Raw genomic sequence first — 115343 nt, 5'->3', positions numbered from 1 at the left:
CCGTGTTCTTCGGCTCGGTCAGCACGCTGGCCGTGAATCCGCACCTCTACAAGGCCACCGGCTTCGACCCTCTGAAGGACTTCCAGCCCGTCACGCTGACCAACCAGACGCCCAACGTGCTGGTGGTCGGCGCAGGCACGCCCTACAAGACTGTGGCCGACGTGGTCGCCGCCGCCAAGAAGGCGCCCGGCACGCTGAGCTTCGGCTCGGCCGGCAACGGCAACACCATGCACCTCACGGGACTGCAGTTCGAGGCGAAGACCGGCACGCAGCTGATCCATGTGCCCTACAAGGGCGGGCCGGCCGCGCTCAACGACGTGATGGGCGGTCAGATCCCGATGATGTTCCACAACCTCTCGGCCGTGCTGGGCCAGGAGAAGGGCGGCCGCGTGCGCGTGCTGGCCGTGGCCGATACGCAGCGCTCGAAACTGCTGCCCAACGTGCCGACCATGGCGGAGGCGGGCGCGCCCGGCGTGGTGCAGCTCGCCTGGAGCGGCATGCTGGTGCGCAGCGGCACGCCGGCGCCGGTGCTCGAGCGCCTGCACAAGGAAATGGCCGCAATCCTTGCGGACCCGGCGTTCCGCAAGCCGCTGGAAGAACAGGGCTTCGACGTGCTCTCGTCCACGCCGCAGGCCTTCGCCGAGCGCCTGAAGGCCGACTACGCCGCCATGGGCGAGGTCATCAAGGCCGGCAACGTGCAGATCGACTGAACACACACCAAAAGACACAGGACAACCATGCCTTCGCGCAACGCATTCAAGCACGCCCTCGCGGCGAAGACGCCGCAGGTCGGCATCTGGTCGACGCTGCCCGACCCCTACATTTCCGAGCTGCTCGCGGGCGCCGGCTTCGACTGGATCCTGCTCGACGCCGAGCACACTCCCGGCGACCCGACCACCATGCTGCGCCAGCTGCAGGCGGTGCAGGCCGAGCGCGACCGCCCGACCACCGCCGTGGTGCGCCCGCCCTGGAACGATCCGGTGCTGATCAAGCAGTACCTCGACATCGGCGCCCAGACGCTGCTGCTGCCCTTCGTGCAGACGCGCGAGGAGGCGGAGGCCGCCGTGGCCGCCACGCGCTATCCGCCCAACGGCATCCGCGGCATGGGCGGCACGGTGCGCGCCTCGAAGTTCGGCCGCGACGCCCGCTACGTGGCCGAAGCCTCGAACGAGATCTGCGTGCTGGTGCAGGTCGAGACCGCGGAGGCGCTCGAGCAGCTCGAGGACATCGCCAACGTCGATGGCGTCGATGGCGTCTTCATCGGCCCCGGCGACCTGTCGGCCAGCATGGGCGTGGCCGGGCAGGTCAACCACCCGACGGTGCGCGCCGCGGTCGACAAGGCCATCGCGCGCATCCTCGCCTGCGGCAAGGCCCCCGGCATCCTGATGAACGACGAGGCGCGCGCCCAGGAACTGCTCGACCTCGGCGCGCTCTTCGTCGCCGTGGCCAACGACCAGGTGCTGCTGCGCAAGAGCGCGGACGACGTGGCGGCGCGCTTCAAGGCGCGCAGCCTGCCGCCCGCGCCCGCCGCACCCGCCGCGCCCGCGACCTACTGAATCGCCGGCCCTACCGCAGTCCCACGAGACAAAGAAGGAAGAACACACCGCATGTCCAACGAAGGCGTTCGCCTCAAGACCGTCGAGCAACTGCGCAGCCAGCGCTGGTTCGCGAGCGACGACATCCGTGGCTTCGCCCACCGCCAGCGCATGCAGCAGCAGGGCCTTGCGCGCGAGGAGTTCATGGGCCGGCCGGTGATCGGCATCGTCAACACCTGGAGCGAGCTGTCGCCGTGCCACGCGCACCTGCGCGAGCGCGCCGAGGCGGTGAAGCGCGGCGTGCTGCAGGCCGGCGGCTATCCGCTGGAGCTGCCCGCGCTGAGCCTCGGCGAGGTGATGGTCAAGCCCACGACCATGATCTACCGCAATCTGCTGGCCATCGAGTGCGAGGAGCTGCTGCGCAGCCTGCCGATCGACGGCGCGGTGCTCATGGGCGGCTGCGACAAGACCACGCCCGGCCTCATCATGGGCGCGCTGTCGATGGACGTGCCCGCCATCTTCCTGCCGGCCGGACCGATGATGAACGACCGCTACAAGGGCCAGGCCGTGGGCGCGGGCACGCACACCAAGAAGTTCTGGGCCGAGCGCACCATCGGCAACATCGACCAGGCCGAGTGGATCCGCCTGGAGTCGCGCATGACCCGCACGCCGGGCACCTGCAACACCATGGGCACGGCCAGCACGATGACGGCCATCGCCGAGGCCATGGGCCTGTCGCTGCCCGGGGCCATGAGCATCCCGGCGGTCGACTCGGAACACAGCCGCATGGCCTGGCGCTGCGGCGAGCGCATCGTCGCCATGGTGTGGGAAGACCTGAAGCCTTCGCGCATCGTCACCAAGGCCTCGTTCATCAATGCCGTCACCGCCTACATGGCGCTCGGCGGCTCCACCAACGCGGCGGTGCACCTGCCCGCGATGGCGGGGCGCGCGGGCATCGCGCTGGACATCGACGAGCTCGACGCCGTGGCGCGCCGCGTGCCGGTCATCGCCAACCTGTATCCGTCCGGCGAGAAGCTGATGGAGGACTTCCACTACGCGGGCGGCCTGCCCGCGGTGCTGAACAGGATCGCGGCGCACCTCGACCTGTCGGCGCGCACCGTGACCGGCCGCACGCTCGGCGAGGACATCGCGGGCTGGCCTGCGGACGACGATGACGGCAGCACCATCCTCGACCCGGCCACGCCGCTCAAGGAGGGCACGCCGGAGTGCCCCGAGGCCGGCATCGCGCTGGCGGTGCTGCGCGGCAACCTGTGCCCCGACGGCGCGGTCATCAAGCCCTCGGCCGCCACGCCGCAACTGCTGCGCCACACCGGGCGTGCGCTGGTGTTCGACTCGAACGCGGAGATGCTTGCGGCCATGGCCGACGACAACCTCGACTGCGACGCTTCCACCGTGCTGGTGCTGCGCAACGGTGGGCCGGTCGGCGGCCCCGGCATGCCCGAATGGGGCAACCTGCCGATCCCGAAGAAGCTCCTGCGCGAGGGCGTGCGCGACATGCTGCGCATTTCCGATTCGCGCATGAGCGGCACGCACTACGGCACCTGCGTGCTGCACGTGTCGCCCGAGTCGGCCATCGGCGGACCGCTGGCGCTGCTGAAGACCGGCGACACGGTGCGCCTGGACATCGGCGCGCGCAGCCTCGACATGCTGGTGTCCGACGAGGAACTGGCCGCGCGCCGCGCGCAGTGGAAGCCGCCCGCGCAGGCCTACGTGCGCGGCTACACGAAGATCTTCCAGCACGAGGTGACGCAGGCGCACCTGGGCTGCGACTTTGCGAGCCTTGCCGGCAACGCGCCGACGCCGGAACCACCGATCTACTGAACCGCCGCGGCCATCGCCGCGCGGGTGCAACGGGCGCCGCATGCCGGACCCATGTCCGACTGCAAGGCCGGAGTACCGGCGCGCCGGCAGCAGGACGCCCCGCGTTCGGGAGACAATACGCCCCGCGACATCCAGGCCCGCTGGCGGCCTCGTGGGTTGCATCCTTCCTTTTTCACTGCGGCAGGCCAAGGCATCGCCCTGGCCACCGGGCCGCGTCACGCGGCCTCGGCAGCGGCCCATTCACGTATATCCGGTGCAAGCGATTCTTTCCGAAGCCGGCCCCGTGCTGGTCTTCATGGCCTGCGTGGCGCTCGCCACCTACGCCCAGAACCTCACGGGGTTCGCGTTCAGCCTGATCCTTCTGGGCCTGGTGTCGGTGTTCCACATCGCCAGCGTGAGCGACACCGCCAACGCGGCGACCGTGCTGAGCCTCATCAACGCCTGGACCTACTTCCGCGCGCGTCCCGGCGTGGTGCCGTGGCAGCTGATGAAGCCGGCTCTCAACGGCAGCACGGTCGGCGTCATCGTCGGGCTGGTGCTGCTCACCTGGCTCAGCGGCGGCGCCGTGAACTGGCTGCGCGGCCTGCTGGGCGTGTCGATCCTGGGATGCGCGGTGCTGCTGGTGATGCAGGGCCGGCCGCTGCCGGCGGTGTCGGGCCGCATCAGCTTCGCGCTGATCGGCGGGCTCTCGGGCGTGCTGGGCGGACTGTTCTCCAGCTCGGGGCCGCCCATCGTGTTCCACATGTACCGCCAGCCGCTCGACCGCGAACTGGTGCGCCGCGCGCTGCTGCTGATGTTCGCGTTCAACTCGCTGGTGCGGCTGGTGATCGTGGTGCCCACGGGCCACTTCTCTTGGTACTCCGCGCTGCTGGCCGGCTGTGCGATGCCTGTCGTCTATGGCGTGACGCGGCTGCACCACCGGCTGCCCAACAAGCTCAAGCCGCGCACGCTCAAATGGGTGGTGGGCGGCCTGCTGGCCGCCGCGGGCTCCACGCTGCTCGCCAGCGCCTGGGTGGCGATCGCGCAGGGTTGAAGCCCCTGCGGCCGGTGCCGGCTAGATGCCGACCATCGGGATCTCGACGACGTACCCCTTGCATGCCGCCAGGTCCGGCGCTACGCCCAGGCCCGGCGCGTCCGACAGCTGCACCCGGCCGTCGTCGACCGTGAAGTTGGGCACGGCCAGCAGTTCGCGCAGCGGGTTCGGATTGCTGTCGACCTCCACGTAGCCAGGGCCGCCCACGGCGGTCTTGAGGTGCATCGAGGCGACGAGGCCGATGCCGCCGCCCAGCCAGTGCGGGCAATACCACTTGCCCGCTGCCAGCGTCTGCTTCGCCACATCGAGGCAGCCGCTGAAGCCGCCCCACTTGCCCAGGTCGGGCTGGATGATGGCCATGCCCTCGGTCGCGATGAAGTCGCGGTACTGCGCGAAGCCGGCCAGGTTCTCGCCGCCGGCGAGGGTCAGCGGCTGGCGCTCGCTCAGTTCCTTCCAGCGCTGCGCGGGCTGGTCGGCGCGCAGCGGCTCCTCGAGCCACAGCAGGTCGAAGTCCTCCATGCGATGGCCGGCCTTGCAGGCTTCGTCGAAGTCCCAGGCCTGGTTGGCGTCGACCATCATCGTGGCCTCGCTGCCGAGCGCATCGCGCAGGGCGCGCAGGTTGGCCAGGTCGCGCTCTGCGCCGAAGCCCACCTTGAGCTTGAACGCGCGGTAGCCCTCGTCGCGCTTCTGCAGCGCGAGCTTCTCGGGTTCGGTCGGGTTCAGGCCCGACGCATACACCTGCACCGGCCGCGCCTCTTCGCCGCCGAGCACCTGCCACAGCGGCTTGCCCTGGCGGCGCGCGTAGAGGTCCCACAGGGCGGTGTCCACGCCCGCCACGATCTGGTTCAGCGTGCCGTGCTCGCCGGTCTGCAGGGCGAGCACCGCGAAGCGCTTCGTGAGTTCGTCGAAGCATTCGCGCGGATGCGACCACGCGCGGCCGGTGACGGCCGGCCGGCAGTAGGCCAGCGCCATGCGGGCGCGGTGCTCCGCGCCCACCGTCGGAAAGTTGCACCAGATCTCGCCCCAGCCCACCGCGCCGTCGGCATCGGTGAGCCGCACCAGCACCGCCGGCCGGTCGCGCATGACGCCGAAGGAGGTCTGCACCGGCGGATCGGCCGGTGCGCGGAACACGAAGACGTCGAGGCGCTCGACGGTGAAGGCGGCGGAGTCCGGTGCAGTGGAAGTCATGCGCCGATTGTCCCGTGCGCGCTTGTCCCGCGCATGCCGTCAGGCATAGGCCGCACAGAGTTCGCCCTCGGCCTTCATCGCGTCGAAGGCGCTGTAGTCCGCATGCCATGCATTGCCCGCGCGCAGCGTGAGCGCTTCGAGCTCGGCCAGCGTGGCGCTGCCTTCCTTGCGCAGTTGCTCGGCGCAGCGCCCGAGGTCCGGGAAGTTCTGCAGCGCCTGCCACCACACCGCGCGGCCGGCCAGGAAGCCGTGCGCGCCCGCCGCGTAGGCGTACTCCATCACCCGCACGAACTGCGGCGAGGTCACGCCGGCCGACAGCATCACCCACGGAATGTTCGCGTCCTTGCAGATGGCACCCATCCGGTCGAACCAGCCCTGCGCGGCGGTGTGCGCGGCGCTGCCGTCGCGTGCGGGCAGCGTGGCGCCGGGTAGCGGGCTCTCGAGCTTGAACAGGTCCACGCCGTACTCGGGCTTGGCGAATTCGCGCACGCTCTCGATGACCAGCTCGGGCATCTTCTCCGGCGATTCGATGTAGTCGACCGTATGGCGTTCGCTCTTGGGAAAGGGGTACACCAGCAGCTCGAGCACCAGCGGGATGTCCCATTGGCGGCATTCCTCGCCGATGCGGCGCACGTAGTCCTGCTGGTGCGCGAGCACGTCGGGCTCAGCATCGGGCCGGTACCACGCCAGCACCTTCACGCCGTCGCCGCCGGCGCGCTTGATCTTCTCCACGCTCCAGTCGTTGATGGAATGCGACAGGCGCCCGCCCGGCGTGTCGCGAAAGCGGTGGTCTTCGAGCGTGACCACGAGCCCGGTGTGCGCGGGCAGCTTCTGCAACGCGGCCGGAAAGGCGTAGTTCGGGTCGAACAGCATCGCGCTGGCGTGCGCGCCGAGCGTGTCGACCAGCGTGCGCTTGACGTCCACCATGTCGGCAAAGCTCACGTCGGCGGGTGCGATGCCGCGCTTGGCGCCGATCAGCTGCGCGATGGGCGGGCGCTGGTCGAGCGCGACCATGGTGAAGTGGCCTTGGGGCGTGGCCATGCGGCGCATGCCCCATTTCTTGCCGAGGTTCAGGGCAGGTGTAGTCATGAGGGGATTCACTCCTTGATGGAATCGACGAGGGACATCGCGGTGGCGAAGTCGGGCACGCCGGCGCGTCCGCCGGGTCGTGTGCACTTCAGGGCCGCCACCGCGGCGGAAAACTGGAAGGCGCGGCGCACGGGCCAGCCGGCACCGAGCGCAAAGGCGAATGCGCCGTGGAAGACGTCGCCGGCACCGGTGGTGTCGACGGCCCTCACCTCGAAGGCGGGCAGGCTGTGCAGGCCCCTCGCGTCGGCCCAGCGCAGGCCGTGCTCGCCAAGCGTCACGGCCGCAAGGCGGCAGCCGCGCGCGAGGGCGAACGACAGCTGGTCGTCGACCGTGCGCGCGCCGGCGGCGTAGCCGGCGAGGCCTGGTTCGGAGAACACGGCATGGTCGGTGTGCGGAAGCAGCAGGTCGAACACGGCGGCATCGGCCACGTCGCCGTCGAGCACCGTGGGCAGAGCGCGTTCGCGCGCCGCGCCGAAGAGGGCGAGCGCGCCTTCGGGCCAGCGCGGGTCGGCCAGCACGGCGTCGGTGGCGGCCAGCGATTCGAGCGGCAGCCAGCCTGGATCGGCGGGCAGGCCGGCACCGCGGAAGTTGACGATCATGCGTTCGCCGCGCGTATCGACCACGATGCCCGACAGCGACGAGCGCGCGCCTTCGAACAGGCGGAAATGCGCCACGTCCACACCCAGCGCCGCGAGCTGCGCCTTCATCTCGTGGCCGGCGCTGTCCTCGCCGGCGCGGCCCCAGAACCGAACGGCGGCACCGAGGCGCGCAGCCGCGGCGGCCGCATTGGCCGCCATGCCGCCGCCGCCTTCGCGCACGTCGTTCGCGCGGGTCTTGCCGCCGCCTTGCGGCAGATCGTCGACCTGCCAGGTGATGTCGAGCGCGGACAGGCCGAGGCAGGTCACGCGCGGAACGGGCTGGTGCGATGCGCTCATCTCAGCAACGCAGCACCGCGCCGTCGTTCGCGTCGAACAGGTGGCACTTGTCCATGTCGAAGGCCAGCGTGATGGTGTCCTTCGGATGCACCTGCAGCTCGGGCGCCACGCGCGCCACATGCCGCTTGCCGGCGCGGTCGAAGTACACCAGCGTGTCGGAGCCCAGCGGCTCGACCACGCTCACCTGCACGCGCAGGCCGGGCGCACCGGCCGGTAGCACCTGCATGTGCTCGGGCCGCACGCCGAGCGTCGCGGCGCCGGTGACGCCGGCGCAGCGTGGCGGCATGGCGAACAGCGTGCCGTCGTCCATGCGCACATGGCTGCCTTCGGCCTGCACGTCGAAGAAGTTCATGGTCGGCGAGCCGATGAAGCCGGCCACGAACTGGTTGGCAGGCGACTTGTAGACCTCTTCGGGCGTGCCGAACTGCTGCACCACGCCGGCCTTGAGCACCACGATGCGGTCGGCCATGGTCATGGCCTCGACCTGGTCGTGCGTGACGAAGATCATGGTGGTCTTCAGCTGCTGCGACAGCGCCTTGATCTCGGTGCGCACCTCGCCGCGCAGCTTGGCGTCGAGGTTGGACAGCGGCTCGTCGAACAGGAACACCTTCGGGTTGCGCACCATCGCGCGGCCCATGGCCACGCGCTGGCGTTGGCCGCCCGACAGGGCCTTGGGCTTGCGGTCGAGGTAGGGCTCGATGCGCAGCATGCCGGCGGCGCGGTCGACGCGGCGCGCGATCTCGTCCTTCGGCGTGTTGCGCATCTCCAGGCCGAAGCCCATGTTGTCGCGCACGGTCATGTGCGGGTAGAGCGCGTAGTCCTGGAACACCATGGCGATGTCGCGCTGCGCCGGTGCCACGTCGTTCACGCGCGTGTCGCCGATGAAGAGGTCGCCGCTGTCGATGGGCTCCAGGCCGGCGATGATGCGCAGCAGCGTCGACTTGCCGCAGCCCGAGGGGCCGACGAAGACCACGAACTCCTCGTCGCGGATCTCCAGGTCGAGCGAGGGAATCACGGCCACGTCGCCGAAGCGTTTGACCAGCCCGTTCAGTCGGATGGACGCCATGCCTGTGCGTCCTCAGGCGAAGGCCAGCAGCGGCTTCACCAGTTCGCCCGCCACGAAGCGGCCGAACATCTCGGGCAGCCGGTCGATGCCGAACTGCGCATCCACCAGCTTGCGGTAGCGCGCCTTCTCGCCGCGCAGCAGTTCCACGTTGAGCGCGAAGTCGCTCTTGGGGAAGTAGAAGGTGCGCACCATGTAGAAGTCCTTGCGGCGGATCGCCTTGTTCTCCTGCACCGGCCAGGGCTTGTCGCTCTCGCCGATGAGGATGAGCACGCCGCGCGGCAGCACGATCTCCATGCCCAGGCTGCGCGCCGCGTGCGCGCCGCTGCACTCCACAATCAGCTTGAAGCGCTTGCTGGCGTCGCCCACCGGATGGCGCTTCGCACCGAAGGACTCGGCCAGCTGCAGCCGTTCTTCCTTCAGATCGGACACGTACACGTCGGTGTAGCCGATGTTCTGCAGCGCGATGAGCGCGCCGATGCCCACCGGACCGGCGCCCGTCACCAGCACGGGGCCGGTGGTCTCGGGCGGCACCAGCGGCTTGACGAAGCGGATGCCGTGCGCGGCGGTGCCGATGGTGTCCAGCAGCAGCGGGGCGAGTTCGTCCTCGATGTCGTCGGGCACGGGCAGCAGGCACTGCTCGGGCACGGTCAGGTACTCGGCGTAACCGCCGGGGCGGTTCCAGCCGACCAGCACCGACTCGTTCAGGCACATCTGCGTGTCGCCCGCGCGGCACGACTCGCAGTGGCCGCAGTGCACCGGGATGTAGACCAGGCAACGCCGGCCGTCGAGCGCGTGGCCGGGCTGCTGCACCACGCCGAAGATCTCGTGGCCGGGCGTGAAGCTGGCGCCGTTGAACCACAGCTTGGTGTCCGAGCCGCACAGCGCGGTGCGGCGCACGCGCAGCAGCACCTCGCCCGCGCCGGCGACCGGCATGGGCGCCTCGCCGATGGTGATGTTCTTGTCGCCGTGAAAAATGGCAGCTTGCATGAGGGTCTCCTAACCTTTGACGGCGCCCATGGCCAGGCCCGACACGAGCCTGCGCTGGACGATGAATGCGAGGGCGAGCGGCGGCAGCGCGATGAGGGTGGCGGCCGCCATCAGCGCGCCCCAGTTCGACGCGCCCTCGCCGATGAAGTTGAACGACGCGGCAATGAGCGTCTTGGTGTCGCCGTTCGACAGCACGAGCGCGAACAGGAAGTAGTTCCACGAGAACACGAACGACAGGATCGACGACACCACCACGCCCGGCATGACCAGCGGCAGCGCGATGCGCCACAGGATGCGCGGCACGCTGCAGCCGTCGACCTGCGCGCTCTCGAGCACGCTGCGCGGGATGTTGTCGAAGAAGGGCAGCAGCACCCAGATGACGATCGGCATGGTGATGGCCGCGTGCGTGAGGATGAGCGCCCAGTAGCTGCCGATCATTCCGGCCTCGCGGAACATCACGTACCAGGGCAGCAGGAACAGCGTGCCCGGCGCCATGCGCGCCAGCAGCGTGACCGTGGCCGGCCAGGTGATGCGCGTCCACGAGACCGCGAAGGCCGCCGGAATGCCCAGCAGCAGGCCGATGGCGGTCGAGCCCACGGTGATGACCGTGCTGTTCCAGGTGTAGTGCAGGAACGGCGTGGTGCCGAAGAGCGTGCGGTAGTTCTCCAGCGTGGGCGAGAACATCAGCTTGGGCGGGTAAGCCGTGACCTCGGCGGAGGGCTTGAAGGACGAGAGCGCCATCCATGCGATGGGCAGCAGGATCAGCAGCGCCACGAAGGCGATCTGCAGCAGGTTGAGGCGTTGCACGAGCTTGTCGTTCATGGCGTCTTCCCGTTCACCATGCCACGCGCTTGCGCGCCTGGGTGAGCACCATCACCGCGCCGAGCACGATGGCCGACAGCGTGATCATCAGCGCGCTCGAGTAGCCGATCTCGAACAGCTCGAAGCCCTTGCGGAAGCCGTAGATGTTCAGCGTGTTCGACGCGTTGCCCGGCCCGCCCTGGGTGGTGATGTAGATGATGTCGAAGAAGCGCAGCAGGTCGACGCTGCGCAGGATGGCAGCGGTGACCAGCGTGGGCATCAGCAGCGGCAGCGTGATGCGCCAGAAGGTCTTCCAGCGCGAGGCGCCGTCGATCTGCGCGGCCTCGTACACGTTGGGCGGCAGCGACTGCAGTCCGCCCAGCACGATCAGCGCGACGTAGGGCGTCCACTGCCAGGTGTCGATCATCGCGACCGTGGGGATCACCCACACGGGCGAGGCCAGCCAGTCGGAGCGCGGCAGCCCCACGGCCTGCAGCAGGTAGTTCGCGGCGCCGATGGAAGGGTCGAGCACCACCAGCCACATCATGCCGACCACCACCGGCGGCAGCACGAAGGGCGAGATCATGAGCGTGCGAACGATGCCCGAGAGCTTCTTCGAGCCGTGGAGCAGCAGCGCCACCCAGGTGCCGAGCACCAGCTGGAGCACCAGCGACAGCACATAGAGCACCAGCGTGATCTTCAGGCCGTTCCAGAACTCGCCGTCGGACGCCATCTCGACGTAGTTCATGCCGAAGTTGAGCTTGGGCTTGCCGCCGAAGCTGTATTCATGAAGGCTGAACCACACCGTGTAGGCGAAGGGGAAGGCGATCATCGCGGTCGTGAAGATCACGGCCGGCAGGGATAGAAACGCGAGCTGGCCTCGCGTGCCGATGGATTGGCTCATGCGTGGTCCCTGGCCTTCAGCCCGCGAGGAAGCCGCCATCCACCGCGAGCACGGTGCCGGTCACGTAGTGCGCCGCGGGCGATGCCAGGAACACCGCGCTGCCCGCGATGTCGCCGGGCTGCGCCCACTGGCCGAGGGGGATGCGCGAGCGGATGCGCTCGTAGTGCGCCTTGTCCTGCCGGCCGGCCGCGTTGATGGCGGTCTCCACGTAGCCCGGCGCGATGGCGTTCACGCGCACGCCGCGCTCGGCCCATGCCAGCGAGAGCGACTTGGTGAGCATGACCACGCCGCCCTTGCTCGCGCAGTAGGCCGGGATGAAGGGCAGCGCGACGAAGGCGTTCATCGACGCCACGTTCACGATGCTGCCCTTGTCCCGTTCCAGCAGCGGCAGGCTCGCGTTGCACAGGCGGAAGGTGCCGGTGAGGTTGACGTCGAGCACGCGCTGGAAGGTCTCGATCTCGAACTCCTTGAAGCGCGCGAGGATGCCGGCGCAGTTGACCAGCGTGTCCAGCCGGTCGAGTCCGCCGACGAAGCCGGCGACCTGCGCGTCGCTCGTCACGTCGAGCGTGCGCAGCGACAGCTTCGGCGAAGGCGCCAGCGAACTGGCGGCGAGCGCGGCTTCGTCCACGCCGGTGGCGATGACGCTGCAGCCCATCTCCAGGAAGGCGCGCGAGATGGCGGCGCCGATGTCGCCGGCGCCACCGACCACCAGCACGCGGTGGTCCGCGGAAAAATCGAACACGGCCATCGGGTCAGTCTTTGGCGATGAGCGCGTCGAGCTGCTTGTCGGCGTCGGCGCAGGCCTGTGCGGGCGTCTTCTGGCCCAGCAGCAGTTCGGTGGCGGCCTGGCCGATGAAGTCGCGCGAGGCCGGGTTGGCGACGATGGGGTACCCCACCTCGGAAGTGCCGGTGCGGCTGAGTTCGTTGACGGCCGCTACCCACTCGGCACGCACCGGCTGTTCGTCGGTCCAGGCCTTGTAGCCGGGCGCCTTGGCCACGGCCGTGCGCGGGGGCGCCACGCCGTCGAGCGCCAGCTTGGCCTGCACCGCGGGGCTGGTGGCCCACTGCACGAAGTACCAGGCGGCCTCCTTGTTCTTGCTGTGCGCCGACACCGACATGGTCCAGCCGATCACGGTCGGGTGCGAGCCGCCGGGGCCGGCCGGCAGCACCGCGACGGCGGTGTCCTTCAGGCGGGCGCCGCCGTCCATCACGTTGCGCAGCTCGTTGGACGACTCGAAGGCCATGGCGGCCTTGCCTTCCCGGTAGAGCGAGGAGATCTGATAGAAGCTGTAGTTCACGACGCCGGGCGGGCCGTAGTCCTTCAGCAGCTTGGCGTACAGCGCCAGCGAGGCCTGGCCTTCCTTGCTGCACAGCTGCGACTTGCCGTCCTTCATGTACTGGCCGCCCATGTTGTGCAGGAACACGCTGTAGGTGAAGGGCAGGGCGGGCTTCAGGCCGCGCGACACGAAAGGCGTGACGCCGGGCTCGCAGCTCTTGAGCTTGGCGGACACGGCCTCCAGCTCCGGCAGGCTCTTGGGCAGCGACACGCCGCACTTCTGGAACAGGTCCTTGCGGTAGTAGAGCACCGGGCCCTCGACGTTCATCGGGATGCCGGTGAGCTGCTTGTCGTAGGTGGCGTCCTTGAGCATGCCGGCGCTCAGGTCGGCGAAGTCGTAGTCCTTGGCGCTGGCGCCCTTCACGAACTCGTTGAGGTCGGCGTACCAGCCGGCCTTGGCGAACTGCATGCCCTCGCGCGAGGGCAGCGACATGAACACGTCGACCTCGTCGCTGCGAGAGTTCATCACCGTCACCAGGCGCTGGCGCATCTGCTGCTCCTGGTAGGAGTCGACCTTCAGCGTCATGCCGGTCTGCTGCTCGAAGTCGCCCTTGTACTTGAGCAGCGCATTGGCTACCGGGTTGTTGTTGGCCAGGAAGGTCAGGGTCTTGCCCTGGTGCTTCTTCCAGTTGAACTCCTGGGCGAAGGCGGCGCCGGCGCAAGAAGCCGCGACGAGCATGGCGACGGCGCGAACGGATGCAGTGGCGCGGAAGGCTTGTCTCATTTCTTTGTCTCCTGTGACGTGTCGAAGGCGAGGTCGTCACGGCGCGCGAATCGCCATGTAACCGTTTACAAAATTATCGGAACGGTGCCGGTCGATGTCAACGCCAGGGAAGACGCTTCACAGGAGAAATTGATAGGGGATTTCCCGCAAAAATGGCTGTAAACGGCTACGTACCGCTTCCTGTAAACTGTTTCATCATGAAGCCGAAATCAGTGGGAATCCGCGACGTCGCCAAGCACGTGGGCGTTTCCACGGCCTCGATTTCGCGCACGCTCAACAACCCGGAGTCGGTGAGCCCCGAGCTGCGCATGCGCATCGACGCGGCCATCGCCGAGCTCGGCTACATTCCCGACGCCGCGGCGCGCGCGCTGTCGTCGCGCCGCACGCGCACCATCGGCGCGATCATTCCGACGGTGGACAACGCCATGTTCGCGCGCGGCATCGAGGCGCTGCAGAGCTATCTCTCGCTCCAGGGCTACCTGCTGCTGCTGTCCACCAGCGGCTACGACCCCGAGACCGAGGCGCGCCAGGCGCAGAACATGGCCAGCCGCGGCATCGACGGGCTGATCCTTCGCGGCGACACCCACACCGACGCGCTGCGCCGCTTGCTGGCCTCGCAGCGCATCCCGTTCGTGAACGTGGGCGTGTACCACCCCGACAAGCCCTATGCCTCGGTCGGCGGCAACAACGAGGCCGCGGCCTACCGCGCCTGCCGCTACCTGATGGAGCTGGGCCACACGCGCATCGGCATGGTCGCCGCCATCTCCTCGAACAACGACCGCGCCACGGCGCGCGTATCGGGCGTGCGGCGTGCGCTGGCCGAAAGCGGCCTCGCGCTGCGGCCCGAGTGGTACATCGAGGTGCCGTACCACCTCGACGATGCGCGCCAGGGCGCGCGCGTTCTGCTGTCGTCCTCGCGCGAGCAGTGGCCCACGGCGGTGGTCTGCGGCAACGACGTGATCGCCTACGGCGTGCTGCTCGAGGCCGAGCGCCGCGGCCTCAACGTGCCCAGCGACCTGTCGGTGATGGGCTTCGACGACCTCGAATGGAGCCGCCACCTGCGCCCCAGCCTCACCACCATGCACGTGCCGACCGACGAGGTCTGGACGCGCGCCGGCGAATACCTCGTCAAGTCGCTGGCGGGTCGGCCGGCCGCGTTGCATCATGAGGTCGACGTGTCGCTGGTCGTGCGCGAGTCGACCGGCCGGCCTCGCGTGTAGCCTCCCTTGCCGCCGCTGGAAGGCGGCCCCCGGCGCGACGTGGCCCGGGAATTGCAGCGCGGCGCCAAGGGTTTCCCCGTACGTGGCATACCGACCCCCACATACGCGTTATGGGCGACCCCGTATGCACGACGCCGGACTAGCCGCTAACGTCCATGACTGACCCACGACGGGTCCCCACGAGCCCCAAAAGCATGAGCACCGACAGCAGCCACAGCAGCCAGATTCAACCGATCCGCTTCTTCCATCGCGGAAAGATCGTCGACGTCACCGGCGTCCACCCGACCCGTTCCGTGCTCGACTGGCTGCGCGAGGACGCCCGCTGCACCGGCACCAAGGAAGGCTGCAACGAAGGCGACTGCGGCGCCTGCACGGTGGTCATCGGCGAGCTCGCCACCGACCCGCACGCGCCGGGCACCGTGGGCGGGCTGAACCTGCAGACGGTGAACGCCTGCATCCAGTTCCTGCCCACGCTGCACGGCAAGGCGCTCTTCACCGTCGAGGACCTCAAGGGCCAGTGCAAGGTCGAGAAGACCGACGAGAAGAAGCCCCACACCGTTCACACGCTGCACCCCGTGCAGCAGGCGATGGTCGACTGCCACGGTTCGCAGTGCGGCTTCTGCACGCCCGGCTTCGTGATGTCGCTGTGGTCGACCTACGAGCACCACCAGACCGAAGGCACACAGCCCACGCGCCAGCAGCTGGCCGACGACCTGTCGGGCAACCTGTGCCGCTGCACCGGCTACCGCCCGATCCTCGACGCCGGCCAGCGCATGTTCGACCTGCCCGCCGTGCGGCTGGACACCGGGCCCGTGGTCGCGGCGCTTGCCGCGCTGAAGGACGACGGCCTCGACTATGCGGCGCCGCTCGGCGCCCGCATCGATCATTTCCACGCCCCGCGGACCCTGGCGCAGCTCGCTGCGCTGCGCGAGCAGAAGCCGCGCGCGCAGCTGCTCGCCGGTTCCACCGACGTCGGCCTGTGGGTCAACAAGCAGTTCCGCGACCTCGGCGACATCATCTACGTGGGCGACGTGGCCGAGATGAAGACCATCGAGGACCGCACCGACGAGCTCTACATCGGTGCCGGCGCCTCGCTCGAATCGGCCTTCGAAGCGCTGGTGCAGCGCGTGCCCAGCCTGCAGGACGTGTGGCTGCGCTTCGCCTCGCCGCCCATCCGCCACGCCGGCACCATGGGCGGCAACGTGGCCAACGGCTCGCCCATCGGCGATTCGCCGCCGGTGCTGATGTCGCTCGACGCTCAGATCGAGCTGCGCCGCGGCGACGCGGTGCGCCGGATGCCGCTGCCGGAGTTCTATCTCGACTACATGAAGAACCAGCTGCAGCCGGGCGAGTTCGTGCAGGGGCTGGCCATACCGCATGCGGCGATGAAGCGCCAGGTGCGCGCCTACAAGATCAGCAAGCGCTTCGACTGCGACATCTCCGCGCTGTGCGCGGGCTTCGCCATCGAGTTCGAAGCCGGCTCCGACACGGTGAAGGCCGTGCGGCTGGCCTTCGGCGGCATGGCCGCGACCGTGAAGCGCGCGGCCAACGCCGAAGCCGCCATCGTCGGCAAGCCGTGGACGCAGGCCAGCGTGGCGACCGCCAGGCTCGCGCTGGCGCAGGACTTCAAGCCGCTGTCGGACATGCGCGCCTCGGCCGACTACCGGCTGCTGGTGGCGCAGAACCTCATCCAGCGCCTGTGGCTCGAAACCCGCGCCGACGACGCGCTGTCGCTCGAAGAAACCAGCGTCTGGAGCGTGATGCCCCACGCCCCGTCCGCCGCGACCCCGACCTCGGCCGCAGGAGTCTGACCATGAACAAACCCATCGACGCCCGGCTGCTGCAGCCCGCCGAGGCCTTCGCCGACTACCTCGCCAACACCGCCGCGCGCATCGACGTGGGCGCGGAGGCGCTGGCGCACGAACGCGGCATGCGCGTGGGCATCAGCCGCCCGCACGAATCGGCGCACCTGCACGTGGCCGGCGAGGCCACCTACATCGACGATATTCCCGAGCTCGCCGGCACGCTGCATTGCGCGCTGGGGCTTTCGCCGGCGGCCAGCGGCCGCGTCACGGCGCTCTCGCTCGACGCCATCCGCGCCATGCCGGGCGTGGTCGCGGTGCTCACGGCCGACGACATCCCCGGCACCAACGACTGCGGCTCGATCATCCACGACGACCCCATCCTGCTGCCGGTGAACGACGGCGGCGAGATCCGCTACCTCGGCCAGCCGGTGTTCGCCGTGATCGCCAGCACGCGCGAACAGGCCCGCCGCGCCGCGGCCAGGGCGAAGGACGCGATGACGATCGAGGCGCAGCCGCCGGTGCTCACGCCGCAGGCCGCCCACGCGCGCGGCCAGTACGTGGTGCCGCCGATGCACATCGTGCGCAGCGGCGGCGGCGCGAACGAGGGCGACGAGGCCGCCGTGCGCGCCGCCATCGCGCAGGCGCCGCATCGCCACAAGTCCACGCTCGACGTCGGCGGGCAGGAACAGTTCTATCTCGAGGGCCAGATCAGCTACGCCATTCCGAAGGAAGGCGGCGCGCTGCACATCCACTGCTCCACGCAGCACCCGAGCGAGATGCAGCACCTGGTGGCGCATGCGATGCACCTGCAGTCGAACGAAGTGCACGTGGAATGCCGTCGCATGGGCGGCGGCTTCGGCGGCAAGGAGTCGCAGTCGGCCCTGTTCGCCTGCGTGGCGGCCGTGGCCGCACGGCAACTGCAGCGGCCGGTGAAGCTGCGCCTGGACCGCGACGACGACTTCATGGTCACCGGCCGGCGCCACTGCTTCTGGTACGAGTATGAGGTGGGCTACGACGACGAAGGCCGCATCCTCGGCGCGGAGATCACGATGGTGTCGCGTGCCGGTCATTCGGCGGACCTGTCGGGTCCGGTCATGACGCGCGCGCTGTGCCACTTCGACAACGCCTACTGGCTGCCCAACGTGTCGATGCACGGCTTCTCGGGCAAGACCAACACGCAGAGCAACACGGCCTTCCGCGGCTTCGGCGGGCCGCAGGGCGCCATCGCCATCGAGAACATCATGGACTCGGTGGCCCGCGAACTGGGGCGCGACCCGCTCGACGTGCGGCGCGTCAACTTCTACGGCAAGACCGAAAACAACGTCACGCCCTACCGCCAGACGGTGACCGACAACATCGTCCACGAACTCGTGGCCGAGCTCGAGACCACCAGCGGCTACCGCGCGCGCCGCGAAGACATCGCGGCCTTCAACCGAAAGAGCCCGGTGCTCAAGCGCGGGCTGGCGCTGGCGCCGCTGAAATTCGGCATCTCGTTCAACGTGAAGCACTTCAACCAGGCCGGCGCGCTGGTCCACGTGTACACCGACGGCTCGATCCTCGTGAACCACGGCGGCACCGAGATGGGCCAGGGCCTGAACACCAAGGTGGCGCAGGTGGTGGCGCACGAGCTGGGCGTGAGCTTCGAGCGCGTACGCGTCACCGCGACCGACACCACCAAGGTGGCCAACACCTCGGCCACCGCCGCGTCGACCGGCGCCGACCTCAACGGCAAGGCCGCGCAGGACGCCGCTCGGCAGATCCGCGAGCGCCTGGCCGAGTGCGCCGCGGAGCGCCACGGCGGCAAGGCGAACGAAGTGCGCTTTGCGAACGACAAGGTCGAGGTCAATGGCCGCTCGCTGGCCTTCAGCACCGTGGTGGGCGAGGCCTACCTCGACCGCAAGCAGCTGTGGTCCGACGGTTTCTACGCCACGCCCGGCCTGAGCTGGGACAAGGACAGGATGCAGGGCCGCCCGTTCTACTACTACGCGTACGGCGCGGCGGTGAGCGAGGTGATCGTCGACACTTTGACCGGCGAATGGAAGCTGCTGCGCGCCGACATCCTGCACGACGCGGGCAAGTCGCTGAACCCGGCGGTCGACATCGGCCAGGTCGAGGGCGCCTTCATCCAGGGCATGGGCTGGCTCACCACCGAAGAGCTGGTGTGGCATCCGCAGAGCGGCAAGCTCACCACGCACGCGCCGAGCACCTACAAGATCCCGACGGCCAACGACTGCCCGCCGGTGTTCAACGTGCGGCTGTTCGAGGGCCAGAACTTCGAGGATTCGATCCACCGCAGCAAGGCCGTGGGCGAGCCGCCGCTGCTGCTGCCGTTCTCGGTCTTCTTCGCGATCCGCGACGCGGTGTCGGCGGCCGGCGACCACAAGGTCGATCCGCCGCTGAAGGCGCCGGCCACGAGCGAGTCGATCCTGCGCGCCATCACGGCGGTGCAGGGCGCAGCGGCCGAATGACAGCGGGCCGTGCTCGCACGGTCCGAGCTTCATTTCTTCAACCGGTTTCGCCAAATGTCGCGCTGTATAACTGTTCGCACAGACAAGAAAGGTGTGAACAGCCATGAGAGACCAAGCGCTTTTCGACAAGATCGACCTGCACCTGATCCGGGTGCTGCATACGGTGCTGACCGACCGCAGCGTCTCCCGCGCCGCGATCCGCCTGGGCATGTACCAGCCGGCCGTGTCGGCGGCGCTGAAGCGGCTGCGCGAGCTGTCGGGCGATCCGCTGCTGGTGCGCTCGGGCTCGGGCATGGTGCCGACCGACGCGGGGCTGCGCATGATCGAGCCTGCGGCGAGCATCCTGCGTGCGGCCGAGATGCTGTTCTCCGATGCGCGCGGCTTCGATCCGCAGTCCGCCGCCACCACCTTCCGCATCGCGGCCAGCGACTACATGGATCCGCTGTTCCTGCCCATGCTGGTGGCGCAGGTCAAGCGCGACGCTCCGCTGTGCCAGATCGAGATCCATGCGCTGTCGCCCGACTCGGACTACCACGGCCACCTCGCGCTCGGGCAGGTCGACCTGGTGATCGGCAACTGGCTCAAGCCGCCGGAAGACCTGCACATGGCGCGCCTATTCGGCGACGAGGTGGTGTCGCTGGTGAACAAGGACCATCCGGCGGTGCGCCGCGGCTGGGACCTGGAGACCTGGCTGGCCGCCGAGCACATCGCGCCCACGCCCATGCATCCGGGCGGGCGCGGCATCATCGACCAGATGCTCGACGAGCTGGGCCGGCAGCGCAACATCACGGCGCGCTGCGCGCATTTCAGCCTCATTCCCGACATGGTGGCGTCCAGCCTGCTGGTGCTGACCACCGGGCGCCAGTACTGCGAACGCTTCGCCGACCGGCTGCCGCTGAAGATCCTCGACTGTCCGGTGGCGCTGCCCCGGCTCATGTACTACCAGCTCTGGCACGAACGCACCCATTCGTCGAGCTCGGCGCGCTGGCTGCGCGAATGCATCAAGGACGTGGCGGCGTCGCTGCGTCCCCCGGTTTCCGCGATACCCGCGGCCGCCGCCGTGCGCCCGCCCGCGGCGCCTGAAACCTCCGATCCCTGAGAGATCCCCGCTTGCGCCGGCGTCGTGAGCGGGGGCAACGATGAAGCAACCGCCACTACAACAGCTGGAGACAAGCGAAATGAGTACGTTTGAACAGGCGCCGCAAGGCGCCGAGCCCCGCGCGCCGGGGCATGTCGAGTCCGCGCGTGCGCGCGCGGCTGTGGGCAGCGCAAGCGGCTCGGGTCTGCTGGAACGGGTGTTCAAGCTCGCCGAGCACAACACCACCGTGCGCATCGAGCTGGTGGCCGGCCTGACGACCTTCCTCACGATGGCCTACATCATCTTCGTGAACCCGAGCATCCTCGGCGACGCAGGCATGCCCAAGGGCGCGGTGTTCGTCGCGACCTGCGTGATCGCGGCCTTCGGCACGCTGATCATGGGCCTGTACGCCAACTACCCGATCGCCATGGCGCCGGGCATGGGGCTCAACGCGTACTTCTCGTACGTGGTGGTGCTGGGCATGGGCTATACGTGGCAGGTGGCGCTGGGGGCGGTGTTCATCTCGGGCTGCCTGTTCCTGGTGGTCACGGTCACGGGGCTGCGCAAGCTGATCATCGACGGCATACCGCATTCGCTGCGAACCGCGATCACGGTGGGCATCGGCATGTTCCTGGCGCTGGTCGCGCTCAAGAGCGCGGGCGTGGTGGCGGCCTCGCCGGCCACCTTCGTGACGCTGGGCGACGTCCACTCGGCGCCGGTGATCCTGGCGACCCTCGGCTTCTTCCTGATCGTGATCCTCGACCGGCTGAAGGTGCGCGGCGCCATCCTCATCGGCATCCTGGCGGTGACCGTGGCCTCGTTCTTCGTGGGCGGCAACAAGTTCGGTGGCGTGTTCGCGGCGCCGCCGTCGGTGGCGCCCACGTTCATGCAGCTCGACATCATGGGCGCGCTCAAGGGCGGCATCCTGAACGTGGTGCTGGTGTTCTTCCTGGTCGAGATGTTCGACGCCACCGGCACGCTGATGGGTGTGGCCAAGCGCGCCGGGCTGCTGGTGCCGGGCAAGATGGAGCGCATGAACAAGGCGCTGCTGGCCGACAGCGGGGCGATCTTCGCGGGTTCGCTGCTCGGCACCTCGAGCACCACGGCCTACGTGGAGAGCGCGGCGGGCGTGCAGGCCGGCGGACGCACCGGCCTCACGGCGGTGGTGGTGGCGCTGCTGTTCCTGGCCTGCCTGATGATCTCGCCGCTGGCGGCCTCGGTGCCTGCCTACGCCACCGCGCCGGCGCTGTTCTTCGTCGGCTGCCTGATGCTGCGCGACCTGACCGAGCTGAACTGGGACGACACCACCGAGGTGATCCCGGCGGCTCTCACCGCGCTGGCGATGCCGTTCACGTATTCGATCGCTACCGGCCTGGCCTTCGGCTTCATCTCGTACGCGATCCTGAAGCTGTTCACCGGGCGGGCACGGGAAGTGCATGTGTCGGTCTGGATCATCGCGGCGGTGTTCCTCTTCAAGTTCGCGTACGTCGGCGCCCACTGAGGCGCGGCCGGGATGGAGGGGCGGTCTGTACGCTATTAAACTTATAGCTGTACACCGCCCCGTCGCTGTTGAACGAGACAACCCACGAAAACCGGCATGACAACCCCCAGACTCCAGCTCGCGAACATCACCAAGCGGTATCCCGCGGTGGTGGCGAACAGCGACATCTCGATGGCCGTTGCGCCCGGCGAAATCCACGCCGTGCTCGGCGAGAACGGGGCCGGCAAGTCGACCCTGATGAAGATCATCTACGGCTCGGTCAAGCCCGACGAAGGCACGGTGCTGTTCGACGGCCAGCCCGTCAACCTGCGCAATCCGCAGCAGGCGAGGGCGCTGGGCATCAGCATGGTGTTCCAGCACTTCAGCCTGTTCGACACCCTCACCGTGGCCGAGAACGTGTGGCTGGGGCTGGACAAGTCGCTGCAGCTCGCGGAGGTCGCGCGCAACATCACGGCCAAGGCCGGGGAATACGGCCTCGACATCGACCCGTCGCGCCCGGTGCACACGCTGTCCGTCGGCGAGATGCAGCGCGTGGAAATCATCCGTGCGCTGCTCACCAACCCCAAGCTGCTGATCCTCGACGAGCCGACCTCGGTGCTGACGCCGCAGGCGGTCATCAAGCTGTTCAACGTGCTGAAGAAGCTGTCGTCCGAGGGCTGCAGCATCCTCTACATCAGCCACAAGCTGCACGAGATCCAGGAGCTGTGCAGCGCCTGCACCGTGCTGCGGGGCGGCAAGGTCACGGGCGTGTGCAATCCGCAGCAGGAAAGCACGCAGTCGCTCTCGCGGCTCATGATCGGCAGCGAGCCGCCGCCGCTGCAGCACCGGCCGGTGCATGCGGGCGACGTGGCGCTGCGCGTGCAGGGCCTGACGCTGGCGCGCGAGGACCAGTTCGGCGTGGACCTCGAGGGCATCTCCTTCGACGTGCGCGCGGGCGAAGTGGTCGGCATCGCCGGTGTTTCGGGCAATGGCCAGAAGGAATTGCTCTACACCCTGTCGGGCGAGGACGTGCGTGCCGATGCCGCCATGGTGCGGGTGTTCGACAAGCCGGCCGGCCGGCTGCGCCCGCGTTCGCGGCGCGCGCTGGGTCTGCATTTCGTGCCCGAGGAGCGGCTGGGCCGCGGCGCCGTGCCCACGCTGGGCCTTGCGCACAACCTGCTGCTCACGCGCGGCGACGCGGTGGGCCGCGGCGGGTGGATCCGCACCGGCGCCCTCGACCGCCAGGCCAGGGCCATCATCGAGCGGTTCAAGGTGAAGGCGGGCGGCCCGAAGGCGGCGGCACGGTCGCTTTCCGGCGGCAACCTGCAGAAATTCATCGTCGGCCGCGAGATCGACGCCAACCCGAAGCTCTTCATCGTCTCCCAGCCGACCTGGGGCGTGGACGTGGGCGCCGCGGCGCTCATCCACGCCGAGATCCTGGCGCTGCGCGATGCCGGGTGTGCGGTGCTGGTCATCAGCGAGGAGCTCGACGAGCTCTTCAACATCTGCGACCGGCTGCACGTGATCGCCAAGGGGCGGCTGTCGCCCTCCATCGATCGCGCGGCCGCCACGCTGCCGCAGATCGGCGAATGGATGAGCGGCCTGTGGCAAGGCCAGGCATCGCATCCGGAGGCGGCCCATGCTTAAGCTCGAACCCCGCCCCGAGCTGTCGCGCTTCTGGAGCTACGCCTCGCCGATCCTGGCGCTGCTGATCACGGTGCTCATCGGCGTGGCGCTGTTCGCCGCGCTGGGCAAGGACCCGGTGAAGGGCCTGCTGGTGTTCTTCTGGGAGCCCATCAAGAGCGGCTATGCGCTCGGCGAACTCATGGTCAAGGCCACGCCGCTGCTGATCATCGCGCTCGGGCTGGCCGTGTGCTTCCGCTCGAACGTGTGGAACATCGGCGCCGAGGGGCAGTTCGTGTTCGGCGCCATCGCGGCCGGCGGCGTCGCGCTGCTGGCCGACAAGACCACCGGCCAGTGGATCGTGCCGGCCATCCTGGCTGCGGGCATCGCCGGCGGCATGGTGTGGGCGGGCATCGTCGCGTTCCTGCGCGACCGGTGCAACGCCAACGAGATCCTGGTGAGCCTGATGCTGGTCTACGTCGCCACGCTGCTGCTGGGCTACATGGTCTACGGCCCGTGGAAGGACCCGAACGGCTACAACTTTCCGCAGACCAAGACCTTCGAGGCGGTCACGCAGATCCCGCGGCTGTTCAAGGGTTCGCGCGTGACCATCGGCCTCGTCATCGCGCTGGTGGGCGCGGGCGCGCTGTGGGTGTTTTTGTTCCGCACCCGCGCCGGCTTCGCGCAGCAGGTCGGCGGCTTGGCGCCGGCCGCCTCGCGCTATGCCGGCTTCTCGGCGCGCCGCGCCGTGTGGATCGCACTGCTGACCTCCGGCGGCGCCGCCGGCCTGGCCGGAGCGCTCGAGGTGGCCGGCCCGCTCGGCCAGCTCACGCCGTACGTACCGGCGGGCTACGGCTTCGCGGCGATCATCGTGGCCTTCGTCGGCCGGTTGCATCCGGTGGGCATGATCTTCTCGGCCATCCTGATGAGCATGTTCTACATCGGCGGCGAGCTCGCGCAGTCGCGCCTGGGCCTGCCCAAGTCGCTCACCGGCGTGTTCCAGGGCCTGCTGCTGTTCACGCTGCTGGCCTGCGATACGCTCATTGCGTACCGCATCCGCCGCAAGGCCGCGGCCAGGGCGGCCGCCGCCGGCATGACCACCGCTTCGCTGCAGGCCAGCACGCCGATCACTGCGCCCGTGGCGCGTGCCACCGAAGGGAGCCGTTGATCATGGACAGTTATGCACTCCTGCTCGGCTCCACGCTGAGCGCTGGCACCGTGCTCGCCATCGCGGCGCTGGGCCTGCTCATCAACGAGAAGGCCGGCATCGTCAACCTGGGCGCCGAGGGCATGATGCTCTGCGCCGCCATCGCGGGTTTCGCCACGGTGGTCACCACGCACAACCCCTGGCTCGGCTTTCTTGCCGGCATGGCGGCGGGCGCGCTGCTGGCGGCCTTCTTCGGCGTGCTGGTGATCTGGCTCAACACCAACCAGTACGCGACCGGCCTGGCGCTGAGCCTGTTCGGCGTGGGTTTCTCGGCCTTTGCCGGCATCAATTTCGTGCAGGCCAAGCTGCCGGAGAGCGCGTCGTACGCCATTCCCGTGCTCGGCGACATCCCGCTGGTCGGCCCGGCGCTGTTCCGCCACCACCCGATGGTGTACTTCGCGGTGGTGCTGACCTTCGCGCTGATCTGGTTCCTCTACCGCACGCGGGCCGGCCTGGTGCTGCGCTCGGTCGGCGAATCGCCCGAATCGGCGCATGCGCTCGGCTATCCGGTGCGGCGCATCCGCTTCCTGGCGGTGATCGCCGGCGGCGCGCTGTGCGGGCTGGCGGGGGCGTACCTGTCCACCGTCTACACCCCGCTGTGGGTCGAGGGCATGGTGGCCGGCCGCGGTTGGATCGCTCTGGCCCTGACCACCTTCGCCACCTGGCGGCCGGTGCGGGTGCTGCTGGGCGCCTACCTGTTCGGCGGCGTGACGATGCTGGGCTTCCACTTCCAGAGCAGCGGTGTCGACGTGCCGTCGCAGTTCCTCAGCATGCTGCAGTACATCGCGCCGATCGTGGTGCTGGCGCTGATCTCGCGCAACCCGGCGTTCATCCGCGCGAACATGCCGGCTTCCATCGGGAAGCCGTTCTACCCCGGCTCATAATCGCGTCTTCGTTTTTCCGCCAACCCGTCCTTTTGAGGATTTCCGACAATGAATGATCTGAACAAGCGCTCCCTGCTCAAGCTGGCTGCCCTCACGGCCGTCGCTTCGGCGGCCCTGATCGGCTGCGGCAAGAAGGAAGAAGCGGCAGCACCGGCCGCGGCGCCCGCACCCGCCCCGGCACCGGCCGCGGCAGCTCCGGCCCCGGCGGCACCGCTGAACATCGCATTCGCCTATGTCGGACCGGTGGGCGACGGCGGCTGGACCTTCGCGCACGACAACGCGCGCAAGGCCCTCGAAAAGGAATTCGGCGACAAGATCAAGACCACCTTCGTCGAAAGCGTGCCCGAAGGCGCCGACGCCGAACGCGTGTTCCGCGACATGGTCGGCCAGGGCAACAAGCTGATCTTCGGCACCACCTTCGGCTACATGGAACCCATGCTCAAGGTCGCGGCCGACAGCAAGGACGTGAAGTTCGAGCATGCCACCGGCTACAAGACCGCCGAGAACATGCGCACCTACGACAGCCGCACGTACGAGGGCGCGTACATGGCCGGCGTCATCGCCGGTGCCATGACCAAGAGCAACACCCTCGGCGTGGTCGGCTCGGTGCCGATTCCCGAAGTGCTGCGCAACATCAACAGCTTCACTCTGGGCGCGCAGTCGGTCAACCCGAAGATCACGACCAAGGTCGTGTGGGTGAACGAATGGTTCAGCCCGCCGAAGGAAACCGAAGCGGCCACGGCCCTCATCAACGGCGGCGCCGACGTGCTGTTCCAGAACACCGATTCGCCGGCCGTGCTCAAGACCGCACAGGAAAAGGGCAAGCGCGCCTTCGGCTGGGACTCCGACATGACCGCCTACGGTCCCAAGGCCCACCTGGCCTCGGCCACGATCAACTGGACGCCTTACTACGTCAAGGCCACCCAGGAAGCGCTGGACGGCAAGTGGGCCACCGGCCAGGCCTGGTGGGGCGTGAAGGAAGGCGCCATCGACCTCGTGTCGATCGCCGAGGACGTGCCGGCCGAGACCAAGGCCAAGGTCGAGGAAGTCAAGAAGGGCCTGAAGGACGGCAGCTTCGTGATCTGGAAGGGCCCGATCCTGGGTCAGGACGGCAAGGAAGTGGTCGCCAAGGACGCCGTGGCCGACGACAAGTTCCTGTCGGGCGTGAACTTCTATGTCAAGGGCGTCGAGGGCAAGGTCCCTGGCGGGAAGTAAGGCTCGCCCCCAGGCTTCGCGGCACTTCGTGTCCGCTACTCCTTCCCCCTGCCGGGGGCAACACCTGAGGCCCGGCGGAGCCGGTTCCTCGGTGTTTCTGGCTCGCCCCCAGGCTTCGCGGCACTTCGTGTCCGCTTCTCCTTCCCCCTGCCGGGGGCAACACCTGAGGCCCGGCAGAGCCGGTTCCTCGGTGTTTCTGGACTCGCCCCCAGGCTCTGCGCACTTCGTGTCGCTTCTCCTGTCCCCCTGCCGGGGTCAACACCTGCGGCCCGGCGAAGCCGGGTCCGAGGTGTTTCGCGAAGGGGCTGCAACCCAAACTGTCGAAGGCCGCCGCAAGGCGGCCTTCTTCGTTGAAGCAAGAAAAGGTTTTTGCGCCATGGACTTTCGTTGGATCTTTGCGACGGCGGGCGTCGGGCTGCTGTCGACCTCTCTTTCGCTTGCCGCACCCGCGGCCTTCTCCAAGGACGAGCAGCCGCTGCGCAAGGCGGTCGAGGATGCGGCGATGTGCTTCCACTTCGCCGGCGAGTTCTCGGGCGACGGCTCGGCGCGCGACAAGGAGGTGGCGCGCGAGCAGCGCAAGGTCTGCACGAAGGAAGGCCAGCGGCTCGTGATGAAGGCCTACCGGAAGAACCCGCGGGACGAGCGCCTGTACCCCGCGGTGCTGATGCTCGACGGCCTGGTGTCGGGGCCGCCGCTGTCCGACGCCGAGAAGGCGCGCCTGTGTGCGGCCGCGAAGACCGAACTGGTCTGCGACTGAAGCGTGGCGGCACGGGCGGCTAACATGCGCGCCATGCCAACCTCCTCTTGCCGCGACGGCGGCTTCGGCCGGCGCCTGGCCATGCAGTACGGCGTCGACGCCGTGCCCTCGCTCGTCGCCACCTCGCGCTGGGGCTCGGAAATCGGCATCGCGCACATGCGCTATGAGCAGCCGCACCTGTTCGTGCTGCCCCCGCTGCCCTCGGAAGACGCCTTCCTGCTCAGCGTGGAGATCGCCTCGGGCGGCAGCCGCCGCATCCGCAGCGGCAACACCACGCTGCGGCTGGGCCTGCAGCGCGAGGAAGCGCTCCACATCACGCATCTCTCGGAATCCTCCGTCGCGTACGTGTGCAGCCCTTTCCATTCGATGCTGTTCCACATGCCGCGCGCGACCCTCGATGCGTTCGCCGAGGAGATGGCCGTGCCGCGTGTCGGCGCGCTGCGCTGCGAGGCGGGCACGGTCGATCCGGTGGTCGCCAGCCTGGCGCGCGCCATGCTGCCGGCGCTGGTGCAGCCCGAGACGGCGAGTCGGCTGTTCGTCGACCACCTCGCGCTGGCGCTGAAGGCGCATGTGCTGCACGCCTACGGCGGTGTGGCGGGCGCGGCCAGCGCCGAGGCGAGCGGGCTCGCGCCCTGGCAGGAGCGCCGCGCCAAGGCCTTCTTGGTGTCGCGCCTGGCCGGCGATGTGTCGCTGGCCGAGGTGGCAGCCGAATGCGCGCTGTCGCGCAGCCATTTCAGCAAGGCCTTCAAGCGCACCACCGGTCAGACGCCGCATGCCTGGCTGGTCGCGCAGCGCGTGGAGGCCGCGCGCCGCCTGCTGGCACAGCCGGGCGTTCCGATCGCCGAGATCGCCACCGCCTGCGGGTTCGCCGACCAGAGCCACCTGACGCGGGTGTTCTCCGCGCAGGTGGGGACGTCGCCCGCGCGCTGGCGGCGGATGCACGCGGGCTGACAGGTCCGCCGGCCTGCTCGATGCCCTGCGCACCTTCGCGCTGATGGCGTCGCCGCTGCCCACCGCGCTCGCCACGCAATGGGTGCACGACGGCTCGGCCACGCACCTGCTCGAGCAAGTGCGCGCGGAGACATGGGCGCGCCACGACCTGGCCAGCGGCATCCTGGGCGTGCCGGCGAAGGCCTCGGGCCGCGGCATCCACATCTGGCACCCGCCGTCGGCGCGCTGGACTGCACACGAGCTGGCGCGCGCGGCACTGGCCGAAGGTCTCTCGCTGACGCCGTCGGCCGCGTTCGCGGCAGGGGTCGACGCGCCGAACGTGGTCCGGCTGTCGCTGGGCGCGGTGCGTGGCAGGGCCGCGCTGGCCGATGCGCTGCACCGGCTGAAAAGCGCTGCTCGAGCGCGAGGCCGTGGTCGAGCGCCGGCTGGTGATCCGACGCGTCGCCGCCGCTTGTCGCGGCCGGGTATCGACGCACGCCGGCAGTGGGGGCGTGGCGGCTGCGCCTGCGCGTGTCGTGCGCTGCCTCGCCTGTCAGGCCCCGATGCGCGGCGCCCTCAGAGCGACCGCGGCAGCAGCGCCGGCACCAGCGGACGGCTCAGCCGCTTCACCCACCACTGCAGCGCCTGCCCCTTGGCGCCGGTCTTCCAGGCCAGCCAGAAGGCCTCGGGCGCGCGCGGCTCCTCGGTCTGCAGCTCGACCAGCGTTCCGCGCGCCAGCTCGCCCTCGACGCACGCGCGCGGCAGGAAGCCGTGCCCCAGCCCTGCAACCTGGCACGCGATCTTGGCGGTCATCGACGGCACCGCGATGCGCGGCTGCCCGGCCATCAGCCCGACGGTGCGGTCCGACAGCGTGCGTGCGCTGTCGCCCACCACGATGGCGTTGTGGCCGAGCAGGTCGCCGCGCTGCAGCGGCCGGTTCAGGCGCGTGAGCGCGTGCGTGGGCGCCACGCAGAACACGAACTCGAGGCTGCCCACGTCCACGGCCTGGTAGCCACCGCCGGCCGGACCTTCGCCGGCGGCGATGACCACGTCGGCGCGGCCCTCGCGCAAGGCCTCCCAGCTGCCTGTGAGCGCCTCGCAGCAGATGCGCAGCCGCGTGCCGCAGCGCAGGTCCTCGAACGCGCGCACGTCGTCGATGAGCGCCTGCGTCGGAATGAGCGAGTCGTGCACCAGCCGCAGCTCGGACTCGAAGCCGGTCGCGATCTGGCGCATGCGCGATTCGAGGTCGCTCGCGGCGCCCAGCAGCCAGCGTCCCTCCTTGAGCATCTCGCCGCCCGCAGCGGTGAGCGTGACGCGCGGCCCGTTGCGCTCGAACAGCTGCATGCCGAGCTGATCCTCGAGCTTGCCGACCGCGTAGGAGATGGTCGAGGGCACCTTGTTGAGCCGCGCGGCGGCGGCCGCGAACGAGCCGTGCCGGTCGATGGCGTCGACCACCTCGATGGCTTCCAGGCTGAGCTTGAGCATGTGTCGCTCCTTGAAAAGCGGATGTTCGAAAAATTCGATCATAGACGGCAAAAGGTTTCGCCAAAGAACCCGTCCTGAAGTTCGATGATTCATCCCATGCCTAGGAAAAATCTTCCGAAGCGAATTGTGAATTCAATCGAATTCAACTACTGACAAGGAGTGAATCATGTTGGAAATCCGCAGCGCCACCGACCGCGGCCTCGCTGACTTCGGTTGGCTCAAGTCCCGCCACACCTTCTCTTTCGGCCACTACCACGACCCGGAACAGGAAGGCTTCTCCGACCTGCTGGTGATCAACGACGACCGCGTCACGCCTGGCCGCGGCTTCGGCACCCATCCGCACCGCGACATGGAAATCTTCTCGTACGTGCTCGACGGCGCGCTCGAGCACAAGGACTCGATGGGCACCGGCTCGGTGATCCGTCCCGGCGACGTGCAGATGATGAGCGCGGGCACCGGCGTGCGCCACAGCGAGTTCAACTCGTCGGCCACCGACCCGCTGCATTTCCTGCAGATCTGGATCGTGCCGAACGCCAAGGGCGTGGCGCCGCGCTACCAGCAGAAGCACTTCGGCCCCGAGGAAAAGCGCGGCCGGCTGCGCCTGATCATTTCGCCCGAAGGCACCGACGGTTCGCTCGCGGTCCACCAGGACGCCCGCGTCCACGCCGGCCTGTTCGACGGCGACGAGCAGGCGACGTTGACACTGGAGGCCGGCCGCTTCGCCTATGTGCACGTGGCACGCGGCAGCGTGGAGCTCAATGGCCAGCGCCTGAACGAAGGCGACGGCGTGCGGGTGCGCGACGTGCGCCGGCTCGACCTGGCCCGCGGCGAAGGCGCCGAGGTGCTGGTGTTCGACCTGCGCCCCAACGAACTGCCCGCGTTCTGAGCCGGCCCGCCGACGGCAAATGTCCAAACGGGCTCATTAATCGACAAGACATGCGTCCTCGCCGAAACGAGGATGCAGCCCACGGTTCGATGCCCGTCGTCCACCTCGCTTTCCTCTCGCATTCCTCCCGCTTCCCTCGCGCGCTGTCGCTCTTCTTTCTTCTTTCCTTTTCCTTTTTCAACCAACCCTTTCACGGAGTCACTTCATGTCCATCAAAGCCACCCCCACCGCCGGCGCCAAGCTCCTCACGCCCAAGGACCACACGCTGGTCATGATCGACTTCCAGTCGCAGATGGCCTTTGCCACGCACTCGATCGACGCCGTCAACCTGCGCAACAACGCGGCGCTCGTCGCCAATGCGGCCGCCGGCTTCGGCGTGTCGACCATTCTGACCACCGTGGCCGAGAAGAGCTTCTCGGGCCCGATGTTCAGCGAGATCACCGACGCGTTCCCGGGCCAGAAGATGCTCGACCGCACCTCGATGAACACCTGGGAAGACGCGGCGGTGATCGACCGCGTGAACGAGATCGGCAAGCAGCGCATCGTGCTGTCGGGCCTGTGGACCGGCGTGTGCATCGTCGGGCCGGCGCTGTCGGCCATCGACCAGGGCTTCGAGGTGTTCGTCATTGCCGACGCCTGCGGCGACGTGTCCACCGAGGCGCACAACCGCGCGATGGACCGCATGGTGCAGGCCGGCGCACAACCCATGACCTCGCTGCAGTACCTGCTCGAGCTGCAACGCGACTGGGCCCGCACCGACACGTACGAAATGACCACCGGCATCGCGAAGAAGTTCGGCGGCGCCTACGGCCTCGGCGTGACCTACGCCAAGACCATGTTCGGCGCGCACGAAGGCTGAAACCGGCCGTGAGCAGCAAGATGAAGCCCTACGTCCTGTCGCTCGCGCTCGGCCTGCTGGTCGGCGTGATCTACGCACTGTTCCAGGTGCGCTCGCCGGCCCCGCCGGTCATCGCCCTCGTGGGGCTTCTCGGGATCCTGCTCGGCGAGCAGATCCCGCCGCTCATCAAGAGCGTGATCAAGCCCGATCCGGTGGCCACCTCGTGGCTGCATCACCAGGTCAAGCCGCACGTGTTCGGCGAACTGCCGCAATGCGCCAAGGCCGATCCGGCCGTCGCGGCCGCGGCAGCTTCCGCAACCACCAACGCCCGCAAAGACTCATGAGCGAATCGTTCGACGAACAACGCCGCCGCCTGTGCCTCGGCACGCTCGGCGCCGCCATTGCCGGGACGGCAATGGCCCAACCCTCCGCTTCAAGGAAACCCGACATGGCAGGCACCGCCACTCCCGACCTGATCCTTCACAACGGCCGCTTCACCACGCTGGACCGGGCCAACCCCGAGGCCGGCGCCGTGGCCATCAAGGACGGCCGCTTCCTGCGCGTGGGCCGTGCCGAGGACGTGCTGCCGCTGGCCGGCAGCGGCACCCGCGTGGTCGACCTGAAGGGCAAGCGCGTGCTGCCCGGCCTCATCGACAACCACCTGCACATCATCCGCGGCGGCCTCAACTACAACCTCGAGCTGCGCTGGGACGGCGTGCGCAGCCTGGCCGATGCCATGGGCATGCTCAAGCGCCAGGTGGCCAACACACCCGCGCCGCAATGGGTGCGCGTGGTCGGCGGCTTCACCGAGCACCAGTTCGCCGAGAAGCGGCTGCCCACCATCGACGAGTTGAACGCCGTGGCGCCCGACACGCCAGTGTTCATCCTGCACCTGTACGACCGCGCGCTGCTCAACGGCGCCGCGCTGCGCGCCGTGGGCTACACCCGCGACACGCCCGCGCCGCCCGGCGGCGAGATCGTGCGCGACAGCGCCGGCAACCCGACGGGGCTGCTGCTGGCCAAGCCCAACGCATCGATCCTGTACGCCACGCTGGCCAAGGGACCGAAGCTGCCCTTCGAGTACCAGCTGAATTCCACGCGCCACTTCATGCGCGAGCTCAACCGGCTCGGCGTGACCGGCGCGCTCGACGCGGGCGGCGGCTTCCAGAACTATCCCGACGACTACCAGGTGATCCAGCAGCTGGCCGATGCCGGCCAGCTCACCATCCGCCTCGCCTACAACCTGTTCACTCAGAAGCCCAAGCAGGAGAAGGAAGACTTCCTCAACTGGACGGCCACGTCCAGGTACAAGCAGGGCAGCGACTACTTCCGCCACAACGGCGCGGGCGAGATGCTCGTGTTCTCGGCCGCCGACTTCGAGGACTTCCGCCAGCCGCGTCCCGACATGGGGCCGGAGATGGAAGGCGAACTGGAGGAAGTGGTGCGCGTGCTCGCGCAGAACCGCTGGCCCTGGCGCCTGCACGCCACCTACGACGAGACCATCGACCGCGCGCTCGACGTGTTCGAGAAGGTCAACCAGGACACGCCGCTGGCCGGGCTGAACTGGTTCTTCGACCACTGCGAGACCATCTCCGAGAAGTCGATCGACCGCATCGCGGCGCTCGGCGGCGGCATCGCGGTGCAGCACCGCATGGCTTACCAGGGCGAGTACTTCGTCGAGCGCTACGGCGCCGGCGCGGCCGAGGCCACGCCGCCCGTGAAGCGCATGCTCGAGAAGGGCGTGAACGTGTCCGCGGGCACCGACGCCACGCGCGTCGCCTCGTACAACCCGTGGGTGTCGCTGTCGTGGCTCATCACCGGCAAGACGGTGGGCGGCATGCAGATCACGCCGCAGCGCAACTGCGTCGACCGCGAGACCGCGCTGCGCATGTGGACCGAGAAGGTCACCTGGTTCTCCAACGAGGTCGGCAAGAAGGGCCGCATCGAGGCCGGCCAGCTGGCCGACCTGATCGTGCCCGACCGCGACTTCTTCGCCTGCGCCGAATCGGACATCGCCGACACCACGGCGCTGCTCACGATGGTGGGCGGCAAGGTGGTCTACGGCGCCGGACCGTTCGCCTCGCTCGACGAAGGCACGCCGCCCGCGGCCATGCCCGACTGGTCGCCCGCGCGCACTTTCGGTGGCTACGCCGGCTGGGCCGACACGAAGGAGGGCGCGCCGTTGCAGAAGGCGCTGCAGAACTCGATGCGCAAGGCGGCCGCCGCCTGCGCCTGCGCGAACGACTGCAACGTGCACGGCCACCAGCACGCCACGGCCTGGAGCAGCAAGCTGCCCATTGCCGACCTGAAGAGCTTCTGGGGCGCGCTCGGTTGCGCCTGCTGGGCGGTGTGATGAAGACGATGCGTTGGCAACCCTCACCCGTGCTGCGCTGGGTCGCGCTGCTGCTGCTGTGCGCGGCCTACCTGCAGGGCGGCTTCAACAAGGCAATGGACTTCGGATCGGCCATCGCCGAGATGGACCACTTCGGCGTGTCGCCCGCGGCACCGATGGCCGCGGCCGTCATCGTGCTGGAACTGGGCGCCTCGGCGCTCATCCTCACGGGCTTCCATCGCTGGCTGGGCGCGCTGGCGCTGGCGGCGTTCACGCTGTTCGCCACCTTCGTGGCACTGCGCTACTGGCAGCTTCCGGTGGGGCAGGAACGCTTCATGGCCGCGAACTCGTTCTACGAGCATCTCGGTCTGGTCGGCGGCTTCCTGCTGGTGGCATGGCACGACCTGCAGGGGCGCAAGGATGACTGAGGGCACCCACACCGCAAGCGCCGCCAAGGCCTCCGGCGGAGGCTTCGCACCGCTGCGCCAGCCCGTCTTCGCCGTGCTGTGGGCGGCCACCGTGCTCGGCAACATCGGCAGCTTCATGCGCGACGTGGCGAGCTCGTGGCTGGTGACCGACCTCTCGGCCAGCCCGACCGCCGTGGCGCTGATCCAGACCGCGGCCACGCTGCCGATCTTCCTGCTGGCCATACCGGCGGGCGTGCTGTCGGACATCCTCGACCGCCGACGCTTCCTGATCTTCGTGCAGCTGGTGCTCGCCAGCGTCAGCGGCACGTTGCTGGTGCTCTCGCACACCGGCGCGCTCACCGTCGAGTACCTGATCGCGCTGACCTTCGTCGGCGGCATCGGCGCGGCGCTGATGGGGCCGACCTGGCAGTCGATCGTGCCGGAGCTGGTGCCGCGTGCGGACCTGAAGAGCGCGGTGGCGCTGAACTCGCTGGGCATCAACATCGCGCGCTCCATCGGCCCGGCCGCGGGCGGCCTGATCCTCGCGAGCTTCGGCGCGGCCGTCACGTACGGCGCCGACGTGCTGAGCTATGTGTTCGTGATTGCCGCGCTGATCTGGTGGAAGCGCCCGGCGGCGGTCGACAGCGGGCTGTCGGAGAACTTCTTCGGCGCCTTCCGCGCCGGCCTGCGCTACACGCGCGCCAGCAAGGAGCTGCACCGCGTGCTGCTGCGCGCGGCCGTGTTCTTCCTGTTCGCGAGTTCGGTGTGGGCGCTGCTGCCGCTGGTGGCGCGCCAGATGCTGGGCGGCACGGCCGGCTTCTACGGCGTGCTGCTGGGCGCGGTAGGCGCGGGCGCCATCGCCGGTGCGCTGGTGATGCCGCGGCTGCGCGAGCGGCTCGATGCCGACGGCCTGGTGTTGCTGGCTTCGGTGATCACTGCTGCCGTGATGGGTGCGCTGGTGTTCGCGCCGCCGAAGTGGCTGGCGGTGCTGCTGCTGTTGCTGCTCGGCCTGGGCTGGATCATCGCGCTGACCACGCTCAACGGCGTGGCCCAGTCGATCCTGCCGAACTGGGTGCGCGGCCGCGGCCTCGCGGTATACCTAACCGTGTTCAACGGCGCCATGGCCGCGGGCAGCCTCGGCTGGGGCCTGGTCGCGCAGGAGATCGGGGTGCCGTACACGCTGGTGGCCGGGGCCGTCGGTCTCGTGGTGGTGGCCCTGCTGTTCCACCGTGCACGCCTGCCCAGCGGCGAGTCGGACCTGCAGGCTTCCAACCACTGGCCCGAACCGCTGGTGGCCGAGCCCGTCGCGCACGACCGCGGCCCGGTGATGATCCAGGTCGAGTACCGCATCCGCAAGGAGGACCGCCCCGCGTTCCTCGCCGCCATGAAGCGCCTGTCGCTGGAGCGCCGCCGCGACGGTGCCTACGCATGGGGCGTGACCGAGCACACCGGCGACGCCGAGCGCGTGATGGAGTGGTTCCTGGTCGAGTCGTGGGCGGAGCACCTGCGCCAGCACCACCGCGTGTCGCATGCCGACGCCGACCTGCAGAACGAGGCCGTGCGCTTCCACATCGGGCCCGAAAAGCCCGTGGTGCATCACTTCCTGTCGCTCTGAGCTTCCGACGATTCCTTCCGACAACAGACGTCATCCCGACAACCACCAAGGAAACACCATGGCCCATTCGAAAGCCTCCAGGCCGGCAACCGGCAAATCCGTGAAGGCGCTGGCGAGCAGCACCAGGGCGCGCCGCACCGCATCGCTGCACACGCCCAGCGACCTTGGCGCCGATGCCACGCGCGACATCTCGGCGGCGCTCAACGTGCTGCTGGCCGACGTGTTCGCGCTGTACTTCAAGACGAAGAACTTCCACTGGCACATGTCGGGCCCGTCGTTCCGCGACTACCACCTGCTGCTCGACGAGCAGGCCGACCAGATCTTCGCGACCATCGACCCGATCGCGGAGCGCGTGCGCAAGGTGGGCGGCACCACGCTGCGTTCGACCGGACATGCCGCGCGGCTGCAGCGCCTGTCGGACAACGACGCCGACTTCGTGACCCCCATCGGCATGCTCGCCGAGCTGCGCGAGGACAACCAGCGCCTGGCCGGCTTCATGCGCGCCACGCACGGCGTGTGCGACGAATACGGCGACGTGGCCACGGCCAGCGTGCTGGAGAACTGGATCGACGAGGCCGAAAAGCGCACGTGGTTCCTGTTCGAGTCGGTGCGCGAAAGCTGACCCGGCCGCTTCTTCCTTTTTCTTTCCATTCGCACCCATCCACAGGAACAACCATGACCACACTCACCCTGCGCGACGGCACAGAGCTCTACTACAAGGACTGGGGCTCGGGCCAGCCCATCGTGTTCAGCCACGGCTGGCCGCTGAGCGCCGACATGTGGGACGCCCAGATGCTGTTCTTCGCGGAGCGCGGCTACCGCGCGATCGCGTTCGATCGCCGCGGCTTCGGCCGCTCGAGCCAGCCCTGGACCGGCTACGACTACGACACCTTCGCCGACGACATCGCCGAGCTGATCGAGAAGCTCGACCTGAAGGACGTGATCCTGGCCGGCTTCTCGATGGGCGGCGGCGACGTCACGCGCTACATCGCGCGCAAGGGCAGCTCGCGCATTGCCAGGCTGGCGCTCATCAGCGCGGTGACGCCGCTGTTCATGAAGACGGCCGACCACCCCGTGGGCCCCGACGCCTCGCTGTTCGCCGGCATCCGCGCAGGCCTGGTGGCCGATCGCCCGCAGTTCCTCGACGACTTCAGCACGCTGTTCTACGGCACGAACCGGTCCGGCGCGAAGGTGTCGCAGGGCGTGTTCAAGCAGACGCTGCAGATCGCGCTGCAGGCTTCCATCAAGGCCACGATCGATTGCGTGACCGCGTTCTCGGAAACCGACTTCCGCCCCGACATGGCGAAGATCGACGTGCCCACGCTCGTGATCCATGGCGACGACGACCAGGTGGTGCCGTTCGAGGCCACCGGGAAGCTGGCGGCCGAGATGATCCGCAACGCGACGCTGAAGGTGTATGCCGGCGCGCCGCACGCCACCTGCAACACGCACGCCGCACAGGTGAACGCCGACCTGCTCGCGTTCATCGAGGGCTGAGCCTGCCGTGATGCGCGAGGGGGCTTTCGGCGACCTGCTGGGACGGTGCTTCGAGCTGCCGTCCGCCCCCGCGCTCGTCATGCTGCCCGCGCCTTTCGCGGTCACGCGCATCACCTGCACGCCGGACCGGCTGGGCATGAAGCGGGAAATCCCGCGCGAGGACGCCTTCCTCGTCGTGCTCCACCTCGTCGGCGTGCGCCATCACGAGACCTGGCTGCGCGGGCGGCCGGCGGTGGTGCGCGGCTATGCGCCGGGCGCGCTCAGCATCGTCGACCTGCGGGACGAGGTCGCCAGCTACCTCGGCAACCCGCTCGACGCGCTGCACTTCTACCTGCCGCATGCGCTGGTGCGCGCCGTGGCGCTGGCGCAGGGCATGTCCGGCGTGAGCGGGCTGGCCTGTGCGCCGGGCATGGTCGACCCGGTGATGTGCAGCCTCGGCGCGGCCGTGCTGGCCCTGCTCGAACGGCCGCAGCCCGGCGGTACGCCGGTGCATCGGCATCTGGCGCTGGCCATCTGCGCGCACCTGGTGCACCGGTTCGGGAACAATGCCTTGACGACCGGCGCGGCTGCCGCAACACGGCTGGCACGGCACGTGAATCGCCCTCTCCAGCTGCATTGAAGCGCTTCCAACCTGGGAATCCCCATGACCCCTTCTCCTTCTTCCCCCGCATCTCCTGCACCCGTCGAAGTCCGCGACAACCCGGCGAAGCACCGCTTCGAATACGCCGAACAGGGCGAGCGCGCGGTCGCGATCTATTCGCTCGACGGCAACGTCATCACCTTCATCCACACGCTGGTGCCCGAAGCGCTGCAGGGCCGGGGCATCGCGAAGCAGCTGGTGCTGGCCGGGCTGGCGTCCGCGCGCGAGCGCGGGCTGCGCGTGGTGCCGCAGTGCCCGGTGTTCAACGCCTACATGCGCGCCCATCCCGAGACGCACGACCTGCTGGCCGAAGAAGGCCGCAAGCTGCTCGGCCTCTGAGAAAGACGAGCGCATGACCGCCGACGACCGCCAGCCAGGGCTGCGCACCGCCAGCCTCGGCGAGATCGCAGGCCGCGCCGTGCCGGGCGCGGAGACCGTCACCGCCGTGATCCAGCAGACGGTACGGCGCGAATCCGTTGCCGCCTACGAGCAATGGCTGAAGAAGGTGGTGCCGATCGCCTCGCGCTTTCCGGGGCACCGCGGCGTCAACGTGATTCATCCGGCCGCGGGCGGGCTGCAATACACCGTCACCATCCGCTTCGATTCGCTGGCGCATGCGCAGGACTGGTTCGGCTCCGAGACGCGCCGCGAACTGGTGCGCGAGGTGGCTCCGCTGCTCGATGCCGACGAGAAGGTCGAGACCCGCACCGGCCTCGAGTTCTGGTTCCACCCGCCCGCGGGCCAGCCGCCGGCCAAACGCTACAAGCAGTTCCTGCTGACGCTGTCGGTGATCTATCCGCTGACGATCCTGGTGCCCGCCGTGCTGCACCGCCTGCTGGCGCCGGTGCCGGTGGTGTCCGGCTACTGGCTGGAGCACCTGGTGGCTTCGGCGGTGCTCGTGGGGCTGATGGTGTACGTCGTGATGCCGAGGTATACGCGCCTGATGGCGCGCTGGCTCTACAAATGACGCGCGGCTGCTGAGGCCGGCGTGGACGGCGGCGCCGCCGGATCGCCTTCGTGCGTGCTGCGCTGCAGCGCGACGGCGCACGCCGCCAGCACCGGCGGCACGGCGAAGCACCAGACGTTCCAGCGCGCGTAGATGAGCGCCGCCGCCGCGCAGCCCGAGGCGAACCACGCCACCGCGGCCGCCATGCGCCGCATGCGCGTGCGCGCCGCCGCAGCCTCCTCGGGCGCCTGTCCCCCGCGCAGCAGGTCGGCGAGGTCGACCATGACCTGCGTGGTCGTTCCGGTCATGAGCGTGGTCGGCGGGGCACTGCCGAGGTGGATGCGGTGCACCGCGTTCTGGATCGCCATCGCCGACACGAGCACCAGGCCTGCGGCCATCGCGGCGGCGCTGTCGCCGTCGGCAAAAGGCCCGAAGCGGATCGCGAGCACGCCGCCCGCGAGCAGCAGCACGGCCTTGGCCGCCAGCATGGTGCGCAGCACCGGCAGGCCGAGCGCGGGCAGCCCGTAGCTCACCAGGCGGGCCAGTATCACCATCGCGCAGAACACCGGCAGCGCCAGCAGCTTGGTGATGGCACCCGAGGTGCCGTGCACCAGCGCCGCGCCGATGGTGACGAAGTTGCCCGTCACGTGCGCGGTGAACAGGCCGTGCAGCGCGAGGAAGCCGGCGGTGTCGATGAAGCCGCCGTTGAGGCTCATGAGCTGGGGCAGGGTGGGTTTCATGGCAGGAAGAAGGTCCGTTTCGGAGGGCCTCCATCGTGCAACTGCGGGCGCGCGCCGTCTTGTCGGCTTGGGCGCGGCTTTGCACATTCGCGCGCACGGGCTTGCCGCCGGGGGGCGTCGCATGGCGCTTCGTGCCGGGCGAGCGTTCAAAACGGGCCACTCTTCTTCAATACACGCCGTTGGAACGGCCCGACCATCCGCCCGAGACCCGATCCGGGAGATCGCCATGAACAAAGACAACAGGCCGCCCACGTTGACCACCGCGGGCGGCGCCCCCGTGGTCGACAGCAGTCGCTCGATCACCGCAGGCCCGCGCGGGCCGGTGCTGCTGCAGGACTACCAGATGGCCGAGAAGCTGGCCTACCTCGCGCGCGAGCGCATTCCCGAGCGCGTGCTGCATGCCAAGGGCGCCGCCGCATTCGGCACGTTGCGCATCACCGGCGACATCGCGCGCTACACCCGCGCGCGCGTGCTGCAGCCGGGGCAGGCCACGCCGGTGCTGGTGCGCTTCTCGGGCCTGACGGGCGAGCGCGGCTGCGCCGATGCCGAGCGCGACATGCGCGGCTTCGCGCTCAAGGCCTATACCGAGGAGGGCAACTGGGACCTGGTCGGCAGCCACCTGCCGGTGGCGTGCATCCGCGATCCGCAGAAGTTTCCGGACCTCGTCCGCGCGCTCAAGCGCCACCCGGTGAGCCACCTGCGCTCGCCCACCGCGATCTGGGACTTCTGGTCGCTCTCGCCGGAGAGCATCCACCAGATCGTGATGCTGTTCTCCGACCGCGGTCTGCCTGCCGGCTACCGCCACATGCACGCCTACGGCGTGCATGCCTTCGGGCTGGTGAACGAGACCGGCGAGCGGGTGTGGGCCAAGTTCCATTTCCGCACGCGGCAGGGTGTCCGCTGCCTCACCGACGCCGAGGCACGCTGCGCCGTCGCGGAGGACCGCGAGAGCGCGCAGCGCGACCTGTTCGAGGCCATCGAGCGCGGCGAGCATCCTTCGTGGTCGCTGCACGTGCAGTTGATGAGCGAGGCGCAGGCCGCGGCGCTGCCGTTCAACCCCTTCGACCCCACCTGCGTGTGGCCGCAGGGCGCGCACCCGCTCATCGAGATCGGCCTGCTCGTGCTGCATGCCAACCCCGACAACTATTTCGCGCAGGTGGAGCAGGCCACCTTCAACCCGGCGCACCTCGTGCCGGGCATCTGCGTGTCGCCCGACAAGCTGCTGCAGGGCCGGCTGCTGACCTACGCCGACGCCCAGCGCTACCGCGTGGGCACGCACCACGCGGCGCTGCCGGTGAACCGCCCGCTGTCGCCGGTGCACACCTACCATGCCGACGGCGCGATGCGGCTCAACGTGCCGGCGCGCACCGACGCCTATTACGAACCCAACTCCTTCGGCGGGCCGCGTCCCGACCACCGGCTGGCCGAACCCGCGCTGCCGCTGGCCGGCGACGCGATGCGCTTCGACGACCGCCAGGGCCTGGGCGACTACGCGCAGGCCGGCGCCCTGTACCGGCGCATGGACGAGGGCGAGCGGCAGCGCCTTGCCGCGAACATCGCCGCATCGATGGCGAGCGTGCCCGACGCCATCCAGCGGCGGCAGGTCGAGCACTTCCGGCTGGTGGACGCGGCCTTCGGCGAAGGCGTGGAGGCCGCGCTCGCGCGGCTTGCCGGGTAGCGCTCAGACGGCCGACACCGCGGCGGCCTGCGCATCGCGGCCGCCGAAGACGGGCGGCGACGTGACGATCGACGTCAGCGGCGGCTCCGCCCGCGAGGCGCGCAGCCGTGCGAGGTCGGGCCGCGGGCGACGCAGGGGCGGGTGCGCTGCGAAGGCCTGCTCCATCGCCCGCGCCGCGCCGAGCACGCGGTGGTCGGTGCGGAAGCCGCCCACCACCTGCAGCCCGAAGGGCATGCCCGCGTGGTCGAGGCCGCAGGGCAGCGTGATAGCGGGGTGCGTGGTCAGCGTGACCACGTAGGTCAGCGCCAGCCAGCGGTAGTAGTTGGCCTGCGGCTCGCCGTTGATGTGGCTCGCGTACGGCTGCGTCCACGGGAACGGCGAGACCGGCGTGGTGGGCGACAGCACCAGGTCGTAGTCGGCGAAGGTGGCCTGGAAGCGGTTGATGAGCCGGGTCTGCTCGGCCTGTGCCCAGGCGCTGTCGAGCAGGCTCATGCGCGCACCCATCTCGTAGTTGGCGCGCGGGTTCGGGCCCAGGCTGTCGGGGTCGCGCTCGTAGGCCGCCTGCATGCCCGCCACGAAGGCCTCGGCGCGCAGCACGTCGAAGCAGCGGTGCGCCTCGCCCATGTCGAAGTCGACCCGGTCGCAGCGCCGGAGCATGTGCCGCATGGCCTCGATCTTCGCGCGGAAGGTGGCGCGGATGCCATCGTCCACGGCGCAGGTGCCGAAGTCTTCGGTCCACGCCACGCGCAGGGTCGACAGGTCGACCGGCGCCGGGGCCAGGAACGACATCGCATCGAGCGGATAGCTAAGCGCATCGCCAGCATGCATGCCGGCCGAGGCGGCGAGCTGCAGGCAGGCGTCGTCCACCGTGCGGCCCATCGGGCCGACGACCGAGATGGGCGTCCAGCCCAGCGGCTTGCGCACGCTCGGCACGATGCCGGGCGACGGGCGGAAGCCCACCACGCCGCACTTGGCGGCCGGAATGCGCAGCGAGCCGCCGGTGTCGGAGCCGGTGCACACCGGCAGCATGTCGCAGGCCAGCGCGGCGGCCGAGCCGCCAGAGGAGCCGCCGGCATTGAGGTTCGGATCGAAGGGGTTTCCGGTGGCGCCCCACACGTCGTTGCGCGAGTTGGCGCCCGCGCCCATCTCGGGCACGTTGGTCTTGCCCGCGACGATGCCGCCCGCGCGGCGCAGGCGGGCGACCAGCTCGATGTCCTGCGCGGGCACGTGGTCGCGGTACAGCGGCGAGCCCCAGGTGGTGAGCAGGCCTTCGGTCGACTCAAGGTCCTTCACGCCGAGCGGCAGGCCGTGCAGCAGGCCGAGCGTGTCGCCGCGCATCACGGCGCTTTCAGCCGCCCGCGCCTCGGTGCGCGCGCGCTCGAAGCAGGTGGCGGTGACCGCGTTGACGTAGGGGTTCAGGTGCGCGATGCGCGCGATGCAGGCTTCGAGCAGCTCGACCGGCGACACCGCCTTGCTGCCGATGAGGCGGCGCAGCTCGACCGCGGATTTCTCGACGAGCTCTGCGCCGGGGTGGGAGGTGGTGTCCATGGGGCGGGTCAGTCCGCCGTGATGTTCGCGCGCGCCGCGACGGCGCGCATCACCGGCAGCTCGCGGGCGATGAGCTCGCTCGCGGCGGCGGCGTTGCTGTACGCGGGCTCCAGCCCCTGTGCCAGCAGCCTGGCGCGCGTGTCGGGGTCGGCGACGGTCGTGGCCAGCGCCTTCTCGAGCTTCGCCTTCACGTCTGCCGGCAGTCCCTTCGGTCCGGCCAGCATCAGCCAGGTGTCCATGTCGATGTCGGTGTAGCCGCTCTCGGCCAGCGTGGGCACGTTGGGCAGCAGCGCGGAGCGCTTGGCGGTGGTGAGCGCGATGGCCCTGATCTTGCCGCTCCTGAGCTGCGGGATCGCGGCGCTCACCGTGTCGATGCTGAACGGGATCTGCCCGCCCATCAGGTCGGTCATGGCCGGCGCGCTGCCCTTGTACGGCACGTGCGTCATCTTCAGGCCGGCCGCGTGCAGCAGGCTTTCGCCGGCGAACTGCGCGGTGGTGCCGGTGCCGAACGAGCCGTACGAATACTTGCCGGGCGAGGCCTTCACGTAGTCGACGAACTGCTTCACCGTCTGCACGGGCACGTCGCTGTTGGCCAGCAGGACCAGGCCGGTGCGCCCGGCGATGCCGATCGGGTCGAAACCCTTCACCGGGTCGTAGGGCAGGCTGGCGCGGATCGCCGGGTTGACCGTGAAGGTGGTGCCCGAACTCACCAGCAGCGTGTAGCCGTCGGGCACCGCCTTCGACACGTAGCTCGCGCCGATCACCGTGCCGGCGCCCGCGCGGTTCTCGATCACCACCGGCTGGCCGAGCTCCTTGCCCAGTCGTTGCGCGAGCACGCGGCCGTTGACGTCGGTGGCGCCGCCCGGCGGAAAGGGAATGACGAGCGTGATCGGGCGCGAGGGAAAACCCGTCTCGGCAGCCAGGGTGGCCAGCGGCACGGCGCCGAGGCCGAGGCCGCACAGCAGGGCGATGCGGGCGACGAGCGGGAGACGGTTCATCGGGGCTCCAGAAAGCGGCAAAAGGGTTCGAGGCGAATGTGACAACTCATCCTAGGAGCCGCCGGGCGCTGCCACAAGCGCAATGTTTAGAATCCTGCGTTGCCGGATCGGCAATCGAAAAAGGCCGCTTCCGGGCCTTCTTGCAGAGGAAACCCATGGCATTTCGCGCACTGCAGGAAACCGCGGTCCGCTACTTTCTCGAGGTGGTGAAGACCGGCTCGGTGAAGGAAGCGGCGCTCAAGCTCAACGTTGCGCCTTCGGCGGTGAGCCGGCAGGTGGCGCGGCTGGAGCGCGAACTCGACACGCTGCTGTTCGAGCGCCATGCGCGCGGCATGGTGCCCAATGCGGCCGGCGAACTGCTCGCTGCGCATGCCAAGCGGGCGCAGCAGGACATCGAGCGCGTGGCCAACGACATCGCTGGGCTGCGCGGCCTGCGCAGCGGCCATGTGCGCGTGGCCAGCACCGAGGGCTTCGCCTTCGACTTCATTCCCACGCTGATCGCCCGCTTCCGCCGCAAGCACGACGGCATCCGCTTCCATCTCGACGTGTGCTCGCCCGCGGACATCTCGCGGCGGGTGCGCGACGGCGAGTCCGACGTGGGCATCACGCTGAGCGCCGTGCCCGAGCCGGGCATCGAAATCGAGCTGCGGCATCCCAGCCCGATCCTGGCGGTGATGGCCAAGGACCATCCGCTGGCCGTGCAGCGGCAGCTCTCGCTGCGCCAGGTGGTGGCGTACCCGCTGGGGCTGCCGCTGGAAGACAGCTCGATCCGCCGCCTGCTCGATGCGAGCTGCACCCGGCAGGGACTGCGCTACGACCTGGCCATGTCGAGCAACCATGCGAACGCGCTGCCGAGCTTTGCCGCGGCCGGCGGCGGCAGCATCGCGTTCTACGGTGCGCTGTCGATGCGCGCGCTGCTGCAGGGCAAGGCGCTGGTGGCCATTCCGCTGAAGGACCGCGAGATGAACGAGCGCCATCTCGAGATCGAGACCATGGCGGGGCGCGTGCTGCCCGATGCGGGCAGGGCCTTCGTGCGCTACCTGGTGGAGGCGGTCAGGGCCTCGGGCTGAGCGGCGCCCTCACTGGAGCGCGCGGTCGATCGCCTCGCGCAGGTGCTGCAACCCGAAGGACACGTCGGTGAAGACGCCGTTCACGTAGAAGGTGGGCGTGGCGCGCACGCTGAGGCGGCGGCCGAGCTCGACCTGCTCCTGCACGCGCTGGCGGTAGACGTTGTCCTTCAGTTCGTTCTCGAAGCGCGCCATGTCGAGGCCGAGCTGCGCGGCGTAGCTGTCGAGGTGGCGGTTGTCGAGGTGGCTCTGGTGGTTGAACAGCAGCTCCGCATAGGGCCAGAACTTGCCCTGCGCACCGGCGGCCTCGGCGGCTTCCGCGGCCAGTTCCGCATGCGGATGGACCTCGCGCAGCGGAAAGTGCCGGAACGCGAAGCGCACCTGCTTGCCGAAGTGCGACAGCATCATCTGCACGGCAGGGTGGGCCTGGCGGCAGGACGGGCATTCGAAATCGCCGAATTCGACGACGGTGACCGGCGCCGAGTCCGGCCCGAGCACGTGCTCGGTGGCGCGGTCGGGCACGAGGAGTTGGGCCACGGAATTCGCCTGGGATGCTGCGCTCATGAAAGGCTCCGGTTGGGTGGTGTGTTCACTTGTCCACGCGCATTTTCCGCCGCCAGCTGCCCGGCGGTGTGCCGGTGAACTGCGAGAACACGCGCGTGAAATGGCTTTGGTCGGAGAAGCCGCAGGCCGCGGCCACTTCGGCCAGCGGGCGCTCGAAGTCCATCAGCAGCGCCTGCGCGCGCTCCAGCCGCTGTGCCACCAGCCACTGGTGCGGCGTCTGGCCGGTGGTTTCGCGGAAGGCGTGGATGAAGTAGCTGCGCGACAGGTTGCAGGCGTCGGCGATCTCGGCCACGGACACGCTGCCGTCCATCTTGCTGCGCAGCATTTCCTTGGCGCGCGCCTCGTGCGAGCGCGACAGCACGCGATGGGTGCGCGGCGGGCCGGGCGGCGCCGACCGGCCGTGGTGGTCGACCAGGTAGCTGGTCATGGCCAGGCAGAGCTGGTCGACGAACAGCATGCTGGCTTCCGTGGGGCGCGCGAGTGCCGGCGCGAGCGCGGCGGCGAGATGGGCGAGCACGTCGTCCGTGGCGGAGCCGACCGGCTCGATGCCGCCGACGCGCGGCCCCGTCTTCTCGTCGAAGGCGCGCTCCAGCGCGGCATGCGAGATCTCGAGCAGCACGAAGTCGAAGCCGCCGAGCAGGTCGGCGCGGTAGCGGTCGCTGAAGTCGCGGATGTAGATCGAGCCCTTGCGGAAGTCGTGGCTCGCGGCGTGGTGCTCGTGCAGCACCCGGCGCCGGTGCCCGTCGCGCAGCGAGACGCCCACCAGCACGCCGCGCCCGCTGGCATCGGTCTCCACCTGCTGGCGCTGTTCGCCGTCGACGGTCTTGCGGTACACGCGCACGCCATTGGCCGACAGTTCGTGGTCGTTGCGCAGCAGGCCGGAGGTGCAGCCCAGCGTGTCCTGCGGCGCCGCAACCGGCGGCCCGAAGGAGGCGATGAAGGGGCTGCTCGCCGCGGAGGAACTGGGATCGGCGCGCATGGATGGGCGGGACAGGAAAAGCAAGTGGTCGAGCGTCCGATTGGCGGTGCTGCGCGAAATTATGGATAGAAGTTTTGCACGTTTTCTTGAAGCTATTTGAAAAAGCGCGGGTTTTTACTCTTGCTGACCTGTTGATTTTTTATGGCTGATCTATGTTGGTGCATGCCGCTCCACCCGTGCGGTGTCGATGGATGGCCCCCCCAGGCCGATTGGCCGTCATAAGGTTCCAAGCATCCCGCGCGCAACGGCAGCCCTTATCCTCGGCAGGATCACAACGCAGCCGAATCCGCAGGCGCCGCCACCATGACCGACTTCCGTCCCACCTACGACCCGAGCTTCGACCGCATCGGCGCCGACCGCCTTCCCGCGCTGCTGTGCGCCATGCCCAAGGCCGAGCTGCACATGCACATCGAGGGTTCGCTCGAGCCCGAGCTGATCTTCGCGCTCGCGCAGCGCAACGGCGTGTCCATTCCTTACGCCAGCGTCGAAGAACTGCGCAAGGCCTATGCCTTCACCAACCTGCAGAGCTTCCTGGACATCTACTACGCCGGTGCCAGCGTGCTGCTGAAGGAGCAGGACTTTCACGACATGGCCTGGGCCTACTTGGAGCGCGCCGCCGCCGACAACGTGGTGCACACCGAGATGTTCTTCGACCCGCAGACCCATACCGCACGCGGCGTGGCGATGGAGACGGTGGTCAACGGCCTGCACCGCGCCTGCGTGGAAGCGGGCCCGAAGCTGGGTGTGAGCGCGTCGCTGATCCTGTGCTTCCTGCGCCACCTGAGCGAGGAAGAGGCGTTCGAGACCCTGGAGCAGGCGCTGCCGTTCCGCGACCGGTTCATCGGCGTGGGGCTCGACTCCAGCGAAGTCGGCCACCCGCCCGAGAAGTTCGCCCGCGTGTTCGCGCGCTGCCGCGAGCTGGGCCTTCACCTCGTGGCGCACGCGGGCGAGGAAGGCCCGCCCGAGTACGTATGGAGCGCACTCGACGTGCTGAAGGTCGAGCGCGTCGACCACGGCGTGCAGAGCGCGAAAGACCCGGCGCTGATGAAGCGGCTCGCGCAGGAGCGCATTCCGCTGACCGTGTGTCCGCTGTCGAACCTCAAGCTCTGCGTGTTCCCCGACCTCGCGCAGCACAACCTCGGCACGCTGCTCGACGCGGGCCTGGTCGCCACCGTGAACTCCGACGACCCGGCCTATTTCGGCGGCTACATGAACCAGAATTTCCTGGAGACCTTCGCGGCCACCGGCCTGAGCGTGCGCCACGCATGGCAGCTCGCGGCCAACAGCTTCGAAGGCAGCTTCATCGACACGGCCGCCAAGCGCGCTTACGTCGACCGGCTCAACGCGGTCTTCGCGAGCTTCTGAACAAGGGCCTGTTCACCCTGTTTCCGGCGTCGCGTTGGCCGGCAAAGGGGCTGGGTGCAAGGCGCGCGTGCGCAGCAAGGCTGGTGCCTCGCAAGCGCGGGCAACGCTACAGGCGGCCCCTTTGCCGGCCAACCCGAAGGGAAGGCCTGTCACGGCGGGCCACTCGGCGTTGCGCTTCTTGCATGGGCATACGCCTATGCAGCGTCGCGCGCCTTGATTGGCCCGCCGTGACAGGCCTTCGCGACGCCGGAAACAGGGTGAACAGGCCCTGACCGTACCGGCCGCAACACCAGCAGCGGCATCGCCACCAGCGCGCACGCGCTGGCCGCGAGCCACACCAGCGGCCAGCCCTGCAGTGACAGCAGGTGCGGAATGGAGAACGGCGTGACGAAGCACACCAGGAACACGCTGGTGTTCGCCATGCCCAGTGCGGTGCCGGCGCGCGATGCGCCGGCCAGCGTGGCCAGTTCGGTGTATGCCACCCCGTGCCAGGCCGACACGCACACGCCGCTCGCACCCAGCAGTGCCACCAGCGCGATGCGAAGCGCCGGCGAATCGGCGGCGTGCGTGCCCGCCACCATCACCAGCAGTGCCAGCCCCGCGAAGAGCAGCACGCTGAGTGCGCTGCAGGCCTGCAGGTAGGCCGGCCGGTTGCGGCGGCGGTCGGTCCAGCGGCCGCTCCACACGCGCATGGCCATCGCGCCCACCTGCACGCACACCATCGTCGCGGTAATCGTCCCCAGGCCTGCATGGCCGAAGTCGTGGAGGAACACGGTGCCGAAGGACAGCACCGCGAACTGCGGCGCGCAAAGAATGCCGATGCCGGCCACGATGCGCCACACGCGCAGGTCGCGCAGGGGGCCGGCTTTCGGTATCGCGGTCGCCGGCGCGGCCCTGTCGTCGTTCGCGGTCACGGGCGGCTCGTGCACCCAGGCCCAGCTCATCGCCGCGCTCAGCGCGCACAGCAGCGCGAGCAGGCCGTAGAGCGCCGCGAAGCCGAAGTGCAGCGCGACGAAGGGCAGCACCAGCGCGCCGATGCCGCCGCCCATGGGCACGGCGGTCTGGCGGATGCTCATCGCGAGGCCGCGCTCGCTGGCGTCGAACCACGTCATCACCGCGCGGCCGCTGGCGCCGTTGACGCTGCCGCCGAGCAGGCCGACCAGCAGCAGCCCGCTGCCCAGCCAGCCCAGGCCCGGGATGTGCCCGGCGGCCGGCGCCGCCCACAGCGCCATCGCGACGAGTGCGACCGCGGTGCTGCCCAGGCCTGCCAGCAGCACGGGGCGGTCGCCCCAGCGGTCGGTCAGCAGGCCCCAGGGCAGCTCGCTCACCGCGATGCCCAGCCCCATGAGGCCGAGCACCAGCCCGAGGGTGGCGTTGTCGAGCTGGTAGCCGGTGCGCATCAGCACCGCGGTCATCGGAATGCCGCTGAAGGCCACCGAGAACGCCGCGTTGGCGGCCACGCCGGCGGCGAGCACCTTCCAGCGGTGGCGGGGCGGGAACGCGGCGGATCCAGGCGGGGAAGAGATCGGATGTGTCATGTTGCGGTGCAGTGTCCGCCGCTGCCAAGGTTTTGAAAATCAGAAAATAATGACGCAACCGTTCCAAAAAACGGGACGATCAAGACAACCCCGAAAGGACAGGCATGAGCCAGGTGATGTTCGATCTCGACGTGCTGCGCAGCTTCGCCACCGGCATCGCGCTCGGCAGCTATGCGCGTGCGGCCGACAGGCTGGGCCGCTCTACCTCCGCGGTGAGCGCGCAGCTCAGGAAGCTGGAGCAGCAGGCCGGCACCGTGCTGTTCCGCAAGGCGGGCCGCGGGCTCGAGCTCACCGAGGCCGGCGAGACGCTGCTCGCGTACGCGCACCGCATGCTCGAACTCAACGACGAGGCCGGCGCCGCGATGCGCGGCGTCGACCTGCAGGGCTGGGTGCGGCTCGGGCTGCAGGAAGACTTCGGCGAGACGCTGCTGCCCGCCGTGCTCGGGCGCTTCGCGCGCGCGCATCCCAAGGTGCGCATCGAGGCCTGCGTGGCGCGCAGCAGCGAGTTGCGCGAGCGGCTCGAACTCGGCCAGCTCGATCTGGCGCTGGCCTGGGACGCGGGCGACCAGCCGCTGTCGCCCTACGCCGAACGCGTGGCGCGGCTGCCGCTGCTGTGGATCGGCCCCACGGCGCCCGCGCGGGTCGATGCGCCGTGGTGGACCGAGCGCGAACTGCGCGGCCCCGGCGCGCGCGCGCCGAAGAGCAAGGAGCCGCTGCCGCTCGTGATGCTCGACGCGCCGTGCCCGCTGCGCGAGATCGTCATCGCCGCGCTCGACCGCGCCGGCGTGCCGTGGCGCCGGGCCTTCGGCAGCGCCAGCCTGGCGGCGCTGTGGGCCGCGGCCTCGGCCGGGCTGGGCCTCACGGTGCGCACGCCGTTCGGCCTGCCTTCGCATGTGCGCCCGCTCGACCGCACGACGCTCGCATTGCCGGCGCTGCCGCAGATCTCGCTGGTGCTGTACCGCGCGCAGGCCCATTCCGAAGCGCCGGCGAGCCGCCTGGCCACGCTGCTGCTGGAGGCGGTGCGCCAGCATGTGCAACCCCTTGCCGTCTCGATGCGTGAGAATCCGCCGCTGGAGACAAAAACAAAAGCGAGACGGCATGGCAACGCGCAACTTCCTGCATCTGTGGGATGACCGGTTTCTCTACATCACGCCGGCGATCCAGTCGGGCCTGACGGCCCGTTCGTCGGCCACGCTGCTGGCCTCGGTCAGCGGCCATCCCTTCACGCTCGAGGCCGAGGACGGCACCCGCGTGCGCTGCACCGCCGCGCTGGTCGCGCCGCACGTGTCGCGCCGGCTCGACGTCGACGGTTGCGGGCTGCTCTCGCTCAATCTCGATCCCGCGTCCAGTGCCTACCGCATGCTCGCAAGGCGCATGGGCGGCCACGGCATCCAGCCGATCGACGCGCGGCGCTTCGGCCGGCTGCGCGACGACTTCGCGCCCGCGCAGTGCGGCGAGCTGCCCAGCGAGCGGCTGCAGTCGCTCAGCGCCAGGCTGGTCGAGGCGATCACCGAATGCCCCGAGCTGCAGGCCGCGATCGATCCGCGCATCGAGCGCGTGCTGCAGTCCATCCGCGCGCATTCGGGCCAGATCGCGCTGCCCGAACTCGCGGCCGTGGCATGCCTGTCGCCCGACCGGCTCACCCACCTCTTCGCCGAGCAGGTCGGCGTGTCGGTGAAGCGCTATGCGCTGTGGACCAAGGTGCGCCGCACGGTGCAGCAGTTCACCGGGCATCGCTCGCTGACCGAGGTGGCGCTGGTCAGCGGCTTCACCGATGCGGCGCACATGAGCCGCACCTTCCAGCGCTACTTCGGACTGCCGCCGTCCTTCCTCGCAAACCAGGTGTGCGTGACGGCCGACGCGCAGGCCTCACATGCCTGGGGCGAGCAGGCGCCGCTGCACTGAGGGCGCGGGATACTGGCACCAACCCTGAGGCGATGCAGCGGCTGCGTACAAGCCGCGGGACGCCGCTGAGCCTAATCTCCGGGACGCTCCGCCAAGAGAGCATCACCTGGAGACTTCATGACACATCCGATCCGTCGCGGCGCACTGCCGCTGTCGCTGCTCGCGCTCGCCACCGCGGCCGCCCTCACTGCCTGCGGCGGTGGAGGCGGCGGCGGGAGCGGCTTCGCGTTCTTCCCGACGCCGACCCCGCCGTCCAACCCGCCGGCCGACAGCACCTACAAGGCCGAGATCCGCCGCACCGCCATGGGCGTGCCGCACATCAAGGCCGACAACTGGCCCGGCGTGGGCTACGGCTACGGCTACGCGCAGGCCGAGGACGACCTCTGCACCATGGCCGACTCGTTCCTCACCTACCGCGGCGAGCGCTCGCAGTACCTCGGCGCCGACGCCACGCTGCTGGCCAGCAGCACCATCGGCATGCCGAAGAACATCGAGTCCGACTTCTTCCATCGCCATGTCATCTCGGGCGACGTGCTGAAGAAGATGATCGACGCGCAGCCCGACAACCTCAAGAAGCTGGTCGAGGGCTTCGCCGCCGGCTACAACCGCTATGTGCGCGACCTGAAGGCAGGCGGGGCGGGCGGCGCGCACGAGGCGTGCCGCAACGAGGCCTGGGTGCAGCCCATCGGCACCGACGACATCTATCGCCGGATGTACGCGGCCAACCTGGCGGGCGGGTACAGCAACTTCCTTGCGAACATCGCCGCCGCCACGGCGCCCGCGCCGGTGGCGCCCACGAAGGTCTCCGCACGCAGCGGCACGGGTAGGAAGGCGCCGGTGCAACTGGCGGCGCTGCGCAAGCTCGACCTGCCCGAACTGCAGGTGGGCGGCCATGAGGGCGTGGGCAGCAACATGATCGGCTTCGGCACCGCCGCCACCGGCGAGGCGAGCCCGCTGCTGTTCGGCAACCCGCACTGGTACTGGCGCGGGCCCGACCGCTTCTACCAGGCGCAGCTCACCATTCCGGGCGAGCTCGACATCAGCGGCACGTCCTTCCTGGGCATCCCGGTGATCCTGATCGGCTTCAACGACAACATCGCTTGGAGCCACACGGTGTCGACCGCGCGGCGCTTCGGCTTCTACCAGCTGAAGCTGGCCTCGGGCGACCCGACCAGCTACATGCGCGACGGCGCGGCGGTGAAGATGCAGGCTTCCGACATCACGGTGAAGGTGAAGGGCGCGGACGGCGCGATGACGCAGGTCACCCGCACGCTCTACAAGAGCGAGTACGGCCCCATGGTCAACCTGGCGCCGCTGAACAGCGGGCTGGCATGGAGCCAGACCATGGCCTTCGCGATCCGCGACATCAACGGCGAGAACTACCGCACCTTCCGCAACTGGCTGCGCTGGAACCAGGCGAAGTCGCTCGACGATTTCATCGCCATCCAGCGGGAGGAAGCCGCCATTCCGTGGGTCAACACCGTGGCCGTCGGGCGCGGCAGCGCGAAAGCCTGGTATGCCGACATCGGCGCGGTGCCGAACGTGTCGCCCGCGCAGGTGACGGACTGCACGACGCCGGTGGGCCTCTCGATCCAGCCATCGCTGCCGCGCGTGCCGATCTTCGACGGCTCGCGCAGCGCCTGCGACTGGCAGACCGACGCCGACTCGGCGCAGAAGGGCGCCATCGGCGCATCGCGCATGCCCAGCCTGCTGCGCGACGACTACGTGGCGAACATGAACGACAGCTACTGGCTCGCGAATCCGAAGGCGCCCATGACCGGCTACCCGGACATCATGGGACCGGCCGGCACCGAGGCGGTGAGCTTCCGCACCCGCATGGGCAACGTGCTGGCGCAGTCGCGCATCGACGGCGCCGACAGCTACGGCGCGAAGGGCGCGACGTCCGACATCGTCAGGCGCATGGTGCTCAACAGCCGCGTGCTGACGGCCGAGCTGTTCAGGGCCGAGGCGCTGCCGATCGTGTGCGACGGCACGCCGATCGCGGTGAGCGCCGACCCGGCCACCGGCGAGAGCATCGGCCCGAGCATCGACGTGAGCGCCGCCTGCGTCGCGCTCACGGCATGGGACGGCACCGGCGTCACCGGCGCGAAGGGCGCGCACCTGTGGGACGAGTTCTGGAACCGCGCATCGCGGATTCCGGCGGCCTCGCTCTACAACGTGCCCTTCGATGCGGCCGACCCGATCAACACCCCGCGGCAGCTGAAGAGCAGCGCCGGCACGCAGCTGCGCGAGGCCTTCGGCGCCGCCGTGGCGCGCGTGCAGGCCAGCGGCTTTGCGGTGGACGCTGCGCGCGGCGAGTACCTCTTCGCCACGCGCGGCGGCAAGAAGATCCCGCTGTACGGCGGCTGCGGCGGTCCGGGCTACTTCACCATCTCGTGCTCGGAGAACCGTCTCGACAAGGGCGGCTACACCATGGACGGCAACCCGAACGGCAACAGCTACATGCAGGTGGTGCGCTTCCCCGAAGGTGGCGTGGAGGCCCACACCTTCCTGACCTTCTCGCTGTCGGACGACCCGGCCTCGGCGCACAACGGCGACTACACGCGCGCCTACAGCGAAGGCAAGTGGCTCAAGGTGCCGTTCTCGGAGGCGGAGATCAAGGCCGACGCCGGCTACCGCAGCACCGCCATCGCCGAATAGCGCCGGCGCCAGGGAGCGTGCGTGCCGCGCGGCTGTCGCGCCGGCCTTATAAGATCGGCGCAGAACGCGCCACGCACGCCCATGCGCCACGCAGCTGCGTTCCTCTTACCTCACAGGAACACAGCATGCGCGCGAAATCTTCGGGCGGCCTCGGGCCGCTTTTTCTTGTCCTGCCCGTCGCCCTGGCCCTCGGGGCCTGCGCCGGCACCGCCGGCGGGGCGCCGCCCGAGGCCAAGGCCCCCGGGCCCTACAAGGCCGAGATCCGCCGCACCGCCATGGGCGTGCCGCACATCAAGGCGGACGACTGGGCCGGTGCGGGCTACGGCCTCGGCTACGCGCAGGCGCAGGATAACCTCTGCACCATGGCGGACGGCTTCCTGACCTTCCGCGGCGAGCGCTCGCAGTTCTTCGGCGGCGAAGCGCAACTGCCGGCCAACAGCACCATCGGCCGGCCGAAGAACATCGATTCCGACTTCTTCCACCGGCATGCGATCGCACCCGACACGGTGCTCGCCTTCGAGAAGGCCCAGCCCGAGAGCATCCGGCGCATGGCCGAAGGTTTCGCGGCAGGCTACAACCGCTACCTGCGCGAGCTGAAGGCCGATGCCACGGGTACGGGAAGCACGGGAAGCACGGCCAGCAAGGCGAGCGCGCACGTCGCCTGCCGCAACGAGGCGTGGGTGCGGCCGATCACCGCGCAGGACATCTTCCGCCGCATGTACGCCACCAACCTGGCGGCGGGCTACAGCAACTTCGTCTCGAACATCGCGAACGCGGCGCCGCCCGCCGCGACGGTGTCGTCGAGCGCGCCGGCGCAGGGCGCGCAGGCTTTCGCGCCCGAAGTCGGCGGCAAGGCCGGCGTCGGCAGCAACATGATCGCCTTCGGCACCTCGGCCACGGGCGACGCGAGTCCGCTGCTGTTCGGCAACCCGCACTGGTACTGGCGCGGCCCCGACCGCTTCTACCAGGCGCAGATCACCATCCCGGGCCAGCTGGACGTGAGCGGCACCTCGTTCCTGGGCGTTCCGGTGATCCTGATCGGCTTCAACGCCAACGTCGCGTGGAGCCACACGGTGTCGGCGGCACGCCGCTTCGGGCTCTACCAGCTGAAGCTCGCGCCGAACGACCCGGCCAGCTACATGCGCGACGGCCGCGCGGTGAAGATGCAGGCCCGCACCGTCACCGTGAACGTGAAGCAGCCCTCGGGCGCGGTCGAGCCGGTGACGCGCACGCTGTACGGCTCCGAGTACGGGCCGCTGGTCGACCTCGGCGCCATCGACCCCGCGCTGGCCTGGAGCCGGTCGACGGCCTTCGCGATCCGCGACATCAACGCCGGCAACTTCCGCACGTGGCTGCGCTGGGGGCAGGCGAAGTCGCTCGACGAGCTGATCGCCGTGCAGCGCGAAGAAGCCTCGATCCCGTGGGTCAACACGGCGGCGGTCGGCCGCGGCAGCCCGCAGGCCTGGTACGCCGACATCGGCGCGGTGCCCAACGTGTCGCCCGAGCAGGTGGCGCGCTGCACCACGCCCGCGGGCCAGGCCATCGCGGCCGTGATGCCGCAGGTGCCGGTGTTCGACGGCTCGCGCAGCGACTGCGACTGGCAGACCGACGCCGACTCGGTGCAGAAGGGCGCCATCGGCGCCTCGCGCATGCCGAGCCTCCTGCGCGACGACTATGTCGCCAACATGAACGACAGCCACTGGCTCGCCAATCCGAAGGCACCGCTCACGGGCTACCCGCCGATCTTCGGGCCGGCCGGCGGCGAGGCGCAGACCTTCCGCACGCGGCTCGGCCACATGATCGCGCAAGGGCTCGGCAAGGGCGCGACGGTCGAGGCCGTCGAGCGCGCGGCGCTCGGCAGCCGCGCCTACACGGCCGAGCTGTTCAAAGACCGCGCCCTGTCGATGGTGTGCAGCGTGCGCCGCATCGCGGTGGCCGGCGACCCGCAGACGAAGGAGAGCTTCTCGCCGCCGCGCAGCGTCGACACGGGCCCCGCGTGCGCGGTGCTGAAGCGCTGGAACAACACCGGCGTGGCGTCGGCGCGCGGCGCCCATGTGTGGGACGAGTTCTGGTCGCGCGCCTCGCTGCTGCCCGCCGACAGGCTCTACGCCGTGCCCTTCAGCGCGGCCGATCCGGTCCACACGCCGCGCGGGCTGCAGGCTTCCGCCGCCACGGACCTGCGGCAGGCCTTCGGCGCGGCCATCCTGCGCGTGCAGGCCAGCGGCTACGCGCTCGATGCGCAGCGCGGCAGCATGCTCTTCGCGACGCGCGGCGGCCGCAAGATCCCGCTGTCGGGCGGCTGCGACGGCCAGGGCTACTTCACGGTGCTCTGCTCGGAGAGCCGCCTCGACCAGGGCGGCTACACCATGGACGGCAACCCGAACGGCAACAGCTACATGCAGGTGGTGCGCTTCCCCGAAGGTGGCGTGGAGGCGCACACCTTCCTGACCTTCTCGCTGTCGGACGACCCGGCTTCGCCGCACAACGGCGACTACACGCGCGCCTACAGCGCCGGGCAATGGCTGCGCGTGCCGTTCACCGAAGCGGAGATCACGAAGGACGCTGCGTACCGCAGCGTCACGATCCGGGAATAGGGCGGGGCCACGGCGCCGCAGGGCGCACGTGCCTCAAGCCGCGTCAGGCCACATCAGGGCGCATCAGGCCGCATCAGGCCAATGGCCGCCAGCGCCAGCGCGTCGATCGAATCGGTCAGCACGACGTCGAATTCGCGGCGCCGGCTCGTCGGCACGGCGAGCGGCAGCTCGGTGCAGCCGAGCACCACCGCCTGCGCGCTCTGCTGCGCAAGCAGGCGGATGCCCTCGGCGGCCGGCGCGAAAGCCTCGTCGATGCGGTTCGCCTTCACGGCGGCGATGGCGGGCACGCACAGGCGCTGCACGTCGTGCGTCGACGGCTCGACCGGCTCGTAGCCCGCGGCACGCAGGTACCGCTGGTAAAGGCCCATCGCGATGGTCGCGGGCGTGCCCAGGATGCCCACCTTGCCCTGCGTCACGCCCTGGCGGCGCAGGTCGGCCACGACCGATTCGACGATGTGCAGCAGCCGCACCGGGCTCGCGGCCTGCAGCTCGTCGAACCACAGGTGCGCGGTGTTGCAGGGGATCGCGATGCAGTCGGCGCCGCCGGCCACCAGCGTCGCGATGCCGCGCAGCATCGCGGGCAGGGGGCTCGGGCCGTTGCCCATGAGCGCGGACGATCGGTCCGGAATCGCGGGGTCGTTGCACAGCAGCACGGGAATGTGCTGCTGGTCGTTGTCGGCGGGGGTGAGCTGCACCATGCGCAGCGCGAACGCGGCACCGGCGAGCGGCCCCATGCCGCCGAGCACGCCCAGGCGCTGCGGCACGGCATTCACCGTATCCGTCTCGCTCAAGGCGCCACCCGGTCGCGGTGCGCGAGGGCCAGTCGTGCCGCCAGTTCGGCGGCGGCTTCGCACGGGTCGATCACGGGCACGCCCACCGCCGCTTCGAGCGGTGCGCGCAGGTCGGCCATGCCGGCGCAGCCGAGCAGCACGACGTCGGCGCCGTCCTCGTCGACCAGCAGTCGGGCCGCTGCAATCATCGGCTCGAGCGCATGCGCGGCATCGCCGGAGAGGTGCACCGGCAGGTCCAGCGGGCGCTCGGCCGCCACGCGTTCGCGCACGCCCAGCGCTTCCCAGTAGCGCATGTGCCGTCCGATGGCCGCGCTGGCAATCGCGATCACGCCGACGCGCTGTCCGCGCGCCAGCGCGGCGCGCATGCCCGCTTCGCCCAGGCCGACCACGGGCTTGTCGCTGCGCGCACGCGCCGCGGCCACGCCGGGATCGCTGAAGCAGGCGAGCACGAAGGCATCGGCCTGCGCGGCGTGCGCGGCCACGTCGTCGGCAGCGATGCGCGCGCCCAGTTCGAAGTCGGCCTGCGTCACGATGCCCGGCGGGCCGTCCTGCGCGGTCACGCAGTCGAACGCGCACCGCTCGGGTGGCACCGTCGCACGGAAGGCGCGTGCCACGGCGTCGGTCACGTTGGTGCTGCTGTTGGGGTTCAGCACGCGCACGCGCGGCGCGATGTGCGGCGTGCTCATGCCTTGTCCTCCCCGAGGCCGATCAGCGCCTTCAGCACGCGGCCGTGCGGGCGGTCGGTGCCGGGCGCCGGCGAGCGGCGCGGCAGGTCGGGCGCGCTGCGTCGCAGGTATGCGCCGCTGCCGCGCTCGACGTGCAGCGCGTCGTTCTCGATCACCACGCGGCCGCGGCTCACCACCACCTCGGGCCAGCCCTGGATGGTGCGGCCCTCGTAGGGCGTGTAGCCCGCGTTGTCGTGCAGCATCGCGGCGGTGATGGTGGTCTCGCGCTCGGCGTTCCACACGGCGATGTCGGCATCGGCGCCCAGGGCGATGGCGCCCTTGCGCGGCGCCAGGCCGTACAGCTTCGCGTGGTTGGTGGCCGTGAGCGCCACGAACTGGTGGATGTCGATGCGCCCCTTCAGGAAGCCTTCGCTGAACAGCAGCGGGCAGCGCAGCTCGATGCCGGGCACGCCGTTGGCCATTTCCTTGAAGGTGGTGGCGTCGCCCTTGGGCAGCTTGCCGGTCTCGTCGAAGCGGTAGGGCGCATGGTCCGACGAGTAGGTGGCCAGCGTGCCGTCGATCAGGCCGCGCCAGATGGCCTCCTGCGCGTCGGCGTCGCGCGCGGGCGGCGAGCAGCAGAACATGGCGCCTTCCAGGCCGGGGCGGTCCATGTCGTCGGCGGTGAGGAACAGGTACTGCGGACAGCTCTCGGCCAGCACGTTGGCGCCCAGCAGCTGCGCCTGGCGGATCACCTCCACCGTGTCGCCGCCGGCCACGTGCACCAGCAGCAGCGGCACGTCGACCAGCCGCGCCAGCGCGATCGCGCGGTAGGCGGCTTCGGTCTCGGCCAGCGGGTCGTGGGCCACGCCGTGGAACTTGGGCGCGGTGTGGCCGCGGTCGATCAGGCGCTGCGCGATCCAGCGGATCATGTCGTTGTTCTCGGCGTGCACCATCACCAGCGCACCTTCGGCGCGGGCCAGGGCCAGCACGTCGAGCAGCTCGATGTCCTCGAGCTTCATGCGGTCGTAGGTCATGTAGACCTTCAGCGAGGTGATGCCGTCGCGGATGGCCGCGGGCAGGTCCTGCGAGAGCGTGGCGCCGTCGGGGTTCGCCAGGATCAGGTGGAAGCCGTAGTCGATCACCGCCTTCTCGGCCGCGCGCTGGCTGTAGTCGGCCAGCACCTCGGGCACCGACATGCCGCGGTGCTGCGCCGCGAAGGGCAGGATGGTGGTGGTGCCGCCGAACGCGGCCGACACCGTGGCCGAGTAGAAGTCGTCGGCGCACATCATGCCCATGCCCGAGCGCTGCTCGACGTGGCAGTGGCTGTCGATGCCGCCCGGCAGCACCCAGCGGCCGGTGGCGTCCACGTCGCGCAGGCCCGGCGGCAGCGAGCCGCCGATGGCCGCGATGCGCCCGTCGCGCACGCCGAGGTCGCCCTCGATCACGCGGCCGTCGGTCACGATGCGGCCGCCGCGGATCGTCAGCTCGAAGCGTTCCTCGCCGATCAGCGAGTCCATGGAGTGGTCCATTCGGGGCTCCCTGCGCGCGCTCAGACCAGCGGCTCGCCCGCGCCGGTGCGCTCGACGATCAGGCGGTAGTGCTCGGGGCGGCGGTGCTTGGCGAAGTTGAAGACGTGCTGGCGGAAGTGCTCGCCCAGCGACATGTCGGCCTTCACGCAGATGACCTCGTCTTCCTCGGTGAGGGTGCGCGCGACGATCTCGCCGGTGGGCGCCACGATGGCCGAGCTGCCGATCATGTGGTGGCCGTCCTCGGAGCCGCACTTGGCGGCCGCGGCCACCCAGATGCCGTTCTGGTAGGCATTGGCCTGCAGCGACACCAAGTGCGTGGTGGTGCGCAGGTGCACCGGCTCGTTCCAGTGGATGTTGAGCGACGGCGTGTTGTAGCCCAGCACCACCACCTCGGCGCTCTGCAGCGCCATCACGCGGTAGGTCTCGGGCCAGCGACGGTCGTTGCACAGGCACATGCCGAAGCGCGTGCCCATGGTGTCGAACACGCGGAAGCCGAGGTCGCCCACTTCGAAGAACTTCTTCTCCAGGTGCTGGAAGGGCGCGTCGGGCTTGTGATCGGAGTGGCCCGGCAGGTGGATCTTGCGGTACTTGCCGACGATGGCGCCCGCGCGGTCCACGATGATCGCGGTGTTGTAGCGCGTGCCCTCGGGCGTGCGCTCGGCATAGCCGAGGTAGAAGCCCACGCCGAGCTTCTTCGCCTCGTCGAACAGCGGCTGCACCTGCGCGTTGGGCATGGCCGCCTCGAAGAAGCGGGCCTCGGCCTCGGCCTCTTCCATCCAGTAGCGCGGGAAGAAGGTGGTGAGCGCCAGTTCGGGGAACACGACCATCTCGGCGCCGCGGCCCTTGGCGTCGCGCATCATCTCGACCAGGCGGCGCACGACCGTCTCGCGGGTGTCCGACAGGTGCACCGGGCCCATCTGGGCCACGGCCAGGCCCAAGGTTCGTTTGGTTGTCATCTTTGCTTCCTCAATCAGGGTTGGTGGTTGTTCGGGGGGCGGCCGGCGTCATGCGGCCTTGGGTTGGGCGCGGCCCTGGCGTTTTTCCAGGCGGCCCAGCAGCACGACGAGCGGCCACAGCAGCGCGAGATAGATCAGCGCGGCCAGCACGATGGGCGTGGGGTTGTAGAGCATCGATTGCGCGGAGCGCGCGGCATAGAGCATTTCGGGCACCGACACCACGCTGGCGATGGTGGTGAGCTTCACCACCTCGATCATGTTGCTCACGAGGTCGGGGAACACGTTGCGCACCGCCTGCGGGATCTCCACGTACAGGAGGCTGGCCACGCGACCCATGCCGGTGGACAGCGCCGCTTCGCGCTGACCGCGCGGCACCGATTCCAGGCCCGCGCGCAGGATCTCGCCGAAGTAGCTCGAGTTGTTCAGCATGAAGCCCAGCGCCACGCAGGCCATGGGCGACAGTTCCAGGCCCAGGTAGGGCAGCCCGGTGTACAGGAAGATCAGCAGCACCAGCGGCGGGAACGCGCGGAAGAAGTCGATGTAGACCACCAGCAGCGCGCGCACCAGCCGGTTGCGGATCACGAAGCCGGCCAGCGCCAGCGCCATGCCGGCCGCCAGCCCGAGCGGGATCACCCAGGCCGAGAGCAGCAGCGTGTTGAGCAGCCCCTGCAGGATGTAGGGCGCGACCTCGCGCACCACGCCGAGGTTGAAGAAGTACTGGAGGATGAGTTCCATGGGGCTCCGTTCGGCGGCTCAGTGGCGGCCCGCGCCGTGGCGCCGTTCGATGTAGCGCCCGGCGATCACCACGGGCAGGAAGATGATGAGGTAGCCCAGCGCACCCAGCATCAGCGGCGTGGGGTTGCCCGCGAAGCTGGTGGCCGAGGTGGCCTGGTTCAGTATCTCGTTGAGCGCGGCCACCGAGCCGTAGGCCGTGCCCTTGGTGATGGCGATCACGCGGTTGGTCAGCGGCGCCACCATCAGCCGGCACGACTGCGGCAGCAGCACATGCACCATGGCCTGCGTGTGGCTCAGGCCGGTGGAGCGCGCGGCCTCCATCACGCCGCGCGGCTGCGATTCGATGCCGGCCCAGAACACCTCCTCGGAAAAGGCCGCGAGCACCAGCGTGAGCGCCAGCCAGGTCGAGGCGAAGGCACCGAGCGACACGCCCAGGAAGGGCAGCGCGTAGTACAGCAGGATGATGAGCACCAGCGGCGGCAGGGCACGGAAGATGTCGACCAGCGTCGACACTGCCAGCGGCAGTCCGCGCACCGGCAGGCTGCGCAGGTAGGCCAGCAGCATGCCGAGCGCCAGGCCGGCGGCGATCACCGCCAGGCCCAGCTCGATCGTCACGCGCGCGCCGTCCAGCACCTGGGGCAGGTAGCGCGCGGCGATGTCGCCGTTGAAGAAAGTGAAGACGAGCTTGTCGAGCTGCATGCGGCGTTCCGGTTCGGCCGCTCAGAGCGCGCGGCTGCCGATGCTGGCAATGAAGGCCTCGGTGCGCGCGTGCGTGGGCGCCTCGAACACCTGCGCCGGCGAGCCCTGCTCGACGATGGCGCCGCCGTCCATGAACACCACGCGGTCGGAGGCGGCCTTGGCGAAGCCCATCTCGTGCGTCACCACGACCATGGTCATGCCATCGGTGCGCAGCTCGCGCATCACCTGCAGCACGCCGCCCACCATCTCGGGGTCGAGCGCGCTGGTCGGCTCGTCGAACAGCACCAGCGCGGGCTTCAGCGCGATCGAGCGCGCGATGCCCACGCGCTGCTGCTGCCCGCCCGACAGCTGCGTGGGCCGCACGCGCGCCTTGTGTTCCATGCCGACGCGCGCCAGTGCCTCCATGGCGGTGTGCTCGGCCGCGTCGCGTGCCATCTTCTTGACCTTGCGCAGCGCCAGCGTCACGTTGCCCAGCACGTCCAGGTGCGGGTAGAGGTTGAAGGCCTGGAACACCATGCCGACGCGTTCGCGCAGCCGGTTGAGATTGGCGCCCGGCGCATAGATGTCGTGGCCTTCCACGCGCACCTCGCCGCGGGTGGCGTCCTCCATGCGGTTGCAGCAGCGCAGCAGCGTGCTCTTGCCCGAGCCCGAGGGGCCGATCACCGAGACCAGCTCGCCCGCCTGCACATCGAGGTCGATGCCGTTGAGCACGGGCACGCTGCCATAGGATTTGTGCAGGTTGCGGACTTGCAGAAGCGAGGAAGACGTCACGGCGGTCATCGGTGGGTGGGTTCGGGCGTTAGGGGGCAGCGCTCGGCGCTTACTTGCAGACGGGCTTGTCGGCGGTGGCTTCGTAGCCGAACAGGCCCGGGATGCCATGGCCGGCCGGCGAGACGACCGTGGCCGAATCGGCCGCCGGCGCGGCGCCGAACCACTTGGCGTGCATCTTCTGCAGCGAGCCGTCGAGCTTCATGCACTTGAGCACGTTGCTCACCTGGTCGCGCCCGGCCTTGTCGTCCAGGCGGAACGGAATGGCCCAGACCGAACCCGTCTTGATGGTGAAGCTGGTTTTGATGGCGGGCGTGCTCTTCACCGCCCATGCCGAAGGCGTGACGCCTGCCAGGTTGGCGTCGCCGCGCCCGGAGATCACGGCCTGCACCGCGTCGGCGTTGGTGCCGTACACCGCGATCTCGTAGCCGTACTTCGTCTGGTTGTTGCGCGCCCATTCCTCGGGGCCCGAGCCCTTGTTCACGGCGATGGTCTTGCCCTTGAGGTCTTCCAGGCGCTGGATGTCGTTGCGGTCCTTCTTCATGACCAGCGTGAAGTTGTTCTCCAGGTAGCCCTCGGTGAACAGCACCGACTTCGCGCGCTCGGGCGACACCGTGGTCGGCGCCATCAGGAAGTCGAACTTGCCCGCGTTCAGCGCGGGGATCAGCGCGGAGTACTGCGCGCCCTCGATCTCGATGCGGCGGCCCAGGCGCCGCGCGATCTCCTCGCCCAGGTCGACGTTGAAGCCCTGGTAGCCACCGCTGAGCTTGGGAAACGCATGCGGCGGAAAGTTGGGATCGACGCCGGTGCGCAGCGGCGCGGTGTCGGCGGCGGCGGCGCCGGCGGCCATGGCGAATGCCAGCGGCGCGAGCAGGAACTTGAGGTGACGGGACATGGGCATTTCTCCAGAAAAAATCGCAAGGCGGATGGAGGCGGCCCGAAGGGGCGGCCCGCACCGCAGTGGTGTGCTGCGGCGATGCGATGAATTATTTCGAGGGAGAAAAGCGACGTCGATTGATGCTTTGTGCGGCGTCGTTACGCGTGCGTTAACACCTGTCCCTGCACTGGTGCGGCACGTCGATTCGCGCCTAACCGTGGTGCGAAACGTATGCTATTGGGGCATTCCCGGAGTGAGCGAACCCGCCGCGCAATCAGCTGTCCTGGGGCTGCGGCGCAGCCAGGCCGCGCTGCATGAGCACGCTGCGCAAGGTGCGCACGAAGGCCTCGGCGGCCGGCGAGAGCGGATCGGTGCGCAGGTGCACGAGGTGCGCGACCAGCGGCTGCAATCCTTCCACCGGCAGGATGCGAAAGCGCGCATCGGGCCATGCCTGCAGCGAGAACTCGTCGACCAGCGCGATGCCTGCGCCCAGGTGCGTGAGTGCGCAGGCGTTCTGCGGCGAGCCGACTTCCAGCGTCATGCGCGGCGCGTCTTCCAGCGGCTCGAAGAAGTTGCGCACCAGTTCGCCGAAGGGCGTGCCGCGCGGGTACGACATCAGGTCGTGCGGCAGCAGGTCCTCGGCACCCACTGCGTTGCGCGCGGCCAGCGGATGCGTGCGCGGGCAGATGCACACGATGCGGCAACGCGCGATCGGCATGGTGATGAGGTTCGGGTGGTCCACGGCCTCGAGCGAGATGCCCAGGTCGAAGTGGCGGCTCAGCAGCCGTTCGCGCAGCAGGTCCTGGTTGAGGCACTTGAAGTGGACGCGCGTCTCGGGATTGGCCTGGTGGTAGTGCGCAATGGCCATCGGCACCAGCATGTGCCCGATGCCGGGGCTCGACACCACGCTGACCAGGCCCGAGCGGCGCGCCATGAGTTCATGCGTGAGGTCGCTGATGCGCTGCACGCCCTGGTAGACGTCCTCGACCTCGTGGTACAGCCGGCGCGCCTCCGCGGTGGGCGAGAGCCGGCCCTTGATGCGGATGAAGAGGGGAAAGTTGAGCTGGGTCTCGGTGTGGGAGAGCACGCGGCTGACGGCGGGAACGGAGACATGCAGCAGGCGGGCGGCATCGCTGACCGACCCGGTGGCCATGATGGCCCGGAAGACTTCGATTTGGCGCAGATTCATTCTTGGAACTTTAGCGGCACATTTTTTGTGCACCGCTGGCGCGCAGGGCCGCGATGGCGCATCGGCCGCGTGACATCGGCGCCCGGATGAAGCTCAGCGCCCGGAGGCTGGTCCGCCTGTTCTCTTCGCGGGCGGTGTGCCGCGCGGCTGGCTGCGGCGGCCGCGAGGGGCGGCCCGCACGTCCAGTTCGAGCTGGCGCAACTGGAGGGTGATCTCGTTCAGCGAGCCTGCAACCGTCGGAGACCGAGCCTGCAGGGACGCATGGTGTTCGTCCAGGGAGGCCGGTGCCCGTTGCCGCGTGACCATTCCGCCAAGCACTGATTCGAGGGCATCCGCGATGTCCCTCACTGCCGTGCGCAGGCAGCCGAGCGCTTCTTCCAGCAGTTCGTCGCGGCGCTTCATGGTGGCTTCGAGCGAACAGGTTTCCGGACCTGTCGCGGCATCGGAGGACGCCTGCCGGTCACCGATGCCGACGCTCGCCGCCGACGAGGCGCGGCGTGTGGCCGGCTCCCCATCCGGCATCGTCTTCTTCACCAAACCTGACTCCTGTACTCGTTTTCCACGAGCGTGCACCGGCTGCATCGCGGTGCATCAGCCTGTCTGCCTGATGCGGGCCTCGGCGAACGCAATGCACCGGCGCAGCGCGATTTCGGCGATCTCGAGGCGCGCCACGTTCTCGCGGAGATGGAGGACAGCCACCAGCTGGCATCGGTCGTAGATCTCTGCGCGACAGCCGGTGGCCGTCTGCGGCGCAGTTTCGGTACTCGCATCGATGTCGATCACGAATTCGAATCGGTCACGAAAGCACAAAGGCGTCTTCAACTTCATCGCAGGCCGTCTCCCTCCACGAATGCTCCTCACGCACTGCGTCTGGCAAGGCCCACGGCTCCCGTCAAGACGCGACGAGCTCTGGCGCCCGAGGGCAAATGTACATCGGTGGTCGTCAGCCGCTATTCAGAAGAGAAAGATTTTGTCTGTACGGTATCGAACATAGCGGCCACTTTGTTCGATGTGGATCTGCGGTGCGTGCGGGTGGTAGGCGCTGCATCGCGGCCGGCGCGGTGCTCCAGCGGAGAGCCGTCAGCGCAGCAGGCTCGAGAAGGCAAGCCGGTCGGCCCGGTAGCAGGCGCACGCGGTGCGCTCGAGGCCGTCGCGGTCGAGCACGGTCAGCGTGCCGCGGACATACCGGATCGTGCCCGCGGCCTGCAGCGCGCCGGCCGCCTGGGTCACGCCCGCACGTCGCACGCCGAGCATGTACGCGAGGAACTCGTGCGTCATGCGGAAGCTGTCCGTATGGGCGCGGTCCTGGCACATCAGGAGCCAGCGTGCCAGGCGCGGACGGATGGCGTGGTAGCGCACGCAGATGGCGGAGGTGGCGAACTGCCGTATCAGCACCGCGACGTAGCGGTCGAGCACCGCCTTGAGGCGCGGGCATTCGCCGAGCTGCTCCCGCAGGTCCGAGGCAGAGATGCGAAGAGCGTCGCCGGCACCCTGAACGACCGCGCGGAACGGCGACTCGCCCACGCCGAGGATCAACTGGGCGCTCACCATGCCTTCGTTGCCCACCATGCCGACCTCGAGGCCGGGTGTGCTCGCAAGCGGCGCGACGACCGAGATGAACCCCCTGGTGGGAAAGTAGGCGAAGGCGGTGTCCGAGTCAGGCGTGTGCAGCACCTGGCCCAGCTTGAGCGCGACCGGCTCGCAGTGGGCGATGAAGTTCGCGCGATCCGCAGCCGGGAGGAGTTCGACGAGGGCGTTGTCCGAATCGGCCGATGCGGTTGTCATGTGCGCTCCGCTCGCGCCGGTGCGCTCGGGTTGGGCTAATGCGCTGACCGCACCGGCAGAAGCCGACTGTACTCGCTCCGGACCACTGCATAGCATCCGCACGCGCGTTGCTCCAGGCCCGGCCGGTTCAGCACCGAGATCCGCCCCCGGCTGTACCTGATGAGCCCCGCGGCCTGCAGCCGGATCGCGGCCTCGGTCACGCCTTCGCGCCGCACGCCAAGCATGTTGGCGATCAGTTCCTGCGTCACCGCCAGTTCATCGCCGCTGAGCCGGTCCAGGCTCATCAGGATCCAGCGGCACAGCTGCTGGTCCAGGGTGTGGTGCCGGTTGCAGACCGCCGTCTGCGAGGTCTGGGCGAGCAGCGCCTGCGTGAATCGCAGCATCGGCCGCCGCACGCTTTCGATGCGGCCGAATTCGTCCTGCAGCACTCTGGCCCTGAGCCGGAACCCCTGGCCGGCGCGCTGGACGACGGCACGGTCTACGCTGGCCAGTCCGCTCATGACCGCCGAGATGCCGACGATGCCCTCCATGCCGACCACCGCGATCTCGGCGGACGCGCCGTTTTCAAGGACGCACAGCATGGAGATGATGGCCGTCGCGGGAAAGTAGACGTACTCGATCGGCGCGCGCGGCTCATGAAGGACGGCGCCAAGCGGCAGTTCCACCGCCTCGAGCTGCCGCAGCCATCGCTCGGCATCGGCCACGTCGAGTGCGGCCAGCAAGCTGTTCTGGCGCGCCTGCGCCAACGTCACCATCGATAAGCCCCCCGGTGCACCCATCGTGCGAACCATTCTTCGCGAAAAACCGCGGATTACCGCGCAAAATGATGCGGATGTCTGTGCGTTAGCGAACATAACGGGGCTCGGGACAGCTCGTTTCCTGGAGGTTGCGCGCGCGGTGCCGGGCGCCGGCCGTATGGTGCGCCCAGCGCACAAGGATGCGGCGCGGCCCTTCCGTGATGCCGCCGGCGGCTGCACCGGCGCGCGCCGTGCCGGGTCAGCGCCGCTTCGCCAGCCAGTTCCAGCCGGCACCCGCGGCCATCAGCACGCAGGTGCCGAGGAACACGGCGCGCATGCCGATGTGCCCGCCCACGAAGCCACCCAGCAGCGGCCCCGCCACCTGGCCGGTGTACTGCGCGGAGGTCGAGTAGCCGAGCATGTTGCCGGCCACGCGCTCGGGCACGTTGTGGCGGATCACGCTGGCGATGCACGGCAGCAGCCCGCCCAGGGACAGCCCCATCAGGAAGCGCAGCGCCACCAGCTGCCAGCCCGAGGTGACGAAGGCCTGCGGCACCAGCAGCAGCGCCGACACCGCGAGGCAGCCGACGATCACGTTCCAGTGGCCCACGCGGTCGGCCAGCTTGCCCAGCCGCGAGGCCGACAGGATGCTGCCGAGCGCGGCGGCCGACATCACCAGCCCCGCCATCATCGTGACCCGGTCCGGGTCGTCGACCAGCGTGGCCACGTAGACGGTGATGATCGGCTCGATCGACATGTTCGCCAGCATCAGCAGCATGCCGGTGAACAGCATGGCGACCAGCGGGCGCTTGTCGGGCACGGCGGCCCAGCCGGCGTCCGGGGCGTCGGCCTTCTTCGACGCGGCGTGCGGCCTCTTCTCTTCGCGGATGAGGAAGGCGGTGGCCAGGAATGCAATGAAGATCATCGCGCCCGCGGCGAAGAAGGTGGCTCGGATGCCGATGAGCGGCGGCAGCACGCCACCCACCGGCGGCCCGACCAGGTTGCCGGCCATGATGGCCGAGGACATCGTGCCCAGCGCCCAGCCGGTGCGCGTCTTCGGCGTCTGCGTGGCCACCAGCACCATCGAGCCCGAGGCGTAGCCGCCCAGCAGCCCGGCCAGCAGCCGCAGGCCGACCAGCTGCCACACGTTGCCCGCGATGCCGATCAGCGCCATCGCCACCGACATGCCCAGGCTCGCGCGGATCAGCATCGGCTTGCGCCCGTAGCGGTCGGCCAGCCGGCCCCAGAGCGGCGCCACGAGTGCCGCGCTCAGGAAGGTGGCGCCGTAGGCCGCGCCCGACCATTGCACGATGGCCGCATGGTCCTTCACGCCGAGCTGCTCGACATACAGCGGCAGGAAGGGCAGCAGCAGCGTCATCGCGATGATGGTGGTGAACGAGCCGAACATGCACACGGCGAGGTTGCGCTGCCAATGGGCGTGTACCGGGCTGGAGGCATCCGCCTCGGCCTGCGAGGTGCCGGGAGTCTGGGAAGGCGTCATGGGAGCGCCCATTGTGTGGCGCGGCTGCCGGGGCGGCGCCTGCCGATTGGCGGTGGCGGCAATCGCGTGGAGCGCTGGCGGGGAGACCGAGGGGCCGAGGTATATCGGCAGCGCCCGGCATGATTTGCAGGGGTAGTTTCGCGGGGGGTACCCCGTCGATCCTGTGTCATGATGAAAAACCCGAAATTTTCCGCGCCCCGGCGCTGCTCGAACGGCGATTCCAACGTGGCTTACCTTGTCGGCCTCCTGATGTTCTTCGCATCCCTGTGCCACGCACAGACGGCGCCCGAGCAGCGCCTGCGCATCGTCGGCGGGCTGGGCGGCGTCACGCAGTACACCCGGCACGAGGAGCAGTTCTGGACGCGCGACCTCTCCACCCTGTCGGGCGGACGCTACACCGCCAGCATCGTGCCCTTCGACCGGGCGGGCGTGCCGGGCCAGGAGATGCTCAATCTCATGCAGCTGGGCGTGGTGCCCTTCGGCACCGCGCTCATGAGCCAGATGTCGCTGCAGTTCCCCGAGCTGGGTGCCGCCGACATGGCCGGCCTGAGCCCCGACATCGCCACGCTGCGCCGCGTGGTCGCCGCTTTCCGGCCTTACCTGACCGAGACCCTGCGTGAACGCTACGGCGTGGAGCTGCTGGCCGTGTACATCTACCCGGCGCAGGAGGTGTTCTGCAACAAGCCGGTGCGCCAGCTGTCGGACCTGGCGGGCCGCCGCACCCGCGTGTCGAGTGCGACGCAGGCCGATTTCGTCTCGGCGCTCGGCGGCACGCCGGTCTACACGGAATTCGCCCAGATCATGGCCAACATGAAGTCGGGCAACACCGAATGCGCCATCACCGGCACCATGTCGGGCCACACGCTCGGCCTGCACGAGGTGACCACCGCCATCTATGCCATGCCCCTGAACTGGGGCGTGGCCGTGTTCGCCGCCAACCGCGAAAGCCTCAACGCGCTGCCGGCCGACCTGCAGGGCCTGCTGCGCAAGGAACTGCCGCGGCTCGAGGCGGCGGTGTGGGCCCAGTCGGAATACGAGACCGAGGAAGGCATTGCCTGCAACACCGGCGCGCCGGGCTGCAGCAAGCCGATCAAGGGGCGCATGGTGGCCGTGCGCCCGTCGCCGCAGGACCAGGTCCGGCGCCGCGAGATCTTCGCGACCCGCGTGCTGCCGGGCTGGGTGCAACGCTGCGGTGCCGTCTGCGCCACGGTCTGGAACCAGACGCTGGGACCGGTGGTCGGCCTGCGCGCGCAGACAGCCCAGTGAAGTCGTACGTTCCGCGCCGGGTGACCGCCATCGTGTATGGCGTGGCGGTGCTGTTTCTCGTGACCGTGGCCGCCGTGGCCACCGCCATCATCTGGGAGGCGCGCCAGAAGGCGATTTCCGACCACGAGAGCCAGGCCATGCGCTTCGTCGGCGGCTCCGAGGCGGCGCTGAACCGCGCGTTGCTGAGCATCGACATGCTGTTGGCCGGCGCGAACGAGCTGCTGCGCAGCGCCACGCACGAGAGCATGGAATCCGTTGTCGGCCAGCGGCAGATCCACCAGCTGCTGGACGACGTGGTCCGGCAGAACCTGCTGGTGCGCCATGTCGCCTTCGTCGACGGCGAGGGCACCGTGATCGCCTCCACCGACCGGCGCGGCGCGGGCCTGCCGCTGGTGCTGCCGCCGGGCTTCGTGGAAGGCGTGCTGGCCAGCCCGGTGTCGACGCTGGCCATCAGCCCGCCCACCGCCAGCTCCGTGACCTCGCAGAAGGTGCTGCTCTTCGCGCGCGCGCTGACGCTGTCGGACGGCACGCGCGTGCTGGCGGTGGCCGAGGTGCAGCTCTCGCTGCTGACGACCATCATGACGCAGGGCGCGGGCATCCGCGGGCTCGAGGTGACGCTCGAACGCGACGCCGGCCCGCTGCTGACCAGCCTGCCGCCGCGCGACGACCTCACCGGCCGGCAGATCGAGCCGCCGCTGCACGAGCAGACCAGCGACGGCAAGCCCTCGCGCATGGCGTCGCGCCTGAGCGGCCTGCCGGCCATCGTCGTGGCGCGGCCGACCCTGCACCGCAACCTGCTGATCGTGGCGAGCATCCCGCTCGAAGCGGCGCTGCAGGACTGGCGCCGCGAGCGCGACCTGATCGCCTGGACCGCCGCGATCATCGGGCTGATGATCCTGGTGGTGGCGCGCTTCACGCACGTGCAGCTGCGCCGGCAGTGGCGCGCGGGCATGGAGCTGGTGCAGTCGAAGGCCACGCTCGACCAGGCGCTGGAATCGATGATCGACGGCTTCATCCTGCTCGATGCCGACAACCGCGTCCTCACCTGGAACCGCAGTTTCGTGCGCATGTTTCCCTGGGTCGAGGCCATGATCGCGCCGCGGCTTCCGTTCCGCCGGATCATGGACGAGACCGCCCGCCACGTGGTGCACCAGCGCGGCCCGGCCGACTGGACCGCCCTCAACGTCCCGCAGATGGCCCAGCCGCACTCCGAACAGGAGGCGCTGCTGAAGAACGGCCAGGTTGTCCGCGCGACGCGCAGCCGCACGCCCGACGGCGGCACCGTGTGCGTGTACCAGGACATCACCGAGAAGCGCCGCCACACGGCCGCGATCGTCGAAAGCAAGGCACAGCTGCAGGCCACGCTCGACGCGCTGCCCGACCTGCTGCTCGAGGTCGGCCTCGACGGCCGCTGCCACGGCTTCCATTCGCCGCGTGCGCCGTTTCCCGGCGCGGAGATCGGCATCGGCGCCGAGGACCCGGTCGGCCGTACCCTGTCCGACCTGCTGCCCGCGGAGGCCGCGGCCGAGGTCATGAGTGCGCTGCACGAGGCCCATATCACGGGCTCGTCCTCCGGCCGCCAGTTCGAGCGGCGCGGCGCGCACGACAAGGCATGGTTCGAGATTTCGGTGTCGCGCAAGTCGGTCGACGGCGAGGTCGACGCGCGCTTCATCGTGATCCTGCGCAACATCACCGAGAGCAAGCTCGCGGCGCGCGAGATCGAGCATCTCGCCTTCTACGACACCCTCACCGGCCTGCCCAACCGCCGCCTGCTGCTCGACCGGCTGAACCAGGCCATCGGCTCCACGGTGCGGCGCTCGCGGCTGTGCGCGCTGCTGTTCCTGGACCTGGACAACTTCAAGACGTTGAACGACGCGCTGGGCCACGACATCGGCGACGTGATGCTCAAGCAGGTCGCGCAGCGCCTCGAGGACTGCCTGCGCGAGGGCGACATCGTGGCCCGCCTGGGCGGCGACGAGTTCGTCGTGATGCTGGACGACCTGAGCGCGCAGGCCGTCATCGCCACCTCGCAGACCGAGACCATGGGCGCGGCCATCCTCGAGCGGCTGAACCAGCCCTACCAGCTCGGCTCGCAGCAGCACCACAGCGCCTGCAGCATCGGCGCCACGCTGTTCGACGCGCAGGATGCGTCGATGGAAGAGGTCCTCAAGCAGGCCGACATCGCGATGTACTACGCCAAGACGGACGGCGGCAACGCGCTGCGCTTCTTCGAGGCCGGCATGCAGACCACCATCACCGCGCGCGCCGCGCTCGAGAGCGAACTGCATGCGGCCATCGCCGCGCGGCAGTTCGTGCTGCACTACCAGAGCCAGATCACCTGCGCCGACCACGTGATCGGCGCCGAGGTGCTGGTGCGCTGGCGCCATCCGGTGCGCGGCCTGCTGCTGCCGCGCGAGTTCATCGACGTGGCCGAGGACACCGGGCTCATCATTCCGCTCGGGCTGTGGGTGCTCGAGACGGCCTGCATGCAGCTGGCCGCGTGGCGCGACGATCCGCACCGCAGCCGCCTCTACCTGTCGGTGAACGTGAGCGCGCGGCAGTTCCGCGAAGAGGATTTCGTCGACCAGGTGCGCCTGGTGCTCGCGCGCACCGGCGCCGACCCCGGCAAGCTCAAGCTCGAACTCACCGAGAGCCTGCTGCACGACAAGGTGATCGACACCATCGGCAAGATGGAGGCGCTGGCGGCGCTGGGCATCCATTTCTCGATGGACGACTTCGGCACGGGCTATTCGTCGCTGTCGTACATGACGCAGCTGCCGCTGAGCCAGATCAAGATCGACAAGTTCTTCGTGCACAGCATCGGCCTGAACCAGAAGGTCGAGCTGATCATCCAGACCATCATCGGCATGGCCCGCAACCTCGAACTCGAGATCGTGGCCGAGGGCGTCGAGACCGTGGAGCAGCGCGACTTCCTGGAGCGCCACGGCTGCCGCGTGTGGCAGGGCTACCTGTTCGGGCTGCCGCAGCCGCTGGAAGCGTACGAGGTCGAACTCGAGCGGCAGTGAGGGCGCGGCGGTGCGCGAGCGCGGCCGCGCGTTCCCCGGCTTGTCATGCCGAACCGCCGGCCTGCTGCACCGGGCGGCGCGGAAACGCTGGCGAACGCGGCGATGGCGGCGATCGCCGGTTCATCCTCCGGAAAAGGAAGCTGCCGCAGGCCGGCAGCTGACGGCATCGCCCACGCGCACTGTGCCGCCCTGCAGCACCCGTGCCGTCAGTCCGCCATGGCCGCGCAGCGCGTTGTAGGCGCCGGGCCCGAGCGCCTCTTCCATGCGCGAACACGGCTCGCAGGGGCCGCTGATGGCCAGCACCACGTCGGCGCCGATGTGCAGCACCATCGGCTGGTCGCGAAAGAGCGAGCGCGCGGCGATCAGGTTCAGGCCGGAGACGACGAAGTTGCGGCGCAGCACCTCGGCGGCCACATCGTCCAGCGCGCAGAGCGAGGCGATCACGGGCAGGTGTTCGGCCTGCATCAGCGTGACCTGGCGCCGTCCGCCCGGCTTCGCGGCCTGGCTGCTGCGGTCGCCCTGCAGGCCGCGGCCTTCGAGCACCAGCGCCTGCGCGACCGATAGCACGGGCGCCCGGCGCGCGGGCCGCAGCAGCACGGCGTCGAGGCGGCCGGGACGGGGAAACTGGCGGGTCAATTCACGGAGGTCGGGCATGCGGCCATTGTGCGCACGCTGCGGCGCATGGCCCTGCCGCGGACCCGGCCGGTCGGGAACGGGTAGGCTCGCGTCCTGAATACCAATCAACCCTCCTTTCAGGACATGGCCATGAAGCGCATCGGCTTGATCGTCTTTCCCGGTTTCCAGGTGCTCGAGCTGGCGGTCATCGCCGCCTTCGAGCTTGCCAACATCCACGCCGGCAAGCCGGTCTACCAGGTCGAACTGCTGTCGGAGGAAGGCGGCATGGTGCGCAGCTCTTCCGGCGTGAGCGCCGACACCCGTCGCTTCGGCACCGCCCGGTTCGACACGCTGCTGATGACCGGCGCGCTCACCCTGCTGCCCACCTCCGAGAAGGTGCGCCGCTACCTGCGCACCAGCCTGCGCCGCGCGCGCCGCGTGGCCAGCATCTGCACCGGCGCCTTCGGGCTGGCGGAGGCGGGCCTGCTCGACGGGCGCCGCGCCACCACGCACTGGGCCTTTGCGCAGGAGCTGCAGCAGCGCCATCCGGCCGTCAAGGTGCAGCCCGACCGCATCTTCACCAACGACGGGCCGGTGTGGACGTCGGCCGGCATGACGGCGGGCATCGACCTGGTGCTGGCGCTGGTGGAAGAGGACCTGGGCGTGGAAACGGCGCGCTACGTGGCGCGCAAGCTGGTCGTGTACCACCGGCGCGCGGGCGGGCAGTCGCAGTACTCCACGCTGCTGGAGCTGCAGCCGCGCTCCGACCGCATCCAGCAGGCGCTGCTGCATGCGCGCGCCAACCTGCGCGACACGCTCTCGGTGGAGGAACTGGCCGAAGTGGCGCACCTGAGCCCGCGCCAGTTCAGCCGCGCCTTCAAGGCCGACACGGGCCAGTCGCCCGCGCAGGCGGTGGAAAGCCTGCGCGTGGAGGCGGCGCGCGCGCTGATCGACGAAGGCAACCTCGCGCTGGGCGTGGTGGCGCGCGAAACAGGCTTCGGCGACCCCGAGCGCATGCGCCGCGCCTTCCTGCGCACCATGGGCCAGCCTCCGCAGAGCGTGCGGCGCACCGCGCGGCAGCAGGCGGGCGCGCTGGCCACGGCCTGAGACACCGCGCGGCGGGCGCCGGCGCCGAATGTCCTGAAAGGTGGCTTATATGACATTTACGCCATCGCCTTACAGCCGCAGACTTCCCCCATGGCCACACATCGACGTGGCATCCAAAGGAAGTTCCATGACTGCAAAGACACAGGGCACCGCCCTCATCACCGGCGCATCGTCGGGCATCGGCGCGGTGTACGCCGACCGCCTCGCACGCCGCGGCTTCGACCTGATCCTGGTGGCGCGCAACCGCGAACGCCTGGCCGCGCTGGCGGACCGGCTGGGCGGCGAGACCGGCCGCAAGGTCGAGGTGCTTGCCGCCGACCTCACCGACAAGGGCGACATTGCGCGCGTGGAAGCGGTGCTGCGCACGCGCGCCGACATCGCGATGCTGGTGAACAACGCCGGCGTGGGCGCCACCGCGCCGCTGCTGGCGTCGGACATCGACACGATGGAAGCCATGATCGCGCTCAACGTGGGCGTGCTCACGCGGCTCACCTATGCCGCGGTGCCGGGCTTCGTGGCGCGCGGCGCGGGCACGCTGGTGAACATCGCCTCCATCGTGGCGATCTCGCCGGAAACGCTCAACGGCGTGTATGGCGGCAGCAAGGCCTTCGTGCTGGCACTGAGCCAGTCGCTGCAGCACGAACTGGCGGACAAGGGCGTGCGCGTGCAGGCGGTGCTGCCGGGCGCCACCGCCACCGGTTTCTGGGACGCGGCCGGACTGCCGCTGCACAACGTGCCGCGCGAATGGGTGATGACGGCCGAGGACATGGTCGACGCCTCGCTCGCGGGGCTCGATCAGGGCGAGCAGGTGACCATTCCGGCGCTGCCGAGCCAGGATGAGTGGAACGCCTTCGAGGCGGCGCGCCGGGCGATGTCGGGCCGGCTGTCGAGCACCTCGCCGGCCGCGCGCTACGGCGTGCGCGCCGCGGCGTAGCCGCGCCTCAGGGTTAAGCCTGTCCCCCTCGCGGTGGACAGACGCCGCGCCCGCGGCTGCTTACGCTCCCGGTCAGACATTCGCCCGGCAACGGGCGCCCTCCGACCTCTGACCTGGGAGCGCATGCGTGAGAGCAGCCACCGGCATCGCGAGCCTGGAAGACATCCGGCAAACCGAATCGGCACCCCATGCGGCCTTCATGCCGCACGCGGATGTGCTCGACGCACTCGAAGACGCGGCGCGCCAGCACCCGCAGCGCCGCGCCATCACCTTCATCCGCAGCGCCGACCCGTCGGAGGCGCCCCTGCACTGGACGCACGCGCAGATGGTGGCGCAGGTGCGCCGCGCGGCGCGCGCGTTCACCGCGCTGTGCGGCGACGACGAGCCGCGCGTGGCCTTCCTGCTGCCGGCCATTCCCGAGGCCTACTTCACGCTGTGGGGCGCCGAGGCGGCCGGCGTGGCCTGCCCCATCAACTACCTGCTGGGCGAGGCGCACATCGCCGAGCTGATCGACGCGGCCCGGGTGAACGTGCTGGTCGCGCTGGGGCCGAACCCCGAGCTGGACATCTGGTCGCGCGTGCCCGGGCTGCGTGAGCGGTGCAGGTCGCTGGCGCACGTGATCGCGGTCGGCGCGGGCGGTGCGGGTGGGCAGGCGCAGGAGCCCGCGGGCGCGCTCGACTTCGACGAACTGCTCGCGCGCCAGTCGGACGCACCGCTGCAGCGCGCGCGCGAACCCGATGCGCACCGCATCGCCGCGCTGTTCCACACCGGCGGCACCACCGGGCGCCCCAAGCTCGCGCAGCACACGCACGGCAACCAGCTGCATGCGGCCTGGGGCGCGGCGCGCATGTACGGCACCACGGCGCACGACGTGGTGCTCAACGGCTTTCCGCTGTTCCACGTGGCGGGCTCCTTCGTGTACGGCCTGTCGACGTTGCTCGCGGGCGGCGAAGTGGTGCTGCCCACGCTGCAGGGCCTGCGCAACACCGCCTTCATGCAGGCCTACTGGCGCTTCGTGGCGCTGCATGGCGTGACGCTGCTGGCGGCGGTGCCCACCGTCATGTCCACGCTGCTGGGCGTGGCGACGCAGGGCGAGGACCTGTCCCGCGTGCGCTGCCTGCTCACGGGCGGCTCGCCGCTGCCGACCGACCTGGCCGACGCCTTCGAACAGAAGACCGGCATCGCGGTGCGCAACATCCTGGGCATGACGGAGTGCGGCGGCGTGATCGCCATCGAACCCGCGGGCGCGCCGCGCGTGGCGGGCTCGGTGGGCTGGCCGCTGCCGTTCACGCGGGTGCGCGTGGCCGACGACACCGGCGCGCCGCTGGCGGGCGGGCAGGAGGGCATCCTGCAGATCCAGGGGCCGAACGTGGGGCCGGGCTACACCGACGCCGGCAACAACGCCGGCGTGCTGGTCGAGGGCGGCTGGCTGGTGACGGGCGACGTGGGCCGTATCGACGCGCAGGGACGCGTGTTCGTCACCGGGCGCTCGAAGGACCTCATCATCCGCAGCAGCCACAACATCGATCCGGTGGTGATCGAGGACGCGCTGATGGCGCACCCCGACGTGCTGCTGGCCGCGGCGGTGGGCGCGCCCGACGAATACGCGGGCGAGGTGCCGGTGGCCTACGTGTCGCTGCGCGCGGGCCGCACCGTCGACAGCGAGGCGCTGGCGGCCTTCGCGCAGGCGCGCATTCCGGAACGGCCGGCGTACCCGAAGGCGATCTTCATCCTCGACGCCTTGCCCGTCACCGCGATCGGCAAGCTCTACAAGCCCACGCTGCGCGCCATGGCGATCCGCTGGGTGGTGGAAGACCGCCTCGCGCGCAGCGCGCTGGCGTCGAAGGTGGAGGTCGATGTGCGCGCGGAGGGCAAGGGGCTGGTGGTGCATTGCACGCTGGCCGGCGGCGGGCCCGACGCCGCGGCGCAGGTGCGTCAGCTGCTGGGCGCGTTCGCGCTGAACTGCCGCCTGCACGACGTGGAAGGAGCCGGGGCATGACCGGCGACATCCGCTACGAGAAGCAGGGCCACGTCGCCACCATCACGCTCGAGCGGCCCGAGGCGCGCAACGCGCTCACGCCGCGCATGCTGTGCCTGCTGGCCGATGCCTTCGTCGATTTCCGCGCCGACGCGCAGCTGCGCGTGGCCATCCTCACCGGCGCGGGCGAGCGGGCCTTCTGCGCGGGCGGCGACCTGGCGACCACGCTGCCGCTGATGACCGGCGACCGCGCGCCGGCCGACGACTTCGAGCGCCGCATGCTCGCCGATCCGCTGGTGCTGGCGGCTTCCTCGCTGCGCGACTTCGCGCTGCACAAGCCGGTGATCGCCGCCATCAACGGCGCCTGCATGGCCGCGGGCTTCGAGACCATGCTGGGCACCGACATCCGCGTGGCCGCCGCCCATGCGAGCTTCGGCCTGCCCGAAGTGCAGCGCGCGCTGATCCCGTTTGCGGGTTCGATGGTGCGGCTGCCCCGGCAGATCGGCCATGCGCGCGCGATGGAATTCATGCTCACCGGCCGTCCCATGGACGCGCAGGCGGCGCTGCAGTGCGGGCTGGTCAACCACGTGGTGCCGCCCGAGCGGCTCATGGAGAAGGCACGCGAGATCGCGCTGCAGATCGCCGGCAATGGCCCGCTCGCCGTGCAGGCGGTGAAGCAGACCGCGACGGAAGCCAACGGCGTGCCGCTCGATGTCGGCTACCGGCTCGAGGACCGCGCGAAGAAGGCCGTGTTCGCCAGCGCCGATGCGCGCGAAGGGCCGCGCGCCTTCATGGAGAAGCGCAGCCCCGGCTACACCGGGCAGTAGGCAAGCGGCGGCGGGCGCGCCGGCGGATTCGATTCAAGACCAACGGAGACAAACCCATGAACCACAAGCAGATGACCCGCAGAGGGTGCCTCACCGCTGGCGCCGCGGCGTCCCTGGCCACACTGGGGGCAGCGGCCTTCCCGCCGCTTGCGTTCGCGCAGGCGTACCCGTCGCGGCCCGTGCGGCTCGCCGTGGGCTTCGCGCCGGGCGCCGGCCCCGACGTGCTCACGCGCGTGCTCGGGCAGCGGCTGGGCGAAACCATCGGCCAGCCGGTGGTCATCGAGAACCGCGCGGGGGCGGGCGGGCAGATTGCCGCGCAGTTCGTCGCCAAGAGCCCGGCCGACGGCTACACGCTGCTCATCGCCGACGTAAGCGCCATCAGCATCGCGCCCGCCGCGTTCTCCAGACTGGCGTACGACCCGGTGCGCGAGCTGGTGCCGGTGTCGGAGGTGGTGCGCACCGACTTCATCCTGGTGGTGCCCAACAACTCGCCCGCCAGGACGGTCGCCGACTTCGTGAAGATGGCAAGGGCCGAGAAGGACAAGGTCAACTTCGGCACCTTCGGCGCGGGCACGCCGGGGCATTTCGGCGCCGAGATGTTCGCGGAGCAGGGCGGCTTCAAGGTGGAGCCGGTGCACTTCCGCGCCACCGGCGACGCGGTCACGGCCATCATCGCGGGCGACGTGCAGGCGGCCTTCGTGTCGACCGCGCTGGCCATGGCGCAGGTCAAGGGCGAGAAGATGCGCGCGCTGGCCACCACCGCGCCGCAGCGCTTGCCGCTGCTGCCGGCCGTGCCCACATTCACCGAATCGGGCTTCCCCAAGGCCGATTTCTCCGCCTGGTTCGTGCTGTTCGCGCCGGCAGGCACGCCGCAGGCGGTGCTCGACAAGCTCAACGCGCAGGCGGTGGCCGCGGTGCAGGCGCCCGAGGTGCGCCGCCGGCTCGAGGAGGCCGGCTTCAGCATCGCGGGCACCAGCGCGGCCGATGCGCGGCAGATGATCGCGGCCGAGGCGGTGCGCTGGCAGAAGGTGGTGGCGGCCACGGGCTTCAAGGGAGACTGAGGTGACGGCCCGCATGCATCCGTCGTGGCGCCAGGCTGCGTTCGCCGCGGCGGCCCTGCTCGCCGCCGGCTGCGGCAGCGTCGATCGCGGCACGCCGGTGGCGGGTGCGCCGGTGGCCTGCGCGGGGCTGGCTTCGGTGGTGCCGGCCGGCACGCGGCTGGTGCTGAGCGAGACCGTGCCCGCGGGCGAGATCCAGCTGACCGGCGTGCAGCCCGGCGCGCCCGGCTCGAAGGCGCCGGTGCCGGCGCATTGCCATGTGCAGGGAAAAATCGCCGAGCGCACCGGCATCGACGGCAAGCCTTACGCCATCGGCTTCGACCTGCGCATGCCCGCGGACTGGAACGGCCGCTTCTTCTTCCAGGGCGGCGGCGGCACCGACGGCACGCTGCGCGACGCGGTCGGGCAGCTCACTGGCGGCGGGAACACCGGCAACGCCCTGATGCAGGGCTACGCCGTGGTGTTCACCGACACCGGCCACCTCGACGAGCCCGGCCCCGACGGCCCCTACCGCTTCGGCCTCGACCCGCAGGCGCGGCTGGACAACGGCTACAACTCGATGGCGCAGACCGGCCGCGTGGCCAAGGCGCTGATCGCCGCGCACTATGCGAAGCCGCCCGGGCGCTCGTACTTCGTCGGCTGCTCCAACGGCGGGCGGCAGGCCATGATGATGGCGCAGCGCTATCCCGACATGTTCGACGGCGTGATCGCCTCCGCGCCGGCCTACCGCGTGCCGCTGGCTTCGGTGCAGGCGGTGTACGACACCCAGCTCTACGCCAGGGCCGCGGCGGAGAACGCGCTGGCGGCCGATGGCCGGCCGGTGCTGTCGGCCGCCTTCTCGCCGGCCGACATGAAGCTGCTGACCACCGAGGTGCTGAACCGGTGCGACGCGCTCGACGGTCTGAAGGACGGCATCGTCGACAACTGGCCCGCCTGCAGGTTCACGCCCGAGGCGCTGCGCTGCACCGGCGCGAAGACGGCGCAATGCCTCACCGGCACGCAGGTCGATGCGCTCTCGAAGTCCTTCGCCGGGCCCAGGGACGCGAACGGCCGCGCCATCTACAGCGACTGGACCTTCGACGCCGGACTGCATTCCACCGAATGGACGCGCTGGAAGTTCGGCGACGCGCGCGGCGCCGTGCCCAACGCGCGCAACATCACGCTGATGACCGGCGCGCTGGCGATGGTCTTCAGCACGCCGCCCACCGTCACCGCCGACTTCTACGGCCATGCGCTCGGTTACGACGTGGCGCGCGACAGCGCCAAGGTGTCGGCGGTCGACGCGACCTTTCCGCTGTCGGCCATGCAATGGGAGGTGCCCGACTCGCCGGATGTCGACGCCTTCGCGCGCCATGGCGGCAAGATGCTGTTCTTCCACGGCGTGAGCGACCCGGTGTTCTCGGTGAAGGACACGGTGCGCTACCTCGACCGGCTGCGCGAACGCTACGGCGAGCGCACGGACGGCATGGCGCGGCTGTTCACCGTGCCCGGCATGGCGCACTGCTCGGGCGGCCCCGCGACCGACCAGTACGATGGCCTGAGCGCGCTGGTGAACTGGGTCGAGAAGGGGCAGCCGCCCGAACGCATCGTGGCGCGCGCCCGGCCCGAGAACCGCGACGTGACCACGCCTGGCCGCACCCGGCCGCTGTGCCCCTGGCCGAAGCAGTCGCGCTACCGGGGCAGCGGCAGCATCGAGGATGCAGCCAGCTTCGGTTGCAATTGAGGCGCCCGGACAGGGTCAATCCCGATGGAAGATCGCGACCGCGCCGGTAGCTTGAGCGCATGGACCTGATTCCCCTCAAGCGGCAGCCCGGGCCGCCCGCCGGCGCTGGCATCGGCGAAGGTGCGCCCGAGCGCGCGAGCCTCGCGCTGGCTGGCGTGATCGGCTGCACCGGCCAGCCCGACTTCAGCGCCAAGGCCCTGGCCGAGCTGAACCGCATGCTGCCCATGTGCTGGATGTCGATCTACAAGCTGTATCCGCATGCGCCGCCCGAGAGCTACGGCGGCGGCGCCTTCGGCATCGCCGACGGCACGCGCGACTCCTGGCGCGTGTACCGGCGCGGCCTCTACAGCCGCGACCGCACCTTTCTCCCGGCCCGCGAAGTGACCCGGGGCGGCGGCGCGGCCGTCACGCGCTGGCATGCGCGGGAGATCCCGCTGGAGCATCGCAAGGCGATCTACATCCGCCACGGCCTGCGCGAGCGTGTGTCGCTGGTCGAGGGCGACGCATCGGGCGCGGTGCTGGCGGTGAATCTCTACCGGGGCATGGAACAGCCGTCCTTCCGCGACGACGAGGTCGACCTGCTCTGCAGCCTCGCGCCACCGCTGCTCGCGACGGTGCAGTTGCACCTGCGGCTCGCCGCGCCGCAGCATGTGGGCGAGGCGCAGGCCGACGACGTGGTGGCGCTCAGCCCCGAACCGTCGGCACTCGCCGACCTGCCGCGCCGCGAGCGCGAGGTGTGCCAGCGGCTGCTGCGCGGCTGGACCTACGACGGCATCGCGGCCGACCTCGGCATTTCCGCGGGCACGGTGAAGACCTACCGCAATCGCGCGTTCGAGCGCCTGGGCCTGCACCACCGCAACGAGCTGTTCGCCAGGGCGCTGGCCGAGGCGGCCTGCGCTCCAGCCGCCTCTGCTGCGGTTGCGCCTGCAGGCGGCCGACGCGCGGATTCCGCGTAATTGTCAACTCGTGAAACAATCTGGTCAGGAAGGGACGTGCGTGGCGCGCGGCTCCAAACAGCTAGGCGTGGACAGATCAGATGGTTTCCGGCTCAGAATTTCTGGCGCAGGCATTGATGGCGCACGGTGCTTCGGCCGTGTGCGGCTACGACGCCGCGGACCGGGTCACCTTCTGGAACGAGCGTTTCCTCGTCTTCTTTCCCGAGCTGGCAACCTTCCTTCAGGTAGGCACGCCTTACCTGGACACGCTGGAGCCCTTCCTGGCGCTGCAGCATCCCCAGGCCTCCGCGCTGGAGCGCGCCGACGAGGTGCGCAACGCGCTGTTCCGGCATGTGCACGAGGAAGGTCCCGTGCAGTACCAGCGCGCCGACGGGCGCTGGCTGGAGCTTCGGATGTTTCCGCAGCCCGACGGCGGGCGCGTCAAGATCTGGTCGGACGTGTCGGCGCAGAAGGCGCCCGGCAGCGAAGGCAGCCTCCTGCAGGGGCTGATGGCCGTGGCCAACGTGGGCCTGATCGTCCATGACGCCGCCGGCGTGCTGCGCTACGTCAACTCGCGCTACTTCTCCGAGCATTTCCTGAGCCTGATCCAGCGTGTGCCCTCCATCGAGCGGCGCGGCCGGCAGCAGGGCGGCTACTGGGCGAAGTTCAGGGACATCTTCGGCGACGACGAAACCTTCGAGGAACTGTGCGACAGCACCGAATGCGGTCCGCTGGCGGCACCGGCGACCATGCGCGCGCGCAACGGCCGCTTCTACCGCGTGCAGGAGCAGGCCTGGGACCAGGGCGGCACCGCCTGCGTGTGGACCGACGTGACCGAGCTGGTGCAGCGCGAGAACGCGCTGCGGGCCGCGCACCGGGAGCTGTCGCTGCTGAACCGGCGGCTGATCGACCTGTCGGAGACCGACGCCCTCACCGGCTTGCCCAATCGCCGCCGCTTCAACACCGCGATCCAGTCCGCCCAGGCCGCGGTGCGCGGCGGGGCGCATGCGTCGGTGGCCATCATCGACCTGGACTTCTTCAAGTCGATCAACGACCGCTTCGGCCATGACGTCGGCGACGTGGCGCTGGTGGAGGTCTCCCGGCGGCTGCGCGCGCTGGTTCCCGGCGAAGTGCCCATCGCGCGGCTCGGTGGCGAGGAGTTCGGGCTGGTGTTCGAAGCCATGCCGCTGCTCGAGGCGCATGCCTGCGTCGAGGCCGTGCGGCAGTCGTTCTCGGAGCACCCCTTCATGTCCGAGTCCGAATCGCTGTCGCTCACCGTGTCGATCGGCATCGCGCCGCTCATGGCCGAGCGCGAAGCGAGCGCCTCGCTCAAGGAGGCCGACATGGCGCTGCTGCGGGCCAAGGCACGCGGGCGCGACTGCGTGGTGCTCGCCGGCCAGGCCGCGGCCGGGCAAGGGACGGGCGCAGCCGATGCGCAAGGTCCGGGCGCGGCGCTCCTGGCGGCGGGTGTCTTCGCGGACGAAGCCGGCCTGGACGCGACAGGCCTGCGCGACAAGTACGCGCCGGCGGCAGAGCATCCGGCCTTCGCATTCGCGAACTGGGAAAAGGCGGTGCGCGACGGCACCACGCTCGACCACTACTGGGGCTGGGTCGAATACCAGATCTCGGCCAGCCAGCAGGCGCCCGAAACCGAGTAGGACACAACAGGCCCGCACCGGTATGCCCGGTGGCGTCAGCTCCTGCGCCGCCAGCCCAGCGTGCGTTCCAGCAGGCCGCGTGACGGCGCGGTGCCCGCGACGTCCGGCGCCGGCGCACAGGGCGGGTCCGCGGTGCACAGCGGTGCGGCCAGCGACGACGCCGCGATCTGCCCGAGCGTCTCGAACAGGTAGCGCTGCGGCGCCACGCGGTAGCCCAGCAGCATCTCGGTCTGCTGCACTGCGCGCTGCGCGAGCAGCGAGTCGCCGCCGAGCTCGAAGAAGTTGTCGCTGGCGCGAATGTCACGCACATCGATGCGGATCACATCGGCCCAGACCTGCGCCAGCCGCGCCTGCCCGGGCTGGACCAGGTGCGGCGTGCTTCTTGCGGTGGGCGTGCCGGAAGCCGGCATGCTCATTGCGCCCACGACGCTCGCGGTGTCGACGGCCTTTGCACCCGTGCCCGCCAGCCGCTGCTGCAGGTAGGCCGCGCTGGCGGAACCCTCGGCGCTGGCGATAGAGGCAAGCGCGGCTTCGGGCCGGTCGGCTGCGCGCTGCAGCAGCTCGAGGTAGCGCTCGCGCAGCAGGGTGCCGGTCTCGTGGAGGTAGATCGCGCTGTTGCAGACCAGTGCGCCTTCGAGCCCGTGTGGCCGGTCGACCAGGCGCAGCGCGATGTCTTCCGTGGCGCCGCGCTGCATCAGGTGCATGGCCTGTGCCGGCAGGCCCGCGAGGCGATGCGGGCCGTCGCTCGCGTCGCGGAAGGAGAACTTCCACGGGCTGGCCGCCACGAAGCGCTCGAAGGGCGCGTGCTGGTAGGCGGCGAGCGTCCGCAGTTCTTCCTTCACGCCCTGCACGAACTGCGGCAGCGACTGGCGCATGTCCACCTTCAGCGATGCCGGCGGCAGGTTGTCGAAAAGGCCCATCACGCCGCGGGCCCCGGGCTGCTGGCGGCCGTCCACCGGATGGGCGATGGAGATGGCCTCGGCACCCGTGGCGTGGCCCAGCGTGAGGGCGTAGATGCCGAAAGCCAGCTCGCCGAGCGTCGCGTCCATGCCGCGCGCCACGCCGCGCAGGCGCTGCGTGGCGGCAAGGCCGAGGCCGATGCGTTGCGCGCCGCCGCGTCCGTGGCGGCCCGCCCGGCGCGGCAGGTCGGTCCGGGCCGCCGGCACCGGCGCGGCGGCGGCCCGGTGGCGCCAGAAGCCGAGTTGTTCCTCGAAGGCCGGTTCTTCCATCCACTCGGCCAGCCATTCGGCATGGTCGCCGTGCGTGGCGCCGATGGGCGGCAGCGGCTGCGCACCTGCGTGCAGGCCCGCACCGAAGGTGGCGGAGAGCTCGCGTGCCAGCACGTCGAACGAACTGTCGTCCCACACCAGGTGGTGCGCCACGAACACGAAGGCGTGGTCCTGCTCCGCGAGACGGAACAGCGCCGCGTGAGCCATCGGCGCACGGTGGATGTCGATCGGCCGGTCGGCCAGTTCCTGCATGCGATCTAACAGCTCGGCCTCGCGCTGATCGGCTGGCAGGTGGCGCAGGTCGACCAGCGGCAGCGGCAGCTCGGCATGCGCGGCGATCGACTGCAACGCGACGCCGGTGTGCGGATCGGCCTCGATGCGCGTGCGCAATGCGGGCTGGCGGCGCACGCTGTCGCGCAGCGCCGCCTCGAAGCGCGCCGTGTCGAGCTCGCCGACCAGCCGCTGCGCGCAGGGCATGTTGTGAAAGGCGCGGCCGGGGTGCTCCGCCTCCAGCTTGCGGATGCGTTCCTGGGCCGGGGTCAGCGGCGCGCTCCGGCGGTCGGGGCGGCATGCCGGTGGAGGCCTCGACGCGGCCGGCATCGCAGCCGAAGGCAACGGCACGGCGTGCGGTGGCGGCAGCGATGCACGGTCGACCTTGCCGTTGGGCAATGTCGGCAGCGCGGCGAGCATGACCATGTGCTGCGGCACCATGTACGAAGGCAGGCGCTCGCGCAGGTGCTGCGCCAGCGCGCGGCGGTCGGGTGCGGCACCGGGTGCCAGTGCCAGGTAGGCCACCAGCCGCACGTCGCCCGGATGGTCCTCGCGCGCCACCACCACGCTGCGCGACACGCCCGCGTATTCGTTGCAGCGCGCCTCGATCTCGCCGGGCTCGATCCGGTAGCCGCGCACCTTCACCTGGAAGTCGAGCCGGCCCATGTGCTCCAGCAGGCCGTCGTTGCGCCAGCGGCCGCGGTCGCCGCTGCGGTACACGCGGGTGCGCGTGCCCAGGATGTCGACGTCGACGAAGCGCTCGGCCGTGAGCTCGTCGCGCTCGAGGTAGCCGAGCGTGACGCCCTGGCCGTCGATGCATATCTCTCCCGGCACGCCGACGGGGCAGGGCTGCAGTTCGCCGTCGAGGATCCACACGCCGGTGTTGTCGATGGGCCGGCCGATCGACACGCCGCGCGACGCCACCGCGTCGCGCTGCATGGCCCATGCGGTCGACCACACCGTGGTCTCGGTCGGTCCGTAGAGGTTCCAGAGTTCGGTGCAGCGCTCGAGCAGTTCGAGCGCCAGCCGCGCGCGCACCGGTTCGGCGCCGATCCAGCCGCGCAGGCCCGGCCCTGCGCCGATGCGTCCCTGCCATCCGGCCTCGAGCAGCAGCTGCCACATGCCGGGCGTGGCCTGCAGGACGGTGATGCGCTCATCGTCCAGCATCGCGCGCAGCAGGCGACCGTCCATGGCGACATCGCGCTGCACCAGCACGATCTCTGCGCCGGCCGCCAGCGGCAACAGCACCTCCGGCACCGCCATGTCGAACGACAGCGTGGTCACGGCCGCGAGACGGTCGCCGGGCCCGATGCCGGGCGCCTGCTGCATCGACTGCATCAGGTTGGCGACCGCACGGTGCGGCACGCACACGCCCTTGGGCTTGCCGGTGGAGCCCGAGGTGTAGATCACGTAGGCGATGTCCTCCGGGTGCGCGTCCTGATCGCCGGGCGGCAGCGCATGCGCGGGGCCGGTGCGCCATCCGGCCTCGCGGTCGAGCTCGAACACGCGCGCGGCCGCGTCGACGCACCATGCGCGCGGCGCCGAGGCGACGCCCGACGATGTCAGCAGCAGGCTGAACGCGGCGTCCTCGGCGTAGTAGTCGAGCCGGGCCTGCGGAAAGCTCGGGTCCAGCGGCACATAGGCGGCACCCGACTTGAGCACGGCCAGCAGCGCGACCATCATGTCGATGCCGCGTTCCAGGCACAGCCCCACGCGCTGGCCGCGGCCGATGCCGCGCTCGCGCAGCGCGTGTGCCAGCCGGTTGGAGAGCGCGTCGAGTTCGCCGTAGCTGCAGCGGCGGGAGCCGTCCTGCACGGCAGGGCGGGTGGGGTCGTGCGCGGCCTGCGCGGCGAAACCGGCGTGCGCGAAAGGCTCGCCGGCCAACGGGGTGCGCGGCGGCTGCAGCGCGGCGAGCACGGAAGCCGCCTCTGCCGACAGGACCTCGAGCCGGCCGATGGGCAGCCCCGGCGCCTGCGCGACCGAACGGATCACGCACTCGAAGATCTCCAGCCAGCGCTGCACGCTGGCCTCGTCGAACAGCTGGGCGTCGTAGCGCGCCTCGGCCACGAGGCCGGCGTGGAAGGTCCGCAGGTCCAGCGCGAGCTCGAAGCTGTCGCCTTCGTCGCTGTCGCCGATGTCGCCGTCGAAATCGAAGCGCACGCTCGCGGGCGACGACGGCCCGGGGGGCGCACTGCGCATTGCCGCATGGCACTCGGCCACGAGCGTGTCGAAGGACAGTTGCGCGTGCGTCGCGAGGCACAGCGCCCGGGTGCCCGATGCAACGCCGACCACGATGAAGCCCTGGGCCGTCAGCCGGTACAGCGTGGCGACGAAGGCACCGAGCAGCCCGTCGAACAGGTCGCCGCCGGCCTGCGCGCCGGCCGTGCGCAGCGCGGTGGCCAGCCGCGGCTCGATCGTGCGCTCGGTGCGCCGCAGGTCGGGCGCAGGCACCGCGGGCCTCGGGCGGTCCAGCGGGAGTTCGAGCACAGGAAGCGCCGTGGCAACGGCTGGGTGGGGTGGGTGGGGCGCTGCGCTCATGCGCCAGCCCTCGCGCGCAGACCGAATGCGATCGACACAGATTGGTTTTCCATGCTGCCAGACACAGAGAAATGGGGTTGGGTCGACAGAGGACGTGCGCGCAAGCCCTCCGATGTTTGGCGTCATCCTAGGGTGTTTGTTAGGACGGACGTACTACTCGCACGAGCGAGTTACATCGAGAAATGGTCGTTGCGAAAACGTACTACCCAATACCGTCTGCATGGGTTACCTGAACGGCAGCTGAACAATGCCGAGCGCGATGTGCCCCGGATTTGCGCCGTGCCGCGAGCCTCTCCGCCGGGGCTGCCGACATGACGAAGGACGCGACAAGGACCCGAATACACGGCCCTTCCTGCACGTGGGCAGGCGTCACCCGCACGCGGCACTATGGCGTGCCGCTGCGTACCGCCCTGCGCATCAAAGGTCTTCGATGACCAGCGTGCGATAACGCTGAGCCATGGCATACGGCACGGTGCGCACCGCCTCCATCATGCGTTCGGCCGTCTCGCTGTCGTGCGTCTTCACGAGCAGGGCGGTGTGGCCTTCCATGGCGAGCTTGGTGTAGGCCCGCACGGTGGCGCCTTCGGTGCCCGCCGAAGGCAACGGGTCGTCGGCCTGCGCGACCGTGGGCGTGATCTGCGACAGGATCGCCTTGGGCGGGATGAGGAAGATGTCGTCGGCGCTCATGCCGCCGTCGATCAGGCGCTGGCCCACGCTCAATGCATCGGCTTCCTTGGCGAAGAGCACCATGGAGTAACCGCTCGGATAGAACGCGCCGCCGATGGTGGCGCGCATGCTGGGGTCGAGACTGAAGGTTTGCATCGTGGCTCCTGGTTGCTTGTACTGGGCACTGGATCGGATGGGTGCCGCCTCCTCGCGCTTCGGACCGCGCCCCGTCAGGGTTCGTCGCGAAGCTTCAGAAATGGCCCTGCGCGTCGCCCGTGCGGCCGTGAACCCACTGCATGGCATGCAGTTTTGCGTGCCTCAGGGCTTCGCCCGGCGTGCCATGCAGGCGGAGTGCGTCGGGCACCGGCTCGATCCTCGACACGGGTTCGTCGGCATGTTCGAGTTCGGCCGCGTACCGACCATCGCCCTCGGGCAGTGCCCTGCAGATGAAGGCGTGCTCCCAAAACTCGACGCGTTGCTCCAGATTCATGACTTGCCTGTTCCTTGGTGGTTGGACTGAATGCCGGGTCAATCTACGGCCGCACGTTCGGCGCAGGCGTAGGACAGCTACGCTCGCGCTTGGCCGAAAGGGCCAGCGGTCCGGCGTCGTCGAACTGCGTGCAGCCGCATGGGACATGGATGGCGCCGAGAACCGGGCTTGGGTGTGGGTCCTGGGTCTTTGCAGGCACGGCGCGCATCGCGCTGCGCGCGATGACGAAGGATTTCAAAGGGTCTTGTCGATCAGCCATCGCACGACCTCCCAGCGGTAGGCGTCCTGGCTGGCCGCGTCGCTGAGCTGGTGGTCGGCCGACTTCAGGATCACATGCTCCAGCGATCGTGCGTGCCGGAACGCGAGGCGGTAGCTCTCGATGACCGGCGGTGGAATCACTTCGTCGTTCTCCGAACACACCAGCAAGACATGCCCGCGGAACAGGCTGCCGAACGCCAGCACGCCCACCTGCGCCGGCGTGTGCACGCGCTTGCGGAAGCGCCGCAGCGCTTCGACGTCATTGCTCTCCTTGGCCTGCAGCCAGGTGTCGTCGGGGTAAAGGGCAGGGGAGCGCAGCACCAGCATGTCGATGTTGCGCAAGCCCGTCAGGTGCGCGGCGATGTAGCCCCCGAAGCTGAAACCGAGGACGGCGCTCACGCACGGGCCCGGAGCCTCTTGCGCGTTCAGCGCGTCGAAGTCGGCGGTCGCTAGCGCGAGTGCCTCGGCCGGCGAGACCCGTGCCCGCGCAGCCGCCGGCCATTGCGCGTCGGGCAGGTTGGCGCGCCGGCATGTCCAGCCCAGCGGTTGCAGCGCCGCCTGCAGATGATCGAACTGGACGTGTCCATCGTCTTCCCACCCGGGACATGCGAGCAGGCGCCGCGACGGATTCAGTGGACGGGTGCGCATGGAGAGACGAGGTACAGGACCCCACAATCGAACGCACGGCCGCGGGTTCGCCGCAGCCGCGCGGGCTCAGGCATCGGCATCGGGCTTGATGAAGCCTGGTGCATTGGGATCCTTTCCCGGCGCGGACCCGGTGTCCTCGTCGGTCGCCTCGTCGGTCACTTCCTCGCTGTCGCCATCGGGCGTCTCGAGGTCGTTGGCGCGCGTCTGCGCTTCGGTCGGCCGTGTGTCCGCGCCGGGAAATGGCCAGGGCTTTTCAGTGTTCGTCATGTCGTTCGCCGGTCGCTGCGGCTCCGGTTGGTGAAGGGTTGTTCCTCGCATCGGGTCGACGCGCTATGACTTGGCGCTGTGACTTGGCTTGACGCGCGTACAGTCGATGTGAGGACCAAGGTAAGCGCGCGCAGGACCTTGCCTGTAGGCCACTGCCGAGGCGTGTCGTGGGATGGGACGGGTTCGGCCGCTGAAGCGCACGTCTGCTGGCTTGTCACTTCGGCGATGCATCGATCCGATACAGTGCACAGGCCTTGCCGAAGCACCCGGCCACGTCCGCGGTTGCAGGGCCGACGCCAGTGCCCCTGGCCGCGCACCGACCCATCTTCCGACGCCATCCCCATGCTGCAACGCCTCGCTCCGAACCTCCTCGCATCGCACGCCGCATCGGGCGTTGCCCTCGCGTGCATGCTGGGCGCCTCGATGGCGCTGCCCGCGGCCGCGCAGCCGAGTCCTTCGGCGAGCGCTGCGCCGATGCGCGTGCAGTCGGACCTCAAGGACATCCGCATGAGGGCGCTTGCCGCCCTGCCCAGGGCCGGTGGCAGCGCGAGCGAGCGCGACGGCTGCCCCTGGCGCGTCATCCAGCCGAAGTCTGCAGCCGCCCGGCAGGTCGCGGCCCAAGGTTGGGCAGTGACGTCGGACCTGCCGCTGGGCGCGTATCGCGCCGTCGCCTTCGCGGGCCGGATGGAGCCGGCCACCAGCGGCACCTGCAACATCACGCAAGGCAACGTGGGGGTGTTCGACGGCGACAGGCTGGTGGCGCTGGCCTACGGCAAGTCGCCGGAGGACGCGGCCATCGGCCATCTCACGGCGCTCGCGGACGGTGCGGTGCGCGTGTGGGACGGCGACATCATCGGCTCGCCGGTCGGCGATCTGCGCGTGGACGCCGACGGTGCCTTGCACCTCGGCAGGATGGCCGACGAAGACGCGGTCTGCCAGGGCCGCGCGAAGCTGCCGAACCTCTACGGCATGCCGATCGACAAGGCGCGCAAGGCGCTGGCTGCGAAGGGCTGGAAGCCGGTGCGTGCCAGGGCGGACGGCGAATGGCGGCAGGGGGCGTTCATCCGGCGCGGCATCGTGGAGGCCGAGTCGTGTTCCGGCACCGGCCTGGCTTACTGCCGCTTCGGCTACAGCGGTCCTGCGGGCACGCTGTCGGTGGTGACGGCCGGCGAGAACGATCTCCCTGGTGTCGTCGGCTACGAGGCAGGCTGCCGCTGAAAGAACGGCCGCGCAGAGGCCGAGCCGCATCGCGCGGCGCGTAGTCACAAAGGCCTCGCTGCATCGGCGATGGCTGTAGTACTTGCTTCCGATATTCCCGGCCGCCCGTGTCGGTTGAAGCTTGTCGCGAGGCGCAACGCCGATTAAAAGGGCTCATCAAACACTTGGATGTGGCCCGCACCGGGCCCACGGGAGACCCAAGACAATGACTCGCAGCTTCATCGCCCACACCGAGCTGGGCGAGCGCCTGAAATTTCGTTCCATGACAGGCCAGGAGCGGATCTCCACACTCTTCGAATACAGGGTCCGCCTGATCAGCGACTCGGCGGGCATCGCGGCCAAAAGCGTGCTCGGCAAGGACATGAGCATCGAGGTGAACCTGTCCACGGAACTCGGCGGCGCGGGCAAGCGCTTCCTGAGCGGACAGGCCACCCGCTTCACCTACATCGGCAAGGACGATGGCGACATGCACATCTACGAGGCCGAGTTGCGGCCTTGGCTCTGGTATGCGACGCGCCGTTCGGACTTCAAAATCTTCCAGTCCATGACCGCGCCGCAGATGCTGCACGACGTGCTGGGCCGCTATGGCTTCTCCATCGAGGACCGGTTCAGCGGCAGCTACCGCACATGGGACTACTGCGTGCAGTACGACGAGACCGACTTCGGCTTCGCGAGCCGGCTCATGGAACAGGAAGGCCTGTACTACCACTTCGAGCATGCGCAGGGCAGCCACAAGCTCGTGCTGTGCGACGGCCCGGCCTCGCACACCGCATTGCCCAACGGCCCCGGCAAGATCCCCTACCACGCGGGCGTGCTGGCTGCGCAGGTGCTCGAGCAGGACTTCATCGACACTTGGCAGCACCGCGAAGACGTGGCCTCGGGCCTGTTCGCCGCGAACGACTACGACTTCACGAAGCCCAACGCCGAGATCGACACCGCGCGGCAGCAGCGCGCGGGCCACGAGCGCGACGACTACGAACTCTACGAATGGCCGGGCGGATACACCGAACTGGGCGACGGCGAGAACTACGCGCGCGTGCGCATCGAGCAGCAGGGCGCGCGGCGGGAGCTCATCACCGGGCACGGCCCGTTGCGGCACATGGCGCCGGGCCACACCTTCGAGCTGGCGCGGCACCCGAGGTCGCAGGAGAACGGGCGCTTCCTGATCGAGGCCGTGACCTTCGATTTTCAGGAGAACGCATTGCGGCAGGTCGGCGCGGCCGATGCCGACTATGCCGAGGGCACCAGCGGCACGAGCTACCGGCAGACCTTCGAGGTCCTGCCGGAGAAAGCGAGCTATCGCGCGGCGCGGGTGACGCCCAAGCCGCGTACCACCGGCCCGCAGACCGCGGTGGTCGTCGGCCCTGCGGGCGAGGAGATCTACACCGACGAGTACGGCCGCATCAAGGTGCAGTTCCACTGGGACCGCTACGGCAAGATGGACGAGCACTCCTCGTGCTGGATCCGCGTGTCGCAGACCTGGGCCGGCAGCAACTACGGCACCATGCACGTGCCGCGCATCGGCCAGGAAGTGATCGTCGATTTTCTCAACGGCGACCCCGACCATCCCATCGTGACAGGGCGGGTCTACAACGCGGCGCAGATGCCGCCCTGGGAGCTGCCGGCGCACAAGACGCAGTCGGGCATCCTCACGCGCTCGTCGCAGGGCGGCACGCCCGGCGACGGCCTGAGGGACTCGCCCGGCACCGCCAACGCGCTGCGCTTCGAGGACAAGGCCGGCCAGGAGCAGCTGTGGCTGCACGCCCAGAAGGACCAGCTCACCGAGGTCGAGCACGACGAGGACAAGTGGGTCGGCAACGACCGGCGAAAGACCATCGACCGCGACGAGTTCAACACCGTGCACCGGGACCGCACGGAGGTGGTGGACCGCAACGAGAAGATCGACGTGCACGGCTGGCGCACCGAGGAGGTCGACCTCGATGAGACGATCACCATCCACCAGAACCGCAAGGAGCGGGTGGACCTGAACGAGACCATCTCCATCGGCAGGTTCAAGATGCAGACGGTGGGCATCGGCTACACGCAGAACGTCGGCGTGTTCAAGGTCATTTCCATCGGCGTGTCCTACATGGAGAACATCGGCGTGAGCATGATGACCAACGTGGGCAAGACGCAGGACCTCAACGTCGGCGAGAAGCAGACGGTGCAGGTCGGCCAGGTGCGCGAGACGGACATCGGGAAGAACGACACGCTGAGGGTCGGCGACACCCTCACGGTGCACGGCAGGAAGCTCGCCATCTCGGCCGACGAGGAGATCACGCTGAGCTGCGGCTCCAGCACGATCCGAATCACCGCGGGCCAGATCGAGATCCTGTCGCCGCTGGACAAGCTCAACTGCTAGCGGCCCGGCGGCCAGCCTGCGAACACACGTCGAACCCCACACATCAATTCAACCAGCGGGAGTGAAAGCCACATGAGCGGCAAGCCAGCAGCGCGCATCACGGACAGCGTGTCCGGCAGCAAGATCGTCAGCGGTTCGCGCACGGTGCTCATCGGCAGCCAGGGCGGCGTCGCATGCTCCGAGTGCCCGGGCGGCGTGACGGTGGGCAGCCCCGTGAGTCCCGCGCAGGGCGCCAAGATCCTGATGGGCGCCTCGGAGCTGGACTTCGCGCTGCCCGGTGCGATGCGGCTGGCATGGCAGCGCCAGTACAGCAGCTACGTCAACCCCGAGCACGGCGCGCCGTGCGGGCTGCTGGGCCACGGCTGGAGCCTGCCCGGCGAGATGCGCATCGTGCTGCGCGACGATGCCTGCGTCCTGTTCACCACCATGGGCCGGGCCATCACGTTCGATCCGCTGCCCGAGGGTGGATCGATCTACAGCCCGAGCGAGGACATCTGGCTGCTGCGCGGTGGCGCCGGCGCGGCGTGGGCCGCGCAGCCACGCCTGCGGCACGTCGCCGAGGCGTTCCGCGACGACCCGCACTGCATCCTGGCCACCGATGGACAGGCCCGCACCTGGTGGGTGCTGGCACCGGCGCCGGTGTCCGGCGAGGCGCCGCAGCAAGGCGCGGGCGAAGGTGGTGCGACCTACCTGCAGCAGTGCATGGTCGACCGCTTCGGCAGGCGCCAGGCCTGCGAGCGCGACGCGTGGGGCCGCGTGGTCGGCATCGTGGATGGCGTCGGCCGGCGCTTCCGCCTGCACCTGAGGCAGCTGCACGCCGCCCGCCCCGCCCAGGGGCCGTGGCATGCCGACAGCGGCTGGCGCCTGAGCGGCGTCGAACTCCTGAGCGATCCCTGCGTGCCCGGCGCGGGCGAAGCGCAGGAGCCGGTGATGCTGGTGCGCTACGGCTACTCGCCCGCGGGCGACCTCGCCACGGTGCACGACCGCGCCGGCCGGCTCGTGCGCGAGTTCGCCTGGCACGAGCACCGGATGACCGCGCACCGCCACCTCGGCGGGCCGCGCCATACCTACCGCTACGAAGGCCCCGAGGCCGGTGCCCGCGTGATCGAGCATGCCAGCGAGGAAGGCCTGAGCTTCCGGTTCGCATACGGCGAGGACGAGACCGGCAGGACCACGACCGTCACCGACAGCCTGCAGCGCGTCGATGTCTACCGCTTCGAGGGCGAGGCCGGCCTGTCGCGGCTGGTCGCGCACGTGCGCGCGGACGGAAGCACCATGCGCTACGCCTACGACACCGCCGGGCGCATGGTGGAGGCCGTCGACCCGCTCGGGCGCACCACGCGTCTGCGCTACGACGGCGAGGGCCGCCTGCTGGGCAGCCACGACGCCGACGGAACGCACGGCAGCCAGGCGCACGATCCCGACACCGGGGACCTGCTGTCGATCACCGATGCCGCCGGCGCCGTCACCCGGTTCGCGTACGACGCGTGGGGGCGCCGCACGCAGGTCGTGCAGCCCGACGGCAGCGTGCAATGCGACGAGTACCCCTCTCCCGAAGAAGAGCCCCTGGTCTGCGACCTGCCCACGGCGAGGACCGATGCACGCGGCGGCGTCGTGCGCTTCGCCTGGAGCCCCGCGGGCCAGCTGCTGCGCCACACCGACTGCTCGGGCCGCACCAGCGAATACGGGTACGACCGCTGGGGACGGCGCATCCGCCACACCGACGCGCTGGGCTGCAGCGTGCGCTACGACCACGACTTCGCCGGCGGCCTGCGGACGGTGCACCGCGCCGACGGCAGCACGGTCCGGTATGCGACGGACGCGGCCGGGCGCATCACGCAGGTCCAGCCGAGCGAGCAGCAGGCGGGACACACGGTCGGCTTCGCGTACGACCTGTGGGGTCGCGTCACGCGGCGCTGGCAGGGCGGGCACGACGTGCAATACGAGTACGACGCCGCCGGCCGGCTGGTCTGCCTGCGCAACGAGAACGGCGCGCAGGCGCACTTCACGTGGGACGCGATGAACCGGCAGGTCGGCGAGGAAGGCTTCGACGGCCGGCAGCAGGCCTTCCGTTACGACGCCGGGGGCCAGCTGGTCGAGGTGGTCGACGGGACGGGCACGGATCGCCTGTGCACGCGCTACGGCTGGGACGCCATGGGCCGGCTGGACGAGATCCACGTGCCTGCGACCGAGCACGCCGCGTCGCGCATCGAACGGCTGCAATGGAACGCCGCCAGCCAGCTGGTCGCCGCGCGCAGCTACCTGGCCGGGCCGGACGGCCAGCCGCGGCTGCACACCGAGGCGCTGACCGAGCGCGATGCGCTGGGTCGGCCGGTTGCCGAGACGCAGCGGCTCTACAAGTCTGCCGAGACGGTCGCCAAGCGCTCCGGACTTGCCCCGCCGATGCCGCAGGAGCCGGCCATCGAGTTCGAGCACACCATCTCGCACAGGCTCGACGCGCTGGGGCACCGGGAGTCCAGCGCGCTGCAGGACCTCGGGACGGTCGACTACCTGCTGTACGGCGCGGGCCACCTGCACGGGCTGCTCCACGACGGCCACAACCTGCTGGACATCGAACGCGACGCGCTGCATCGCGAGCTGCTTCGGCAGCACACCACGCCGGACGGGCGGGTGCTGCAGACCCAGCGTGCCTGGAACGTGCTCGGCCGCCTCGACAGCCTGAGCATCGAAGGGGCCGTGCTGCCGGACGACACGACCGGCGGCGCGCCGCCCCTGCCGCTCACGGGTTCCCTCGCCCGGCGGTTCTACCGCTACGACGACCTGGGGCAGCTGGAGGCCATCGAGGCCGACGGCCACGACGCCCGCTACCGCTACGACGCCCATGGGCGCCTGGTGGCGGCGCAGGCAGCGGGCCGCTGGCGCCATTGGCTCTTCGACCCCGCAGGCAATCGCCTGCCTTCGGCGGAGGCCGACCCACGCCCGTTGCCACAGGGTGAAGACGCGGATGCGTGGACCACGCGGGTGCGGGGGCAGTGGCAGGTGCAGGGTTTCGACGTGCTGGGCCAGCGCCAGGCGCCGCAGGCCGACTCGGCGTCGGCCGGTGTGCCGCGCTGGCCGGACAACCGCGTCGGCCATGGCGACGACGCCGCCTACCGCTACGACGGCCGCGGCAACCGCGTCGAGGCGACCGGTCCGGACGGGCGGCAACTGGCGCTTCACTACGACGGCGCCAACCGCCTCGTCGAGGCGCGGATGAAGGACCGGGCGAGAACCGTCGTCAGCCGCTATTCGTACGATGCCCGCGGCCGGCGTCTTTGCAAGACGGTCGCCGAGCAGGTGCACGGGCAGGGCGAGGTCCTGAAGGCGCGCGTCTACCAGGGCTGGGACGGCGACCGGCTGGTGCACACCGAGCATCGCAAGCCCGGCCGCGACAGGCAGGTGACACACACGGTGTACGAGCCGGGCGGCTTCGTGCCGCTGGTGCGGTTGAGCACGCAGGGCGCCGCCCCGCCGCAGGGACTGGCTGCGCTCATCGCGAATGCCGGCGACCCGCAACTCAGCCAGGGCCTGCGCGACACCCTGGAGGCCTTGCCGCCGGCCATGCGCCAGCAGCTCGAGGCGGGCGTGCAGGCGTGGGCGGACGAGGGCATGGCACCCGATGCCCTTCTGCCGGCCGGGTCGCCGCCCGCGCCATCTAGGCCGGTGGCCGTCCACCACTACCACTGCGACCCCATGGGTACGCCCCAGGCGCTCACCGACGAGGCAGGCCAGCTCGTGTGGATGGCCAGCTACGACCCCTGGGGCCAGGTCGCGCAGGAATACAACCCCTACGGCCTCGACCAGCCGATCCGGCTGCCGGGCCAGCACCTCGATGCGGAAACCGGCCTGCATTACAACCGCCACCGCTACTACGACCCGGCGCTCGGTGCCTACATTAACCAGGACCCCATCGGCTTTCGGGGCGGCCTGAACGGCTTTGCCTATGCGCGCCAGGACCCGCTGCAGCTGTCGGACCCGCTGGGCCTGTATGCCGACGCCGCCCACGCCGGGACGCCGCTCTTCGACGCGCCACCCGGCGCGGGCCTGCCGGACATGGGCAGCGAACTGGAGCGCCCGGCTCCCGGCTCCGCGAAGAACTGCCCCGATTGCACGCAGGTCGCGGGCCGGGTCAGCGACTACGCCACCGTGTGCGTTTACGTCGTGTTTCTCTCGCTCGGCATCAAGCTGCCGCCGCGCCCGCCGCCACCACCCCCGCCGCCCATCAGCGTGCAGGAGCAGTCGCTCAAGGGGCGGGGCGGCAAGAACTGCTCCTAGCCGGCGCCGGATGCCGGCGCTCGTTGGCATCATCCGGGGCAAGGCCCGGTCGGGCTGGTACCGGCCCGGATGGGCCGGGCATCGCCTGTCCGCCGGAGCGCACGGTGTGTCTGACGCGCCGGCCGAGGATCCGGCGTGCGAGAGGCAATCTCAATGCTATCTTCGTGGCCGCTCAATGAGTTCGAGCAAGCTTGGTCATGCGGGATGCGCGAACAAGAAGGGACAACATGAAAGATCAACACAAGCAGGCTCTCGAAGCACTGTTTGCCGATGCCGGGCGCCGCCGGCAGCTCGAACAGCCCGGCACGGGCAGGACGGGGCATGCCCTCGACGAATTCCGCCAGCGTTTCGAGGCGCACGTCGACGCCGTCGTGGCACCCACGTTCGTGGAGTTCAAGGGCTTTCTTGCCGGCAAGGGCATGGCCAGCTTCGTCGAGCGCAGCCATGGGGGACGCGATTCGGCTGCTTCGCAGGGCAACCCGCTGTGCCGCTTCTGCATCGGCGCCGAAGGGCACGCCCATACCTACGAGGGATACATCCAGGTAGAGCTCGACGTGGCGGGCCCCAGGGCGGTGCTGACGAGAAAGCACAAGACACAGGTGCAGCCGGTGGAAGCCGCGCAGGGCGACGGCGTGATCGCCTATATCTCCGCCAGCAGGTTGCATGAGCAGCTGCACGCGCTGCTTCAGATGATCCTCTGAAGAAAACGGACCGTCTGCGCGGCGATCCGGCCTTCGGAACACTTCACGACATCGGAATACTCCGAAGCGAGTGCAAGAATGCGGGTTTCACCGAACGCAGCAGACCATGAGCTTTGAGCCGGCGCCCAGCCTCGACATGTCAACCCCCGAAGCCAAGCGCGAGTCGTACGGCCTGCTGGTCGCGCAGGCGCGGTCGCTCTTCGAAGGCGAGCGCGACTGGCTGGCCAACCTGGCGCAGTTTTCCGCGCTCGTTTTCAACGCGGTTCCCGAGCTGAACTGGGCCGGCTTCTACATGGCCCGCGCAGAGGAACTGGTGCTCGGCCCGTTCCAGGGCAAGGTCGCGTGCGTGCGCATTCCTTTCGAGCGCGGCGTGTGCGGCGCCTGCGCCCGCACGCAGGTGGTCCAGCTCGTGCCGGACGTTCACGCGTTCCCCGGCCACATCGCCTGCGATTCCGCCTCGCAGTCGGAACTGGTGCTCCCGGTGCTGGTGAACGGCCAGCTGCGCGCGGTGTTCGACCTCGACAGCCCGGTGCTGGGGCGTTTCGACAAGGAAGATGCGCTCGGGTTCAGCAACGCGCTGGACGTGCTCGTCGAAGCGACCGATTGGGCGTGACGGCTCGATGGAGTAGCCCGGCGCCGGCGTCCGGCCGCGGCCGGCGAAACAGCGCAGCGGCTCGACCAGCGCGCTCTGCGAGCAGCAGGCGATGCAGTTGCGGTTGAACAGGTTGCTGACGGCAAGGCGAACGTTGCCCTCGGCCAGCTTGTCGCGCAGGCTTACGTCCACCAGCGCATAGCCCTTCAAGCTCTTCTGCGGGTCGTCGACTGCCAAGCGGGCCGGCTCTGCGCCCGCGGCGCGCGAGCTTCCGGCACGAAGCGACGAGGCGGGTCGTCGCGCGCAGCTCGCCGGTGCGCATCAGCCTGGAGGGCGCTGCGACGTCCGGGCCGTCCTCGCGGTTGCCACGGTTCGCCGGCGGCCGATGGCCAGGTTGGCCGTGATCATTGCCGCGACCAGCGTGACGAGCCAGGAGAAGTACACCCACAGCAGGAAGATGGGAAACGCCGCGAAGGTGCCGTACACCGTCCTGTACGTCGGCACCTTGGCGAGGTAGGTGGCGAAGCCGCGTTTGCCGAGTTCGAAGGCTGCGCTGGCGATCACGGCCCCGGCGATGGCATCGCGCAGCCGGACCTTGGTGTTCGGCACGAGATGGAACATGCCCGTCAGCGCGATCACGCCGAGCACGAACGGACCGAGGTCGAGCACGAAGCCGAGCGACGGCGGCATCGCACCGATCAGGCCGAGCGAGACGCCCAGCACGTACGAGGTCGCCCACAGGCTCAGCCCCAGGAGGGGTGGGCCGGCGGCCAGCATCAGGAGGTACAGGCCGACCCTCCGGAAGAAGGGCCGGTTCCTTTTCACCTCCCACATCTGGTTCAGCGCGTTCTCCACGGTCAGCAGCAGCGCGACGGCCGTGCCCAGCAGGAAAAGCGATCCGACCCAGGTCAGGCCGCTGGCGTTCGTGGCGAACTGGTTCAGGTACTTCAGCACCGTGCGGGCGATGTCCGGCGGCAGCAGCCGGCTCAGCAGGAACTCCTGGAGCGCTTCCTTGAGCCGCCTGAAGATCGGGAATCGCGCGAACAGCGCGAAGCTGGTGGCCAGCAGGGGCACGATGGACAACAGGGTCGTGAACGCCAGGCTGCCGGCAACCTGGGGCAGGCGCTCCTTCTTGGCACGTTGGATCGTCAGGCGGGTCAGGGTGAGCATGTGTCGCGCAAAGGTGGCAACCGACGGGGTCGGCATGCGGACACGCCGTGGTCCGCGGGTGGCGATTGTCGGGGCGATCGCGCGCTCGCGCCCAGTGCATCGGCGGCGCACCGAAAGCCCGGGCCCGGGCTTCGCTCAGAACAGCTTGCGCCAGTCGTCTTCCTTGTCTTCGCGCGTGTTGACTTCGATCATCACGCCTCCCGGCATGCGACAGAAGAACCGCGAGCCGCGCGAGTTGTTGAAGACGGCCGTCTCCATGAACACGCCCGCGGCATCGAAGGTCCGGTGCAAGGCCCGCACCTCCGCCAATGTCTCCATCTCGAAGCCGAAGTGGAAGTTGCGAGGCCATTGAACTGGCTCCTCGACGTGGTCGAGGACGATGTCGAAGCCGTTGCGATGCAGCAGGATGCTGTCGCCCGCGGTGACGATGCGGCAGCCGAAGTGCTCGGCAAGAAAGGCCGCCGTGGGCTGGGGGTCGGTGGTCGGCAGGCTCAGGTGGTTCAGCGTGCCAGTGCAGGAGATGGACATGGGATTTCCTTGATTCGTGAAAGATGGCGCGCCTGGTTTCGTGCCTTCGCGCCAGGCGCGTGGTGGGCTGGATGGGCCGTGCGACGTTCAGACCGGATTCATCGCGGCGTACACGGCGGCGTAGGTGCCATCGCGTTCGGCCCAGCGTCGCGGGAGATCGCGCTCGAGCAGCACTTCACCGTTCGGCGTGTCGCCTGCCTCCAGCCTGGTCAGCACCTGGCCGACGTAGTCGGCCAGCGGCAACGCGCGGGGATCGCTCGCCTGGCCGGGCCCGGTGAGCTCCGTCTGCACGTAGGGCGGTGACAGTTCGAGCACTTCGATGTCGAAAGCGCGCATCTGGTGCCGCAGCGACTGCAACCAGGAATGCAGGAAGGCCTTGCTTGCGCAGTACGCGGGAAAGTCCGCGCGCGGCACGAAGGCCAGTGCCGAACTGGTCGCCATGAACGTGGCCCTGCCGTTCGCCTTGAGCAGCGGCAGCACGGCCTCGGCGACGCGCAAAACGCCGAGGATGTTGGTCTGCACCACGGCAGTGGCGTCGCCGGCCGTCCAGGTGCCGGACGCCATGTCCTCGGCCCGCGAAATGCCGGCATTGGCGAGCACCACGTTCAGGGATGGTGCGTTCTCGCGCAGCCAGGCGGCCAGCCTCGGCGCCGAACCAGGGTCGTCGACATCGACAGCCAGGCCGATGAGGCCGGGGCGCCGTGCCGACATCTCGTCGAGCGATGCGCGGCGACGGCCGGTGACGAGCACGCGGTTGCCGCGGTCGTGCAGCGCTTCGGCCAGTGCACGGCCGATGCCGCTGGTGCCGCCGGTCACGAGGATGGTGTTGTGTGTGAGTTTCATTGGATTCGTCCTGAGTCTTCGGGGTTGCTGAATGCCGCAAGCCGGACCGACAGGGTTCCGCCTCCGCTCGATCCGCCGCCGGCGAGGCATGCGCGCAGGCACGGCAGCGGCTGCCGAAACCCGAAGCGCAGCAATGCCGACGCGCGTCGGTGCGACGTGGCAGACAGGAATGCGGAGAAGATGCCCCAGGCAGGCGGGAGCCCGGGACGACGGAACATACGGTCATCGAAAAACGGCGTCATGGTTCGCCGAGAACTGCCCTGCTGGGCTCCTCTCGGCAAAGGACGCGTTGGATGACGGTAACGCCTACGGCAGCTCGCGTGGCAAGCTGCGGCGCGGATTCTAGGGGCGCCGCCGGGCCCTCGTCAAATGCGCACGCACGCACGCGCAGGCCGCCTGCCTCGTCGGGCTCATCGGCCTTGTGCGAGCGGCAGGCGATGCAAAGGGAGGCCCGGAGCGTCGAGGTCCAGCTTCAGCACATGGCCGTGCGTGGAATCGGTGACGAAAACCGTGGACCGTTCGGGCCCGCCGAACGCCAGGTTGGTCGTCGATGCGCCCGCCGGGCCGCGCAGCACCGCGACCGGCTCGGCGCGCGGGCTGAGCACCCAGACATATCCCAGGCCCGGGTTCGCGACGAGCAATCGCCCCGTGCTGTCGACGGCGAGGCCGTCCGGGCCGCTGGGGCCGTACGACGTGAAGAACTGACTCACCTTGGACACGCTGCCGTCCGCCAGAAGCGGAACGCGCCAGATGCAATTGCCGCGCGTCACTGCGAGGTAGAGCACCTTGCCGTCCGGCGACAGGGCAACGCCATTGGGGCTCGGTACGTTGGACAGCAGCATGTCGAGCTGGCCGTCGGGTCGCAGGCGATACAGGCGGCCCGAAGGGTCGTGCAGCCCGCTCTGGCCCTGGTCCGTGAAGTAGATGTTCCCGTTCGCGTCCAGCACGAGATCGTTGACGCCCTTGAAGCTCTCGGTGTTGCGGCGCTGCAGGTGCGCAGTGACCTGGCCGGTATGCACATCGATGCGCATCAGCCCGTTCTTGTAGTCGGTGACGAGCAGGGTGCGGTCGTCGACGAACTTCATTCCGTTCGGCTCGCCGTCGTACTCGGCCACAAGGCACCACGCGCCGGCGCCGTCGATGCGGAAGATGCGGCCGAACGGGATGTCCGCGACGTACAGGTTCCCTTCGCCGTCGAACACCGGACCTTCCAGGAACGAGTCGGTCGGCTGGCCGCCGCGGTTTGCGCTGGCCCACACCGAGGGCTCGCGGCGCCGGAAGCGCTCGGGCATCGTCGTGAAGGTCTCGAGTTCCATCACCTGGGGCGGCTGCAGAAAGTACATCGTCGTCTCCTCGGAATCAGGCGCTAGCAAAGCCGTAGAGTTCGGCGGGGTTGCCGACCAGGATGCGGTTGCGCACTTCGGCACTGTCGCACCAGCCCGCGAGAACGTCGGCCAGGCTGGCATCGTTGACGGTGCCTGCGGGCTGCGTGGTGTGCGGCCAGTCGCTGCCCCAGACCAGCCGCTGCGGTGCGGCCCGTACCAGCGCGCGGCCCATGGCAGCGGCGTCTGCGTAGCCGGGCTCGCCTTCGCGCGAACGCATGTAGACGCCGGAGAGCTTGATCCAAGTCCGGCCGCCGTCGAGCAGGCGGCGTGCGGCCGCGAATGCCTCGCTCTCCAGCGCATCGGCGGGGTCCATGAGCGCCATGTGATCGATGACCAGCGGGACGGGCAGGCGCCGAAGCACCGGCTCGAGCCCGACGAGCTGGCCTGCGTTCACGAACACCTGCACGTGCCAGCCGAGGCGTTCGATCTTCCGCGCCAGCGTGTCCAGCATGCCTGCAGTGGTGGCGCCCCATGATTGCGGCGTCACGAAGTTCACGCGCAGCCCGCACACCCGCTGGCCGGCGAGCCGGTCGAGCTCTTCATCGGTCACGTCCTGATCGACCACGGCAACGCCTCTTGCGCTCTCTCCGAGCTGCGCGAGCGCATCGAGCGTGCAGGCGTTGTCGGTGCCGTAGGTCGAGGGGTTGACGACCACCGTGCGCGACGTACCCAGCCGGCGTTGCAGTGCCCGGTAGTCGCTCACCGTCGCGCTCGGCGGCCGACGCTTCCAGTGAGGCGACGCGGCAAAGCGCGGATCGAAGATGTGCATGTGGCTGTCGCAGGCATCGCGAGGAAGCGCCTGCAACGGGCGGTTCACGCCGATGGAGTGCGGCACCGGGGCATCGAGGTCTGAAGTCATCCTGATCTTCAGTCGAGCTTGATCTGGCCCTTGTGGATCACGTCGGACCATTTGACGTCCTCCTTCCTGAGGAAGTCGACGAACTCGGCAGGCGTCGAGCCGATGGGCTGCACGCCCACATCCGAGAAACGCTTCCTGATGTCCTCTTCGGCAAGCGCCTCGGCGATCGCCTTCTGCAGCCGGGCCGCGATCGGCGCAGGGGTGCCTGCCGGCACGAACACGCCGTTCCACTCGTAGGCCTCGTAGCCCGGCGCCACCGTCTCCGCCAGCGTGGGCACGTCAGGCAGGCGTGCAGAGCGTTTCGGCGACGAGATGGCCAGCGCCCTGAGCTTGCCGGACGACACCAGCGGCGACGAGGCTGCGATGGTGCTGAACATGAAGTCGACCTGCCCGCCCATCACATCGACGATGGCCGGACCGCCACTCTTGTAGCCGACGTGCACCATGTCCAGGCCGAGGCGCTGGCGCAGCAGCTCTGCCGCGAGCCGCTGCACCGTGCCGCTGCCGCCCGATGCGAAATTCAGCTTGCCGGGTTGCGCCTTGGCCTTGTCGACCAGGTCCTTGATCGTCCTGAATGGCGACGACTCGCTCACGATCACGATGTTCGGTGCCAGTGCCACCAGCGAGAGGGGCTGCAGGGCCTTCGGGCTGTAGGGCAGGCGAGGGAACAGATGCGGGTTGATGGAGTACGGCGTCGCGTCGTAGAGCACCGTGTAGCCGTCGCCCGCCGCCTTGGCCACGAAGCCCGCGCCGATGGTGCCGCTGGCACCCGGCTTGTTGTCGACGACGACGCTGGCATCGAGCTTGGCGCCGATGCGTTGGGCGAGAACGCGCGCGAGTGCGTCGGTCGAACCGCCGGGCGCATAGGGAACCACCAGGGTGATCGGCCGTTCCGGGTAGGCCGCGCTTGCCGACATGGCGGCGGTGGCAAGCAGGCCAGTGGCCAGCAGGTGCTTGAAGAGACGGGTCATGGTGCGCATGGTCTTCAGTCGGTCTTGAGATCGAGCGATCGGGCCAGCTCTCCGTAGAGCTTCACCTCGCCCGCGAGTTGTGCGCCGAAAGCGTCGGCGCATGCGTTCTGAGGCTCCATGCCCATGGACCGGAGCTTTTCCTGCGTGGCAGGCGCCTGCGCAAATTCCGTGGCCACGCGACGCAGGGCGGAAAGCACCTGCGGCGGCGTGTTGGCAGGAGCGAGCAGCCCGTACCACGCATCGGCCGCATAGCCTTTCACGCCGAGCTCCTCGAAGGTCGGCACGTTCGGCATCAGCGGCGATCGCTTCGCAGAGGCCACGGCCAGCGCCGTGAGCTTGCCGGACTGGACCTGCGGGAGCACGGAGCCCAGCGTCGCGAAGGAGCTGTCGACCTGGCCGCCGATCAGGTCGGTGATGGCCTGCGCGGCTCCCTTGTACGGGATGTGGTTCATGGACGTTCCGGTCAGCTGCGTGAAATGCGCGCTGGCGAAGTGCCCTGAACTGCCCGAGCCGGGCGTTGCGTAGGTGCGCTTTCCCGGCGCGGCCTTGACGGCCTCCATGAATGCCGCGAACGACTTGACCGGCATCGACGGACCGACGACCAGCACCGTCGGGCTCACCGCAAGCGTGCACACCGGCGCGAACGACCGCACCGCATCGAACTTCACACGCTGGCTGTAGAGCGCGGGGATCATCGTGTGGTTCGTGGCGCCGAGCAGAAGGGTGTAGCCGTCCGCCGGTGCCGACGCGACCGCCTCGGCGGCGAGGATGGTGTTGGCGCCCGGCTTGTTGTCCACGAGAAACGGCTGCCCCAGCGTGCGCGCGGCACGATCGGCGAAGGCCCGCGCGACGACGTCGGTCGGACCGCCGGCGGAGAAGCCGACCAGCAGGCGCACCGGCTTGTTCGGATATGCAGTTGTCTGAGCGGACGCGAACGTGGGCAGCAGGCTCGTCGCGCCGAGCAGTGCGGCGCCTGCGCCGGCGCGTACCGAGCGCTTCAGTGCGGTAGGGGGTGTCATCATGCCTCCTTTGCTGGATCGGATCGCCGCGACGACGCAGCGGATGCCGTCGGCGATGCATCGATCGATTTGCTCTTCGGCCAACTTCGCCTGAGGCTCCGGGTGGCTTTCCGTTTTCTTGCGAAGCGGTCCGGATCCGGCGCCGCGCTTCCGGTGGGGCGTGGCGGATCGCGGCGGGTCGCGTCAGTGGCGGTTTAGAACGGCCAGCAGGTTGGTCGCAGCGCCGACGCCCATGTTCACATAGGCATCCGTCGTCACGCCGCCGATGTGCGGGCTCAGGACGATGCGGGCTTCGCCCTGGAAGGCATGCCCTGGTGCCATGGGCTCGACCGCAAAGCTGTCGAGGCCCGCAGCGAACACCTGGCCCGATCGAACCGCTGCCAGCAGCGAGGGTTCATCGATCAGGCCCCCGCGCGCCGTGTTGACGACGATCACCCCCCGCTTGCATTGCGCGAGCGTGCTGGCATTCAGCATGCCCCTGTTGTCTTCGGTCAACGGACAGTGGAGCGAAACGACGTCCGACTCGCGCCAGATCGTTTCGAGGTCCACCGGGGCGACGAAGGCCGGCAGGTTCTTCGCATACGGATCGAACCCGATGACGCGCATGCCCATTGCATCGGCCATGCGCGCAAAACGCAGGCCGATGGCACCGAGTCCGAGCAGGCCGATCGTGCGTCCCCCGAGCTCGATGCTCTTGTGGGTCGCCTTGTCCCAATGCCCGGCATGCATGCGTTCGTTCAGGCCCACGACCGACTTGGCGCATGCGAGGGTCAAGGCCAGCGCCTGTTCGGCAACGGCTGCCGCATTGGCGCCGACCGCGGCGACCACCTCGATGCCGCGTTGCTGCGCGGCGGCCTTGTCGATGGTGTCGGTGCCGCTGCCGTGCTTGGAGATCACCTTCAGCGAAGGGGCCGCGTCCATGACGGCGGCGCCGACCTTGCCGTAGCGCACGATGATCGCCGCCGGATCGTGGGCGCGGCACAGCGCCACGAGGTCGCTCTCCACCGGCGTCTTGCCCGCGTAGACCACCTCGAACCCTTCCAGCAACGCGAGGGCCTGTGGCGCCAGGTCCGCGCCGGTGACGAGAATCGCGCTCACAGCGTCTCGCCTTCCTTCAGCACGCCGGCGGTGCGCAGCGCCGAGGTGAGCCATTTGGCGGCCGTGTCGCCTTCCTTGATGGCCGCGATGCGCGCTGCCTCGTCCCTGACCTTCTTCTCGGCGAGCGGCAGCAGCGCTTCGATCTTCTCGCGCTCGACCACCACGACGCCGTCGCCGTCGCCGATCACGAAGTCGCCCGGCCGCACGGTGACGCCGCCGATCGACACCGGATGGCCGATCCGGCCGCCGATGTTCTTGGTCGGGCCGTTGGGGTTCGTGCCGGCAGCGAAGACCGGATAGTCCATCTCGTCGATCTCCAGGCTGTCGCGGCATGCGCCGTCCATGACGACGCCGGCGATGCCGAGCTTCTGGCAGGCGGTCATCATGATCGTGCCCATCAGGGCGGATGTCAGGTCGCCCTTGCCGTCGATCACCAGGACGTCGCCCGGCTTCGCCATCGCGATGGCGGCATGGATCATCAGGTTGTCGCCCGGGCGCACCTCGACGGTGAAGGCGGTGCCCGCCAGCTTCATGCGGGAGCGCAGGGCCTTGATGCGGCCGTCGAGCGCGCCGCGCCGGCCGGCAACGTCGGCAAGGATGGCTGGCTGGAACGCAGCGGCACGCGCGACGATGTCGGAGGGCACGCGGTCGAAGTCGCGAATGATGTCGGGAAGGGTCGAGGGCATGGAAGTGCTGTCTGTGAAGCGATGTGGAAAAGCGGGATGGACGGGTCCGGTGCTCAGTCGAGCCTGACGCCGGAGGCCTTGACGATGGCGCCCCAGCGCGCGCCGTCGGTGCGAATGAGCGATGCGAATTTCTCCGGCGTGCCCGACACCGGCTCCGCGCCTTGTGCTGCAAATTTCTTCTGCACGTCCGCGGTGGCGAGCGCCTTGTTGAAGGCCTCGTTCAGCTTCGCGACGATGTCCTTGGGCAGCGCTGCAGGACCGGCGACGCCGAACCAGGTGACCGCCTCGAAGTCCTTGTAGCCCGATTCGGCCAGCGTCGGCACGTCGGGCAGGTCCTTGTTCCTCTGCAGCGACGTCACGGCCAGGGCGCGGAGTTGCCCGCTCTTGATCTGGGCGATCAGGGTGGGCACGGAGGACATGTACATCTGGATCTGCCCGCCCACCAGGTCGGTCAGTCCCTGCGATGCGCCCTTGTACGGCACGTGCGTGAACTGCACCCCGGCCGCCTTCTGGAACTGTTCGGTGGCCAGGTGAGCGACCGTGCCGTTGCCCGAGCTCGCATAGTTCAGTGCGGTCGGCTTGGCCTTTGCGGCGGCGACGACATCCGCGAGCTTTTTGTACGGCGAGGTGGACGACACCACCAGCACCAGCGGAGCGGATGCCACGAGGCCCACGGCCGCCAGGTCCTTCACGGGGTCGTACGGGAGCTTCGAGTAGAGCGTCGGGTTGATTGCGAGATTGCTCGTCTGGCCCAGCACGAGCGTGTACCCGTCGGGAGCGGCCTTTGCCGCCACGTCGACGCCGATGTTGCCGCCCGAGCCCGGCTTGTTGTCGATGACGATGGTCCAGCCTTCCGTGGTGGCGACCTTGTTCGCGACTTCGCGGGCCAGGATGTCCGTCCCGCCTCCCGGCGGGAACGGCACGACCAGCCGGATCGGCCGGGCCGGGTAGCCCTGTGCCTGGACGGCACCGCAGGCGAGGGCGATCGAGAGGGCGAGGACGGCACGTCGGGAAATGGCGCCATGGCTTTGAACGGTCATCAGGTTGTCTCCAGTCGGGGGATGTGCTTTCGAGCAAAGCGCTCAAGCTGTGGGACGAACTTTAGATTTGCGTTTCACGCCATACAATGGTGGTCCATCAGTTGAACCGCGTACCACCGTGCGAAACGCAGCCAGATCCAGGAAGATTTCCGAAGTCGTCGAGGAACCCCGCGAAGCCGACGCAGGAGCCACGGGCGGCGTCACGGCCGTCACGCGCGCGCTGCAGCTGCTCGACGCGTTCGGCATGCAGGACGGGAGGCTGGGGCTCGCCGAACTCTCCCGGCGCAGCGGGATGCACAAGACCACTGCGCTGCGCCTGTTGCGCACGCTCGCGCTGTCGGGCTACGTGGTGCAGAGGGACGATGGCGATTGGCGCCTCGGGCCCGCTGCGGGCTGGCTCGGCGCGCGCTACCAGTCGAGCTTCGATGCGAACAACGTCGTCGAACCCATGTTGCTGGCCCTGTCGCAGGCAACCGGAGAAAGTGCAGCGTTCTACGTGCGCGAGGGGAACTCGAGGACCTGCCTGGCGCGCGTGGAAGGACCGCAGCCGATCCGGCACCACGCACGGATGGGCGCGATGCTTCCGCTGGAGCTGGGCTCACCGGGCCGCGTGATCCTCGCGTTCTCCGGCGAGCCGGGAAAGCTCTACGAGGACATCCGCAAGAAGGGCTACCACTTCTCCATCGGCGAGCGCGAGAAGAACGTGGCGACCGTGTCCGCCCCCGTGTTCGGACTGCGCTGGGCGCTGCTGGGATCGGTGTGCATTTCCGGACCGGCCGATCGCCTGCCGAAGGCCAAGCTGCTCGGCCTGGCGAAGACGATCATGAAGGCAGCCAACGAGCTCTCGTACGCACTTGCCGGACGCCCCACTGCCGAGACCCCGACCGTTGTCTCGACCTGGCATCCATAGATAGCGTGCGTCGGGTTGCCGCAGGCGCCTGTGCGGCTGCACAGGCCCGCGCTGTGCCAGCGATCCAGATCCAGATCGGGATGCGGATGCACAACAGGTTGCGAACGTCGTGCGCAGCAACGCCCGGCAACACGTCTTCGGGCTGCGTCGACCTTCCAGGCGCCGCCCTCGGCAAGCTGGACACCGATCTCGGGGGAGATCTACAGGCGCGCGCTGCAGGCCGGACCCCGGCGCAAGGCTTTTGCGGCAAGGCAGGCGCAGTGGGTTCGCGATGAGGGGGACGCTTGCGCGGATGCCGCGATGTCCTTCGCGCCGACCTCCAGCGAAAAGCCGTCAGTGATGTTGCCTGAGGCGCTGGGCTCTTCAGGATGGACCAAGGGCATCGTCATGCGCGACGGGTGTCGGGCTCTTCATCGACGGGCTCCCTGCGCAATGGCGGCGGCCGGCTGACGGGCCAGTTCGATGAAGGCACGCACGTAATCGATGGCGGTGTCCGCCTCGCGTGCGCCCAGGAAGATCTGCTTGGCGATGCCGCGTGCGCCCAGCCTCACGGGCACCACGTCCATCCTGCCCGCGTACTCCTCGACCAGCCAGCGCGGCAGGGCTGCCACGCCGCGGCCGCTGGCCACCATCTGCACCATGATGTCGGTGGTTTCGATGGCCTTGTGGCGCTTGGGCGTGACACCGGCGGGCAACAGGAACTGGTTGTAGATGTCCAGGCGCTCGATGTCGACGGGGTAGCTGATGAGCACTTCCTGTGTCAGCTGCCGGGGTTTCACGTAGGCCGCCGATGCCAGCGGATGGTCCTTGGCCACGACGAGCACCTGTTCGTAGTCGAACACGGGTTCGAACTTCAGTCCCGGCTTGAACAGCGGGTCGGGCGTGACCAGCAGGTCGATCTCGTAGCCGAAGAGCGCGCCGATTCCTCCGAACTGGAATTTCTGCTTGACGTCGACATCCACGTCCGGCCAAGTTGCCAGATAGGGCGAAACCACCTTGAGCAGCCACTGGTAGCAAGGGTGGCACTCCATGCCGATGCGCAGCGCACCGCGCTCGCCCTGCGCAAACTGGCCCAGGCGTTCTTCGGCCAGGTCCAGTTGCGGCAGCACCCGGTTCGCCACTGCGAGCAGGTACTGGCCGGCCTGCGTCAGGCGCAGGCTTCGGCCTTCCCGCAGCCAGACGTCCGTGCCCAGTTGCTGCTCCAGTTTTTTCATGCTGTGGCTGAGGGCCGACTGGGTCAGGTTCAGCACGCCTGCGGCGGCTGTCAACGAGCCCTGCTTCTCGACCTGCTGAACGATGCTGAGGTGAATGCGCTCAAGCATATGGATGAATAGGATTCATGGATTTGTGAAATAAAACCATTTTACTTCATGGTCCTGCAACCCTAGCATTCGCTCCATTGTTCGATTGCACCGAAGAGGAATGGACTTGGAGAGGCTTCAGCAACTTGAGATGCGCGTGCGCTTCGAGGCGCTGCTTCCCGATTCGCCCTCGGCGCAGGTTGACCCGTATCCCGCGTGAGCCTTGCGCGTGGCGTTCAGGAGAGTTTTGCGTACAGGTGCTCGGTCCACCCTCAGGCGCGGTCGAAGGATCTGCGCGCTCGATGACGCAGCCTGCCGCAATGCGAGCCATTGACTTCTCCGGGCACCGCGCAGATCCATCCCTATGAAAACAGAAATGACACATCCACTCCGCCTGGTAGCGGTCTCCGGCGGGCTGCAACGCCCCTCCAGGGCTGCAGCGCTTGCAGAACACCTGCTGGACCTGATGGCCGACCAGGTTCCGTGCGAACAGCGCCTGATCGAACTGGGCCCGCTCGCGCCGCGACTCGCGGGTGCGGTCTGGCGCTCCCAGCTCCCCGACACGGTGGAGAACGACCTCGCGGCGGTCGAGCAGGCCGACATCCTGGTCGTGGCCACACCGGTCTACCGCGGCTCGTACACCGGGTTGTTCAAGCACTTCTTCGACTTCATCCACCAGGACGCCCTGATCGACAAGCCGGTCCTGCTGGCGGCCACCGGCGGCAGCGAGCGCCATGCCCTGGTGATCGACCACCAGTTGCGGCCGCTGTTCAGCTTCTTCCAGGCACGCACCTTGCCGCTCGGCGTTTACGCGACCGACATGGATTTCGTCGACCACCGCCTGCACAACGAAGCCCTCATCCAGCGGGCCGCGCTGGCGATCCAGCGCGCACTGCCGTTGGTGAAGCTGACGCGCGCGGCCAGCGCCCCTGCGGCCGCTGAAGCGGTCGTGGCCTGAACCGGGAAGCGGCCGCTGAAGCGGTCGTGGCCTGAACCGGGAAGCGGCCGCTGAAGCGGTCGCGGCCTGAACCGGGAAGCGGCCGCTGAAGCGGTCGCGGCCTGAACCGGGAATCAGCCGCTCTCTTTCTCCCCAAAAAACCTGTTCACTGGATTGCGATGAACCAAGAACCCACCTTCAACCTCAAGAGCATCCGCTTCGACGAAAACTATGAACCGTCGGACAGCACGCGCATCACCACCAACTTCGCCAACCTGGCCCGGGGAGCGAACCGGCAGCAGAACCTGCGCAACACGCTGAAGATGATCGACAACCGCTTCAACGAGCTGGCGCATTGGGACAACCCGATGGGCGATCGCTACGCTGTCGAACTCGAGATCATCTCCGTCGAGATGCGCATGGATGCCGAGAGCAGGTCCGATGCATTTCCGTTGATCGAGATACTGAAGACCTGCATCCTCGACAAGAAGGAGAACAGGCGCATCGACGGTATCGCAGGGAACAATTTTTCCTCTTACGTGCGGGATTACGACTTCAGCGTCCTGCTCCCGGGCTACAACGTCGATAGAGCGGAATTCGGTGTTCCGGCAGATTTCGGCGACCTGCATGGAAAGCTGTTCAAGCAGTTTGCCAATTCGAGCACGTACAAGGAACACTTCGGCAAGCCGCCCGCGATCTGCATCAGCGCCTCGACCAGCAAGACCTATCGGCGGACCGGTAACCAGCACCCGGTGCTGGGTGCCGAGTACCAGCAGAATGAACTGTCCTCGACCGATCAATACTTCGCGAAGATGGGGATGCAGGTTCGCTTCTTCATGCCTCCGAATGGCATTGCGCCGTTGGCCTTCTACTTCCACGGCGACCTGCTGGGCGGCTATACCAACCTCGAGCTGATCGGCACCATCAGCACGATGGAAACCTTCCAGAAGATCTACCGGCCCGAGATCTACAACGCCAACTCCGCCGCAGGGAAGCTCTATCGACCGAGCCTGAAGAACCAGGACTACTCGCTGACGCAGATCGTCTATGACCGCGAGGAGCGCAGCCAGCTGGCGGTCAAGCAGGGGAAGTTTGCGGAGGAGCACTTCATCAAGCCGTACAAGAGCGTCCTCGAACGGTGGATCGCCACTGCCGCGGCCTGACATTCGCATCGGCGCTGCTGACGTCGCGCCCCGCATCACGCATCATTCATTGGCTGTTCGGGGAACACGTTCCCGGAGGCCGCTCGCCATATCCATCTTTGCTTGAAAAGGAATCCGCAGATGTTCGAAACCTCCATTGCCGGCAGCCTGCCGAAGCCAGCCTGGCTGGCTGAAACCAACAAACTCTGGCCTCAGTGGCGGGCTGAAGGCGATGCGCTTCGCCAGGCCAAGGCCGACGCAACGCTGCTGTGGATCAAGGCCCAGGAAGACGCAGGCCTGGACATCGTGTGCGACGGCGAGCAGTCGCGCCAGCATTTCGTGCACGGCTTCCTCGAGCAGGTCGAGGGCATCGACTTCGAGCACAAGGTGAAGATGGGCATCCGCGACAACCGCTACGACGCGATGGTGCCGCAGGTGGTGTCGGCCCTGCGCCTGAAGGGCCGTGTGCATGCCTTCGAGGCGCAGCTGGCACGCGCCCACACGAAGAAGAAGCTGAAGTTCACCTTGCCCGGCCCGATGACCATCGTGGATACCGTGGCAGATCGCTTCTATGGCGACAAGGTGAAGATGGCGTTCGCGTTCGCTGAACTGCTCAACCAGGAAGCGCTCGCGCTGCAGGCCGACGGCGTGGACATCATCCAGTTCGACGAGCCCGCCTTCAATGTCTACATGAAGGATGCCGCCGACTGGGGCGTGCAGGCGCTCGAGCGCGCGGCGCAGGGCCTGACCTGCACGACGGCGGTGCACATCTGCTACGGCTACGGCATCAAGGCCAACACGGACTGGAAGAGCACGCTGGGCGACGAATGGCGCCAGTACGAGACGGTGTTCCCCGCGCTGGCCCGCAGCCGCATCGACCAGGTGAGCCTGGAATGCATCCACTCCCACGTGCCGCCCGACCTGATGAAGCTGCTGGCCGGCAAGGACGTGATGGTCGGCGTGATCGATGTGGCCAGCGACGTGGTCGAGACACCCGAGGAAGTGGCAGACACCATCGGCCGGGCGCTGGAGTTCGTGCCGAAGGAGCGGCTGTTCCCATGCACGAATTGCGGCCTGGCGCCGATGGGCCGCGACGTGGCGTGGCGCAAGCTGGAAGCGCTGGCGGCGGGCACGAAGCTGGCCAGGGAGCGCTTCGCGGCCGCGTGATGCGCACACGGTCGTCCAAGGGGCGGCCCGCAGCTGCTGCACGGAGCGCGCGGGCTCGCGACGCTCGATCCGCGCCTCGACAGCAAGCTGCCGAATGATTGCACCAGGCTTCGCCGTTCCGGCAGGCCTCTTGAGTATCTGTTCGCTCTAGTACAGGTACACCGCGCCGCTGAAGGGCGCCGAGTTGTCGGAAGCGTCTCCGTCGATGCCGGTGGCGCTGCCCGCTTCGTTGGGCGCCGAGACCGCGAGCGTGCGTCCGTCGCCCGACATTGCGAGTGCGTAGCCGAAGAGGTCGTTCGCGTCGGGGTTGGTGGCCTTGACCATGGCGGGCCTGCGTTGCCATCCGGAGGAAGAAGACCTGTCGTAGAGGAAGACCGCGCCGACCGCTACGCTGCCCGGCGTCATGTCGCCACCGACGCCGGCAGAAGTGGCCTGGTCTCCGATGGCGCCGACGGCGAGCATCGTGCCGTCGCGTGTGAGGGCCACGCCGTAGCCGCCGAAAGCGGTGTTCAGCGCGGGCTGGGGCGCGACGAGCCGCTGCTCCATCGCGTGGCCGCTGCCGATGCTGCCGCGGCGGTACACGTACAGCGCGCCGGCACGGACGGCGCCGGCTTCGTCCTCGTTGCGCGCCCCGACCGCCAGGACACTGCCGTCGTACGACAGGGCGAGCGAGGTGCCGAAATGCGCCGCGCCGGCCGACCCGGGCGGCGCCAGGCGGCTGCCGAGCGCCCACGCGCCTGCGTCCCGTACATAGACGTAGGCAGCGCCAGCATCGGAGATGCCGCCCACGCTCTCGGACTGCGCACCCACGGCAATGGTCGAGCCGTCGCCCGAGATGGTGGCGGAGCCGCCGAACAGCGATCCGCCCTGTCCGTTCGGTGCATCGATGCTTTCCTCCAGCGCCCAGGTTCCCGAGGTTTTCCGGAAGACATGGAACTTGCCCGGGCCAACGAAGTATTCGCCGATGGCGGCGACCGTGCCGTCGCTGGAAATGCTCACGCCATCGCCGAAGAAACCGAGGTTC

General features: G+C 69.4%; 100 protein-coding genes (2 of these 100 cut by a window edge). 52 read left to right on the top strand and 48 right to left on the bottom strand.

Features of this window, described 5'->3' with window-relative positions; translation table 11 throughout:
• From AACL56_RS27515 to AACL56_RS27500, 4 genes are all read left to right on the top strand, one after another.
• Positions 1–710: the 3' portion of a Bug family tripartite tricarboxylate transporter substrate binding protein gene (locus AACL56_RS27515; protein WP_339093157.1), read on the top strand. 274 nt of this gene lie to the left of the window's left edge; only the last 710 of its 984 coding nucleotides appear in the window; its start codon lies off the left edge, out of view; the stop codon is at positions 708–710.
• Positions 711–737: 27 nt separating this feature from the next.
• Positions 738–1556 (top strand): HpcH/HpaI aldolase family protein, encoded by an 819-nt coding sequence (locus AACL56_RS27510; protein WP_339093156.1) that lies wholly within the window; start codon positions 738–740, stop codon positions 1554–1556.
• Positions 1557–1607: 51 nt separating this feature from the next.
• The gene (gene araD, locus AACL56_RS27505; RefSeq protein WP_339093155.1) at positions 1608–3377 is read left to right on the top strand and encodes an L-arabinonate dehydratase; all 1770 of its coding nucleotides are present in this window, start codon (positions 1608–1610) and stop codon (positions 3375–3377) included.
• 253 nt (positions 3378–3630) lie between these two features.
• Positions 3631–4410, top strand: coding sequence for a sulfite exporter TauE/SafE family protein (locus tag AACL56_RS27500; RefSeq protein WP_339093154.1), 780 nt, complete (start codon positions 3631–3633; stop codon positions 4408–4410).
• Positions 4411–4431: 21 nt separating this feature from the next.
• On the opposite strand, the gene AACL56_RS27495 is transcribed toward AACL56_RS27500, so the two are convergent.
• The 9 genes from AACL56_RS27495 to AACL56_RS27455 are packed head-to-tail and all read right to left on the bottom strand — an operon-like array spanning position 4432 to position 13440.
• Positions 4432–5598 carry a mandelate racemase/muconate lactonizing enzyme family protein gene (locus AACL56_RS27495; protein WP_339093153.1) on the bottom strand — a complete coding sequence of 389 codons (1167 nt, stop codon included), beginning with the start codon at positions 5596–5598 and terminating at the stop codon, positions 4432–4434.
• 39 nt (positions 5599–5637) lie between these two features.
• Positions 5638–6687, bottom strand: coding sequence for a tagatose 1,6-diphosphate aldolase (locus AACL56_RS27490; protein ID WP_339093152.1), 1050 nt, complete (start codon positions 6685–6687; stop codon positions 5638–5640).
• An 8-nt stretch (positions 6688–6695) separates the two neighbouring features.
• Positions 6696–7622, bottom strand: coding sequence for a PfkB family carbohydrate kinase (locus AACL56_RS27485; protein ID WP_339093151.1), 927 nt, complete (start codon positions 7620–7622; stop codon positions 6696–6698).
• 1 nt (position 7623) lies between these two features.
• Positions 7624–8688: an ABC transporter ATP-binding protein gene (locus tag AACL56_RS27480; RefSeq protein ID WP_339093150.1), complete on the bottom strand. Its 1065-nt coding sequence runs from the start codon at positions 8686–8688 to the stop codon at positions 7624–7626.
• Positions 8689–8700: 12 nt separating this feature from the next.
• Positions 8701–9675, bottom strand: a complete 975-nt coding sequence (locus tag AACL56_RS27475) for an alcohol dehydrogenase catalytic domain-containing protein (RefSeq protein WP_339093149.1) — start codon at positions 9673–9675, stop codon at positions 8701–8703.
• A gap of 9 nt (positions 9676–9684) precedes the next feature.
• Positions 9685–10497 carry a carbohydrate ABC transporter permease gene (locus AACL56_RS27470; protein WP_339093148.1) on the bottom strand — a complete coding sequence of 271 codons (813 nt, stop codon included), beginning with the start codon at positions 10495–10497 and terminating at the stop codon, positions 9685–9687.
• A 13-nt stretch (positions 10498–10510) separates the two neighbouring features.
• The gene (locus AACL56_RS27465; protein WP_339093147.1) at positions 10511–11380 is read right to left on the bottom strand and encodes a carbohydrate ABC transporter permease; all 870 of its coding nucleotides are present in this window, start codon (positions 11378–11380) and stop codon (positions 10511–10513) included.
• 16 nt (positions 11381–11396) lie between these two features.
• On the bottom strand, positions 11397–12128 hold the full coding sequence (locus tag AACL56_RS27460) for an SDR family NAD(P)-dependent oxidoreductase (protein ID WP_339093146.1): 732 nt from the start codon (positions 12126–12128) through the stop codon (positions 11397–11399).
• Positions 12129–12132: 4 nt separating this feature from the next.
• Positions 12133–13440: an ABC transporter substrate-binding protein gene (locus AACL56_RS27455; protein ID WP_339093145.1), complete on the bottom strand. Its 1308-nt coding sequence runs from the start codon at positions 13438–13440 to the stop codon at positions 12133–12135.
• A gap of 197 nt (positions 13441–13637) precedes the next feature.
• Here AACL56_RS27455 and AACL56_RS27450 point away from each other — a divergent pair, with 197 nt between their 5' ends.
• The 11 genes from AACL56_RS27450 (at position 13638) to AACL56_RS27400 (ending at position 28128) form a co-directional block, all read left to right on the top strand.
• Positions 13638–14660: a LacI family DNA-binding transcriptional regulator gene (locus AACL56_RS27450; protein WP_339093144.1), complete on the top strand. Its 1023-nt coding sequence runs from the start codon at positions 13638–13640 to the stop codon at positions 14658–14660.
• A 194-nt stretch (positions 14661–14854) separates the two neighbouring features.
• The gene (xdhA, locus tag AACL56_RS27445) at positions 14855–16471 is read left to right on the top strand and encodes a xanthine dehydrogenase small subunit (protein WP_339093143.1); all 1617 of its coding nucleotides are present in this window, start codon (positions 14855–14857) and stop codon (positions 16469–16471) included.
• Between the two features lie 2 nt (positions 16472–16473).
• Positions 16474–18933: a xanthine dehydrogenase molybdopterin binding subunit gene (gene xdhB / locus AACL56_RS27440; RefSeq protein WP_339093142.1), complete on the top strand. Its 2460-nt coding sequence runs from the start codon at positions 16474–16476 to the stop codon at positions 18931–18933.
• A gap of 103 nt (positions 18934–19036) precedes the next feature.
• The gene (locus AACL56_RS27435; RefSeq protein ID WP_339093141.1) at positions 19037–20032 is read left to right on the top strand and encodes a LysR family transcriptional regulator; all 996 of its coding nucleotides are present in this window, start codon (positions 19037–19039) and stop codon (positions 20030–20032) included.
• Between the two features lie 79 nt (positions 20033–20111).
• Positions 20112–21512: an NCS2 family permease gene (locus tag AACL56_RS27430; protein ID WP_339093140.1), complete on the top strand. Its 1401-nt coding sequence runs from the start codon at positions 20112–20114 to the stop codon at positions 21510–21512.
• 96 nt (positions 21513–21608) lie between these two features.
• Positions 21609–23138, top strand: a complete 1530-nt coding sequence (locus tag AACL56_RS27425; RefSeq protein WP_339093139.1) for an ABC transporter ATP-binding protein — start codon at positions 21609–21611, stop codon at positions 23136–23138.
• Positions 23131–24282, top strand: coding sequence for an ABC transporter permease (locus AACL56_RS27420; protein WP_339093138.1), 1152 nt, complete (start codon positions 23131–23133; stop codon positions 24280–24282). The genes AACL56_RS27425 and AACL56_RS27420 overlap by 8 nt, the downstream gene beginning before the upstream one ends.
• 2 nt (positions 24283–24284) lie before the next feature.
• A complete protein-coding gene (locus AACL56_RS27415; RefSeq protein ID WP_339093137.1) occupies positions 24285–25205 on the top strand; it encodes an ABC transporter permease in 921 nt (306 codons plus the stop codon).
• 48 nt (positions 25206–25253) lie between these two features.
• Positions 25254–26420 carry a BMP family ABC transporter substrate-binding protein gene (locus tag AACL56_RS27410; RefSeq protein ID WP_339093136.1) on the top strand — a complete coding sequence of 389 codons (1167 nt, stop codon included), beginning with the start codon at positions 25254–25256 and terminating at the stop codon, positions 26418–26420.
• A gap of 376 nt (positions 26421–26796) precedes the next feature.
• A complete protein-coding gene (locus tag AACL56_RS27405) occupies positions 26797–27177 on the top strand; it encodes a hypothetical protein (RefSeq protein WP_339093135.1) in 381 nt (126 codons plus the stop codon).
• A 33-nt stretch (positions 27178–27210) separates the two neighbouring features.
• Positions 27211–28128, top strand: a complete 918-nt coding sequence (locus tag AACL56_RS27400) for an AraC family transcriptional regulator (protein WP_339093134.1) — start codon at positions 27211–27213, stop codon at positions 28126–28128.
• Positions 28129–28683: 555 nt separating this feature from the next.
• Here the strand turns inward: AACL56_RS27400 and AACL56_RS27395 are convergent.
• Positions 28684–29592, bottom strand: coding sequence for a LysR family transcriptional regulator (locus AACL56_RS27395; protein ID WP_339093133.1), 909 nt, complete (start codon positions 29590–29592; stop codon positions 28684–28686).
• A gap of 166 nt (positions 29593–29758) precedes the next feature.
• Between AACL56_RS27395 and AACL56_RS27390 the strand changes: the two genes are divergently transcribed.
• The 11 genes from AACL56_RS27390 to AACL56_RS27340 all read left to right on the top strand — a co-directional run bounded on the left by AACL56_RS27390 (position 29759) and on the right by AACL56_RS27340 (position 38774).
• Entirely contained in the window at positions 29759–30478 is a 720-nt protein-coding gene (locus tag AACL56_RS27390; protein WP_339093132.1) for a pirin family protein, read from the top strand.
• A gap of 205 nt (positions 30479–30683) precedes the next feature.
• Positions 30684–31337 (top strand): hydrolase, encoded by a 654-nt coding sequence (locus AACL56_RS27385; protein WP_339093130.1) that lies wholly within the window; start codon positions 30684–30686, stop codon positions 31335–31337.
• Positions 31338–31357: 20 nt separating this feature from the next.
• Positions 31358–31660 (top strand): DUF1427 family protein, encoded by a 303-nt coding sequence (locus AACL56_RS27380; RefSeq protein ID WP_339095253.1) that lies wholly within the window; start codon positions 31358–31360, stop codon positions 31658–31660.
• Between the two features lie 104 nt (positions 31661–31764).
• Positions 31765–33669 carry an amidohydrolase gene (locus tag AACL56_RS27375; protein WP_339095251.1) on the top strand — a complete coding sequence of 635 codons (1905 nt, stop codon included), beginning with the start codon at positions 31765–31767 and terminating at the stop codon, positions 33667–33669.
• A complete protein-coding gene (locus AACL56_RS27370; RefSeq protein WP_339093129.1) occupies positions 33669–34076 on the top strand; it encodes a DoxX family protein in 408 nt (135 codons plus the stop codon). The genes AACL56_RS27375 and AACL56_RS27370 overlap by 1 nt, the downstream gene beginning before the upstream one ends.
• Positions 34069–35670 (top strand): MFS transporter, encoded by a 1602-nt coding sequence (locus tag AACL56_RS27365; protein ID WP_339093128.1) that lies wholly within the window; start codon positions 34069–34071, stop codon positions 35668–35670. Before AACL56_RS27370 ends, AACL56_RS27365 begins: the two co-directional genes overlap by 8 nt.
• Positions 35671–35728: 58 nt before the next feature.
• Positions 35729–36292 carry a Dps family protein gene (locus AACL56_RS27360; RefSeq protein ID WP_339093127.1) on the top strand — a complete coding sequence of 188 codons (564 nt, stop codon included), beginning with the start codon at positions 35729–35731 and terminating at the stop codon, positions 36290–36292.
• 53 nt (positions 36293–36345) lie between these two features.
• Complete coding sequence (locus AACL56_RS27355; protein WP_339093126.1) at positions 36346–37167, top strand: alpha/beta fold hydrolase; 822 nt, start codon at positions 36346–36348, stop codon at positions 37165–37167.
• A 10-nt stretch (positions 37168–37177) separates the two neighbouring features.
• Positions 37178–37786 (top strand): AraC family transcriptional regulator, encoded by a 609-nt coding sequence (locus AACL56_RS27350; RefSeq protein WP_339093125.1) that lies wholly within the window; start codon positions 37178–37180, stop codon positions 37784–37786.
• A 24-nt stretch (positions 37787–37810) separates the two neighbouring features.
• Positions 37811–38146, top strand: a complete 336-nt coding sequence (locus AACL56_RS27345) for a GNAT family N-acetyltransferase (RefSeq protein ID WP_339093124.1) — start codon at positions 37811–37813, stop codon at positions 38144–38146.
• A 13-nt stretch (positions 38147–38159) separates the two neighbouring features.
• On the top strand, positions 38160–38774 hold the full coding sequence (locus AACL56_RS27340) for an antibiotic biosynthesis monooxygenase (protein WP_339093123.1): 615 nt from the start codon (positions 38160–38162) through the stop codon (positions 38772–38774).
• Here the strand turns inward: AACL56_RS27340 and AACL56_RS27335 are convergent.
• Complete coding sequence (locus tag AACL56_RS27335; protein ID WP_339093122.1) at positions 38765–39493, bottom strand: YoaK family protein; 729 nt, start codon at positions 39491–39493, stop codon at positions 38765–38767. The two genes, AACL56_RS27340 and AACL56_RS27335, sit on opposite strands and share 10 nt — an antisense overlap.
• Before the next feature lie 226 nt (positions 39494–39719).
• Between AACL56_RS27335 and AACL56_RS27330 the strand changes: the two genes are divergently transcribed.
• Entirely contained in the window at positions 39720–41171 is a 1452-nt protein-coding gene (locus AACL56_RS27330) for a catalase (RefSeq protein ID WP_339093121.1), read from the top strand.
• A 3-nt stretch (positions 41172–41174) separates the two neighbouring features.
• On the opposite strand, the gene AACL56_RS27325 is transcribed toward AACL56_RS27330, so the two are convergent.
• Together AACL56_RS27325 and AACL56_RS27320 are read right to left on the bottom strand one after the other, a co-directional pair.
• Positions 41175–42719, bottom strand: a complete 1545-nt coding sequence (locus AACL56_RS27325) for an amidase (protein ID WP_339093120.1) — start codon at positions 42717–42719, stop codon at positions 41175–41177.
• A gap of 8 nt (positions 42720–42727) precedes the next feature.
• Positions 42728–43717: a Bug family tripartite tricarboxylate transporter substrate binding protein gene (locus tag AACL56_RS27320; protein WP_339093119.1), complete on the bottom strand. Its 990-nt coding sequence runs from the start codon at positions 43715–43717 to the stop codon at positions 42728–42730.
• A gap of 155 nt (positions 43718–43872) precedes the next feature.
• On the opposite strand from AACL56_RS27320, the gene AACL56_RS27315 reads away from it, so the two are divergent.
• Positions 43873–44787, top strand: coding sequence for a LysR family transcriptional regulator (locus AACL56_RS27315; protein ID WP_339093118.1), 915 nt, complete (start codon positions 43873–43875; stop codon positions 44785–44787).
• 9 nt (positions 44788–44796) lie between these two features.
• Here the strand turns inward: AACL56_RS27315 and AACL56_RS27310 are convergent, their stop codons facing one another.
• Positions 44797–45348 (bottom strand): DsbA family protein, encoded by a 552-nt coding sequence (locus tag AACL56_RS27310; RefSeq protein ID WP_339093117.1) that lies wholly within the window; start codon positions 45346–45348, stop codon positions 44797–44799.
• Between the two features lie 25 nt (positions 45349–45373).
• On the bottom strand, positions 45374–46327 hold the full coding sequence (locus AACL56_RS27305) for a helix-turn-helix domain-containing protein (protein WP_339093116.1): 954 nt from the start codon (positions 46325–46327) through the stop codon (positions 45374–45376).
• A gap of 303 nt (positions 46328–46630) precedes the next feature.
• On the opposite strand from AACL56_RS27305, the gene AACL56_RS27300 reads away from it, so the two are divergent.
• Positions 46631–47692, top strand: coding sequence for an adenosine deaminase (locus tag AACL56_RS27300; RefSeq protein WP_339093115.1), 1062 nt, complete (start codon positions 46631–46633; stop codon positions 47690–47692).
• A gap of 194 nt (positions 47693–47886) precedes the next feature.
• Here the strand turns inward: AACL56_RS27300 and AACL56_RS27295 are convergent, their stop codons facing one another.
• Entirely contained in the window at positions 47887–49230 is a 1344-nt protein-coding gene (locus AACL56_RS27295; RefSeq protein ID WP_339093114.1) for an MFS transporter, read from the bottom strand.
• Between the two features lie 104 nt (positions 49231–49334).
• Between AACL56_RS27295 and AACL56_RS27290 the strand changes: the two genes are divergently transcribed.
• From AACL56_RS27290 to AACL56_RS27275, 4 genes are all read left to right on the top strand, one after another.
• Positions 49335–50363, top strand: a complete 1029-nt coding sequence (locus AACL56_RS27290; RefSeq protein ID WP_339093113.1) for a LysR substrate-binding domain-containing protein — start codon at positions 49335–49337, stop codon at positions 50361–50363.
• Positions 50329–51135 (top strand): helix-turn-helix domain-containing protein, encoded by an 807-nt coding sequence (locus AACL56_RS27285; protein ID WP_339093112.1) that lies wholly within the window; start codon positions 50329–50331, stop codon positions 51133–51135. Before AACL56_RS27290 ends, AACL56_RS27285 begins: the two co-directional genes overlap by 35 nt.
• 117 nt (positions 51136–51252) lie before the next feature.
• The gene (locus tag AACL56_RS27280) at positions 51253–53796 is read left to right on the top strand and encodes a penicillin acylase family protein (protein WP_339093111.1); all 2544 of its coding nucleotides are present in this window, start codon (positions 51253–51255) and stop codon (positions 53794–53796) included.
• A gap of 125 nt (positions 53797–53921) precedes the next feature.
• On the top strand, positions 53922–56390 hold the full coding sequence (locus AACL56_RS27275) for a penicillin acylase family protein (protein ID WP_339093110.1): 2469 nt from the start codon (positions 53922–53924) through the stop codon (positions 56388–56390).
• A gap of 53 nt (positions 56391–56443) precedes the next feature.
• Here AACL56_RS27275 and AACL56_RS27270 read toward each other — a convergent pair whose 3' ends face one another.
• The 14 genes from AACL56_RS27270 to AACL56_RS27205 form a co-directional block, all read right to left on the bottom strand.
• Positions 56444–57181 carry an aspartate/glutamate racemase family protein gene (locus AACL56_RS27270; protein WP_339093109.1) on the bottom strand — a complete coding sequence of 246 codons (738 nt, stop codon included), beginning with the start codon at positions 57179–57181 and terminating at the stop codon, positions 56444–56446.
• Positions 57178–57867 (bottom strand): aspartate/glutamate racemase family protein, encoded by a 690-nt coding sequence (locus AACL56_RS27265; protein ID WP_339093108.1) that lies wholly within the window; start codon positions 57865–57867, stop codon positions 57178–57180. The genes AACL56_RS27270 and AACL56_RS27265 overlap by 4 nt, the downstream gene beginning before the upstream one ends.
• The gene (gene hydA, locus AACL56_RS27260) at positions 57864–59375 is read right to left on the bottom strand and encodes a dihydropyrimidinase (RefSeq protein WP_339093107.1); all 1512 of its coding nucleotides are present in this window, start codon (positions 59373–59375) and stop codon (positions 57864–57866) included. Before hydA ends, AACL56_RS27265 begins: the two co-directional genes overlap by 4 nt.
• Before the next feature lie 20 nt (positions 59376–59395).
• Positions 59396–60331 carry an N-carbamoyl-D-amino-acid hydrolase gene (locus tag AACL56_RS27255; protein WP_339093106.1) on the bottom strand — a complete coding sequence of 312 codons (936 nt, stop codon included), beginning with the start codon at positions 60329–60331 and terminating at the stop codon, positions 59396–59398.
• 48 nt (positions 60332–60379) lie between these two features.
• Positions 60380–61066, bottom strand: coding sequence for an amino acid ABC transporter permease (locus tag AACL56_RS27250; RefSeq protein WP_339093105.1), 687 nt, complete (start codon positions 61064–61066; stop codon positions 60380–60382).
• Between the two features lie 18 nt (positions 61067–61084).
• Positions 61085–61765 (bottom strand): amino acid ABC transporter permease, encoded by a 681-nt coding sequence (locus AACL56_RS27245; RefSeq protein ID WP_339093104.1) that lies wholly within the window; start codon positions 61763–61765, stop codon positions 61085–61087.
• Positions 61766–61786: 21 nt separating this feature from the next.
• The gene (locus tag AACL56_RS27240; RefSeq protein ID WP_339093103.1) at positions 61787–62545 is read right to left on the bottom strand and encodes an amino acid ABC transporter ATP-binding protein; all 759 of its coding nucleotides are present in this window, start codon (positions 62543–62545) and stop codon (positions 61787–61789) included.
• Positions 62546–62585: 40 nt separating this feature from the next.
• The gene (locus tag AACL56_RS27235; protein WP_339093102.1) at positions 62586–63428 is read right to left on the bottom strand and encodes a transporter substrate-binding domain-containing protein; all 843 of its coding nucleotides are present in this window, start codon (positions 63426–63428) and stop codon (positions 62586–62588) included.
• 256 nt (positions 63429–63684) lie between these two features.
• A complete protein-coding gene (locus AACL56_RS27230) occupies positions 63685–64599 on the bottom strand; it encodes a LysR family transcriptional regulator (protein WP_339093101.1) in 915 nt (304 codons plus the stop codon).
• A gap of 93 nt (positions 64600–64692) precedes the next feature.
• Positions 64693–65133 carry a hypothetical protein gene (locus AACL56_RS27225; RefSeq protein ID WP_339093100.1) on the bottom strand — a complete coding sequence of 147 codons (441 nt, stop codon included), beginning with the start codon at positions 65131–65133 and terminating at the stop codon, positions 64693–64695.
• 57 nt (positions 65134–65190) lie between these two features.
• Positions 65191–65382, bottom strand: a complete 192-nt coding sequence (locus AACL56_RS27220; protein ID WP_339093099.1) for a hypothetical protein — start codon at positions 65380–65382, stop codon at positions 65191–65193.
• Positions 65383–65679: 297 nt separating this feature from the next.
• Positions 65680–66384 carry a Crp/Fnr family transcriptional regulator gene (locus AACL56_RS27215; RefSeq protein ID WP_339093098.1) on the bottom strand — a complete coding sequence of 235 codons (705 nt, stop codon included), beginning with the start codon at positions 66382–66384 and terminating at the stop codon, positions 65680–65682.
• A gap of 35 nt (positions 66385–66419) precedes the next feature.
• Positions 66420–67139, bottom strand: coding sequence for a Crp/Fnr family transcriptional regulator (locus AACL56_RS27210; RefSeq protein ID WP_339093097.1), 720 nt, complete (start codon positions 67137–67139; stop codon positions 66420–66422).
• 241 nt (positions 67140–67380) lie between these two features.
• Positions 67381–68622, bottom strand: coding sequence for an MFS transporter (locus AACL56_RS27205; RefSeq protein WP_425337085.1), 1242 nt, complete (start codon positions 68620–68622; stop codon positions 67381–67383).
• A 249-nt stretch (positions 68623–68871) separates the two neighbouring features.
• Here AACL56_RS27205 and AACL56_RS27200 point away from each other — a divergent pair, with 249 nt between their 5' ends.
• On the top strand, positions 68872–69888 hold the full coding sequence (locus AACL56_RS27200; protein WP_339095247.1) for a TRAP transporter substrate-binding protein: 1017 nt from the start codon (positions 68872–68874) through the stop codon (positions 69886–69888).
• Positions 69885–72914: an EAL domain-containing protein gene (locus AACL56_RS27195; RefSeq protein WP_339093096.1), complete on the top strand. Its 3030-nt coding sequence runs from the start codon at positions 69885–69887 to the stop codon at positions 72912–72914. The genes AACL56_RS27200 and AACL56_RS27195 overlap by 4 nt, the downstream gene beginning before the upstream one ends.
• Positions 72915–73034: 120 nt before the next feature.
• Here AACL56_RS27195 and AACL56_RS27190 read toward each other — a convergent pair whose 3' ends face one another.
• Complete coding sequence (locus tag AACL56_RS27190) at positions 73035–73568, bottom strand: MOSC domain-containing protein (RefSeq protein ID WP_339093095.1); 534 nt, start codon at positions 73566–73568, stop codon at positions 73035–73037.
• Positions 73569–73679: 111 nt separating this feature from the next.
• Here AACL56_RS27190 and AACL56_RS27185 point away from each other — a divergent pair, with 111 nt between their 5' ends.
• The 8 genes from AACL56_RS27185 (at position 73680) to AACL56_RS27150 (ending at position 83749) form a co-directional block, all read left to right on the top strand.
• A complete protein-coding gene (locus AACL56_RS27185; RefSeq protein ID WP_339093094.1) occupies positions 73680–74636 on the top strand; it encodes a GlxA family transcriptional regulator in 957 nt (318 codons plus the stop codon).
• Positions 74637–74763: 127 nt separating this feature from the next.
• The gene (locus tag AACL56_RS27180) at positions 74764–75570 is read left to right on the top strand and encodes an SDR family NAD(P)-dependent oxidoreductase (protein WP_339093093.1); all 807 of its coding nucleotides are present in this window, start codon (positions 74764–74766) and stop codon (positions 75568–75570) included.
• Between the two features lie 127 nt (positions 75571–75697).
• Complete coding sequence (locus AACL56_RS27175; RefSeq protein ID WP_339093092.1) at positions 75698–77569, top strand: acyl-CoA synthetase; 1872 nt, start codon at positions 75698–75700, stop codon at positions 77567–77569.
• A complete protein-coding gene (locus AACL56_RS27170; protein WP_339093091.1) occupies positions 77566–78375 on the top strand; it encodes an enoyl-CoA hydratase/isomerase family protein in 810 nt (269 codons plus the stop codon). The genes AACL56_RS27175 and AACL56_RS27170 overlap by 4 nt, the downstream gene beginning before the upstream one ends.
• A 56-nt stretch (positions 78376–78431) precedes the next feature.
• Complete coding sequence (locus AACL56_RS27165) at positions 78432–79436, top strand: Bug family tripartite tricarboxylate transporter substrate binding protein (protein ID WP_339093090.1); 1005 nt, start codon at positions 78432–78434, stop codon at positions 79434–79436.
• A 1-nt stretch (position 79437) separates the two neighbouring features.
• Positions 79438–81156 carry a tannase/feruloyl esterase family alpha/beta hydrolase gene (locus AACL56_RS27160; protein WP_339093089.1) on the top strand — a complete coding sequence of 573 codons (1719 nt, stop codon included), beginning with the start codon at positions 79438–79440 and terminating at the stop codon, positions 81154–81156.
• Positions 81157–81215: 59 nt separating this feature from the next.
• Complete coding sequence (locus AACL56_RS27155; RefSeq protein WP_339093088.1) at positions 81216–82112, top strand: helix-turn-helix transcriptional regulator; 897 nt, start codon at positions 81216–81218, stop codon at positions 82110–82112.
• 80 nt (positions 82113–82192) lie between these two features.
• Positions 82193–83749, top strand: coding sequence for a diguanylate cyclase (locus AACL56_RS27150; protein WP_339093086.1), 1557 nt, complete (start codon positions 82193–82195; stop codon positions 83747–83749).
• Positions 83750–83784: 35 nt separating this feature from the next.
• On the opposite strand, the gene AACL56_RS27145 is transcribed toward AACL56_RS27150, so the two are convergent.
• The 5 genes from AACL56_RS27145 to AACL56_RS27125 form a co-directional block, all read right to left on the bottom strand.
• A complete protein-coding gene (locus tag AACL56_RS27145; protein ID WP_339093085.1) occupies positions 83785–87735 on the bottom strand; it encodes an amino acid adenylation domain-containing protein in 3951 nt (1316 codons plus the stop codon).
• 468 nt (positions 87736–88203) lie between these two features.
• Positions 88204–88608, bottom strand: coding sequence for a hypothetical protein (locus tag AACL56_RS27140; RefSeq protein ID WP_339093083.1), 405 nt, complete (start codon positions 88606–88608; stop codon positions 88204–88206).
• 94 nt (positions 88609–88702) lie between these two features.
• A complete protein-coding gene (locus AACL56_RS27135; protein WP_339093082.1) occupies positions 88703–88942 on the bottom strand; it encodes a hypothetical protein in 240 nt (79 codons plus the stop codon).
• A gap of 234 nt (positions 88943–89176) precedes the next feature.
• Positions 89177–89848 (bottom strand): alpha/beta hydrolase, encoded by a 672-nt coding sequence (locus tag AACL56_RS27130; protein ID WP_339093081.1) that lies wholly within the window; start codon positions 89846–89848, stop codon positions 89177–89179.
• Positions 89849–89914: 66 nt separating this feature from the next.
• A complete protein-coding gene (locus AACL56_RS27125) occupies positions 89915–90115 on the bottom strand; it encodes a hypothetical protein (RefSeq protein WP_339093079.1) in 201 nt (66 codons plus the stop codon).
• Between the two features lie 342 nt (positions 90116–90457).
• Here AACL56_RS27125 and AACL56_RS27120 point away from each other — a divergent pair, with 342 nt between their 5' ends.
• The 5 genes from AACL56_RS27120 to AACL56_RS27100 all read left to right on the top strand — a co-directional run bounded on the left by AACL56_RS27120 (position 90458) and on the right by AACL56_RS27100 (position 99284).
• Complete coding sequence (locus tag AACL56_RS27120) at positions 90458–91333, top strand: PASTA domain-containing protein (protein ID WP_339093078.1); 876 nt, start codon at positions 90458–90460, stop codon at positions 91331–91333.
• Between the two features lie 205 nt (positions 91334–91538).
• Positions 91539–93695, top strand: coding sequence for a type VI secretion system Vgr family protein (locus tag AACL56_RS27115; RefSeq protein WP_339093077.1), 2157 nt, complete (start codon positions 91539–91541; stop codon positions 93693–93695).
• Positions 93696–93767: 72 nt separating this feature from the next.
• Positions 93768–97970, top strand: coding sequence for an RHS repeat-associated core domain-containing protein (locus AACL56_RS27110; RefSeq protein ID WP_339093076.1), 4203 nt, complete (start codon positions 93768–93770; stop codon positions 97968–97970).
• Between the two features lie 227 nt (positions 97971–98197).
• Entirely contained in the window at positions 98198–98671 is a 474-nt protein-coding gene (locus tag AACL56_RS27105; protein ID WP_339093075.1) for a hypothetical protein, read from the top strand.
• Positions 98672–98777: 106 nt separating this feature from the next.
• A complete protein-coding gene (locus AACL56_RS27100; protein ID WP_425337084.1) occupies positions 98778–99284 on the top strand; it encodes a GAF domain-containing protein in 507 nt (168 codons plus the stop codon).
• Between the two features lie 300 nt (positions 99285–99584).
• Here AACL56_RS27100 and AACL56_RS27095 read toward each other — a convergent pair whose 3' ends face one another.
• The 10 genes from AACL56_RS27095 to AACL56_RS27050 all read right to left on the bottom strand — a co-directional run bounded on the left by AACL56_RS27095 (position 99585) and on the right by AACL56_RS27050 (position 108862).
• Positions 99585–100433 carry a YihY family inner membrane protein gene (locus tag AACL56_RS27095; RefSeq protein WP_339093074.1) on the bottom strand — a complete coding sequence of 283 codons (849 nt, stop codon included), beginning with the start codon at positions 100431–100433 and terminating at the stop codon, positions 99585–99587.
• Positions 100434–100568: 135 nt separating this feature from the next.
• A complete protein-coding gene (locus tag AACL56_RS27090) occupies positions 100569–100961 on the bottom strand; it encodes a VOC family protein (RefSeq protein ID WP_339093073.1) in 393 nt (130 codons plus the stop codon).
• An 87-nt stretch (positions 100962–101048) separates the two neighbouring features.
• Positions 101049–101804 (bottom strand): SDR family oxidoreductase, encoded by a 756-nt coding sequence (locus tag AACL56_RS27085; RefSeq protein WP_339093072.1) that lies wholly within the window; start codon positions 101802–101804, stop codon positions 101049–101051.
• 410 nt (positions 101805–102214) lie between these two features.
• On the bottom strand, positions 102215–103147 hold the full coding sequence (locus AACL56_RS27080) for an SMP-30/gluconolactonase/LRE family protein (RefSeq protein WP_339093071.1): 933 nt from the start codon (positions 103145–103147) through the stop codon (positions 102215–102217).
• A gap of 16 nt (positions 103148–103163) precedes the next feature.
• Entirely contained in the window at positions 103164–104048 is an 885-nt protein-coding gene (locus AACL56_RS27075) for an amidohydrolase family protein (RefSeq protein ID WP_339093069.1), read from the bottom strand.
• Between the two features lie 8 nt (positions 104049–104056).
• Complete coding sequence (locus tag AACL56_RS27070; RefSeq protein ID WP_339095243.1) at positions 104057–105019, bottom strand: tripartite tricarboxylate transporter substrate binding protein; 963 nt, start codon at positions 105017–105019, stop codon at positions 104057–104059.
• A 14-nt stretch (positions 105020–105033) separates the two neighbouring features.
• Positions 105034–106038 (bottom strand): tripartite tricarboxylate transporter substrate-binding protein, encoded by a 1005-nt coding sequence (locus AACL56_RS27065; RefSeq protein ID WP_339093068.1) that lies wholly within the window; start codon positions 106036–106038, stop codon positions 105034–105036.
• A 183-nt stretch (positions 106039–106221) separates the two neighbouring features.
• Complete coding sequence (locus tag AACL56_RS27060; RefSeq protein ID WP_339093067.1) at positions 106222–107136, bottom strand: NAD(P)-dependent oxidoreductase; 915 nt, start codon at positions 107134–107136, stop codon at positions 106222–106224.
• The gene (locus tag AACL56_RS27055; protein ID WP_339093066.1) at positions 107133–107822 is read right to left on the bottom strand and encodes an RraA family protein; all 690 of its coding nucleotides are present in this window, start codon (positions 107820–107822) and stop codon (positions 107133–107135) included. The genes AACL56_RS27060 and AACL56_RS27055 overlap by 4 nt, the downstream gene beginning before the upstream one ends.
• Before the next feature lie 53 nt (positions 107823–107875).
• Entirely contained in the window at positions 107876–108862 is a 987-nt protein-coding gene (locus tag AACL56_RS27050) for a Bug family tripartite tricarboxylate transporter substrate binding protein (RefSeq protein WP_339093065.1), read from the bottom strand.
• A gap of 145 nt (positions 108863–109007) precedes the next feature.
• Here AACL56_RS27050 and AACL56_RS27045 point away from each other — a divergent pair, with 145 nt between their 5' ends.
• A complete protein-coding gene (locus AACL56_RS27045) occupies positions 109008–109772 on the top strand; it encodes an IclR family transcriptional regulator (protein WP_339095241.1) in 765 nt (254 codons plus the stop codon).
• A gap of 410 nt (positions 109773–110182) precedes the next feature.
• Here the strand turns inward: AACL56_RS27045 and AACL56_RS27040 are convergent, their stop codons facing one another.
• Positions 110183–111094: a LysR family transcriptional regulator gene (locus AACL56_RS27040; protein ID WP_339093064.1), complete on the bottom strand. Its 912-nt coding sequence runs from the start codon at positions 111092–111094 to the stop codon at positions 110183–110185.
• A gap of 355 nt (positions 111095–111449) precedes the next feature.
• On the opposite strand from AACL56_RS27040, the gene msuE reads away from it, so the two are divergent.
• The 3 genes from msuE to AACL56_RS27025 all read left to right on the top strand — a co-directional run bounded on the left by msuE (position 111450) and on the right by AACL56_RS27025 (position 114319).
• Positions 111450–112031 (top strand): FMN reductase, encoded by a 582-nt coding sequence (gene msuE, locus AACL56_RS27035; protein ID WP_339093063.1) that lies wholly within the window; start codon positions 111450–111452, stop codon positions 112029–112031.
• A 158-nt stretch (positions 112032–112189) separates the two neighbouring features.
• Positions 112190–113173 carry a DUF1852 domain-containing protein gene (locus tag AACL56_RS27030; RefSeq protein ID WP_339093062.1) on the top strand — a complete coding sequence of 328 codons (984 nt, stop codon included), beginning with the start codon at positions 112190–112192 and terminating at the stop codon, positions 113171–113173.
• Between the two features lie 120 nt (positions 113174–113293).
• On the top strand, positions 113294–114319 hold the full coding sequence (locus AACL56_RS27025; RefSeq protein WP_339093061.1) for a methionine synthase: 1026 nt from the start codon (positions 113294–113296) through the stop codon (positions 114317–114319).
• A 147-nt stretch (positions 114320–114466) separates the two neighbouring features.
• On the opposite strand, the gene AACL56_RS27020 is transcribed toward AACL56_RS27025, so the two are convergent.
• Positions 114467–115343, bottom strand: partial view of a beta-propeller fold lactonase family protein gene (locus AACL56_RS27020; RefSeq protein ID WP_339093060.1) — the end only. It continues 1229 nt past the right edge of the window; only the last 877 of its 2106 coding nucleotides appear in the window; the start codon falls outside the window, past its right edge; it ends in the stop codon at positions 114467–114469.

Origin of the sequence: Variovorax paradoxus, assembly GCF_902712855.1 — a bacterium.
GTDB classification, from domain to species: domain Bacteria; phylum Pseudomonadota; class Gammaproteobacteria; order Burkholderiales; family Burkholderiaceae_C; genus Variovorax; species Variovorax paradoxus_Q.
This window is presented reverse-complemented; position numbering and strand designations above follow the sequence as displayed.

Excerpts from the sequence above, each read along its gene's own strand:
- AACL56_RS27510 (WP_339093156.1), top strand. The coding sequence starts at position 738 with ATGCCTTCGCGCAACGCATTCAAGCACGCCCTCGCGGCGAAGACGCCG.
- araD (WP_339093155.1), top strand. The coding sequence starts at position 1,608 with ATGTCCAACGAAGGCGTTCGCCTCAAGACCGTCGAGCAACTGCGCAGC.
- AACL56_RS27495 (WP_339093153.1), bottom strand. The coding sequence starts at position 5,598 with ATGACTTCCACTGCACCGGACTCCGCCGCCTTCACCGTCGAGCGCCTC.
- AACL56_RS27490 (WP_339093152.1), bottom strand. The coding sequence starts at position 6,687 with ATGACTACACCTGCCCTGAACCTCGGCAAGAAATGGGGCATGCGCCGC.
- AACL56_RS27485 (WP_339093151.1), bottom strand. The coding sequence starts at position 7,622 with ATGAGCGCATCGCACCAGCCCGTTCCGCGCGTGACCTGCCTCGGCCTG.
- AACL56_RS27480 (WP_339093150.1), bottom strand. The coding sequence starts at position 8,688 with ATGGCGTCCATCCGACTGAACGGGCTGGTCAAACGCTTCGGCGACGTG.
- AACL56_RS27475 (WP_339093149.1), bottom strand. The coding sequence starts at position 9,675 with ATGCAAGCTGCCATTTTTCACGGCGACAAGAACATCACCATCGGCGAG.
- AACL56_RS27470 (WP_339093148.1), bottom strand. The coding sequence starts at position 10,497 with ATGAACGACAAGCTCGTGCAACGCCTCAACCTGCTGCAGATCGCCTTC.
- AACL56_RS27465 (WP_339093147.1), bottom strand. The coding sequence starts at position 11,380 with ATGAGCCAATCCATCGGCACGCGAGGCCAGCTCGCGTTTCTATCCCTG.
- AACL56_RS27460 (WP_339093146.1), bottom strand. The coding sequence starts at position 12,128 with ATGGCCGTGTTCGATTTTTCCGCGGACCACCGCGTGCTGGTGGTCGGT.
- AACL56_RS27455 (WP_339093145.1), bottom strand. The coding sequence starts at position 13,440 with ATGAGACAAGCCTTCCGCGCCACTGCATCCGTTCGCGCCGTCGCCATG.
- AACL56_RS27450 (WP_339093144.1), top strand. The coding sequence starts at position 13,638 with ATGAAGCCGAAATCAGTGGGAATCCGCGACGTCGCCAAGCACGTGGGC.
- xdhA (WP_339093143.1), top strand. The coding sequence starts at position 14,855 with ATGAGCACCGACAGCAGCCACAGCAGCCAGATTCAACCGATCCGCTTC.
- xdhB (WP_339093142.1), top strand. The coding sequence starts at position 16,474 with ATGAACAAACCCATCGACGCCCGGCTGCTGCAGCCCGCCGAGGCCTTC.
- AACL56_RS27435 (WP_339093141.1), top strand. The coding sequence starts at position 19,037 with ATGAGAGACCAAGCGCTTTTCGACAAGATCGACCTGCACCTGATCCGG.
- AACL56_RS27430 (WP_339093140.1), top strand. The coding sequence starts at position 20,112 with ATGAGTACGTTTGAACAGGCGCCGCAAGGCGCCGAGCCCCGCGCGCCG.
- AACL56_RS27425 (WP_339093139.1), top strand. The coding sequence starts at position 21,609 with ATGACAACCCCCAGACTCCAGCTCGCGAACATCACCAAGCGGTATCCC.
- AACL56_RS27420 (WP_339093138.1), top strand. The coding sequence starts at position 23,131 with ATGCTTAAGCTCGAACCCCGCCCCGAGCTGTCGCGCTTCTGGAGCTAC.
- AACL56_RS27415 (WP_339093137.1), top strand. The coding sequence starts at position 24,285 with ATGGACAGTTATGCACTCCTGCTCGGCTCCACGCTGAGCGCTGGCACC.
- AACL56_RS27410 (WP_339093136.1), top strand. The coding sequence starts at position 25,254 with ATGAATGATCTGAACAAGCGCTCCCTGCTCAAGCTGGCTGCCCTCACG.
- AACL56_RS27405 (WP_339093135.1), top strand. The coding sequence starts at position 26,797 with ATGGACTTTCGTTGGATCTTTGCGACGGCGGGCGTCGGGCTGCTGTCG.
- AACL56_RS27400 (WP_339093134.1), top strand. The coding sequence starts at position 27,211 with ATGCCAACCTCCTCTTGCCGCGACGGCGGCTTCGGCCGGCGCCTGGCC.
- AACL56_RS27395 (WP_339093133.1), bottom strand. The coding sequence starts at position 29,592 with ATGCTCAAGCTCAGCCTGGAAGCCATCGAGGTGGTCGACGCCATCGAC.
- AACL56_RS27390 (WP_339093132.1), top strand. The coding sequence starts at position 29,759 with ATGTTGGAAATCCGCAGCGCCACCGACCGCGGCCTCGCTGACTTCGGT.
- AACL56_RS27385 (WP_339093130.1), top strand. The coding sequence starts at position 30,684 with ATGTCCATCAAAGCCACCCCCACCGCCGGCGCCAAGCTCCTCACGCCC.
- AACL56_RS27380 (WP_339095253.1), top strand. The coding sequence starts at position 31,358 with ATGAAGCCCTACGTCCTGTCGCTCGCGCTCGGCCTGCTGGTCGGCGTG.
- AACL56_RS27375 (WP_339095251.1), top strand. The coding sequence starts at position 31,765 with ATGGCAGGCACCGCCACTCCCGACCTGATCCTTCACAACGGCCGCTTC.
- AACL56_RS27370 (WP_339093129.1), top strand. The coding sequence starts at position 33,669 with ATGAAGACGATGCGTTGGCAACCCTCACCCGTGCTGCGCTGGGTCGCG.
- AACL56_RS27365 (WP_339093128.1), top strand. The coding sequence starts at position 34,069 with ATGACTGAGGGCACCCACACCGCAAGCGCCGCCAAGGCCTCCGGCGGA.
- AACL56_RS27360 (WP_339093127.1), top strand. The coding sequence starts at position 35,729 with ATGGCCCATTCGAAAGCCTCCAGGCCGGCAACCGGCAAATCCGTGAAG.
- AACL56_RS27355 (WP_339093126.1), top strand. The coding sequence starts at position 36,346 with ATGACCACACTCACCCTGCGCGACGGCACAGAGCTCTACTACAAGGAC.
- AACL56_RS27350 (WP_339093125.1), top strand. The coding sequence starts at position 37,178 with ATGCGCGAGGGGGCTTTCGGCGACCTGCTGGGACGGTGCTTCGAGCTG.
- AACL56_RS27345 (WP_339093124.1), top strand. The coding sequence starts at position 37,811 with ATGACCCCTTCTCCTTCTTCCCCCGCATCTCCTGCACCCGTCGAAGTC.
- AACL56_RS27340 (WP_339093123.1), top strand. The coding sequence starts at position 38,160 with ATGACCGCCGACGACCGCCAGCCAGGGCTGCGCACCGCCAGCCTCGGC.
- AACL56_RS27335 (WP_339093122.1), bottom strand. The coding sequence starts at position 39,493 with ATGAAACCCACCCTGCCCCAGCTCATGAGCCTCAACGGCGGCTTCATC.
- AACL56_RS27330 (WP_339093121.1), top strand. The coding sequence starts at position 39,720 with ATGAACAAAGACAACAGGCCGCCCACGTTGACCACCGCGGGCGGCGCC.
- AACL56_RS27325 (WP_339093120.1), bottom strand. The coding sequence starts at position 42,719 with ATGGACACCACCTCCCACCCCGGCGCAGAGCTCGTCGAGAAATCCGCG.
- AACL56_RS27320 (WP_339093119.1), bottom strand. The coding sequence starts at position 43,717 with ATGAACCGTCTCCCGCTCGTCGCCCGCATCGCCCTGCTGTGCGGCCTC.
- AACL56_RS27315 (WP_339093118.1), top strand. The coding sequence starts at position 43,873 with ATGGCATTTCGCGCACTGCAGGAAACCGCGGTCCGCTACTTTCTCGAG.
- AACL56_RS27310 (WP_339093117.1), bottom strand. The coding sequence starts at position 45,348 with ATGAGCGCAGCATCCCAGGCGAATTCCGTGGCCCAACTCCTCGTGCCC.
- AACL56_RS27305 (WP_339093116.1), bottom strand. The coding sequence starts at position 46,327 with ATGCGCGCCGATCCCAGTTCCTCCGCGGCGAGCAGCCCCTTCATCGCC.
- AACL56_RS27300 (WP_339093115.1), top strand. The coding sequence starts at position 46,631 with ATGACCGACTTCCGTCCCACCTACGACCCGAGCTTCGACCGCATCGGC.
- AACL56_RS27295 (WP_339093114.1), bottom strand. The coding sequence starts at position 49,230 with ATGACACATCCGATCTCTTCCCCGCCTGGATCCGCCGCGTTCCCGCCC.
- AACL56_RS27290 (WP_339093113.1), top strand. The coding sequence starts at position 49,335 with ATGAGCCAGGTGATGTTCGATCTCGACGTGCTGCGCAGCTTCGCCACC.
- AACL56_RS27285 (WP_339093112.1), top strand. The coding sequence starts at position 50,329 with ATGGCAACGCGCAACTTCCTGCATCTGTGGGATGACCGGTTTCTCTAC.
- AACL56_RS27280 (WP_339093111.1), top strand. The coding sequence starts at position 51,253 with ATGACACATCCGATCCGTCGCGGCGCACTGCCGCTGTCGCTGCTCGCG.
- AACL56_RS27275 (WP_339093110.1), top strand. The coding sequence starts at position 53,922 with ATGCGCGCGAAATCTTCGGGCGGCCTCGGGCCGCTTTTTCTTGTCCTG.
- AACL56_RS27265 (WP_339093108.1), bottom strand. The coding sequence starts at position 57,867 with ATGAGCACGCCGCACATCGCGCCGCGCGTGCGCGTGCTGAACCCCAAC.
- hydA (WP_339093107.1), bottom strand. The coding sequence starts at position 59,375 with ATGGACCACTCCATGGACTCGCTGATCGGCGAGGAACGCTTCGAGCTG.
- AACL56_RS27255 (WP_339093106.1), bottom strand. The coding sequence starts at position 60,331 with ATGACAACCAAACGAACCTTGGGCCTGGCCGTGGCCCAGATGGGCCCG.
- AACL56_RS27250 (WP_339093105.1), bottom strand. The coding sequence starts at position 61,066 with ATGGAACTCATCCTCCAGTACTTCTTCAACCTCGGCGTGGTGCGCGAG.
- AACL56_RS27245 (WP_339093104.1), bottom strand. The coding sequence starts at position 61,765 with ATGCAGCTCGACAAGCTCGTCTTCACTTTCTTCAACGGCGACATCGCC.
- AACL56_RS27240 (WP_339093103.1), bottom strand. The coding sequence starts at position 62,545 with ATGACCGCCGTGACGTCTTCCTCGCTTCTGCAAGTCCGCAACCTGCAC.
- AACL56_RS27235 (WP_339093102.1), bottom strand. The coding sequence starts at position 63,428 with ATGTCCCGTCACCTCAAGTTCCTGCTCGCGCCGCTGGCATTCGCCATG.
- AACL56_RS27230 (WP_339093101.1), bottom strand. The coding sequence starts at position 64,599 with ATGAATCTGCGCCAAATCGAAGTCTTCCGGGCCATCATGGCCACCGGG.
- AACL56_RS27215 (WP_339093098.1), bottom strand. The coding sequence starts at position 66,384 with ATGACAACCGCATCGGCCGATTCGGACAACGCCCTCGTCGAACTCCTC.
- AACL56_RS27210 (WP_339093097.1), bottom strand. The coding sequence starts at position 67,139 with ATGGTGACGTTGGCGCAGGCGCGCCAGAACAGCTTGCTGGCCGCACTC.
- AACL56_RS27205 (WP_425337085.1), bottom strand. The coding sequence starts at position 68,622 with ATGACGCCTTCCCAGACTCCCGGCACCTCGCAGGCCGAGGCGGATGCC.
- AACL56_RS27200 (WP_339095247.1), top strand. The coding sequence starts at position 68,872 with ATGTTCTTCGCATCCCTGTGCCACGCACAGACGGCGCCCGAGCAGCGC.
- AACL56_RS27190 (WP_339093095.1), bottom strand. The coding sequence starts at position 73,568 with ATGCCCGACCTCCGTGAATTGACCCGCCAGTTTCCCCGTCCCGGCCGC.
- AACL56_RS27185 (WP_339093094.1), top strand. The coding sequence starts at position 73,680 with ATGAAGCGCATCGGCTTGATCGTCTTTCCCGGTTTCCAGGTGCTCGAG.
- AACL56_RS27180 (WP_339093093.1), top strand. The coding sequence starts at position 74,764 with ATGACTGCAAAGACACAGGGCACCGCCCTCATCACCGGCGCATCGTCG.
- AACL56_RS27170 (WP_339093091.1), top strand. The coding sequence starts at position 77,566 with ATGACCGGCGACATCCGCTACGAGAAGCAGGGCCACGTCGCCACCATC.
- AACL56_RS27165 (WP_339093090.1), top strand. The coding sequence starts at position 78,432 with ATGAACCACAAGCAGATGACCCGCAGAGGGTGCCTCACCGCTGGCGCC.
- AACL56_RS27155 (WP_339093088.1), top strand. The coding sequence starts at position 81,216 with ATGGACCTGATTCCCCTCAAGCGGCAGCCCGGGCCGCCCGCCGGCGCT.
- AACL56_RS27150 (WP_339093086.1), top strand. The coding sequence starts at position 82,193 with ATGGTTTCCGGCTCAGAATTTCTGGCGCAGGCATTGATGGCGCACGGT.
- AACL56_RS27140 (WP_339093083.1), bottom strand. The coding sequence starts at position 88,608 with ATGCAAACCTTCAGTCTCGACCCCAGCATGCGCGCCACCATCGGCGGC.
- AACL56_RS27135 (WP_339093082.1), bottom strand. The coding sequence starts at position 88,942 with ATGAATCTGGAGCAACGCGTCGAGTTTTGGGAGCACGCCTTCATCTGC.
- AACL56_RS27130 (WP_339093081.1), bottom strand. The coding sequence starts at position 89,848 with ATGCGCACCCGTCCACTGAATCCGTCGCGGCGCCTGCTCGCATGTCCC.
- AACL56_RS27125 (WP_339093079.1), bottom strand. The coding sequence starts at position 90,115 with ATGACGAACACTGAAAAGCCCTGGCCATTTCCCGGCGCGGACACACGG.
- AACL56_RS27120 (WP_339093078.1), top strand. The coding sequence starts at position 90,458 with ATGCTGCAACGCCTCGCTCCGAACCTCCTCGCATCGCACGCCGCATCG.
- AACL56_RS27115 (WP_339093077.1), top strand. The coding sequence starts at position 91,539 with ATGACTCGCAGCTTCATCGCCCACACCGAGCTGGGCGAGCGCCTGAAA.
- AACL56_RS27110 (WP_339093076.1), top strand. The coding sequence starts at position 93,768 with ATGAGCGGCAAGCCAGCAGCGCGCATCACGGACAGCGTGTCCGGCAGC.
- AACL56_RS27105 (WP_339093075.1), top strand. The coding sequence starts at position 98,198 with ATGAAAGATCAACACAAGCAGGCTCTCGAAGCACTGTTTGCCGATGCC.
- AACL56_RS27100 (WP_425337084.1), top strand. The coding sequence starts at position 98,778 with ATGAGCTTTGAGCCGGCGCCCAGCCTCGACATGTCAACCCCCGAAGCC.
- AACL56_RS27095 (WP_339093074.1), bottom strand. The coding sequence starts at position 100,433 with ATGCTCACCCTGACCCGCCTGACGATCCAACGTGCCAAGAAGGAGCGC.
- AACL56_RS27090 (WP_339093073.1), bottom strand. The coding sequence starts at position 100,961 with ATGTCCATCTCCTGCACTGGCACGCTGAACCACCTGAGCCTGCCGACC.
- AACL56_RS27085 (WP_339093072.1), bottom strand. The coding sequence starts at position 101,804 with ATGAAACTCACACACAACACCATCCTCGTGACCGGCGGCACCAGCGGC.
- AACL56_RS27080 (WP_339093071.1), bottom strand. The coding sequence starts at position 103,147 with ATGTACTTTCTGCAGCCGCCCCAGGTGATGGAACTCGAGACCTTCACG.
- AACL56_RS27075 (WP_339093069.1), bottom strand. The coding sequence starts at position 104,048 with ATGACTTCAGACCTCGATGCCCCGGTGCCGCACTCCATCGGCGTGAAC.
- AACL56_RS27070 (WP_339095243.1), bottom strand. The coding sequence starts at position 105,019 with ATGACCCGTCTCTTCAAGCACCTGCTGGCCACTGGCCTGCTTGCCACC.
- AACL56_RS27065 (WP_339093068.1), bottom strand. The coding sequence starts at position 106,038 with ATGACACCCCCTACCGCACTGAAGCGCTCGGTACGCGCCGGCGCAGGC.
- AACL56_RS27055 (WP_339093066.1), bottom strand. The coding sequence starts at position 107,822 with ATGCCCTCGACCCTTCCCGACATCATTCGCGACTTCGACCGCGTGCCC.
- AACL56_RS27050 (WP_339093065.1), bottom strand. The coding sequence starts at position 108,862 with ATGACCGTTCAAAGCCATGGCGCCATTTCCCGACGTGCCGTCCTCGCC.
- AACL56_RS27040 (WP_339093064.1), bottom strand. The coding sequence starts at position 111,094 with ATGCTTGAGCGCATTCACCTCAGCATCGTTCAGCAGGTCGAGAAGCAG.
- msuE (WP_339093063.1), top strand. The coding sequence starts at position 111,450 with ATGACACATCCACTCCGCCTGGTAGCGGTCTCCGGCGGGCTGCAACGC.
- AACL56_RS27030 (WP_339093062.1), top strand. The coding sequence starts at position 112,190 with ATGAACCAAGAACCCACCTTCAACCTCAAGAGCATCCGCTTCGACGAA.
- AACL56_RS27025 (WP_339093061.1), top strand. The coding sequence starts at position 113,294 with ATGTTCGAAACCTCCATTGCCGGCAGCCTGCCGAAGCCAGCCTGGCTG.